The sequence below is a fragment of the Paenibacillus sp. OAS669 genome, assembly GCF_014873645.1.
GTDB lineage: Bacteria > Bacillota > Bacilli > Paenibacillales > NBRC-103111 > Paenibacillus_S > Paenibacillus_S vulneris.
This window is the reverse complement of record NZ_JADBDR010000005.1, coordinates 288357-403699: the sequence shown is the minus strand read 5'-3', so window position 1 is coordinate 403699 and position 115343 is coordinate 288357. Positions and strand designations below refer to the sequence as shown.

Annotated in this window: 107 protein-coding genes and 2 other annotated features (2 of these 109 cut by a window edge); of the genes, 94 read left to right on the top strand and 13 right to left on the bottom strand. The window is 50.4% G+C overall.

Going from position 1 to position 115343, the window contains the following annotated elements; all coding sequences use genetic code 11:
* The 3 genes from clpX to GGC63_RS14320 form a co-directional block, all read left to right on the top strand.
* Window positions 1-72 carry the final stretch of an ATP-dependent protease ATP-binding subunit ClpX gene (gene clpX, locus GGC63_RS14330; protein ID WP_079910002.1) on the top strand. 1194 nt of this gene lie to the left of the window's left edge, so the window shows 72 of its 1266 coding nt (coding positions 1195-1266); its start codon lies beyond the left edge, outside the window; its stop codon occupies window positions 70-72.
* A 96-nt stretch (window positions 73-168) separates the two neighbouring features.
* Window positions 169-1281 (top strand): flavodoxin-dependent (E)-4-hydroxy-3-methylbut-2-enyl-diphosphate synthase, encoded by a 1113-nt coding sequence (ispG, locus tag GGC63_RS14325; protein ID WP_192702883.1) that lies wholly within the window; start codon window positions 169-171, stop codon window positions 1279-1281.
* A gap of 149 nt (window positions 1282-1430) precedes the next feature.
* Complete coding sequence (locus GGC63_RS14320; protein ID WP_412973865.1) at window positions 1431-2198, top strand: divergent polysaccharide deacetylase family protein; 768 nt, start codon at window positions 1431-1433, stop codon at window positions 2196-2198.
* A gap of 105 nt (window positions 2199-2303) precedes the next feature.
* Here GGC63_RS14320 and GGC63_RS14315 read toward each other — a convergent pair whose 3' ends face one another.
* Window positions 2304-3032 carry an N-acetylmuramoyl-L-alanine amidase family protein gene (locus tag GGC63_RS14315; RefSeq protein WP_192702882.1) on the bottom strand — a complete coding sequence of 243 codons (729 nt, stop codon included), beginning with the start codon at window positions 3030-3032 and terminating at the stop codon, window positions 2304-2306.
* Between the two features lie 221 nt (window positions 3033-3253).
* Between GGC63_RS14315 and lonB the strand changes: the two genes are divergently transcribed.
* From lonB to hemL, 15 genes are all read left to right on the top strand, one after another.
* Complete coding sequence (gene lonB / locus GGC63_RS14310) at window positions 3254-4957, top strand: ATP-dependent protease LonB (RefSeq protein ID WP_079910003.1); 1704 nt, start codon at window positions 3254-3256, stop codon at window positions 4955-4957.
* A gap of 189 nt (window positions 4958-5146) precedes the next feature.
* Window positions 5147-7480: an endopeptidase La gene (gene lon / locus GGC63_RS14305; protein ID WP_192702881.1), complete on the top strand. Its 2334-nt coding sequence runs from the start codon at window positions 5147-5149 to the stop codon at window positions 7478-7480.
* A 43-nt stretch (window positions 7481-7523) separates the two neighbouring features.
* Window positions 7524-8162, top strand: a complete 639-nt coding sequence (gene yihA / locus GGC63_RS14300; RefSeq protein ID WP_192702920.1) for a ribosome biogenesis GTP-binding protein YihA/YsxC — start codon at window positions 7524-7526, stop codon at window positions 8160-8162.
* A gap of 374 nt (window positions 8163-8536) precedes the next feature.
* Window positions 8537-9127 (top strand): non-ribosomal peptide synthetase module, encoded by a 591-nt coding sequence (locus tag GGC63_RS14295; protein WP_179135962.1) that lies wholly within the window; start codon window positions 8537-8539, stop codon window positions 9125-9127.
* A 364-nt stretch (window positions 9128-9491) separates the two neighbouring features.
* Window positions 9492-9893, top strand: a complete 402-nt coding sequence (gene speD, locus GGC63_RS14290) for an adenosylmethionine decarboxylase (protein ID WP_192702880.1) — start codon at window positions 9492-9494, stop codon at window positions 9891-9893.
* Window positions 9894-10027: 134 nt separating this feature from the next.
* On the top strand, window positions 10028-10555 hold the full coding sequence (locus GGC63_RS14285) for an S-adenosylmethionine decarboxylase (RefSeq protein ID WP_192702879.1): 528 nt from the start codon (window positions 10028-10030) through the stop codon (window positions 10553-10555).
* Between the two features lie 171 nt (window positions 10556-10726).
* Entirely contained in the window at window positions 10727-12124 is a 1398-nt protein-coding gene (hemA, locus tag GGC63_RS14280) for a glutamyl-tRNA reductase (RefSeq protein ID WP_192702919.1), read from the top strand.
* Window positions 12125-12138: 14 nt separating this feature from the next.
* Window positions 12139-12963, top strand: a complete 825-nt coding sequence (locus GGC63_RS14275; protein WP_079910008.1) for an inner membrane protein YpjD — start codon at window positions 12139-12141, stop codon at window positions 12961-12963.
* Window positions 12964-12997: 34 nt separating this feature from the next.
* On the top strand, window positions 12998-13720 hold the full coding sequence (locus tag GGC63_RS14270; protein ID WP_192702878.1) for a bifunctional precorrin-2 dehydrogenase/sirohydrochlorin ferrochelatase: 723 nt from the start codon (window positions 12998-13000) through the stop codon (window positions 13718-13720).
* A gap of 78 nt (window positions 13721-13798) precedes the next feature.
* On the top strand, window positions 13799-14737 hold the full coding sequence (gene hemC / locus GGC63_RS14265) for a hydroxymethylbilane synthase (protein WP_192702877.1): 939 nt from the start codon (window positions 13799-13801) through the stop codon (window positions 14735-14737).
* 6 nt (window positions 14738-14743) lie between these two features.
* Window positions 14744-16276, top strand: a complete 1533-nt coding sequence (gene cobA / locus GGC63_RS14260) for a uroporphyrinogen-III C-methyltransferase (protein ID WP_192702876.1) — start codon at window positions 14744-14746, stop codon at window positions 16274-16276.
* Between the two features lie 38 nt (window positions 16277-16314).
* A complete protein-coding gene (gene hemB / locus GGC63_RS14255) occupies window positions 16315-17313 on the top strand; it encodes a porphobilinogen synthase (RefSeq protein WP_192702875.1) in 999 nt (332 codons plus the stop codon).
* A gap of 191 nt (window positions 17314-17504) precedes the next feature.
* The gene (hemE, locus tag GGC63_RS14250; protein WP_192702874.1) at window positions 17505-18575 is read left to right on the top strand and encodes a uroporphyrinogen decarboxylase; all 1071 of its coding nucleotides are present in this window, start codon (window positions 17505-17507) and stop codon (window positions 18573-18575) included.
* Entirely contained in the window at window positions 18575-19513 is a 939-nt protein-coding gene (gene hemH, locus GGC63_RS14245) for a ferrochelatase (RefSeq protein ID WP_192702873.1), read from the top strand. Before hemE ends, hemH begins: the two co-directional genes overlap by 1 nt.
* A gap of 86 nt (window positions 19514-19599) precedes the next feature.
* Window positions 19600-20898: a glutamate-1-semialdehyde 2,1-aminomutase gene (hemL, locus tag GGC63_RS14240; protein ID WP_192702872.1), complete on the top strand. Its 1299-nt coding sequence runs from the start codon at window positions 19600-19602 to the stop codon at window positions 20896-20898.
* 290 nt (window positions 20899-21188) lie between these two features.
* On the opposite strand, the gene GGC63_RS14235 is transcribed toward hemL, so the two are convergent.
* On the bottom strand, window positions 21189-22901 hold the full coding sequence (locus GGC63_RS14235; protein WP_318781052.1) for a phosphodiester glycosidase family protein: 1713 nt from the start codon (window positions 22899-22901) through the stop codon (window positions 21189-21191).
* Between the two features lie 166 nt (window positions 22902-23067).
* On the opposite strand from GGC63_RS14235, the gene GGC63_RS14230 reads away from it, so the two are divergent.
* The 8 genes from GGC63_RS14230 to GGC63_RS14195 all read left to right on the top strand — a co-directional run bounded on the left by GGC63_RS14230 (window position 23068) and on the right by GGC63_RS14195 (window position 33679).
* Window positions 23068-23946 (top strand): RluA family pseudouridine synthase, encoded by an 879-nt coding sequence (locus GGC63_RS14230; protein ID WP_192702870.1) that lies wholly within the window; start codon window positions 23068-23070, stop codon window positions 23944-23946.
* 102 nt (window positions 23947-24048) lie between these two features.
* Window positions 24049-25197: a LysM peptidoglycan-binding domain-containing protein gene (locus GGC63_RS14225; protein WP_192702869.1), complete on the top strand. Its 1149-nt coding sequence runs from the start codon at window positions 24049-24051 to the stop codon at window positions 25195-25197.
* Between the two features lie 152 nt (window positions 25198-25349).
* Window positions 25350-25689, top strand: a binding site (T-box leader).
* Between the two features lie 98 nt (window positions 25690-25787).
* Complete coding sequence (locus tag GGC63_RS14220; protein ID WP_192702868.1) at window positions 25788-28463, top strand: valine--tRNA ligase; 2676 nt, start codon at window positions 25788-25790, stop codon at window positions 28461-28463.
* A gap of 5 nt (window positions 28464-28468) precedes the next feature.
* Window positions 28469-29854 carry a bifunctional folylpolyglutamate synthase/dihydrofolate synthase gene (locus GGC63_RS14215; RefSeq protein ID WP_192702867.1) on the top strand — a complete coding sequence of 462 codons (1386 nt, stop codon included), beginning with the start codon at window positions 28469-28471 and terminating at the stop codon, window positions 29852-29854.
* Window positions 29855-29861: 7 nt separating this feature from the next.
* The gene (gene murC, locus GGC63_RS14210; RefSeq protein ID WP_192702866.1) at window positions 29862-31247 is read left to right on the top strand and encodes a UDP-N-acetylmuramate--L-alanine ligase; all 1386 of its coding nucleotides are present in this window, start codon (window positions 29862-29864) and stop codon (window positions 31245-31247) included.
* Window positions 31248-31386: 139 nt separating this feature from the next.
* A complete protein-coding gene (locus GGC63_RS14205) occupies window positions 31387-31608 on the top strand; it encodes a DUF1450 domain-containing protein (protein WP_079910022.1) in 222 nt (73 codons plus the stop codon).
* A gap of 41 nt (window positions 31609-31649) precedes the next feature.
* Window positions 31650-32156 carry a ferritin gene (locus tag GGC63_RS14200; RefSeq protein ID WP_179135963.1) on the top strand — a complete coding sequence of 169 codons (507 nt, stop codon included), beginning with the start codon at window positions 31650-31652 and terminating at the stop codon, window positions 32154-32156.
* A gap of 143 nt (window positions 32157-32299) precedes the next feature.
* Window positions 32300-33679, top strand: coding sequence for an SPOR domain-containing protein (locus GGC63_RS14195; protein ID WP_192702865.1), 1380 nt, complete (start codon window positions 32300-32302; stop codon window positions 33677-33679).
* Between the two features lie 71 nt (window positions 33680-33750).
* Here GGC63_RS14195 and GGC63_RS14190 read toward each other — a convergent pair whose 3' ends face one another.
* The gene (locus tag GGC63_RS14190) at window positions 33751-35049 is read right to left on the bottom strand and encodes an N-acetylmuramoyl-L-alanine amidase (RefSeq protein WP_225948188.1); all 1299 of its coding nucleotides are present in this window, start codon (window positions 35047-35049) and stop codon (window positions 33751-33753) included.
* Window positions 35050-35171: 122 nt separating this feature from the next.
* Between GGC63_RS14190 and GGC63_RS14185 the strand changes: the two genes are divergently transcribed.
* From GGC63_RS14185 to GGC63_RS14090, 20 genes are all read left to right on the top strand, one after another.
* A complete protein-coding gene (locus GGC63_RS14185; protein ID WP_079910175.1) occupies window positions 35172-35414 on the top strand; it encodes a DUF4321 domain-containing protein in 243 nt (80 codons plus the stop codon).
* 67 nt (window positions 35415-35481) lie between these two features.
* Entirely contained in the window at window positions 35482-36087 is a 606-nt protein-coding gene (locus GGC63_RS14180) for a Maf family protein (protein ID WP_192702864.1), read from the top strand.
* A 57-nt stretch (window positions 36088-36144) separates the two neighbouring features.
* Window positions 36145-36834: a RadC family protein gene (gene radC, locus GGC63_RS14175; protein ID WP_079910026.1), complete on the top strand. Its 690-nt coding sequence runs from the start codon at window positions 36145-36147 to the stop codon at window positions 36832-36834.
* Between the two features lie 99 nt (window positions 36835-36933).
* Window positions 36934-37968 carry a rod shape-determining protein gene (locus GGC63_RS14170; RefSeq protein WP_192702863.1) on the top strand — a complete coding sequence of 345 codons (1035 nt, stop codon included), beginning with the start codon at window positions 36934-36936 and terminating at the stop codon, window positions 37966-37968.
* Window positions 37969-38001: 33 nt separating this feature from the next.
* Window positions 38002-38862: a rod shape-determining protein MreC gene (mreC, locus tag GGC63_RS14165; RefSeq protein ID WP_079910028.1), complete on the top strand. Its 861-nt coding sequence runs from the start codon at window positions 38002-38004 to the stop codon at window positions 38860-38862.
* A 5-nt stretch (window positions 38863-38867) separates the two neighbouring features.
* Window positions 38868-39395 carry a rod shape-determining protein MreD gene (gene mreD / locus GGC63_RS14160; RefSeq protein ID WP_192702862.1) on the top strand — a complete coding sequence of 176 codons (528 nt, stop codon included), beginning with the start codon at window positions 38868-38870 and terminating at the stop codon, window positions 39393-39395.
* Between the two features lie 70 nt (window positions 39396-39465).
* A complete protein-coding gene (gene minC, locus GGC63_RS14155) occupies window positions 39466-40119 on the top strand; it encodes a septum site-determining protein MinC (RefSeq protein ID WP_079910030.1) in 654 nt (217 codons plus the stop codon).
* Window positions 40120-40137: 18 nt separating this feature from the next.
* Entirely contained in the window at window positions 40138-40932 is a 795-nt protein-coding gene (gene minD / locus GGC63_RS14150) for a septum site-determining protein MinD (RefSeq protein ID WP_079910031.1), read from the top strand.
* Window positions 40933-40938: 6 nt separating this feature from the next.
* Window positions 40939-42084 carry an FtsW/RodA/SpoVE family cell cycle protein gene (locus GGC63_RS14145; RefSeq protein ID WP_079910032.1) on the top strand — a complete coding sequence of 382 codons (1146 nt, stop codon included), beginning with the start codon at window positions 40939-40941 and terminating at the stop codon, window positions 42082-42084.
* A 343-nt stretch (window positions 42085-42427) separates the two neighbouring features.
* Window positions 42428-43324: a M23 family metallopeptidase gene (locus GGC63_RS14140; RefSeq protein WP_192702861.1), complete on the top strand. Its 897-nt coding sequence runs from the start codon at window positions 42428-42430 to the stop codon at window positions 43322-43324.
* Complete coding sequence (locus GGC63_RS14135) at window positions 43317-44201, top strand: M50 family metallopeptidase (protein ID WP_225948186.1); 885 nt, start codon at window positions 43317-43319, stop codon at window positions 44199-44201. Before GGC63_RS14140 ends, GGC63_RS14135 begins: the two co-directional genes overlap by 8 nt.
* Before the next feature lie 23 nt (window positions 44202-44224).
* A complete protein-coding gene (locus GGC63_RS14130) occupies window positions 44225-45466 on the top strand; it encodes an Rne/Rng family ribonuclease (protein WP_192702859.1) in 1242 nt (413 codons plus the stop codon).
* A gap of 85 nt (window positions 45467-45551) precedes the next feature.
* Window positions 45552-45636 (top strand) — a sequence feature (ribosomal protein L21 leader region).
* Between the two features lie 14 nt (window positions 45637-45650).
* Window positions 45651-45962 carry a 50S ribosomal protein L21 gene (gene rplU, locus GGC63_RS14125; protein ID WP_079910036.1) on the top strand — a complete coding sequence of 104 codons (312 nt, stop codon included), beginning with the start codon at window positions 45651-45653 and terminating at the stop codon, window positions 45960-45962.
* A gap of 14 nt (window positions 45963-45976) precedes the next feature.
* Window positions 45977-46306, top strand: a complete 330-nt coding sequence (locus GGC63_RS14120) for a ribosomal-processing cysteine protease Prp (RefSeq protein WP_192702858.1) — start codon at window positions 45977-45979, stop codon at window positions 46304-46306.
* A 22-nt stretch (window positions 46307-46328) separates the two neighbouring features.
* The gene (gene rpmA, locus GGC63_RS14115) at window positions 46329-46640 is read left to right on the top strand and encodes a 50S ribosomal protein L27 (RefSeq protein WP_028547689.1); all 312 of its coding nucleotides are present in this window, start codon (window positions 46329-46331) and stop codon (window positions 46638-46640) included.
* A 136-nt stretch (window positions 46641-46776) separates the two neighbouring features.
* Window positions 46777-47421: a Spo0B domain-containing protein gene (locus GGC63_RS14110; RefSeq protein ID WP_192702857.1), complete on the top strand. Its 645-nt coding sequence runs from the start codon at window positions 46777-46779 to the stop codon at window positions 47419-47421.
* A gap of 12 nt (window positions 47422-47433) precedes the next feature.
* Complete coding sequence (obgE, locus tag GGC63_RS14105) at window positions 47434-48738, top strand: GTPase ObgE (RefSeq protein ID WP_192702856.1); 1305 nt, start codon at window positions 47434-47436, stop codon at window positions 48736-48738.
* 318 nt (window positions 48739-49056) lie between these two features.
* Window positions 49057-50289 (top strand): MFS transporter, encoded by a 1233-nt coding sequence (locus GGC63_RS14100; protein ID WP_192702855.1) that lies wholly within the window; start codon window positions 49057-49059, stop codon window positions 50287-50289.
* 18 nt (window positions 50290-50307) lie between these two features.
* Window positions 50308-52443, top strand: a complete 2136-nt coding sequence (nasC, locus tag GGC63_RS14095; RefSeq protein WP_192702854.1) for an assimilatory nitrate reductase catalytic subunit NasC — start codon at window positions 50308-50310, stop codon at window positions 52441-52443.
* Between the two features lie 94 nt (window positions 52444-52537).
* Entirely contained in the window at window positions 52538-53587 is a 1050-nt protein-coding gene (locus tag GGC63_RS14090) for an anthranilate phosphoribosyltransferase (RefSeq protein ID WP_192702853.1), read from the top strand.
* A gap of 123 nt (window positions 53588-53710) precedes the next feature.
* Here the strand turns inward: GGC63_RS14090 and GGC63_RS14085 are convergent, their stop codons facing one another.
* Window positions 53711-54214, bottom strand: a complete 504-nt coding sequence (locus GGC63_RS14085; RefSeq protein WP_192702852.1) for an NUDIX domain-containing protein — start codon at window positions 54212-54214, stop codon at window positions 53711-53713.
* A 230-nt stretch (window positions 54215-54444) separates the two neighbouring features.
* Between GGC63_RS14085 and GGC63_RS14080 the strand changes: the two genes are divergently transcribed.
* From GGC63_RS14080 to yajC, 13 genes are all read left to right on the top strand, one after another.
* Window positions 54445-54918 (top strand): ACT domain-containing protein, encoded by a 474-nt coding sequence (locus GGC63_RS14080; protein WP_079910044.1) that lies wholly within the window; start codon window positions 54445-54447, stop codon window positions 54916-54918.
* A gap of 77 nt (window positions 54919-54995) precedes the next feature.
* Window positions 54996-56282 (top strand): homoserine dehydrogenase, encoded by a 1287-nt coding sequence (locus GGC63_RS14075; RefSeq protein ID WP_192702851.1) that lies wholly within the window; start codon window positions 54996-54998, stop codon window positions 56280-56282.
* A 71-nt stretch (window positions 56283-56353) separates the two neighbouring features.
* Window positions 56354-57328 carry a homoserine kinase gene (thrB, locus tag GGC63_RS14070; protein WP_192702850.1) on the top strand — a complete coding sequence of 325 codons (975 nt, stop codon included), beginning with the start codon at window positions 56354-56356 and terminating at the stop codon, window positions 57326-57328.
* On the top strand, window positions 57325-58203 hold the full coding sequence (gene pheA / locus GGC63_RS14065) for a prephenate dehydratase (RefSeq protein ID WP_192702849.1): 879 nt from the start codon (window positions 57325-57327) through the stop codon (window positions 58201-58203). The genes thrB and pheA overlap by 4 nt, the downstream gene beginning before the upstream one ends.
* 366 nt (window positions 58204-58569) lie before the next feature.
* Window positions 58570-60450 carry a LysM peptidoglycan-binding domain-containing protein gene (locus tag GGC63_RS14060; protein ID WP_192702848.1) on the top strand — a complete coding sequence of 627 codons (1881 nt, stop codon included), beginning with the start codon at window positions 58570-58572 and terminating at the stop codon, window positions 60448-60450.
* Between the two features lie 135 nt (window positions 60451-60585).
* Window positions 60586-61260, top strand: coding sequence for a BofC C-terminal domain-containing protein (locus GGC63_RS14055; protein WP_079910049.1), 675 nt, complete (start codon window positions 60586-60588; stop codon window positions 61258-61260).
* Window positions 61261-61525: 265 nt separating this feature from the next.
* Entirely contained in the window at window positions 61526-62029 is a 504-nt protein-coding gene (gene ruvC, locus GGC63_RS14050; RefSeq protein ID WP_079910050.1) for a crossover junction endodeoxyribonuclease RuvC, read from the top strand.
* Window positions 62026-62658 (top strand): Holliday junction branch migration protein RuvA, encoded by a 633-nt coding sequence (gene ruvA / locus GGC63_RS14045; RefSeq protein ID WP_079910051.1) that lies wholly within the window; start codon window positions 62026-62028, stop codon window positions 62656-62658. Before ruvC ends, ruvA begins: the two co-directional genes overlap by 4 nt.
* A gap of 192 nt (window positions 62659-62850) precedes the next feature.
* Window positions 62851-63855 carry a Holliday junction branch migration DNA helicase RuvB gene (gene ruvB, locus GGC63_RS14040; RefSeq protein WP_079910052.1) on the top strand — a complete coding sequence of 335 codons (1005 nt, stop codon included), beginning with the start codon at window positions 62851-62853 and terminating at the stop codon, window positions 63853-63855.
* 60 nt (window positions 63856-63915) lie between these two features.
* Entirely contained in the window at window positions 63916-66069 is a 2154-nt protein-coding gene (locus GGC63_RS14035) for a SpoIID/LytB domain-containing protein (protein ID WP_225948184.1), read from the top strand.
* Between the two features lie 6 nt (window positions 66070-66075).
* Complete coding sequence (gene queA / locus GGC63_RS14030; protein WP_192702847.1) at window positions 66076-67146, top strand: tRNA preQ1(34) S-adenosylmethionine ribosyltransferase-isomerase QueA; 1071 nt, start codon at window positions 66076-66078, stop codon at window positions 67144-67146.
* Window positions 67147-67175: 29 nt separating this feature from the next.
* Window positions 67176-68312: a tRNA guanosine(34) transglycosylase Tgt gene (tgt, locus tag GGC63_RS14025; protein WP_412973864.1), complete on the top strand. Its 1137-nt coding sequence runs from the start codon at window positions 67176-67178 to the stop codon at window positions 68310-68312.
* Window positions 68313-68343: 31 nt separating this feature from the next.
* Window positions 68344-68664: a preprotein translocase subunit YajC gene (gene yajC, locus GGC63_RS14020; RefSeq protein ID WP_079910055.1), complete on the top strand. Its 321-nt coding sequence runs from the start codon at window positions 68344-68346 to the stop codon at window positions 68662-68664.
* A 72-nt stretch (window positions 68665-68736) separates the two neighbouring features.
* Here the strand turns inward: yajC and GGC63_RS14015 are convergent, their stop codons facing one another.
* A complete protein-coding gene (locus GGC63_RS14015; RefSeq protein WP_192702845.1) occupies window positions 68737-69096 on the bottom strand; it encodes a TIGR04086 family membrane protein in 360 nt (119 codons plus the stop codon).
* Window positions 69097-69276: 180 nt separating this feature from the next.
* Between GGC63_RS14015 and GGC63_RS14010 the strand changes: the two genes are divergently transcribed.
* Both GGC63_RS14010 and GGC63_RS14005 read left to right on the top strand, forming a co-directional pair.
* Window positions 69277-70599 carry an ArsB/NhaD family transporter gene (locus GGC63_RS14010; RefSeq protein WP_192702844.1) on the top strand — a complete coding sequence of 441 codons (1323 nt, stop codon included), beginning with the start codon at window positions 69277-69279 and terminating at the stop codon, window positions 70597-70599.
* Between the two features lie 137 nt (window positions 70600-70736).
* Window positions 70737-71414 carry a DUF421 domain-containing protein gene (locus tag GGC63_RS14005; protein ID WP_079910058.1) on the top strand — a complete coding sequence of 226 codons (678 nt, stop codon included), beginning with the start codon at window positions 70737-70739 and terminating at the stop codon, window positions 71412-71414.
* 1 nt (window position 71415) lies between these two features.
* Here the strand turns inward: GGC63_RS14005 and spoVB are convergent, their stop codons facing one another.
* Entirely contained in the window at window positions 71416-72981 is a 1566-nt protein-coding gene (gene spoVB / locus GGC63_RS14000) for a stage V sporulation protein B (RefSeq protein ID WP_192702843.1), read from the bottom strand.
* Between the two features lie 201 nt (window positions 72982-73182).
* Between spoVB and GGC63_RS35115 the strand changes: the two genes are divergently transcribed.
* The 6 genes from GGC63_RS35115 to GGC63_RS13970 all read left to right on the top strand — a co-directional run bounded on the left by GGC63_RS35115 (window position 73183) and on the right by GGC63_RS13970 (window position 79918).
* A complete protein-coding gene (locus GGC63_RS35115) occupies window positions 73183-73614 on the top strand; it encodes a post-transcriptional regulator (protein ID WP_318781050.1) in 432 nt (143 codons plus the stop codon).
* Between the two features lie 116 nt (window positions 73615-73730).
* Complete coding sequence (gene secD / locus GGC63_RS13990) at window positions 73731-74957, top strand: protein translocase subunit SecD (protein WP_192702842.1); 1227 nt, start codon at window positions 73731-73733, stop codon at window positions 74955-74957.
* On the top strand, window positions 74947-75861 hold the full coding sequence (secF, locus tag GGC63_RS13985) for a protein translocase subunit SecF (protein WP_079910060.1): 915 nt from the start codon (window positions 74947-74949) through the stop codon (window positions 75859-75861). The genes secD and secF overlap by 11 nt, the downstream gene beginning before the upstream one ends.
* A gap of 65 nt (window positions 75862-75926) precedes the next feature.
* Entirely contained in the window at window positions 75927-76874 is a 948-nt protein-coding gene (locus GGC63_RS13980; protein WP_192702841.1) for a cation diffusion facilitator family transporter, read from the top strand.
* Between the two features lie 90 nt (window positions 76875-76964).
* The gene (gene recJ / locus GGC63_RS13975) at window positions 76965-79409 is read left to right on the top strand and encodes a single-stranded-DNA-specific exonuclease RecJ (RefSeq protein ID WP_192702840.1); all 2445 of its coding nucleotides are present in this window, start codon (window positions 76965-76967) and stop codon (window positions 79407-79409) included.
* On the top strand, window positions 79406-79918 hold the full coding sequence (locus tag GGC63_RS13970) for an adenine phosphoribosyltransferase (RefSeq protein WP_192702839.1): 513 nt from the start codon (window positions 79406-79408) through the stop codon (window positions 79916-79918). Before recJ ends, GGC63_RS13970 begins: the two co-directional genes overlap by 4 nt.
* 116 nt (window positions 79919-80034) lie before the next feature.
* On the opposite strand, the gene mraY is transcribed toward GGC63_RS13970, so the two are convergent.
* Window positions 80035-80988, bottom strand: a complete 954-nt coding sequence (gene mraY / locus GGC63_RS13965) for a phospho-N-acetylmuramoyl-pentapeptide-transferase (RefSeq protein ID WP_192702838.1) — start codon at window positions 80986-80988, stop codon at window positions 80035-80037.
* A 310-nt stretch (window positions 80989-81298) separates the two neighbouring features.
* On the opposite strand from mraY, the gene GGC63_RS13960 reads away from it, so the two are divergent.
* The 5 genes from GGC63_RS13960 to GGC63_RS13940 all read left to right on the top strand — a co-directional run bounded on the left by GGC63_RS13960 (window position 81299) and on the right by GGC63_RS13940 (window position 87891).
* On the top strand, window positions 81299-82261 hold the full coding sequence (locus GGC63_RS13960) for a bile acid:sodium symporter family protein (RefSeq protein ID WP_192702837.1): 963 nt from the start codon (window positions 81299-81301) through the stop codon (window positions 82259-82261).
* Window positions 82262-82409: 148 nt separating this feature from the next.
* Window positions 82410-83663 carry a DUF445 domain-containing protein gene (locus tag GGC63_RS13955; protein ID WP_192702836.1) on the top strand — a complete coding sequence of 418 codons (1254 nt, stop codon included), beginning with the start codon at window positions 82410-82412 and terminating at the stop codon, window positions 83661-83663.
* A 280-nt stretch (window positions 83664-83943) separates the two neighbouring features.
* Complete coding sequence (locus GGC63_RS13950; RefSeq protein ID WP_192702835.1) at window positions 83944-84966, top strand: response regulator; 1023 nt, start codon at window positions 83944-83946, stop codon at window positions 84964-84966.
* 123 nt (window positions 84967-85089) lie between these two features.
* Complete coding sequence (locus GGC63_RS13945) at window positions 85090-87192, top strand: TIM-barrel domain-containing protein (protein ID WP_192702834.1); 2103 nt, start codon at window positions 85090-85092, stop codon at window positions 87190-87192.
* Window positions 87193-87261: 69 nt separating this feature from the next.
* Window positions 87262-87891: an SGNH/GDSL hydrolase family protein gene (locus GGC63_RS13940; RefSeq protein WP_192702833.1), complete on the top strand. Its 630-nt coding sequence runs from the start codon at window positions 87262-87264 to the stop codon at window positions 87889-87891.
* A gap of 72 nt (window positions 87892-87963) precedes the next feature.
* Here the strand turns inward: GGC63_RS13940 and GGC63_RS13935 are convergent, their stop codons facing one another.
* Together GGC63_RS13935 and GGC63_RS13930 are read right to left on the bottom strand one after the other, a co-directional pair.
* Window positions 87964-88812: a sugar phosphate isomerase/epimerase family protein gene (locus GGC63_RS13935; protein WP_192702832.1), complete on the bottom strand. Its 849-nt coding sequence runs from the start codon at window positions 88810-88812 to the stop codon at window positions 87964-87966.
* 26 nt (window positions 88813-88838) lie between these two features.
* Window positions 88839-89912 carry a Gfo/Idh/MocA family protein gene (locus GGC63_RS13930; RefSeq protein WP_225948182.1) on the bottom strand — a complete coding sequence of 358 codons (1074 nt, stop codon included), beginning with the start codon at window positions 89910-89912 and terminating at the stop codon, window positions 88839-88841.
* Window positions 89913-90089: 177 nt separating this feature from the next.
* On the opposite strand from GGC63_RS13930, the gene GGC63_RS13925 reads away from it, so the two are divergent.
* Complete coding sequence (locus GGC63_RS13925) at window positions 90090-90977, top strand: AraC family transcriptional regulator (RefSeq protein ID WP_192702831.1); 888 nt, start codon at window positions 90090-90092, stop codon at window positions 90975-90977.
* 160 nt (window positions 90978-91137) lie between these two features.
* Here the strand turns inward: GGC63_RS13925 and GGC63_RS13920 are convergent, their stop codons facing one another.
* On the bottom strand, window positions 91138-92721 hold the full coding sequence (locus GGC63_RS13920) for a sulfatase-like hydrolase/transferase (protein WP_225948181.1): 1584 nt from the start codon (window positions 92719-92721) through the stop codon (window positions 91138-91140).
* A gap of 348 nt (window positions 92722-93069) precedes the next feature.
* Between GGC63_RS13920 and GGC63_RS13915 the strand changes: the two genes are divergently transcribed.
* The 3 genes from GGC63_RS13915 to GGC63_RS13905 all read left to right on the top strand — a co-directional run bounded on the left by GGC63_RS13915 (window position 93070) and on the right by GGC63_RS13905 (window position 98036).
* Window positions 93070-94836 (top strand): ABC transporter ATP-binding protein, encoded by a 1767-nt coding sequence (locus tag GGC63_RS13915; RefSeq protein WP_192702830.1) that lies wholly within the window; start codon window positions 93070-93072, stop codon window positions 94834-94836.
* The gene (locus GGC63_RS13910) at window positions 94833-96617 is read left to right on the top strand and encodes an ABC transporter ATP-binding protein (RefSeq protein ID WP_192702829.1); all 1785 of its coding nucleotides are present in this window, start codon (window positions 94833-94835) and stop codon (window positions 96615-96617) included. The genes GGC63_RS13915 and GGC63_RS13910 overlap by 4 nt, the downstream gene beginning before the upstream one ends.
* A gap of 354 nt (window positions 96618-96971) precedes the next feature.
* A complete protein-coding gene (locus GGC63_RS13905) occupies window positions 96972-98036 on the top strand; it encodes a Gfo/Idh/MocA family protein (RefSeq protein WP_192702828.1) in 1065 nt (354 codons plus the stop codon).
* A 3-nt stretch (window positions 98037-98039) separates the two neighbouring features.
* Here the strand turns inward: GGC63_RS13905 and GGC63_RS13900 are convergent, their stop codons facing one another.
* On the bottom strand, window positions 98040-98564 hold the full coding sequence (locus GGC63_RS13900; RefSeq protein ID WP_192702827.1) for a hypothetical protein: 525 nt from the start codon (window positions 98562-98564) through the stop codon (window positions 98040-98042).
* A 329-nt stretch (window positions 98565-98893) separates the two neighbouring features.
* Between GGC63_RS13900 and GGC63_RS13895 the strand changes: the two genes are divergently transcribed.
* From GGC63_RS13895 to GGC63_RS13835, 13 genes are all read left to right on the top strand, one after another.
* Complete coding sequence (locus GGC63_RS13895; RefSeq protein WP_192702826.1) at window positions 98894-100903, top strand: heparinase II/III family protein; 2010 nt, start codon at window positions 98894-98896, stop codon at window positions 100901-100903.
* Between the two features lie 283 nt (window positions 100904-101186).
* Window positions 101187-102086 carry a pectinesterase family protein gene (locus GGC63_RS13890; protein ID WP_192702825.1) on the top strand — a complete coding sequence of 300 codons (900 nt, stop codon included), beginning with the start codon at window positions 101187-101189 and terminating at the stop codon, window positions 102084-102086.
* A gap of 362 nt (window positions 102087-102448) precedes the next feature.
* A complete protein-coding gene (locus GGC63_RS13885; RefSeq protein WP_192702824.1) occupies window positions 102449-103207 on the top strand; it encodes a DeoR/GlpR family DNA-binding transcription regulator in 759 nt (252 codons plus the stop codon).
* Window positions 103208-103373: 166 nt separating this feature from the next.
* The gene (locus tag GGC63_RS13880; RefSeq protein WP_192702823.1) at window positions 103374-104828 is read left to right on the top strand and encodes an amidase; all 1455 of its coding nucleotides are present in this window, start codon (window positions 103374-103376) and stop codon (window positions 104826-104828) included.
* Window positions 104829-104881: 53 nt separating this feature from the next.
* Window positions 104882-105202 (top strand): GNAT family N-acetyltransferase, encoded by a 321-nt coding sequence (locus tag GGC63_RS13875; protein ID WP_192702822.1) that lies wholly within the window; start codon window positions 104882-104884, stop codon window positions 105200-105202.
* A 111-nt stretch (window positions 105203-105313) separates the two neighbouring features.
* On the top strand, window positions 105314-106072 hold the full coding sequence (locus tag GGC63_RS13870; protein ID WP_192702821.1) for a hypothetical protein: 759 nt from the start codon (window positions 105314-105316) through the stop codon (window positions 106070-106072).
* A 104-nt stretch (window positions 106073-106176) separates the two neighbouring features.
* Window positions 106177-106356, top strand: a complete 180-nt coding sequence (locus GGC63_RS13865) for a hypothetical protein (RefSeq protein ID WP_192702820.1) — start codon at window positions 106177-106179, stop codon at window positions 106354-106356.
* Between the two features lie 78 nt (window positions 106357-106434).
* Window positions 106435-106653 carry a GNAT family N-acetyltransferase gene (locus tag GGC63_RS13860; protein WP_192702914.1) on the top strand — a complete coding sequence of 73 codons (219 nt, stop codon included), beginning with the start codon at window positions 106435-106437 and terminating at the stop codon, window positions 106651-106653.
* 313 nt (window positions 106654-106966) lie between these two features.
* Window positions 106967-107455 (top strand): pantetheine-phosphate adenylyltransferase, encoded by a 489-nt coding sequence (gene coaD, locus GGC63_RS13855; RefSeq protein ID WP_192702819.1) that lies wholly within the window; start codon window positions 106967-106969, stop codon window positions 107453-107455.
* 38 nt (window positions 107456-107493) lie between these two features.
* Window positions 107494-108054, top strand: a complete 561-nt coding sequence (gene pgsA / locus GGC63_RS13850; RefSeq protein ID WP_192702818.1) for a CDP-diacylglycerol--glycerol-3-phosphate 3-phosphatidyltransferase — start codon at window positions 107494-107496, stop codon at window positions 108052-108054.
* 34 nt (window positions 108055-108088) lie between these two features.
* Entirely contained in the window at window positions 108089-108547 is a 459-nt protein-coding gene (locus GGC63_RS13845) for an NUDIX domain-containing protein (RefSeq protein ID WP_192702817.1), read from the top strand.
* A 28-nt stretch (window positions 108548-108575) separates the two neighbouring features.
* Complete coding sequence (locus GGC63_RS13840; protein WP_192702816.1) at window positions 108576-109370, top strand: aminoglycoside phosphotransferase family protein; 795 nt, start codon at window positions 108576-108578, stop codon at window positions 109368-109370.
* Window positions 109367-109912 (top strand): DUF402 domain-containing protein, encoded by a 546-nt coding sequence (locus GGC63_RS13835; RefSeq protein ID WP_192702815.1) that lies wholly within the window; start codon window positions 109367-109369, stop codon window positions 109910-109912. The genes GGC63_RS13840 and GGC63_RS13835 overlap by 4 nt, the downstream gene beginning before the upstream one ends.
* An 85-nt stretch (window positions 109913-109997) precedes the next feature.
* Here GGC63_RS13835 and GGC63_RS13830 read toward each other — a convergent pair whose 3' ends face one another.
* Window positions 109998-110948, bottom strand: a complete 951-nt coding sequence (locus tag GGC63_RS13830) for a helix-turn-helix transcriptional regulator (RefSeq protein ID WP_192702814.1) — start codon at window positions 110946-110948, stop codon at window positions 109998-110000.
* 118 nt (window positions 110949-111066) lie between these two features.
* Here GGC63_RS13830 and modA point away from each other — a divergent pair, with 118 nt between their 5' ends.
* The gene (modA, locus tag GGC63_RS13825; protein ID WP_192702813.1) at window positions 111067-111918 is read left to right on the top strand and encodes a molybdate ABC transporter substrate-binding protein; all 852 of its coding nucleotides are present in this window, start codon (window positions 111067-111069) and stop codon (window positions 111916-111918) included.
* Window positions 111918-112577: a molybdate ABC transporter permease subunit gene (gene modB / locus GGC63_RS13820; RefSeq protein WP_192702812.1), complete on the top strand. Its 660-nt coding sequence runs from the start codon at window positions 111918-111920 to the stop codon at window positions 112575-112577. The genes modA and modB overlap by 1 nt, the downstream gene beginning before the upstream one ends.
* A 44-nt stretch (window positions 112578-112621) precedes the next feature.
* Here the strand turns inward: modB and GGC63_RS13815 are convergent, their stop codons facing one another.
* Window positions 112622-113278, bottom strand: a complete 657-nt coding sequence (locus GGC63_RS13815; protein ID WP_192702811.1) for a DUF1232 domain-containing protein — start codon at window positions 113276-113278, stop codon at window positions 112622-112624.
* A gap of 132 nt (window positions 113279-113410) precedes the next feature.
* Here GGC63_RS13815 and ytaF point away from each other — a divergent pair, with 132 nt between their 5' ends.
* The 3 genes from ytaF to GGC63_RS13800 all read left to right on the top strand — a co-directional run.
* Entirely contained in the window at window positions 113411-114046 is a 636-nt protein-coding gene (ytaF, locus tag GGC63_RS13810) for a sporulation membrane protein YtaF (RefSeq protein WP_412973863.1), read from the top strand.
* Between the two features lie 295 nt (window positions 114047-114341).
* Window positions 114342-114809: an NUDIX hydrolase gene (locus GGC63_RS13805; protein WP_225948180.1), complete on the top strand. Its 468-nt coding sequence runs from the start codon at window positions 114342-114344 to the stop codon at window positions 114807-114809.
* On the top strand, window positions 114806-115343 hold the 5' portion of the coding sequence (locus GGC63_RS13800) for a DUF3891 family protein (RefSeq protein WP_192702808.1). The gene runs 230 nt beyond the window's last position; the window shows 538 of its 768 coding nt (coding positions 1-538); its start codon is at window positions 114806-114808; the stop codon falls past the right edge of the window. Before GGC63_RS13805 ends, GGC63_RS13800 begins: the two co-directional genes overlap by 4 nt.

Sequence of the window (115343 nt, the reverse complement as noted above, 5' to 3'; positions counted from 1 at the left end):
CAATCCAAGATCACTCCGGAAATTACAAGCAAGGACGAGAAATCCGTTAAGAAAAAAGAAGAGAGCGCATAAATAACTAAACCATACGACCTCCAATCCGGGAAAAAGCCATTAATTGGCTTTTTCCTAGAGCGGAGGATGTTTGGTATCATGGGAGAGATCGAATACATGTTTCACAGAACAGAGACTATCCCGGTTAGAGTTGGGGATTTAACGATCGGCGGCAGCAATGAAGTCATTATGCAGAGTATGTGCACAACCAAAACGGCCGACGTCAAATCGACCGTTGCGGAAATTCATCGATTGCAGGACGCAGGCTGCCAGTTGGTTCGTGTCACGGTCAACAACAAGGAAGCTGCTGAAGCGATTAAGGACATCAAGCGTCAAATTCAAATCCCATTGGTAGCAGATATTCATTTCGACCATCGTTTGGCCCTTATGGCTATCGAGAACGGAATCGATAAAGTTCGCATTAATCCGGGCAACATCGGACGCCGCGAAAAGGTTGAAGCTGTCGTTAAAGCCTGCAAAGAACGGGGAATTCCTATTCGGATCGGGGTTAATGCAGGTTCACTTGAAAACCATCTTCTGGAGAAGTACGGCTACCCGACACCGGAAGCTATGGTAGAAAGCGCATTGTACCATATCGGCATCCTCGAGGAGCTGGATTTCCACGATATCATAGTCTCTTTGAAAGCCTCCGACGTTCCGATGGCTATTGCTGCTTATACGCAAGCTGCCTCGGCGTTCAGATACCCTTTGCATTTGGGCATTACCGAAGCCGGGACCTTATTCTCCGGCACGGTGAAAAGCTCCGCCGGCATTGGTGCCCTGCTCAGCATGGGGATCGGCTCTACGCTTCGTATCTCGCTTAGTGCGGATCCGGTAGAAGAGATTAAGGTAGCCCGAGAGCTGCTCAAGACGTTCGGTCTGATCAGCAATGCGGCGACCCTGGTATCCTGCCCCACCTGCGGCCGTTTGGATATTGATTTGTTCTCTATTGCTAATGAGGTGGAGGATTACATCTCCAAGATTAAAGTGCCTATCAAGGTTTCTGTCCTTGGCTGCGCCGTGAACGGACCTGGCGAGGCAAGGGAAGCCGACATCGGGATCGCTGGGGCTAGAGGCGAGGGGATGCTGTTCCGTTACGGTGAAATGATCCGGAAAGTGCCCGAAGCCGAATTGCTTAGTGAGCTTAAGAAGGAAATTGACATTATCGTAGAGCACTATGAGCGGACTGGAGAAATTCCGGGCAGAAACAAACATTCAGCACATGCTTAATAACAAGACAAAGCAATGTTTCTCTTCGCAGAGACATTGCTTTTTTAATTTTTACATGAATATCATTTCATTTCGGGTTCCATGAATAGGTTTTCTTCTGGATACAAATAACAAGGAGAGTGCTTCTAACTATTCAGGAGGAAAGTTCTATGAATCAAACAACGAAATGGGTTGTTATGTATTTTGTCGCTATTTGCCTGCTGCTTGGACCAACCGGTATGGTTCGGTCGGAGGGAGAAGGGGCCGGTCCGAAGAAAATAGCGATTGTTATTGATGATCTTGGCAATGATATGCAGGGCACGAAGGAAATTATGGAACTGCCGGTACCTTTCACCGTTGCCGTTATGCCGTTCTTACCCACAACCAAACGGGATGCGGAATGGGCTCATTCCCTCGGTCATGATGTGCTTGTACATATGCCCATGGAGCCGGTCAAAGGCAAGAAAAGCTGGCTCGGCCCAGGCGCCCTAACGACCGATTTATCCGACGAGGAGATCCGGCGCCGCGTCATAGCGGCTATTGAAGAGGTTCCTTACGCCATAGGCATTAATAACCATATGGGGTCTAAAGTGACGGCGGATAAAAGAATGATGCGCATTGTGCTGGAGGTGTGCAAGGAAAAGCAGCTGATCTATCTGGACAGTAAAACAACTGCCAAAAGTGTAGTCCCGATGGTGGCACAGGATCTGAATTTCCACACGTTGGAAAACAACATTTTTATGGACGACATTTACACGCGAGAGCATATTGTAAGGCAAGCCCTGAAGGTTCTTAAGCATGTGGACGACCACGATACTACCGTTGTCATAGGTCATGTAGGGCCTCCCGGGAAGCATACCGCGGCCGTCTTGAAACAGACGATCCCGTCGATTCAGAAAAAAGCGCAGTTTGTTACGATTTCGAAGCTGGTCTCCTAGGGGGGCCAGCTTTGTATGCCATACAGAGTTTTTCGACATGATGGAGCTCAAGCCTGGGGTCCCTTGCCAAGTATTGAATAGCTTGAAGTCTGAGACCAGTTATTTTCACCGCCGTATTTTGTCATGAATGATCCGTTCAGTCCGTGGCTGCTGCAGGTAGTTAAGAATTCCGTCGGCGATGGCTTGAGCCAGCTCCCGCTGCCTCTGCGGCTCGGTCATTTGAGCGCGGTCCTGCGCATTGGAGATAAACCCCATTTCACAGATAACGGCAGGGACCTGAATATGCTTTAATATATAAAACGGCTTGCCATGCATGACGTGTCCGGACGTGCCGTACAGCTGATTCAAGGAATTTTGGAGGCTGACGGCCAGCCTTTTGCTCGCATCGGACTTTTGATGCAGCACGATAGCGCCTCGTTTACTGCTCTTAGAGGACCAATTCACATGAATACTGACGACGGCTTTGGGACGGATTTCGTTGGCCAGGTGGCTTCGTTGTGCTAGATCCTTCAGATGCCGGGACCGGGACCGGAACCAGCGGTTCTCTCCGCTTAAGGCATAGTCCTCTATGCGGTTCATAAGAACCACCTTTCCCTTTTGCCGCAATAGGTCATAAATCAACCTCGATATTTCCAAATTAATATCCTTCTCATAAAGTCCTCCGTACAGAGTACCGCTGTCGACTCCGCCGTGACCAACATCGATCAGCACGTCCACATTGGAGACGATCGGATTTTTCGCAGCTTGATGATGGTCTGATCGTGCGTCTAAGGGCTGATTGGAAGTGAAGAGGATCGCGGAAAATAAAAGCAGGAACACGGCCAAGCGTCGCATATACTACACTCCTTAAAGTTTTCGTAGAAAACTGGCATCGAAAACATAGACTTTACGATAAAACTTCCCCTCTTATGGTTCTCTCCCATTACGTTCTCATACGGTCCAGAAAACTTTCTCATAACCGTATGAATCCGCCCTTTTAAGGGGAATACTACCAGGTATATGTAGCTTATTCGTTTGGTGCGGAAGGCGAACTTGATCACGTAGGAGGGGTTTTAATGAATATCAGTGTTATCTTGATGATTATTCAACTATTTTTTGCCGTTGTCATCGGTATGTATTTCTGGAATTTATTGCGGAATCAGCAATCCAATCGAACTGCTGTGGATAAGGAGTCGAAGAAAGAGCTCGAGAAGCTGAGAAAGCTTCGCTCCATTTCCTTGAATAAACCACTGGCCGAAAAAACGAGACCCAGCACCATGGGGGATATCGTAGGGCAAAAGGAAGGGCTTCGCGCCCTGAAAGCGGCATTGTGCGGGTCCAACCCGCAGCATGTTATCATTTATGGACCTCCGGGAGTAGGGAAAACGGCTGCGGCGCGTGTCGTTCTGGAGGAAGCTAAGAAAAATCCGGAATCTCCCTTCCGCCAAGAGGCGAAATTTACGGAGATTGATGCGACGACAGCCCGGTTTGACGAAAGAGGGATTGCCGACCCGCTGATCGGTTCCGTTCACGATCCGATTTATCAAGGAGCGGGAGCCATGGGAGTGGCCGGGATTCCGCAGCCGAAGGCCGGCGCCGTGACCAAAGCGCATGGAGGAATCTTGTTTATTGATGAGATCGGCGAATTACATCCGCATCAAATGAATAAATTATTAAAGGTGCTTGAAGATCGTAAGGTGTTTTTGGAGAGTGCTTATTACAACTCGGAGGATATGAATATCCCGGGATATATCCATGATATTTTTCAGCATGGACTGCCGGCGGATTTTCGCCTTGTAGGCGCGACGACGCGTAATCCCCAAGAGCTGCCTCCTGCCATACGCTCCCGTTGTATGGAGATATACTTCAGGCCTCTAACACCGGACGAAATCGGTACAATTGCTTTGAACGCTTTGAAGAAAATCGGTTTGCCGGAAAACGGGGCCGCCGTGGAGGTCGTCAAGAAGCACGCAACCAACGGCAGGGAAGCGGTCAATATTATTCAGCTGGCGGCAGGAATGGCCTTGACAGACGGCCGTAAAGAAGTATCGGCTTCCGATGTGGAATGGGTGATCAACAGCTCGCAAATTCCTCCAAGACCGGAACGCAAGATCGGGTCGAAGCCGGAAATTGGCTTTGTTAACGGACTTGCCGTCTACGGGCCGAACCTGGGGACCCTGCTCGAGATCGAGGTTACTGCTATTCCGGTCGTTCAGCCGGGCAGCGGCAAATTTACCATCACGGGCGTCGTAGATGAAGAAGAGATGGGCGGAGGGGCCCGCACGATCCGCAGAAAAAGCATGGCGCGCGGCTCCGTTGAAAATGTGCTTACCGTATTGCGCAGATTGGGCATCAATCCGTACAATTATGATCTGCACATCAACTTCCCGGGAGGCACTCCGATAGACGGTCCTTCCGCAGGCGTATCGATGGCAACGGCCATAGCGTCAGCCATCAAGCAAATTCCGGTGGATAACCATATCGCCATGACCGGTGAAGTGGGCATTCATGGCAAGGTGAAGCCGGTTGGAGGCGTGGTCGCCAAAGTAGAGGCCGCATTCCAGGCAGGGGCCACCAAAGTCATTATCCCGAAAGAAAATTGGCAGGAAATATTCGGGGGTCTTAACGGGCTTGAGGTGATTCCGGTTGAATCAGTAGAAGAAGTGCTGCACCACGCTTTAGGAATAGAAATTTCCACGCTAACCGAAGCCTCCGGAATACAGCCGGATGTGATGCCGCCTGCATCGGTAACTGTTTTGCACGCTGACGGGCTAGAGTAATTATCTGCCTTCAGCGTTTCTTTTTGTCGGTGCGAGATAAGTTGACAAGCCGATTGGTGTTTTTAAATCAATTTTGCTAAAATGTTAACTACAGCAATTGGTAATGCTGGCGAAGCAAGGTCGCTTTAGAAGGCGGATTGTTGCGAAGTCAACTTTGCTGAAAGCAAAGTTCACAGGAGGTGCTCCAGGATGGGACCGAACAAATTAAAGGTGCGGCGCTTGCCGTTGCTTCCTTTGCGGGGATTGCTCGTTTACCCTAGCATGGTGCTGCATCTGGATGTAGGCAGAGAAAAATCAGTAAAAGCACTGGAGAAATCCATGGTGGATGACAGCATGATTCTTCTTTGCTCCCAATCGGAAGTTAACATTGAAGAGCCTACAACAGAAGACATATATCGCATCGGAACGATTGCCAAGGTAAGGCAGATGCTGAAGCTTCCTAACGGCACGATCCGGGTATTGGTCGAGGGAATCGTTCGTGCGGAAATCAGCGAATTTTTAACGAATGAGGAATACTACGAGGTTCAAGTCAAGGAGCTGCCTGAACAGGAAACTTCAGATCCTGAAATCGATGCACTGATGCGTACCGTTCTTACCCAGTTTGAGCATTATATTAATTTGTCCAAAAAGGTAACCCCGGAGACGTTAGCCGCCGTATCCGATATCGATGAGCCGGGCCGGCTGGCAGACGTGATTTGCAGTCATTTATCGTTAAAAATTAAGGACAAACAAGAAATTCTAGAAACCATCGATGTAAAGGACCGTTTGGAAAAGCTGCTCAGCATACTTAACAACGAACGTGAAGTATTGGAGCTTGAGCGCAAAATCAGCCAGCGGGTCAAGAAGCAGATGGAGAAAACCCAGAAGGAGTATTACCTTCGCGAGCAAATGAAGGCGATACAGAAGGAGCTGGGGGATAAGGAAGGCCGTGCAGGCGAGGTGGAGGAGCTGCGCAGCCAGCTTGCAGAAACGGATGTTCCGGAGAAGGTCAAGGAAAAAATCGAGAAGGAAATCGATCGGCTGGAGAAGATGCCGGCGACCTCGGCTGAAGGCGGCGTGATCCGGAATTATATCGATTGGCTGCTTGGCCTTCCATGGTCGAAGTTCACCGAGGATGATCTGGACATCAACCGCGCCGAGCAAATCTTGAACGAGGACCATTACGGGCTAGAGAAGCCGAAGGAACGTGTGCTGGAATATCTGGCCGTTCAGCAGCTGGTAAAGAAGCTTAAAGGGCCGATCCTGTGTCTTGTAGGGCCTCCCGGGGTAGGTAAAACATCGATCGCCCGCTCCATCGCACGGTCCTTGGGCCGGCAATTTATCCGTATCTCGCTTGGGGGCGTACGGGATGAAGCGGAGATTAGAGGGCATCGCCGCACTTATGTCGGCGCGATGCCTGGCCGTATTATTCAAGGGATGAAAAACGCAGGCTCCGCCAATCCGGTGTTCCTGCTCGATGAGATCGATAAAATGGCGATGGATTTCCGCGGAGACCCGGCGTCGGCGCTGCTGGAGGTTCTTGATCCGGAACAAAACAGTACGTTCAGCGATCATTACATCGAGGTCCCTTACGATCTGTCCAACGTTATGTTCGTCACAACGGCCAATGCGGTGCACAACATTCCGAGACCGCTTCTTGATCGTATGGAAGTGCTCTATATTCCGGGCTATACCGAGATCGAAAAGCTGCATATCGGCCGCAACTATTTGCTGCCTAAACAGCAGAAGGACCACGGTCTTAAAGACGATCAGCTGGTAATTGAGGAACCGGCGCTTATGCGGATTGTACGTGAGTATACGCGGGAAGCGGGAGTCCGCAATTTGGAGCAGCAAATTTCCGCGGTATGCCGCAAAGCGGCCAAGAAGGTCGTATCGGGTGAAGGTGAGAAGGTCATCATTGGCTACGATGATGTCAAGGAATACCTTGGACCACCCAAATTCCGCTTTGGCGTAGCCGAGGAATTCGATCAAATCGGTGCGGTTACCGGCCTTGCCTGGACGGAGGTCGGCGGCGATACCCTCGTTATCGAGGTTACGGTCATGCCGGGTAACGGCAAGCTGACGCTGACGGGCAAATTAGGCGATGTGATGAAGGAATCGGCGCAGGCAGCATTCAGCTACACCCGTTCCAGAGTGGGGCAGCTGAACATTCCGGCGGATTTTCATGAGAAGTTCGATATTCATATTCATATTCCGGAAGGAGCTATTCCGAAGGATGGACCTTCGGCCGGGATAACGATGGGGACGGCGCTGATCTCCGCCTTGACGAATATTCCTGTTTCCCGCGAAGTGGCGATGACAGGAGAGATTACGCTGCGCGGCCGCGTGCTCCCTATCGGCGGGCTGAAGGAAAAAAGCCTTGCCGCTCATCGGGCGGGCATTCGCAAGGTCATTATCCCTAAAGATAATGAGAAGGATATCGAAGAAGTACCGGAAAGCGTGCGCAAGGAGCTGACCTTTGTTCCAGTATCACATATGGATGAAGTGCTTGAGCATGCATTGGTCAAACCCGTAGGGGTATAAAGAGGCGATTTCGGCCTCGATGAAGGAAAGAGTGAAGGAAAACATGAAGGTCAATCAGGCTGAGTTTATTATCAGCGCGGTTGGTCCGAATCAGTATCCTGCGGACGCCTTGCCTGAGATTGCTCTGGCAGGGCGTTCTAACGTAGGAAAGTCATCACTGATCAATCGGATGATCCAGCGCAAAAATTTGGCTAGAACAAGCTCTAAGCCGGGAAAAACACAGCAATTAAATTATTATAAAATTAATCAGGACTTATTTTTCGTCGATTTGCCGGGCTATGGCTATGCCCAGGTTTCCAAGTCCAAGCGTGAAATTTGGGGCAAGTTTATCGAGGAATACTTGCTTCACAGAGAATTCTTGAAGCTGGTGCTGCTCGTTATCGATTTGCGGCATCCGCCTTCCAAGGATGATCAGGCGATGTATGCCTGGCTCAAACACAATGGAGTGCCTCTATGTGTCGTCACGACCAAGGCGGATAAAATATCCAAGGGCCAGTGGCAAAAGCACGTGAAGATCGTTAAGGAAACCTTGCAGATGGACAAGAACGATCCTTTCGTGTTGTTCTCATCCGAGCTCGGAATAGGCAAGGACGAGCTTTGGGGCGTCATTGAGAGCAAGATCCATAACGGCGAAACGGCCTCAACTCCGGACGAGGAGCCTGTGGAAGTCCAACCGGAATAATCCTGCCAACTATCCTGTAAAGACAAGTTACCTGCCGTAGCGGGCTTGTTTTTATAGGATAGTTTTTTATTTAGAAGGACTACTCACCAAAAAGAAAGCCTAACCCTGATCCGATCCAAATAGTTCGGACAACTAGGAGCCAGATGGCCATCATCGAATATGTCCCAGGGAAGTTGATAACTTTATAAGGGAAACAGAGGGATTTATATGAAAAGGTTGAATCCTTCCGTGATTAAAGCAGTTTTTTCTAAAATTCACCGGAATTCAATGAATGGATGGCAGGAATATTAAATATTTATGTAGTATAATGTATATAGAACAAGAGAATATAGGTTTGGCTTTATGTTTCGAAAACAAAGAATCGAGGGATTTTTATGGCAATTAGGTTAGCGACCAAATACGTCAAAACCTGCCTACAGTTAACGGAAGCCGAGATGGCCATGTTTATTCAGATGTTTGTCGATCATCAAGCCTCCTTGCAGGTGAAAGTGCTTGAAAATGGAAATCAAGAGGTGGTTTTGCTGGACAACGAAGCGGGACAAGAGATCGTCCTCTCGTTCGAAAGACAGTTCAACATGTATGTTTGCCGTGGTACATGCAGCATCACGGACAAAAATCTGGTTCAATTGATGAGAAAGGCCGTTTCAACCTTTAAAGGAAGTGCCATTGTTCACCGAATTTATGAATCTTATACGATGATTTATGAATATGACCGGGGCACGGTAATGAAAATTGTGGAACGCAAAGGGCAAACCGATCGTCTGATCTACGAGTATAAGGATACTGTCGGAATGCTGGAGAAAATGTTCCGTAAAGTGGAGGTAGAGCAAGAAATAATGACCATAAAATCTCAGATCAATGAATTGCTCGACCTGAGAAACGACATACAAGAAGCAGCCGTACGCGAACAAATTGATGACCGTCTTCGTAACCTGACGCATCGCTTATTCGTACTCGAAGCTTAACTATATAGAAGTCAAAGGGCTTTTCCGTTGATGCGGAAAAGCTTTTTTAATTTTGTCTTGATAAACATATAGGCGTTATTTCCCCGAAAAAAATCCATGGGTCCCATACACCTGAGACAAGTCTGTAACATATGTTAGACAATGTGCAGCGCTCGCAGCACAGAAAACTAGGCATTGGCAAAAAAAAGTATTGCTTTTATTCGGAATAGATGTTATTTTTATTTTCGTTGAAAACAAAATAGGAACCAGGATTCACTCAGGACATTGAATGTTGCGAGAGATTATTCCCTCGAGAAGTGAATGACGTAGGTCCTAGCGGATGAAATTTTTCAAACATTTTATTCCTAGGAAGGGGGACCGAAAGATGGAATACTCAACTTTCGGAAGACACGTTGCTGTTGATACTTGGGGAGTTGATTTTGAACTTCTCAACAATGCAGAATGGTTACAGGCGCAAATGGTAGAAGCTGCGGAGGCATGCGGGGCAACTGTGATGTCTGTTCAATCCAAGCAGTTTGAGCCGCAAGGTGCAACAGTGCTAGTATTATTGTCGGAAAGTCATCTCTCCATTCATACTTATCCTGAGAAAGGTTTTGCCGCATTGGATTGCTATACTTGCGGTGAGACAGTAGATCCTCAACTTGCTATTGATTATATGATTTCGGTTCTGAAGCCGGCAACGGCGCATGCAAAGAAGCTTGTTCGCGGCATGGGTGAATTGACAGTAGAGACACCGGAATTAAAGCTAGCTCAATTGACAAAATAATAACGTTAAATGGTAACCACGGAGAAATCCGTGGTTATTTGTTTGCCTAGCCCCCCATACAATGAATAAGTAAAGCTTGTATTACGTTTTAACCGAAGCTTGAGGAAGCTCATTGGACTTGGGGGGAGTTCGGGATGAAACGAAAACGCAAATGGATTATGTACGCCATCTTGGTTTTTTTTGTTGTTTGGCCGGTATATCAGATTATAGGTATGATAGGTGCTCATTCGGAAAAGCAGGATGCGGGCAAGCTCCTTTACCAGGTTTCGTTGTTTCAAATGGAGCTGTTAAGCAGCTACTTGCACGATATTGAGAAGGTGAAGGATACGGAAGGGTTGAATCCCTTACGTCAAGCGATCTATACGGCCAACTTTACGCATCAGCATCTTGTGCTTGCATATGGCGAAGATCAGCTCACCCCGCTTGAAAGCTTGTCGCAGCTGATGCAATACGTTCTCCGCCTGCAAATAGGGGGTCAGCGTCCGCTCAAGGGCGAAGAGGTTCAGGCATTGCTGGAGGTGCGCAAGCAGTTCGATGACCTGTACGATGCCTATGGGAAGCTCCTATCCTCCCGTGGGGATGTAGTAGGTTCTCAAAATCAAAGGCTGCAAAAAGATGATAAAATGGTGAACGAATTGCTCCGTAAAAAGCTGCTTCAATAGGGTGAAACATGCGTATATTGTATAAACGAAACCATTTTAGCTGAAAATATAGAAAATAGTTCCGGTTGATAAGCTTTGCTTTCACATATTATACAAAAAATTTGTCGGAGCGGCTTGTCAAACTGTGCTATAATGGGATCTAGATTAAGAAGAGGAAGGCAGGTGACACATATGCATATCGTTGTGGCGGGCTTGAACTACCGAACAGCACCGGTAGCGATCCGCGAGAAATTTACATTTTCCGATGCAGATCTAGCGCCGGCTCTGAAAGAGCTCAAAGAAACGAAAAGCGTAATGGAATGTGTCATTGTGGGCACCTGTAACCGTACGGAGCTGTATGTAGTTGTCGACCGGGAACATTTGTGCGATCATTATTTGCGGGGCTTCATTGAAAAATGGTTTGGCGTTCCGCGCGAGCAGTTCAATAAACATCTGTATGTTTATGAAAACGAGAAGGCGATCAATCATTTATTCCGCGTGACGAGTGGACTGGATTCCATGGTTATCGGGGAAACCCAAATTTTGGGCCAAATTCGCAATGCATTTTTACTATCCCAGCAAATGAAAACTACGGGGATTTTATTTAATACCTTGTTTAAACAGGCGATCACCCTGGCTAAACGCGCGCATACGGAGACGGGCATCGGGGAAAATCCGGTCTCGGTCAGTTATGCCGCCGTTGAGCTGGGCAAGCGCATTTTCGGAAGCTATGACCACAAGAAGGTAATGATCATCGGCGCAGGCAAGATGAGCGAGCTTACCGTGAAGCACCTTTATTCCAACGGTGCCGATAAGGTGATTGTCGTCAACCGCACCTTGAGCCGCGCTCAAGAGCTTGCCGGCAAGTTCCAAGGAGTGGCCAGCTCCATGGATAAGCTGCTCGACTATCTGGAGGAAGTGGATATAGTTATCAGCTCCACGGGCTCCTCGGAGATCGTATTAACGAAGGATCAGGTTGCGGCCGTCCTTCAGAAGCGCCGTTCGCGCCCTTTATTCATGATAGATATAGCCGTTCCAAGGGATTTGGATTCTTCCATCGGAGAACTGCCTAACGTATTTTTGTACGATATCGATAATTTGCAGTCCATCGTGAACAACCATCTGCAGGAACGCCGCAAAGCGGCTCTGGTCATCGAGGATATGATCGAAGAGGAGATGGCCGTGTTCGAGCAATGGACGCGTACGCTGGGGGTTACACCGTTAATCCAGGCGCTGCAAGCGAAAGCAAGCTCCATCCATGAAGAAACTATGGATAGCCTGATGAAAAAGCTTCCCGATCTGGATGAGCGTGAGCTTAAAGTGATTCGCAAGCTGACGAAAAGCATTGTGAATCAAATGCTGAGAGACCCAGTGATTCGGATTAAAGAGATGGCTGCTGAACGTGACGGGGAAGAAGCGCTCGATTATTTCACCAAAATATTTGCACTGGAAGATCAACTGGCACAGCAAGAACAATTGGAGAAGAACGTGAACCGTCAACAGGAAGTGAGCGAGACTCGTGATCGTTGGAAGGAAGAAATTTTGACGAAGGTTTCATTGAAGCCTGCCGATGCCTTGGCTAAAACGTAGTTTGGAGAGGTGCCATGGTCGCGAAAAGCTGGTTGTACGATGTCATTATTTATATATACGCCCTGAGCCTGCTGTTTTACTTCTCGGACTTTGTAGGTCCGAACCGAAGCGCAAAACGGATGGGGACAGGGTTGCTTTCTTTTGTTTGGGTTCTGCAAACGATGTATTTGGTTGTTAACCTGGTTTGGCATGACCGTTCGATGGCATTTTCCATGTTTGAAACGCTGTTTATGCTATCCTGGCTGCTTGTAACGGTTTCGCTTGTAGTGAACCGTTTTTTTCGTATCGAGCTGTTTGTGTTTATTGTAAATATGATAGGGTTTACCGTACTTGCGCTTAATTTCTTCAGCAATCCGAAGGTTTCGCCGACATTGGCCAACTGGAATGTGAGCGATGAGGTGTTGTTCATCCATATCAGCTTCTCACTGGGAAGCTATGTAGCCTTTGTTGTGTCCGGTGTTTTCTCGGGCATGTACTTATTCTTACATCGTCAATTAAAGGAGAAGAAGTGGTCGAAGCTTATGCAGAGACTTCCCAGCCTGGATAAGACGGATTATTACTCCTTCGTATCCGTTGTCATCGGGACACCGCTATTGCTGTTCGGCATGTCGCTCGGGGTTGTCTGGATCTCCTTGCAGCATGATTTGTCCTTGTTCTTTGATCCTAAAGTTATCAACTCATGGTTTGTCCTGCTTGCCTATATCTTTTATCTGTTCCAGCGCATTCTGCTCAAGACGCCGGGTTATAAGCTGGCATTGTGGAATCTTGCCGCATTTTTTATTATGGCTTTAAATTTTGTGTTCGCTAACTTCTATTCCTCGTTTCACCAGTGGTCTTAATAGTTCGGGCAAAGCGAGGGGGCAAAGCAGTGAAATGAAGAGAAGAAAAACGTACTACCCGTTGATGCTTCAGGCAGAGGACAAGCCGTGTGTTATAATAGGCGGTGGATCGGTAGCCGAACGGAAGGCTGAGGCTTTGCTTGAGGCAGGGGCAAGGGTAACCGTCATCAGCCCCGCCTGTACGCCTCGATTGGGAGGCTGGGCTAAGGACGGAACTATAAAACACATCCCATCAACCTATCAGCCCGGAATGCAGGAGCTGGCCAATGCGCTGCTAGTCTTTGCCGCTACGAATCGTTCGGAAGTGAATGCAGCCATACGTATGGAAGCGGAAGCGATGGGCAAGCTGGTCAATGTGGCGGATGATTCGGAAGGGAGCGGGTTTATTGTGCCTGCGACAGTTCGCCGCGGGAGGCTGCTTATTGCAGTTTCGACAGCGGGTGCAAGTCCGGCAGCAGCCCGTAAAGTGAAGCAGCAGCTAGAGGAGACGTTCGGCGATGAGTATGAGGCGTATTTGGACCTGCTTCAGGAATTGCGGGTGTTTGTCCAAAGCATCGTCGAGGACACGGCCGTACGCCAACAGTGGTTCCGGCATATGCTGGAATGGGAGCTGCTCCTGTTAATCCGTTCTGGACGGCTTGAGCCTCCGGATCGTCTGAATTTGATGGAGATCATTCACAAAGATCCGACAACAGAAGGAATGGAACGGGTTAAAGATTGGCTTCAAAGCCGGTTACCTTCTACGGGAGGGACATAGCATTTAAAGCATCCGCTATGAAAGAGGAAACGCTCTTGGCACCAAATATTATTTTGATCATAGAGAGGGCTGACATACATGCGCAAAATCGTAGTAGGAACCCGGCAAAGCGCTCTTGCATTAACCCAGACCGGTCAGGTCGTAGAGCAGCTGCGCGAGCTGTCCAAGCAGCTTGGGATCGAATGCGAGTTTGAACTGAAAAAAATCGTAACCAAAGGCGACCGCATTCTGGATGTGACCTTATCCAAGGTGGGGGGCAAAGGCCTCTTTGTCAAAGAGATCGAGCAGGCGATGTTCGACGGAGAGATCGATATCGCGGTACATAGTATGAAAGATATGCCGGCGGAGCTGCCGGAGGGATTAAGGATAGGCGCGGTTCCGCGCCGCGAGGATGCTAGAGATTGCCTGATTTCCCGTGAAGGCCGCGGATTGGACGAACTTCCTCAAGGAGCCAAGGTAGGGACCAGCAGCTTGCGCCGTTCCTGTCAGCTGCAGAACTACCGTCCCGACTTGAAGATTGAATCCATTCGGGGCAATATTGATTCGAGATTGAAGAAGCTCGAGACGGAAGGCTTTGACGCCATTCTGCTGGCCGCCGCAGGCTTGCACAGGATCGGCTGGCAGGATCGGATCAGCGTCTATATTCCAGCTGAGATTAGCTTGCCTGCAGTAGGGCAAGGAGCACTATGCATCGAGTGCCGCAGCGACGATGAGTTCGTCCTTGGACTGCTCAAGCACTACAATCATGAGCCTACCGCTTTGGCGGTAGCGGCCGAAAGAAGCTTTCTTGCCAGATTGAACGGAGGCTGCCAGGTACCTATCGGGGCTTTTGCAAGCCTCGGGGATAAGGGCGGCAATCCGGCTATTACTTTGACCGGAATGGTAGGCTCGCCGGACGGCAAGCTGCTTTTGAAAGAAACGATGACAGGCACTGACCCGGACAAGCTGGGCCGCCACGTAGCGGAGTCTTTAATTGGTCAGGGAGCCGAAGATATATTGGCGACAGTGAGGAGTTGAGCTGAGGTGAGCAAAGGTGTCGTATATCTCGTAGGAGCTGGGCCAGGAGACCCTAAGCTCATTACGGTACGGGGACTGGAGGCGATTCAACGAGCCGATGTCGTCGTATACGACCGGCTGGCAAGTCCTAGATTGCTGAAGCATATGAAGCCGGACGCCGAGAAAATTTTTGTCGGCAAGCTGCCCGATAAGCACATGATGAAGCAATCGGAAATTAATCAGCTGCTTGTTGATTTAGCGCTGCAGGGCAAGACGGTAACCCGCTTGAAGGGCGGGGATCCGAGCGTCTTCGGACGTGTGGGAGAAGAAGCGGAGCTGCTCGTGGATAACGGCATTCCGTTCGAGATCGTTCCGGGAATCACATCTGCGATCGCGGTGCCTGCTTATGCGGGAATCCCGGTGACGCACCGGGATTTTACCTCCTCTTTCTCGATAGTGACCGGGCATGAATACCCGAATAAAACCTATAGCAGTGTCAATTGGGATAATTTATCGCAAGCGTCGGGCACGCTCATTTTTCTTATGGGCGTAGCAAATCTGGATTTCATATGCAGCCGTCTGATCGACGGCGGCAAGTCGCCTTCCACTCCGGTTGCGCTGATTCGCTGGGGAACCTGGATGGATCAAAGAACATTAACGGGCACCCTAACGGATATTGTCGACAAGGTCCGCGCAGCCAACTTCCAATCTCCCGCCGTCATCATCGTAGGGGAGGTTGTGAAGCTTCGCGAGAGGCTGGCTTGGTTCGAGAAGAAGCCCTTGTTCGGGCGGCGTATTCTCGTCACTAGAGCAAGGAGCCAGGCGAGTGAGCTGGTCCAGCTGATTGAGGAGCTTGGCGGCGAGGCGATTGAATTTCCTGTTATCAGGACCCAGCCTCCTTCGAAGCCGGAAGCACAGCAGAAGCTTGACGACACGCTTACTCAGCTGTCCCGTTTTGAGTGGATCTTTTTTACAAGCGTCAACGGGGTGGAATATTTCTTCCAGCGGCTGCAAAAGAACCGCGTCGATGTAAGGACAATGAGCAGCGCCCGGATCGTGGCCGTAGGACCAAAGACAGCGGAAGCATTGGCGCAGCGGGGGTTAGTTGCCGAGGAGCTGCCTGCCAAGTTCCAGGGAGACGAGATGCTCGCCGCCTTTGCCAAGGAGCTGAAGCCTGGTCAGCAGGTGCTGCTGCCCACGGCCGATATCGCGAAGGAATACATCCCGGCGACATTAAGACAAATGGGTCTTCAAGTAACGGAAGTAGATGTCTATGAAACGGTTCTCGATACGAGCGGAGGCTCGGAAATCATTGAGCTGTTGGAACAGAATACGATCCATACCATAACGTTTACAAGTTCATCGACCGTAACGAACCTCATTATCGCTTTGCAGCAGCTAGGCGCAGACAAGCCCCTTGAACTGCTGCAGCCATGCAAGATTGCCTGTATCGGGCCTATGACGGCCAAGACCGCGGAGGAAGCGGGCCTTAAGGTAGACTACCTGGCCGAGGAAGCAACGGTTGCTTCTTTGGTCCAAAGCATGTACAGCCAGGCATAATAGGGAACAATCAAGATAAAGGTTAAGGAGGAAGCAGCATGGGATTTCCTATGGTACGCAACAGAAGATTACGCGGCTCCAAAGCACTACGCAATTTGGTAAGAGAGACAACTTTATCGGTTCATGATCTGATCTATCCTATTTTCGTTACACACGGCTCTCAAATCAAAGAAGAAATCAGCTCTATGCCGGGTGTATACCACTTTTCGCTGGATACGCTGGAGCAAGAGCTGAAGGAGATTACGAGCTTGGGCATTGAGGCTATCATGCTGTTCGGCGTTCCCGAGCATAAGGATGCTCATGGCAGCTCGGCATATGACGATAATGGCATCGTACAGCAAGCGACACGCCGAATTAAAGAGCTCCATCCTGATTTGCTCGTGATGGCCGACAACTGTCTGTGCCAGTTTACAGACCACGGCCACTGCGGCGTCGTTCATGTTGATGAGAAAACGCAATGCGCCGAGATTCTTAACGATGAGTCGCTGGAGCTGCTTGTCCGTACGGCGGTATCGCAAGCGAAAGCGGGGGCCGACGTTATCGCTCCTTCGAATATGATGGACGGGTTCGTAGCGGCTATTCGCCAAGGCTTGGACGAAGCAGGGTTTGAGAATGTGCCGATCATGTCCTATTCGGTTAAATACGCTTCGGCATACTACGGACCATTCCGTGAAGCTGCACATTCGGCGCCTCAATTCGGTGACCGCAAAACGTATCAGATGGATCCGGGCAATGCACGCGAAGCGCTTCGTGAAGCGGAGTCCGATGTGCTTGAAGGCGCGGATTTCCTGATGGTGAAGCCTGCTATGGCTTACATGGATATTATTCGCACCTTGCGCGATCAGTTCGATCTGCCGCTTGTAGCTTATAATGTCAGCGGTGAATACTCACTGATTAAAGCGGCCGCACAGCAGGGCTGGGTAGACGAGCGTTCTATCGTTATGGAAACGATGATCGGCTTCAAGCGCGCAGGCGCCGATTTGATTATTACCTATTTTGCTAAAGACGTAGCCCAATGGCTGAAGGAACAGCAATAGTACGGGGTTCGGGAAGAAGCAAGAGCTTTTCATACTGACTGCGGTTAGTGGAAAAGCTCTTTTTTTCTCGCCGCGTCGCGGTTCTTGTCATACTTTTGTCGGATTCTACGATAGGCAATCGGTTGTTAGAGGTTGCCAAATAGGGCATAATGTTAATAGATCATAGGAGTTCGCGGAAAGAGGTATAGAGGATGAGCTATAACGATAATTTCATTAAAGCCTGTAAGAAGCAGCCTGTAGATACGCTGCCGGTTTGGTATATGCGTCAGGCAGGACGTTCGGACCCGGATTACCGTAAAATTAAAGAAAAATATAGCCTTCTTGAGATTTGCAGGCAGCCTGAGCTTGCCGCGGAAGTCACGATGATGCCGGTCAAAAAGCTTGGCGTCGACGCGGCTATTTTGTATTCGGATATTATGAATCCGGTTGCCTCGATCGGGATTGATTTTGACATCGTTAAGGATGTTGGACCCGTTATCCATAACCCGGTCCGTACGGCAGAGGATGTGGACAGACTTCGCCCGATTCAAGTGGAGCAGGATTTATCCCATATTATTAAAACGATCGAAATTCTTGTGGCGGAGCTTAAAGTTCCTCTCATTACATTCGCCGGTGCACCATTTACCATCGCCAGCTATTTGGTCGAAGGCAGGCCATCCAAGTCCAAAGACTATCTGCACACGAAAGCTCTGATGTATGGAGCGCCCGATGTTTGGTTTAAACTGATGGATAAGCTTGGAGATATGATCATTACCTATTTGAAGGCACAGATTGCCGCAGGAGCCAAGGCGGTTCAGTTGTTCGACAGCTGGGTCGGGGCTTTGTCTCCGAGAGACTTCCAGACCTATGTACTGCCTACGATCACTCGAATCTTTGCCGAGCTCAAGCACCTGGAGCAGCCTAAAATTTATTTCCCTGGCGTAAGCTCCGGCGAGCTTCATTCCAGCCTTGTTAACATCGATGCCGATGTCATAGGGTTGGATTGGCGTGTGCCTATTTCCGAAGCTCGCAAGAGAATCGGACCGAAATTTGCGGTACAAGGCAATCTGGACCCTACGGTTCTGACCGGACCGCTGTCGGTGATCCAAGAGCAGGCCAAAGCTATCATTGATCAGGGAATTCAACAGCCGGGCTACATCTTTAACCTGGGCCACGGGGTATTCCCGGAAGCGTCTATCGACAAGCTGAGAGAATTGACGGAATTTGTACACGAATATTCTCGTGAAGCTATCGCCCAATCGAAACAAGGAAGTGGTGTCTAATGACCAAACAGCGAATCGGCGTGTTAGTCATGTCCTACGGAACTCCAGAGAGCCTGGACCAAGTAGAGGCTTATTATACTCATATACGCAGAGGGAATCCTCCTAGCCCTGAGCAGCTCAAGGAGCTGACAGACCGGTACGATGCTATCGTGGGCGGATTTTTCCCGTTAAGAGAAAATACGAACAAGCAAGTGCAGGCTTTGGAGCAAATGCTGAACGAACGTCATCCGGATAAAACGTTTGTATGCTACCAAGGTTTAAAGCATGCGTCGCCATTTATTGAGGACGGCGTGGAGCAAATGATCAAGGATGGCATCGAGCAGGCGGTGGGCGTTGTGCTTGCTCCACACTACTCCATTATGAGCGTAGGCGGATATATCAAGCGCGCTCAAGAAAAGGCCGAGGAGCTTGGCGGTCTGGACATTAAGTTCGTTAAGAGCTATCATTTGCACCCGAAGCTTATCGAAGCCTTGTCCAATCGCGTGACCGAAACCCTGCAGCGCTTTGAAGGTACGCCGAAGGAGGAAGTCCGGGTTATATTCACCGCGCACAGCCTGCCTGAAAAAATAGTAGAGATGAGAGATCCTTATCCAGAACAGCTGCTCGCCACCTCCAAAGCAATTGCGGAGCAAACAGGAGTGACCAATTGGCAGTTCGGGTGGCAAAGCGCGGGTCAAACGGCTATGCCGTGGCTTGGACCGGACATTCTGGATGTGCTTCATACCATTACGAAGGAAGAGCAAGTGAAGAATGTGCTCATCTGTCCGATCGGGTTTGTATCCGATCATCTGGAGGTATTGTACGATCTCGACATCGAGGCCCAGCAGGTAGCCAAAGAGCTGGGGATCCATCTGGAGCGTACACCGTCCCTGAATACCGATCCATTGTACATGGAGACGCTCAGCGACGTCGTGTACGAGCAATGCAACGGAAAGTAACAGGTAGAGCGGATGGCTGAACCAAGAAAGGTGTTCCCATCCGCCTTTTATTAGGATCCTAATAGACGGTGAAATGGGGTATTGAAATGAGCATGCGCAAACGTTCCGACGAGCGGTCGGCCAAAGCATTCGCGGAAGCGAAGGAAGTCATTCCCGGAGGTGTAAATAGTCCGGTTCGCGCCTTCAAATCGGTTGGATTAACTCCTTTATTTATGGAACGCGGACTGGGTTCACGCGTTTATGACATTGATGGCAACGAGTTTATTGATTACATAGGCTCCTGGGGGCCGCTGATCGTCGGTCACTCCCATCCGGACGTTGTCCAGGCTATCAAGCAGACGGCGGAGAAGGGCTCCAGCTTTGGAGCGCCTACGGAACTGGAAACCGAGATGGCCAAGCTCGTTATCGAGCGCGTTCCCTCTCTCGAAATGGTGCGTATGGTGAATTCCGGAACCGAAGCGACGATGAGCGCCTTGAGGCTGGCCAGAGGCTACACGAAGAGAGCCAAGATCGTCAAATTCGAGGGCTGCTATCATGGTCATGCCGATTCCCTCTTGATCAAGGCGGGCTCCGGCGTAGCTACCCTAGGACTTCCTGACAGTCCAGGGGTTCCGGAGAGCGTTGCCGTAAATACAATTACCGTTCCTTATAATGATCTGGAATCGGTTCAGCTGGCCTTTGAAAAATTCGGCGAAGAGATTGCCGCTATCATTGTGGAGCCGATAGGAGGCAACATGGGAGTTGTCCCGCCGCTTCCGGGTTTTCTGGAGGGCTTGCGCGATATCACTCGCCGTTACGGCAGCTTGTTAATCTTTGACGAAGTAATGACCGGCTTCCGCGTAGGTCTTCATTGCGCCCAAGGCTTGTACGGCATTGACCCTGATTTGACCTGTCTGGGTAAAATCATCGGAGGGGGTCTCCCTGTCGGCGCTTATGGCGGGAAGCACGCCATTATGGAGCAGATCGCACCAAGCGGTCCTATCTATCAAGCAGGAACTTTATCCGGTAACCCGCTCGCGATGGCGGCAGGCTATACCACATTGAAGCTTCTAGGTGAGCCTGGGGTATATGAGGAGCTTGAACGCAAATCCGCGAAGCTGGAGGAAGGGTTCACTCGCAATGCCAAGGAGCTTGGGATCGCAAGCACGATCAACCGGGTTGGCTCCATGATCTGCCCCTTCTTCACGGATCAGAAGGTCATTGACTATGAGACGGCAAAAACCTCGGATCTGAACCGGTTTAATCGCTACTTTGCCGCGCTGCTTGATTTGGGAGTCAGCATCGCTCCTTCTCAGTTTGAAGGCATGTTCGTATCTACGGTGCACACGGACGAAGATATCGATCAGACAATTGCCGCTCATTATGAGGCGCTGAAACAGCTGTAAGTCTAAAGATGGAACCCAAGCTTGTCCGCTGCTTATTATACTAGGCAGAGGGCAAGCTTTTTTGCTATCGCATATATCCATTCCAAGCCCCCCAAAAGCACCTGAATCAGCAGCACCGAAGGTCAAGAGTTCTCTTTATATGGGGTATTGGTCGGATCTAGAATAGGAAAGTCCCGTCACGCCATATTGCTCGTGTAGAACCTCTCTGGAAGAGCAGAAGGACTTCCTGAAGCGTGAATAACAAACAAGACGCCTCCTGACTTAGGAAGCGTCTTGTTGTTTCTAGCCTTCTATTCGGTTTTATTTGGAACAGGGGTCCCCGTTGCCGTCGTTGAAGGCGTCGGTGACGGTGCCGCACTGCCGCTCGCAGAAGTTCCCGGAGTAGCCTTACCTGCGGAATCGGATGATGTACCTGACGTCCCGCCGGTATTCGGTTTCGCGGATGGCTCCTGCACCTGATTATTGTTCGCCGGAGGTGTAGGAGTAGGGTTAGTAGCCGGCGATGGCGTCGGTGTCCCTTGCGGATGCGGTGTACTGGCTCCGCTGTTTCCGCTATTTCCGGTGTTGCTGTTATTACCGGATGGCTGCCCCGTTGGCGGAGTTGTTGCATCTGCGCCGTTGTTGTTCGAAGTGCCAGGCGATGGTGTCGGCGTAGTTTTCGGCGGAGCTGTCTCCTTATCCCCAGGTGTTGCTTTCCCGCCGTTCGTTTCTTTGGCATCCGTATCTTTACCGGCAGGAGGCTTGGTCGTGCCCGGTGTACTGGTGCCGTTTTTGTTGGTTCCCGCATTGCTGCCCGTATCCGGCTTCGTCGGTTCCCCTTTGTTCGTGTTTGCCGAAGGGGTAGATGACGGAGTCGGAGTAGGTGCCGGCGTCGGGTTGTTTTTCTGCTTGGCTTTCAATTCAGCCTGCTCTTTCAAAAAATCCGGATGGTCATAGGAACCGCCTGGATCGATCTTGTCGATTCCGTCCCATACCCGGTTCGCTACTACGTTCTCAGGATGATCGTAAACCAGGAAGGCTGAAGGCAGGCGCCGTTCGCCATACCGGCTGGAAGGCTTCGTGACCAGCTCGCCGTTATAGACCAATTCGGAGGAGGCCCCGCCATCCAGAAATCCTGCATTGATAACGTCGTCTTCCATAAACAAATCCTGAACTTCCTTCAAGGTAGCCCCAACGCTGTGGGTCTGGCGTCCGTCGATGACGATGAAGATGACGGTTCCGTCCGCCTTCTGTCCTACCGCCGTTCGCGGTGCGCGGCTGCCGTCATTAATAGGAAGCGGCTTTCCGTTAGCAATGACACGAGGGTAGAACGATGCGGCTTCCGAGATGCCCATCTCCTGCAGCTCGAAAATATTATATTTTCCGATAATGAGTGTCCCGTCTTTCGTAAATCCGACAATATGCTGCGGAACGCTGCCGTCCTGGTCCGTATAAATGACCTCGCCGCCGGAGATAATGGCGCCAAGAGCGGCAAACCCGTTGCCGAGTCCTTCGGGATCGTTAAATCCGCCGGCGTTGACACCGGCTACCGCCCCGGTCCGTTTGACCATGGAGGTGATTTTCTCCCCTTCACCAGGCTTTTCCGGGGTCATGATCCGTATCGATTTGGGATCGTAAACGTACATCCGCTTACCTTTCCACAGCTTGCCGGAAATATCTTCTACTTTTACTAGCTCATCGATAGAACGTATTCTTTTAGTTGTTGTTGCAATCATACCGGGTAGCTGCTTTTCAACTGCATTTTCTTCAACGAAGGTATGTAGCTGCTTGACCAGATCGTCACGCATTTCCGTGCCGACAAACATCCAGGCCCAGTCCCGATGCTGCGTGATGATGACGGTTTGAGCCATCCAGATCCGAATATCCGTTCCCGGCTTCGTCAGGAATAAAAAGCTCGACGTCATGAACGTAATAATGGCGATAAGCATCAGCGACTTCTTCAGCCAGCTCCAGTCGCGAAGCTGCTGCCTCGTTGCTTCCAAGAAATGTATGGCAGTGCTCACTTTGTCCACTCCTGTTTTAATAATGAACATAAACGGTTTTTAACTCTATTATTCTACCATATCCCGTTCCAATATGATAGACGAACCCCAAGCGGCGAAGTTGCAGGGTACCATGAAGATTTGCCGGCAATTTGTTACAATAAAAGCCATGAAAGGAGCATGGTGAATGATTCCGTGGCAGAAAAAAGGAGAATGGCTTGAACTCAGGCTTCCGAGAGTATTGGAGTCGGAGGAGGGGCTTAAAGAGTACCTAAGTCTTTCGGATAAATATTTGAAGCAATTAATGCAAACAGGAGGGGTATCCATCAAAGGACCCCGGGTCCGTCTTCGCCTGTTTCCGAATGAACCGATAAACCATATGCATCCATGGGCACCGTTAGAAGTGTTGTACGAGGATCATTTTTGCCTGGTTGTCCAAAAGCCGCCGGGAATGAAGGTGCATGGAGACAGTGCCGCGAGTACGAATCAGGCTGCAACGCTTGCGGATGCAGTAGCCAGCTACTATGAATCAACGGGGCAATCCTGCAGGGTGCGGCACATTCATAGATTGGATGAAGATACGACGGGACCGGTCCTGTACGCCAAGCATGAATGGCCGCAGCAGATATTGGACGCCGCAATGCGGGAGAAGCGGATCGGGCGCCAATACGCGGCCATAGTACAAGGCAGGCTCAAACAAAAAAAGGGCACGATAGATGCCCCCATCGGAAAAGACAGGCACCATCCTGCACGCAGACGGGTCTCACCGACAGGGGAGCGGGCCGTGACCCAATACGAAGTGGTTGAACAGTGGGGTGAAGCCGCCCTGGTTAGACTGCAATTGGAGACAGGCCGCACTCATCAGATTCGGGTCCATATGAGCTATATGGGCCATCCGATTTGGGGCGATCAGCTGTATGGCGGCACGACTCAGCATATAAACCGGCAAGCGCTTCACGGAGAAAGACTAGGATTTCCCCACCCTCTGACGGGGGAGCAGCTTGACATTGAATGCCCCTGGCCCGAGGATATGAGCAGCCTTTACGATATCCTGCAAAAAATATAGTCATGCTCTTCCCGCGCAAACCATATAAATCTATAGATAAGTAAAAATGACTATCTCACGATGCGGTTTGCGAGACTAGTTCATAAGAGGGAGGACAAAACATTGGCTGAACAGCAAAGCGGATTGCGATTTGATATCTATGAGCGAGTGCATTTGTCGGAAGGTGTGGCAGGGATCAAGGAGCTGGAGGGCATTGAGCTTGCCCCGCATATTCAAGTGCTTCCACAAGGGGATCAAGCTCTTTTGCGCGGCAACCTGCTCTTGTCCGGGACATATGTGGACGAACAGGATGCGGTGAACCGTACCTTGGAGCATCTGATTCCGGTCGAAATTACACTTCCTATGAACCGAGTGCAGCGGATGGAAGACATAGCGGTAGAGATTGAAAATTTCGATGTGGAGCTATTGTCGACAAGGAGCTTGAATATCACTGGCGTCTTGTCTCTAAACGGACTTGAGGTCGTGTCGCCATCGGTCGGAGATATTTGGGGCGAAGCTGAGGAGGAAGTCGTCTTTGTACACGAGGTGCAGGGACAGCAGCGGGAGCCGGAAGTACCTGAATCGCCGGCAGCGGTTCAAGAGGAAGTTGAACGTCAGGAAGAAGAAGTCTCATTGACGGTACAGATCGAGCCAAAGGGCGGGGAACAGGAGGAATGGACTTCTCCCTCTTTGGCGTTTGCCGCTGCGAATCCTATTGAAGAGAAGATAGTCGCAGAGACGAAGGAGACAAAGCCTGAACAGGCACAGCAAGCAAGACAAGATCAGCGGTCATCGGCTCAGGAGAGCGGTTCTCTTGCCGCATTGGAGGTGCCGGAGGAAGCGGTGCCTGTCTCAGAGCCGGTGGCAGTCGAAGCGGCTTCAGAAGCAGAAAGCAGCGAGGATAAGAGCAAGGAAATGAAGATTGGGATCTCGGGCAAAAAAGGGGAAGCGGAAGAACCGGCCAAACCGTTTGGTCTGACCTCCTTGCTGCAGAGCCAGGCATCGGTGAAAGCACCGGAGGGCAGGCAGGAGGAGGAGTCGCCCGCGGTCGACCCGCCTCAGGGAGAGAAGGTCGAGTGGAAGAGACTGCTCGCAAGTCCCAAAGGGGAGCAGAAGGAATTCAAACGCCTTCGACTCTGCATTGTCCAGAAGGAAGAAACCTTGGAGAGCATTGCCAAGCGCTATGATCTGAATCCCCGTGAAATCGCACTGTTCAATAGGCTCGGCGATACCGATTTAACGGAAGGCCAAATTGTTTATATTCCGAAATAATCCAAGAGACTGGAAAAAACACCTCGAACTTCCCTGGAAAACGGGTTTGTTCGGGGTGTTTTTTGGTTATATTGAGTAGTATCGACGACTTATGACACTTATCGTATTGACTGTATGTGGAATGTTGTTTATCATAGGAATGATTATACATGCTAACAACGTGGAAAGGGAATAGTAGGCAGCCAACCCTTCAGAGAGCGGAATTGCTGCGCTGTAAGATTCCGCAGGATGTAACTGGCCGAAGTCGCCCTGGAGTTGCAATGTTCAACCGATTCAGATTTCCTTAGCGTTAGGCGGTCCTTACCATGAAGCCCTTCGCAGCTGATGAGACTAGACATTGCCGGTCACAGCCGTTATCTGTTGAAGTGCCGCATAGCGATCTTTTTCGCCTTGTGTGTCCGTTGCATTGTTAATACAGTGGCGGATACCAGGGGAGGAACGCCATTGCGGAATAAAGGTGGTACCACGGAAGCAGATCCTTTCGTCCTTTGCGGCGGAAGGATTTTTTTGTTGCATCTGGCAACGATACGCAGCAAACTCCTGGGATACCGGGACTTATTACGATTTTTTAACAATGGAGGTCCATAGCGATGGAAGAAACCAAGACGACTCAACCCCAAGCTTCGACGACGTCGATGCCCACAACCTACGACCCGAAAGAGGCCGAAACAAAATGGTACGATTATTGGCTGAAGGGCCAATTCTTTAAAGCGGGTCAGCGCCAGGATGCTGAAACGTATACGATTGTTATTCCGCCGCCGAACGTGACAGGAATGCTGCATATCGGGCATGCTCTGGACTGTACGCTTCAAGATATCATGATCCGCACCAAAAGAATGCAGGGATATGACGCGCTCTGGCTTCCGGGATCGGACCATGCGGGTATCGCCACTCAAACCAAGGTGGAGCAAAAGCTGCGGGAGCAAGGAATGACCCGTTACGATCTGGGACGCGAGAAGTTCCTCGAAAAAGTATGGGAGTGGAAGGAGCTTTATGCGGAATCCATTCATCAGCAATGGGCGAAAATGGGCTTTTCACTCGACTACTCCCGGGAACGCTTTACCCTGGACGAAGGCTTGTCCAAGGCGGTTCGCGAAGTATTCGTGAAGCTGTACGAGAAAGGCATTATCTACCGCGGCAACTACATCATCAACTGGGATCCGGCTGCACGCACGGCTCTTTCCGATATTGAAGTTGTATACAAAGAGGTGCAGGGACATCTGTACCATCTTCGTTATCCGGTAAAGGACAGCGATGAGTCCATTGTTGTTGCGACGACTCGTCCCGAGACGATGCTAGGGGATACGGCGGTTGCGGTCCATCCGGAGGATGAGCGCTATCAGCACCTGATCGGCAAAATGCTAGTACTGCCGATAATCGGCCGTGAGATTCCGATTGTAGCGGATGAGTATGTTGAAAAAGACTTCGGCAGCGGCGCCGTGAAAATCACGCCTGCCCATGACCCGAACGACTTCGAGGTAGGCAAGCGCCATGATCTGCCGCAAATTCTCGTTATGGACGAAAGCGGCAAAATGAACGAGAACGCCGGCAAATATAACGGGGTGGACCGGTTTGAATGCCGCAAGCAAATCGTTGCCGATCTGAAAGAGCAGGGCGTTTTGGTGAAAATCGAAGACCACGTTCATCAGGTTGGACATAGCGAGCGCAGCGGCGCTGTAATCGAGCCGTACTTGTCTACACAATGGTTCGTCAAAATGAAGCCGTTGGCTGAACGTGCGATTGAAGCGCAAAAATCCGGAAAAGGAGCTAACTTCGTTCCAGACCGCTTCGAAAAAACGTATCTGCATTGGATTGAAAATGTACGCGACTGGTGTATTTCCCGCCAGCTTTGGTGGGGTCACCGGATTCCGGCATGGTACTGCGAGGACTGCCAACAAACCCATGTTTCCCGTGAAGACGTTAAGCAATGCTCCTGCGGCAGCACGAACCTGAAGCAGGATAACGATGTATTGGATACGTGGTTCAGCTCCGCATTATGGCCGTTCTCCACGCTCGGATGGCCGGAACAAACGGCGGATCTGGAACGTTATTACCCTACCACTTTGCTTGTAACAGGCTACGATATTATTCCGTTCTGGGTATCCCGGATGATCTTTACGGGTCTGGAATTTACGGATCAAATGCCGTTCAAGGACGTTCTGATTCACGGGCTGGTGCGCGATGCCGAGGGCCAAAAGATGTCCAAATCGCTCGGCAACGGCGTCGACCCGATCGAGGTAATCGAGAAGTACGGCGCGGACGCGATGCGCTGGATGCTGTCCACAAGCTCAACACCTGGTCAGGATCTTCGCTTCCGCTGGGAGAGAGTGGAGCAGGCGCGCAACTTCGCTAATAAAATTTGGAATGCTTCCCGGTTCGCCCTGATGAATCTGGGAGATTTCAAAGCGGAGGAAATCGATCTTAGCGGATCCTTGGGAACAGCCGACCGCTGGATTCTGCACCGTCTGAACGAAACCGTCCGCGATGTGACTCGTCTCATGGATTCCTATGAATTCGGGGAAACCGGACGTGTGCTGTATAACTTTATTTGGGATGACTTGTGCGACTGGTATATCGAGTTCAGCAAAATTTCGTTATACGGTACGGATGAGCAGGCTAAGAAAACGACGAAATCCGTGCTTGCCTACGTTTTGGACCAAACACAGCGTCTCATTCATCCGTTTATGCCGTTTATTTCCGAGGAAATATGGCAGCACCTTCCTCATCAAGGAGAGACGATTACCCTTGCTCAGTGGCCTGTATATGAGAGCCGCTTTGAGGCTGAGGAAGCGGTACGTGAAATGGAGCTCCTGATGGATATCATTCGTGCTGTGCGTAACATTCGCGCAGAGGTTAATGTGCCGATGAGCAAAAAAATCGAGCTGCTGGTGAAGCCTGCGTCGGCAGACGTTCTTGCCAGCTTGAAGAATAATGAAGGATATATTCAACGCTTCTGCAACACTTCGCTGCTTGAAATCGGTATGGATATTGCAACGCCGGATAAAGCGATGACAGGTATCGTAACGGGAGCCGAGCTATCCTTGCCGTTAGCGGGGCTGATCGATATTTCCCAGGAGATTGCGCGGCTTGAGAAGGAGCTTCAAACGCTGCACGGAGAAGTGGAGCGTATTGAGAAAAAGCTGGCCAATGAAGGATTCGTGGCCAAAGCGCCGGCCAAAGTTATCGAAGAAGAAAAAGCTAAGCTAGCCGATTACGCGGATAAGAGAGATAAAGTGATCGCCCGTTTGACTGAACTGAGAGGGTGAATAAGATGAGCGAGACGAACGTACCAGCAAGACCAAGCGGTACCGCTTTTCAAAGTGCGTCAGAGGCCATCGATTGGATTGTACATTTGATTCCATTCGGAATTAAGCCGGGGCTTAACCGAATGGAAAAGCTGATGGAGCTGCTTGATAATCCGGAGCGCCGCTTGAAATTCATTCATGTGGCGGGAACGAACGGCAAAGGCTCCGTCTGCGCCTATCTAACTGAGATCTTAAAGCAGAGCGGATACGATGTGGGGACCTTTACGTCCCCTTATATCGAGAAATATACGGATCGCATTCGGTTGAACGGCGAGAACATATCGGAAGAAGACTTGCTGCGCGTTGTCAACAAAATCAAGCCGCTGGTCGATGAGATTGCGGCTTCCGAGCTCGGACAGCCGACGATGTTCGAAGTGTCGACAGCCGTAGCGATAGAATATTTTGCCCACGTATCCTATCCGGACTTTGTCGTGTGGGAGACAGGCCTTGGAGGACGTCTGGATTCAACGAACGTCGTCAGTCCGATCCTTTCGATCATTACGAATGTAGGCCATGACCATATGGAAATACTGGGTGATTCCATCGAGAAGGTGGCTGCTGAGAAAGCGGGTATTATTAAGGCGGGTGTACCGGTAGTCAGTGCAGTAAGCCAACCGGAAGCGATTGAGGTATTGGAGCAAACAGCCAAGCAGAAAAACAGCACGCTTTATTTATTGAACAGACAATTCCGCTATGAAGTGCTATCTTCCAAGGAAAATGACCAGACCTTTGGGTTCCAAAGTCCGTTCCGCCCTATTCCGGAGATAGGAATTACGATGAACGGGCAGCATCAGCTGCAAAATGCTTCGGTAGCCTTAATGGCTATCGAGCTGATGCGTCAATATTATGCTTTGATTGTAGAGGACGATGTGCTGCAGGATGCCATGAGGGCAACCAAGTGGGCGGGGCGGCTCGAGATGATTTCCCAATCTCCGCGTATTCTCATAGACGGCGCACATAATCCCGAGGGAGGTGCTGTATTAGCACAGGCACTACGGGAAACGTACACATACAATAAACTACACTTTGTTATGGGAATGCTCTCTACCAAGAATCATTCCGAATATTTACGGCATATACTACCACTGGTGGATACACTTATCCTTACCGAGCCGGATTGGCATAAAAAGGAAGATGCTGTGAAGTTAGCCGAGCTGGCCAGAACCCTTTTACAGGAAATCGATCGTAAGGATGTGGAAGTGATCGTAGAACCGGATTGGAAAGCGGCGCTGGAGCAGGTTAAAGCGAGAACGGCCCAGGACGATCTGGCCGTTGTGTCCGGCACGTTGTATTTAATTGGAGATGTTCGTTCCTGGGTCTTACATCAATCCGATTCTGAAAAAGGCTGGTGAGAGCGGCGTGAAACCATCTGAGCATATCCATTTTATCGGTATTGGCGGATACGGCATGAGTGCAATTGCCAAAGTCATGCTGGAAATGGGGTACCAAGTATCGGGTTCTGATTTGGCGCGGCAGGAGCTTACGGAAAAGCTGGCTGCCAAAGGAGCACGAGTATATATCGGCCATGAGGCTGAACACGTTAATGGGGCCGATGTCGTAGTCTATTCTACGGCTTTAGCGAAGGATAACGTCGAGATGACGGCTGCCGAGAATTTGAACATCCCTATTCTGCACCGTTCCCAAATGCTCGCCCGTTTAATGAATGCCAAGAAAGGGATTGCTGTAGCGGGAGCTCACGGGAAGACGACGACATCTTCGATGATCGCTCTTGTTCTTGAGCACTGTCAGCAGGACCCCACCTATATTATTGGCGGAGAGATCATGAATGTCGGCAGCAATGCGAAGGCCGGCCAAGGCGACTGGGTTGTAGCCGAAGCTGACGAGAGCGACGGGTCTTTCCTGCAATATCATCCATACATTGCTTTGGTGAACAATATTGAAGCGGACCATCTGGAAAATTATAACGGAGATTTTGAAAATTTGAAAAAGGCATATGCTCAATTTTTAAGTCAGGTAAAATCCGATGGGAAGGCTGTCGTTTGCAAGGATGACAGCTACTTGCGCGAGATGATTCCGTTAATTCAAAGCGAGGTCATTACTTACGGCATCGAGCATGATGCCGATTATATGGCGACCAACATTGATCTGGGAGACCGAAAGGTACAATTCGATGTTCTCCATCACGGTCAGCCGCTCGGCACGATCAGGCTGTCGGTTCCGGGAAAGCACAACGTTTACAATGCGTTGGCTACGCTGATCACCTGCCTGGAAGCAGGACTAACCTTCGGGCAGGTGGCGGGGGCTATCACTGAATTCCGCGGAGCCAAGCGGCGCTTCCAAGTGTTAGGTGAGGTAGATGATATTCTGGTCATCGATGACTACGCCCATCATCCGACGGAGATTGAAGCCACTATCAGTGCCGCGAAGGCGACAGGGAAAAAGATCATTGCCGTATTTCAGCCTCAACGCTACACCCGAACCTATTTTCTGTTCGAGCAGTTCAGCCGTGCTTTTCCTGAAGCGGACGAGGTCATCATTACCGACATTTACTCTCCGGCCGGCGAAAAACAAATCGAAGGGATCTCTTCGGCCAAGCTGGTAGAGCTGATTCGTCAAAACAGCAATAAGAATGTACAATACATTCCTTCCAAAGAGCAGGTGCAGGAGTACCTATACTCCCATGTGAAGAGCGGAGATCTGGTCCTGACCATGGGAGCGGGAGACATCTGGAAAGCTGCCGACGGCCTGGCCAAAGCGTTAGAAGGCAAAAGAAGCGTATCCTAAGGACCCAAACCATCTATCGGAACCATGCGAGCGTTAAGCTTGTATGGTTCTTTCTTTTTTGAATGAAGAATATGCATTGACAGTGCAAATGATAACTATTATCATTTGATTGAAATAACAGAAGAAGGGAAGCCTTATCATGAAGATCAAATACTGCTGCAGAAACTTCAAGCACGGGTCCAAGAGCGTTTACAAGACTATGAAGAAACAGTTTCCCGAGATGAAGCAAAAGAAGCGGGACTGTCTCGGCGCGTGCAAGCTTTGCTCCAGGCAATGCATCGCAAAGGTTGGAAAAGCCGATGTCATCTGCGCGCCTTCTGCCGAAAAGCTGTATGAAGTGCTGCTCGATTTGATCGGATAAGGCTCTTTTTAACTGATCACATCATGGAAGGTTGTGTAGCTTTGTTAAACGACGAACTAAGCCAAGCGCTCAATGAGCAAATGAATTATGAATTTTATTCCTCTCATGTCTACCTCGCTATGGCTGCATACTGCTCGGCAGAGAGCCTGGACGGCTTTGCCAATTTCTATATCGTACAGGCGGAAGAGGAACGTTTCCATGCGATGAAGATCTATAAGTTTCTCAATGACCGCGGCAGAAGAGCTACAATCCAAGGGATGGACCATCCGAAAAATGAGTATGCCTCTATTCTGGAAGTGTTCGAGCATGCCTACGAGCATGAGAAAATCGTTACACAGCGCATCTACCATCTGTCTGATATGGCCTTGAATGACAGGGAGCACGCTACGATTCATTTCCTCAAATGGTTTATTGATGAGCAGGTGGAGGAGGAAGCGATGTTTGACAGCATTATTCAGAAGCTCAAGCGGATAGATAAGGACAGCAACGCATTCTTTATGATGGATGCGGAATTTGCCCAGCGGGTATTTACGCCGCCAGCCAATTAATTCGGTAACCCTGCTCCAATTGATAGAGGTCCGGCCGGAAGCGGGTAAGACCATGTCGCGCAAAATAAGGACTTGCTTGTTCTAATCCTTCCATCTCTCTCATAGTCTAGTAATACGAAAATGGACAAGGGAGAGAAGTAGGAATGAATAAGAACAAAATGACTTTTCGATTTGACCATAGCCCTGGACGGAATAATGGCTCGCAGCGCGTGGTGAAGGAAGAGCCCCAGGTCATACCGCTTCATGTGGAAGAGTATCGGGTGGAAGAAACGCCTCGCGTGAATGACAGCTTCATTCATACCGTAGAGGAAGGAAACCATTCGTCGTTACCCCCTCAGGCTGCAGCTCCAGCCAAGCAGCCGCTCATTGACGCCCAGCCTTTAAATCTGTACACGACGGATTACGGCGGCTGGCAGAGCTCCTTCGACGCAGAGACCAATCGGGTCGAGCAGTTGATTCGGGAATCCAACGGTGCCAAGAACAGAGCGGGAGACAGCTTGGAGCCGAAGCAAGACCTGCGCGATCGTTATGATCAGGAAGAGCCTTCTGAGCCTCTTAGGGATCATCGATGGTATGTTCCCGAAGAGCCGGTCTACGTATCGGGTCCCCGTAAGCCGAATACCTCCTGGATCAAGGTCGCAACATCGGTTGCAGGGGCTATCGTGACAGGCATTGCATTCGGATTTTTCGTCCTCTCCATGTTCTCGGGAGATAATCAGGCGAAAACAAGCGGGAATACGGCCGTGTCCGGATCAGGCACCTCGATAAGCACCACTCAGGGAGCCGCCGATAAAAATACCGCTGCCGTTAACGGAACTACCCAGCCGGCCGCAGATAAATCAGGCGCGGTCAGCCCGTCGGTTCCTGCTTCAGCTTCGGCTGCTGCCGGGATTGCCGCCAGCATCCCTGCCAAATCGTACAGCTTCCTGCAAAGCGGGGTGTTCAGCACGCCGCAAAGCGCGGATGCGGCCCAAGCCGATTTGAAGAAAAAAGGATTCACGGCGGTCCGTGATTCAGGGGACAAATATCCGGTCTATGTTGGCATTGCGATGACACGTGACGAGGCGATGGGGCTATCGCAGCAGTTCAAGCAAAAAAACATGGAAGTGATCGTGAAAAATGTGGAGCTGCCGGCCCTTACCAAAATCAAATGGAACGGCAAGCAAGCCGATTCGCTGCCTAATTATATGAATCAGGGAGCGAAGCTGGTACAATCGATCGTCCCACTTGCTTCATCCCACCTGACGGAATCCAAGCCTTCACAGCTGGATGCGTCAGCACTGCAGTCGATAAAAACAGCGCATCAAGCCTGGACGGGATTATCGGCCTCCGCAACCGAAGGACTCGCGGATGACGCCAAAGCAGCGCTGCAAAAAATGAATACGGCCATGAGCTCAGCGATCGTTTCCCTGGACGAATATAAGAAAAATCCGGGAGCCTCTTACATGTGGCAAACCGAGGCCGCTTTGATGCAGTATGTCATGGCGGAGAAGGAATTGCGCAAGCTGGTGACGGCGGAATAAAATTAAAGCAGCTGCGCTTAAGCTTAGGTTTAAGCGCAAGCGGATATGAAAAACGACGAACTGGGACAGCCCTAAGGCTGCCGGTTCGTCGTTTTTTGGCTTTGCGTGTAGCGGTCGAGCAGAGCGGCCGCTTCCGCCCGGGTCATACGGCGGTCCGGCATGAACCGGTCCGCCGTAATGCCGTCGATCCAGCCTGCTTGCTTCAGGCTGGCGATCGCACTGGCCGACCAGGAGCCGGTCGGCACATCCTTGAACGGCGGCTGCGTCACCGCCGCCGTGCCTGCCAGCGGCAGTGCCAGCCGCTGGAACATCGCGGCCACCTCGGCGCGCGTGACGGGCTGGTCGGGACGTAGCGTCCCGTCCTCGTACCCGTCCAGCACCCCGGCGGCCACCGCTTTGCTCAAGGACGCGTAGGCCCAGTGACCGGCCTGCACGTCCTTGGCTTTGTCGGCCAGGGGGGTGCATACCCCTGCGCCGTAGACGGCCCCGGTGACGGTCGGGTCGGCACAGACGCCCGTCGAAGCGGCGGCATGGACCGTCGACAGGTTGAATACGCGGTCCAACAGGGTGATCCATTCCGCACGCGTCATCTCCCTGTCCGGCAAAAACTGCTTGCCGACGCCATCGATAATTCCCTGCGTGTTCAAGCGCACGATCGATTCCTTCGCCCAATGCCCGATGATATCCGTGAACACGCTGGAGGAGCCCTGTCCATTAAGCGGCAGGTAGTCTTCAATGCCAAGAGCGATCGCTTTGGCCATTCGTGTCCTTACCTCGTCGCTGTTAAGCAGAGCGGCGTCCTTGGCGTTGGATAAGAACGAAGTCTCGACGAGAATACTCGGAATCGTTCCCATTCGTACGACATAAACGGAGCTCTCCACCAGGCCAAGATTGGCTACCCCAACGGTCGTTACGAATTGGTTCAGCACTTTTTGTGCAAGCTCCTTGCTTTCCGGAGTCAGAGCCGCCATTTGCGGACTGGCCGGATAGTCAACCTGGGGGAAATTCTTATCGTAATACAGGACCATCGCTCCGCGAGAGTCCGGGTTAGAGTAAGAATTGGCATGGACCGATACGAACAGGTCCGCATTCTGTGCGTTGGTGAAATCAACGCGATCCTTTAAGGATATGTAAGTATCGTCCGTACGTGTCATGCTTACTTCATATCCCTTATCAACCAAGAAGCCCTTTAATTTTCGGGCAATATCCAAATTTACGGTTTTTTCATTTAAGCCATTGACTCCGACAGCCCCGGGGTCCGAGCCTCCGTGTCCCGCATCTACGACAATTTTCGCCGCAAAGGCCGATGTAGGGAAAGCTATCAGAAGCATCAATAGAATCATCATGGTAGTATAAGGCCGGCGCTTCAAATCGAATCCCTCCTCGCTATATTCTACAGGCTGTCCGTACGTGTTGTAAGCAGGTAACATTCTCCAAAATTATGCTATAATACGAGATGCGCATATCAACTGATAGAGGAATGGGAACCGAAGTGAAAAAAAATACATTTACTTTTATCTTATTGCTTATCATAGGACTAGTGGCGGGCGCCTTGGTAGGGCAGCTGCTCAGCCCGGTCTCCGCCTTATCGTTTTTGACGAAATCCGTCGAGCTGTCATGGGAGCCAAAAGCGGATTTGCTGGTGTTAAAATACAATCTTCACATCGAACTGAAGCTGAACTTGGTCAGCTTAGCGGGGCTGGCGGCATCGTTTTGGATTTACCGCAAATTGTAAAAGCTAAGAGGGCTGGGAACATTGGAATAAAGAATCGACCAAACTATTCGGATCAAGGAGTCTATATATGTCGAATACTGTGCAAAAAATGCTGATACTGGCGTCTTCCTCTCCTCGCCGTCAGGAATTGATCAAGTCTCTTCAACTTCCGTATGAAATCAGGGTAAGCGATGTAAATGAAGATACGGAGCCCGGGCTCAAGCCGGAGGAGATCGTGGAACAATTATCCAGTCGCAAAGCGGCGGCTGTCTGCGAAATGTATAAACAGGAGCGGCGCACGGACGGAATTGTTATCGGATCGGATACCATCGTCGTGATAGACGGCGAAGTGCTGGGCAAGCCGAAGGACAAGCAGGATGCCTTCCGCATGCTGAACAGGCTGCAGGGACGATGGCATCAGGTCTATAGCGGTGTGGCTTGCATCGATTTGGCGTCAGACCGGCAGGAGGTTTCTCATCATGTTACATCAGTTTACATGAAGCCGTTGACGGCGACCCAGATCGAGCGTTATATTGATACGGGCGAACCGATGGATAAAGCGGGCTCCTATGCCATTCAAGGCTTGGGCGCGACGATGATCGAGCGTATTGAAGGCGATTATTTCAATGTTGTGGGACTTCCGGTATCCCTGCTCAGCGATCTGCTGGCCCGCTTGGGTATTGCTGTTATTTGAGTCTGCATCATGATATAATGAGGGTTCAATGACTTTTTTGACGAAAGAGGGGAATGAATGGAATCGCCCAATATGACATTGCGCGATGTCCCAAACGAAGAACGACCTAGAGAACGCATGATGCAGTATGGGGCTCAAGCATTAAGTAACGCGGAATTGTTAGCTATTTTGCTGCGGACGGGTACGGTTCAGGAATCTGCCGTGCACTTGGCGCAAAGATTGTTAGCCCAGTCGGGAGGACTGAGGAGTCTTGTCGACATGAGCCTGCAGCAGTTAACGGAAATCAAAGGGATCGGCGCCGCCAAAGGGCTGCAAATCCAGGCCGGCATTGAATTGGGCCGGAGGCTTGCACGGAGCGGTATGAATGAGGTTGTAACGGTTCGTTCACCCGAGGACGTGTCAGGTCTTTTGATGGAAGAGATGCGTTATTTACAGAAAGAGCATTTTGTTTGTTTATTTTTAAATACAAAAAATCACATCATTGGTCAGGAAACGTTATCTATGGGCAGTTTGAATGCGGCGATCGTACATCCCCGGGAAGTATTCCGGGCTGCGATCAAGCGGAGCAGTGCTTCGATTATTTGCGTTCATAACCACCCTAGCGGCGACCCGACCCCGAGCTCTGAGGATGTCGCCTTGACCCGCCGTCTGATGGAAGCAGGCGAGATCATCGGTATCGACGTGCTGGATCACATTGTGATCGGTGACCGGAGATACGTAAGTTTGAAGGAGCAAGGCTTGATGTAATATAATAGTGGAAGTCGTTAAAGGATTTGTTATGTAAGTAAATAGCTGGTTGGATCAGCAGTTTTTTGGGCATGAAGCCATAGGAAGGGAGTACCGAGCATGTTTGGTGGTTTTACAAAGGACCTGGGGATCGATCTCGGGACAGCAAATACATTGGTCTATGTAAAAGGTAAAGGGATCGTGGTCAGAGAGCCCTCGGTTGTGGCGCTGCGTACCGATACCAAATCTATAGAGGCCGTAGGAAATGACGCAAAAAAGATGATTGGCCGTACTCCCGGTAATATTCGTGCAGTCCGTCCGATGAAGGACGGGGTCATTGCCGATTTTGATACGACTTCGACCATGATTAAATATTTTATTCGCCAGGCCCAGAAGGACCGCTGGTTGTTTCAACGGCATCCTAGCGTAATGGTGTGCGTACCTTCGGGAATTACAGCCGTTGAGAAGCGTGCGGTAGAGGACGCGACCCGTCAGGCGGGCGCCCGCGACGCCTTCACCATTGAAGAGCCGTTTGCAGCGGCGATCGGCGCTGATTTGCCCGTATGGGAGCCGACAGGCAGCATGGTCGTCGATATTGGCGGCGGTACTACCGAGGTAGCGGTCATTTCGTTGGGAGGTATCGTAACCAGCCGCTCCATCCGTGTCGCGGGAGACGATATGGACGAAGCGATTACCCAATACATCAAACGGACGTATAACTTGATGATCGGCGAGCGTACAGCGGAATCAATTAAGATGGAGATCGGTTCTGCGCTGCCTATGGATCCTCCTGTCAGCTTTGAAATCCGCGGCCGTGACCTGGTGACGGGGCTGCCGAAGACAATGAGCGTAACCTCCGGTGAGATTACGGAAGCTTTGGGAGATACCGTGAACAGCATCGTGGATGCTGTGAAGGTGACATTGGAGAAATGTCCGCCTGAGCTGGCCGCCGACATTATGGACCGCGGCATCGTCCTTACAGGGGGAGGCGGTTTGCTGCGCAACCTGGACAAGCTGCTGTCCCGCGAAACCGGCATGCCGGTTCTTGTGGCCGAGAACCCGCTCGATTGCGTGGCAATCGGTACGGGAAGAGCGCTTGAGAATATTCATCTTTTCAAAATGAGATCAGGTCCTACAAGCAAGTCAAAACGCTGATTATTACGCTGTGAAGGTTAGAAGGTGTATGCTTTGAAATTGTTGGGGAATAAGAGGCTGCTGATTTTGCTTCTCGGCCTTATCTGTTTCATCGCCTTGATGGGCTTGACGCTCGGCAAACGAGGGCAGGCGACGTGGCCTGAGAAATTTGTTGGCGATACATTGTCTTGGACACAAGGATTGTTCTATAAGCCCGCTGGCTACATAGCGGGTTTCTTTGAGGATATGAAGCAAATGCGTACGATTTTTATCGAAAATCAGGTGCTGAAGCAGACCTTGACGAAATATGCCCGAGATACGACGCGTCTGAACGATCTGGAGCAGCAAAACAAGCGGCTGCAGGAAGCGCTCGGCTTTACGGAGCGCCAGAAGCAGGCTAACAACTATACGTTTCGGATTGCCGAGGTCGTCGCGGTCAGCCCGGATTCTCTGAATAATACAGTCCGCATTAATCTGGGAGAGAAGGACGGCGTCAAGCCCAATATGGCGGTTGTTTCCGTAGACGGCTTGGTAGGCCGCGTGCTCCAAACCTTCTCGTTCTACTCCAACGTGCAGCTGTTGAACGGAGTGGACGATACGGCCAACGAATCGAAGGCGATATCCGTGACGATCAAGAACCGGGAGAACGAGTCCTTCGGGATGATCGAAAGCTATGACCCAACCCAACAGAAGCTGATCATGACGAAGATCGACCCGAACGACAAGCTCGAGGTCGGCGATGAAGTCATCACCTCCGGCTTGGGTCAAGTATTCCCGAGAGGCATTCCGGTCGGCAAGGTCGTTTCCAGGAAGCCGGGCACTTACGGAATTTCCCATGAAGCCACGATACAACCCTTTGCCTCCTTTACCCATTTGCGGGAAGTATTCGTTGTATTTGTTCCGGAGCAGGGGTGAGGCGGATGGCGCGCAAGTGGCTGTGGGTAATTTTAACTGCCTTATTAATTCTGGAAGGAACGTTGTTCCAGTGGCTGATTCCGGGCGTGTGGCAATCCAGGGTCTTCGTGGCCCCTCATTTCATGCTTGTTATCGTATTGTACATCGGACTTTATGTGAACCGTCATACGGCATTGTGGTACGGCCTTATCTTTGGTTTTTTGCAGGATTTATTGTACTATTCGCCCATGCTCGGACCGATATCCTTTGCCATGGGGCTTACCGGCTATTTGGCCGGCCTTACGCACCGCAGGTTGTATTCCAATATTATCGTAAGCATGCTGGTCATTGCGCTCGGCAACTTGTTCTATGAAGCTATTGTGTACGGGCTGTACCGCTTGTTCCAGACAATGCATCTGGATTTGCAGTGGGCGTTTTTCCATCAGATGCTGCCAAGCACGCTGTTTAATCTGCTCTTTGCCTTGATCGTGTACGTTCCGGTAAGAAAGCTGTTCGAGAGCATGCACCGAGAAAGTCCCGCCCCGGAGGAATAATTTTCAGCGAAAAAGAAGGAGATATGCTGAAAAAAGCCGAATTGTATAGGCTAGGGGGTTGGAAAAGTGTATGGCGGCAGTAAAGCATCACGTGACAATAAAAGGTGTTAAAGACGGGCTCGTATTTTTGCTTAACGATACATGTGAGTTTGATGAAGTCATCCAGGAGCTTAAGCACAAGCTTGAAAAGACCCATCAGCAAATATTGACCGGCCCTATTATTCATGTTCACGTCAAACTTGGAACGAGAAACGTTTCCGAAGAGGAGAAGGAGCAGATTCGCTCCATCATTGGACAGAAGGGAAATCTGCTGATCCAATCTATTGAATCGCAAACGGCGGACCCATCGGCGTCCGTTTTTCAACATATGCCGGATATTAAGCTGCTCAAGGGCATCGTACGCTCCGGCCAAACATTAACTGAAGAAGGCAACATCCTGTTCCTTGGTGATGTGAATCCGGGCGGCACGATTATCAGCTCGGGCAGCATCTACGTGATGGGATCCTTAAAGGGCATGGCTCACGCAGGGGTGGACGGCGACGAATCCTCCGTTATTGCCGCATCGCATCTGAGACCGACTCAGCTCAGGATTGCCGGCATTATCAGCAGGCCGCCGGATGAATGGGGAATCAACGAAGCTTTTATGGAGTTTGCCTATATTCGGGATGGAAAAATGGAAATAGATAAAATTCATCATATGCATAAATTAACGGCAAAGCAGTAAGGAGAAGGAGTGAAGCATATGGGAGAAGCAATTGTCATTACTTCGGGAAAAGGCGGTGTCGGCAAGACGACGACATCCGCTAATATCGGAACGGCATTGGCGCTTCAAGGGAAAAAGGTGTGTATGGTCGACACGGATATCGGCCTGCGCAATCTGGATGTCGTCATGGGGCTGGAGAACCGGATCATTTATGATTTGGTAGACGTAGCAGAGGGGCGCTGCCGGTTGGCTCAGGCATTGGTGAAGGACAAACGCTTTGACGAGCTCTACATGCTTCCTGCTGCTCAAACGAAAGACAAGCATTCTGTTTCCCCGGAAGCGGTAAGAGACATCGTGCTGGAGTTAAAGCGCGACTTTGATTTTGTCATCATTGATTGTCCGGCAGGTATAGAGCAAGGGTTTAAAAATGCGGTTGCCGGAGCCGATAAAGCTATTGTCGTCACTACACCGGAGAACGCGGCCGTACGTGATGCGGATCGTATTATCGGCCTTCTGGAGAACGAACGCATTGAATCGCCGAAGCTCGTCATTAACCGGATCCGTGCCAATATGGTCAAAAAGGGCGAGATGCTTGACATTGACGAGATCTGCTCCGTATTAGCCATCGATTTGTTGGGCATCGTTCCGGATGACGAATATGTCATCAAAGCGGCTAACATGGGAGAGCCGACGGTGATGAATCCAAGCTCGCGTGCGGCGATTGCTTATCGTAACATTGCCCGGCGTATTTTGGGTGATACCGTGCCTTTAATGCCTATGGACGAGAAGTCCGGCGTTATTTCCAAATTGAAGAAGTTTATCGGAATGGGATGATCGGATTTGCTGCATAAATTAAAAAAGATCGATATTCCCATCGTTGTCATCCTGCTAGCATTCATGGTTATCAGCACGCTGCTTGTCTACAGCGCAACGCTTGATGACCCGAATATTGTTTTCGATCTTAAAAAGATGATCATCATCTATGTTATCTCTATCCTCGCTTTCTTGGGGTTAACCTTTGTCGACTACCGCGGGCTGCTAAAAATTTCGCCCTATTTATATATAACGGGTCTTGCCATGCTGGCAGCCGTGTATAAATTCGGGATGGAGATTAACGGCGCCAAAAGCTGGTTCCAGCTTCCCGGGGGGCTGCTGTTTCAGCCGGCCGAGCTTATGAAGCTTATGCTGATCATGGGCCTTGCCGCGTTTCTTGCCCGCAGGCAGGGAGAGCCGTTGTTATTTTGGACCGATGTAGTCCCTGTTGGCGTCATTGTGCTGATACCGTTTATTTTGGTGCTGATCCAGCCGGATTTGGGGAATGCCATCATTTTTATCGTTGTCTTCATCGGCATGTTATGGATCGGGAATATCAAATATGTGCATTTCTTGATAGGGGTGCTCATTGCCGTAGGAGCGCTGGTATTGTTCATGTACCTGTTTACTCATTACCACGATCCTATTAAAACCTACTTTTCGGATAGAGGCAAAGGCCACTGGGTCGCCCGGATGGATACCTTTATCGATCCGGAGAACGCGACGAAGGACCAGAAGTTCCAGGTTGACAACTCGATCAAAGCGATCGGCTCCGGCGGCTTGACCGGGGAGAAGTACTTGCAGGGGACGTCGGTCCACCGGCATTTCATCCCGTATGCCTACTCGGATTCCATCTTCGTCGTATTGGCGGAAGAATTCGGTTTTGTCGGCTCCTCCGTTCTATTGCTGCTCTATTTCGTCTTGATATACCGAATGATTCTGATATCTATCCAGTGCGGGGATAAAGGGGGCTCCTACATCATTGTCGGTGTCGTCTCCATGTTCGTCTTTCAGATTTTCGAAAACGTAGGCATGCTAATCGGCATCATGCCGCTGACGGGGATCACGCTGCCTTTCATCAGCTATGGAGGCACCTCACTGCTGATCAATATGATGTGTATTGCGCTCGTGATGAGCATTCGAGTCCATCAGGAAAAAGAATTAACCTATTAAGATAACAACTGTCCTATGAAGCATCCTGAAAATCAGGGTGCTTTTTTGGCATGTCTAACGGGAAATCATAAGTAGCCTGGTTACAGTGCTATGTTGACTTAAGGGAGTTTACCAAGTTCGCGGCTTCTTGTGGAGAAGCCTGTATGCGCTTCGAAACCCATGCCCCGCTTTGAGGGGCTATTTAATTCTCATATTTGGTTGTACAGGCTCATAGGATGAGAGTAAACAAGCTCCGGCTGGCTGCAGGATCAGACAAGCACAATAATGCCGGTTCAATTTATCCAATCGTTCTATGGAATACGGCGGCTTTCCTGATGGAAAGCTCTTGGGGAGGTAACCGAATATGAGCACCAAAAATAATATACGTCAAAGAAGGATGGAGCGGATCAGAGAGCTGCAGTCGTCAGCAGAACAGCGCCCCGTACCTAACCCTATGCATGTCCGGCAGCAGGAGCTGCTGGAGCCCTACCGCTCTTTTCCAGAGCCGGTCCGGGAGCAGCTTGACGATGCACCGCCTCAGGATACGGGACGTTGGAACGATCCAGAGTATGTATGGAAGCAAAAATGGCAGCAGGACTTGTCACGCAGGGATTATGAAGACGATGGTCCGGAACGGAGTAGGTTGATGCCGGGCAGAAGCGGGCTGCGCCTGAAGCTGGTCGTCAGCTGTTTTCTATTTGCCTTAATTTGGGGAATGTTTCAGTGGAATCATCCGCTTGCCAATAAGGGCAAAGCCTATATCAGTTCAGCATTGAATGAATCCTTCCAATTCCAATCGGTAGCTCTCTGGTATGAACGGCAATTCGGCGGAACCCCGTCGCTGCTCCCTGCTCTAAGCACGCTTCATCAAGAGGAGGCTCAGAAGGTGGATGTTGTCTCCAAGCATTATTTCACGCCGGTCAAGGGAAAGATCATCGCTCCCTTTGAAGCAAGCCGTCTCGGGGTAACGATAGAGACGAAGCAGGACACGCCTGTAGCAGCGATGGAAACGGGTCTGGTGGTTTATGTGGGGAACAAGGAGGATACGGGTTATACGATCATTATCCGTCATACGAACGGCCTGCAATCGGTCTACGGCTGGATCGAACAGGGCAAGGTGGAGTTAAACGACTGGATTAAGGGCGGTGAGACGATAGGCACGGTGTCCAAAAACAGTACAAAGCAATCGGGATACCTGTATTTCGCCGTATCCAAGGACAATAAATTCGTCAATCCGGCGGATGTGGTACAATTTGAGTAAGTGGAACCGCCTTTTTGGCGTCTCTATCCGTTTTCATCCGCTTTTTTCCATTGTCATTCTACTGTCTATCTTGGCGGGCTACTTTATTGAGACGGCAACATTATTCGGCATAGTGCTAATTCATGAGCTGGGACATGTCATGGCGGCCAAAAATTTCGGATGGCGGGTAAAGGAAATTCAGCTTCTTCCTTTCGGCGGAGTCGCCGTGGTGGATGAGATGGCCAGTGTTCCGGCATGGCAGGAAATCATTGTAACGCTGTCAGGACCGCTTCAAAATGGTATGATGATGGTAGCGGCGTTGGTTCTGCAATCGACAGGCGTGATTTCCGGAGAATGGAGCGCCTATTTCATCCAAGCGAATATGTACGTGGCTTTATTCAACCTGCTCCCCATTCTTCCTTTGGACGGGGGCAAGATCATGCAGTGCGTCTTGAGCTTTTGGCTTCCGTACCAGAAGGTGATTGTATTCAGCTGCGTGGCCAGCCTGATTCTTAGTATTCTGCTGCTCCTCGCGGCGGCATTCCATACGTTGTATGGGGGCTTTCAGCTGAATTTGTTTATGATAGGCTTGTTTCTGTTTTATTCCAACTGGTATGCTTACAAGGGCATGTCCTATCATTTTATGCGCTTTCTGATCCATAGAGGGGACACATATCATCGGCTTGTCCGTCAGGGAACCTTAGCACAGCCGATTGTTGTGGACGGGAGGCGTAAGGTGACAGAGATTGTTCGCTTGTTTATGCGGGAGAAATACCATCTCGTGTATGTAATGGATGAGCGCGGTGCCATACGTATCGTACTCCCCGAACAACCGCTTTTGCAAACTTATTTCAATGAAACCAAACGGGGAAGTGCGATTTCCGAGCTTTTCATGTAAAATGAAGTCCGAGGTGGAAAATCATGAAGCGTATTCTCGTACAATGTGGACAGGACCAAATCGAAGTAGCGGTAATGGAAGATGACCGATTGGTAGAGTACGACAACGAACTTCGCGGGGCGGAGCACTTGGCTGGCAATATGTACATAGGTCGAGTCGTTAACGTTTTGCAAGGGATGCAGGCGGCGTTTTTGGATATCGGATTGGAAAAAAACGCCTTTTTATATATCGATGATATTTTACCGGCGCATTTGGAAAAGCACCCCAAACAAAAGCCGTTAATTACGGAGCTGGTGCAGGTAGGGCAAGCCCTGCTTGTACAGGTTGTCAAAGAGCCGGTGGGCAATAAGGGGGCACGGGTGACGACTCACTACTCGATTCCCGGCAGATGGGGCGTTTATATGCCGCGCGCCGATTACGTAGGCGTGTCCCGCAAAATTGAAATTGAAACCGAACGTGAACGGTTAAAGCATGCCGCGGAGAAGCATCTGAAGCAGGGAGAGGGCTTTATAGTCAGAACGGCGGCCGAGGGCGTCGCGGAAGAGCTGATCACCACCGATCTTATAGACTTGCGGAAGCGATGGCAGGCGGTGGAGGAGCTATCCACGCTGCAAGGTCCCGTACCGCGCAAGGTGTATACCGACTTTGGGCTGCTGCCACGCTGGATTCGGGATGTATTTCGCGATGATGTGCAGGAGCTCTGGGTTAATGATAAGGATGCCTATGACACCATCATGACTCTCGTTCGCGCCGTTTCGCCGGGTCTTTGCGAGAGGGTCCGGAGGTTTGAGAGAACGAGGGGGACGTTGTTCGGCACTTTTCAGGCGGACGAGCAGCTTGAGAACAGCTTTAAACGCAAAATTTGGCTGGATAACGGGGGCTATGTAGTCGTCGACCATACCGAGGCTCTGACCGTGTTCGATGTAAATACGGGGCGGTATACCGGGAGCGTAGATTTGGAGCAGACGGTGAAGGACACGAATGTTCTGGCGGCCAAAGAAATTGCCCGGCTATTAAGATTAAGAGATATTGGCGGACTTATTATTATCGATTTTATTGATATGGATTTGGTTGCTCACCGGCAGCTGGTTCTGGACACGCTCGAGCAGGAGGTCAAACGGGATCGCACCAAAACGGTAGTTGAAGGGTGGACACGGCTCGGCTTGGTAGAGATGACCCGAAAAAAGGTTCGTGACGGGAAGGACAAAGTGACTATTCGCCGCTGCACGGAGTGCGAGGGGACCGGATGGTTATGGACCAAATGACCGTTCCAAGGTGTACGGAAGAATCTATTGGAATAGGCATTGCAATCATTCATAGGCTGTGGTAATATAAACAGGTATGTTGCAAAACATGCTGTAACCGCACGAAGCGGGTTGAAGCACGCGTTCCTTTCAGAACGGGTCACCTGGCTAAGGCGAGTCTGAGACATGAGGGAGGTGCAACGAAATGTACGCAATTATCGAAACAGGCGGCAAACAATACAAAGTTCAAGAGGGCGATGTTCTTTACATCGAAAAATTGAACGCAGGTGAAGGTGAAGCTGTTACTTTTGACAAAGTATTGGCTGTATCCAAAGAAGGCGGTTTGGTGCTTGGAGCTCCATTGGTAGCTGGCGCTGCTGTATCTGCAAAAGTAGAGAAGCACGGTAAAGGTGAGAAAGTCATCGTTTACAAATATAAAGCCAAGAAGAACTACCGTCGTAAGCAAGGTCACCGTCAGCCTTACACCAAAGTTGTGATTGAAAAAATCCAGGCTTAAGCAGGGATAAGGCTATGATTCGGGTAACGATCAAGCGGAGACCAGACGATCGGATCGAGTCGTTCCGGGTTAAAGGGCACGCACTATACGGTGATCCGGGCAAAGATATCGTTTGCGCGGGTGTATCAGCCGTTACGGTCGGTACCGTCAATTCTGTTGAAACGGTGGCAGGGGTTGTTATGAAGGCGAACATGAAGCATGGTTTGCTGGATGTACAGGTTCCCGTTGATCTGGATGATACAGAGTCGGATAAGGTACAGCTGCTTCTGGAATCGATGGTCGTCATGCTGAAATCGATCGAACAATCGTATGGTGCATATATAACATTGCAAGACAAAAAATAAGTGAAGAAGGAGGTAGACATCCATGCTACAATTAAATCTTCAGTTGTTCGCTTCCAAAAAAGGTGTAGGTTCCACCAAAAACGGACGTGACAGTATTGCTAAACGTCTTGGCGTTAAGCGTGCTGACGGTCAACAAGTAACTGCGGGAAGCATTTTGGTTCGCCAACGCGGAACGAAAATTCATCCGGGCAATAACGTAGGCATCGGTTCCGATGATACGCTGTTTGCAAAGGTTGAAGGCGTTGTGAAATTTGAACGTCTGGGTCGTGATCGCAAGAAAGTTAGCGTCTACCCTGTGGACGCTGCTCCTGTGGCTGCGGCTGTGGAAGTATAATACGTCATCAACGATAACCCCGGCGATCCTGTATCGCTGGGGTTTTTTGCGTAGTTGGGAAAGTGGCGTGTGCTTTTTGGAACAACATGCTATACTGGTAGAGTTAGGATCAAGCGCGGATCGGAGAGGGTACGCCATGATGTCGAAAAGGCCTGATTACGAGCAGTTGGTGTTGGATTACGCACAATCTCCTGCGGCGGCTGCCGCGGAGGATGGGGATTCGGAGCAAAATCTTCGTTTCATCCGATTGTTAAATCACTACCGGCATGACTGGATGAATGAGATTCAGGTGCTGTTCGGTTATGTGAAATTAAAAAAGTATGATAAATTAGAGAGTCTTATGGAGAAAATAAAACATAAGGTTCAGATTGAGAGCTACGTGGCTAAACTGGGAATTCCGGACCTGATCGTCTATTTGCTTGCTTATCAGACCGAGGTTAGGGAAATTACGCTGTCCATCATTATGAAGCAGGAGATACATCTAGATGAGCTTTCGGTAGATCCTCATCGGATTTATGTCATGGTTCGTGAAGTTATGGAGACCTTTAAGCACAATGCGCGCCTCGCTGCGGAAGGGGAGCATGCGCTGGAGCTTCATTTGCTTCAAGAGAAGGATGCGCTGCTTGTGCGGTTTGTTTATCAAGGGGATGTGAAGGAAGCATCACTTATGCAATCCTTGCAAAGGATACGTCAGGCATCGGTGCCGGGTGAAGCTTGGGAAGCTGTTCAGGTGAAAGAAAATGAGGCAGCAGTTTCAATTTTGCTGTTATTGAATACATAATGAGGTGGATTCATGTTTGTAGATAAAGCGAAGATTTATGTTAAGGGCGGTGACGGCGGAGACGGTTTGGTGGCGTTCCGGAGGGAAAAATATGTTCCCGAGGGCGGACCTGCAGGAGGCGACGGCGGAGATGGCGGCGATGTTATTTTCCGTGTCGATGAGGGACTGCGTACGTTGATGGACTTTCGTTACCAGAAGCATTTTAAAGCGGAGCGAGGGGAAAAAGGGCGCAATAAAAGCCAGCATGGAGCCAATGCCGATGATATGATCGTTAAAGTGCCGCCGGGAACCGTAGTAATCGACGATGACAGTCAGGAGATTATTGCCGATTTGACCCGCCATGGGCAGGAGGTCGTTATCGCCAAGGGAGGCCGCGGAGGACGCGGGAACACTCGCTTTGCGACACCGAACAATCCTGCGCCCGAAATTGCCGAAAACGGGGAAGAAGGTCAAGAGCGCTGGGTTGTCCTGGAGCTTAAGGTTATGGCGGATGTGGGCTTGGTAGGCTTCCCGAGTGTAGGCAAATCTACCTTGCTCTCGATAGTTTCGGCGGCCCAGCCGAAGATCGGGGCGTACCATTTTACGACACTTACACCGAATCTTGGTGTGGTTGACGTCGGAGACGGACGCAGCTTCGTCATGGCGGATTTGCCGGGCTTGATTGAAGGAGCGCATCAGGGTGTCGGACTGGGTCATGAGTTCTTGCGCCATATCGAACGGACCAGGGTGATCGTCCATATTATCGATATGGCTGCAACAGAAGGCCGGGATCCATTTGAGGACTGGCAGAAGATCAACGAGGAATTAAAGCTGTACAACTCCAAGCTTGAAGAACGTCCGCAAATTGTGGTTGCCAATAAAATGGACATGCCCGATGCAGAGGAATTTTTGGCGCAATTCAAACAACAGCTGGCCGAAGTTAGTCCGGAGACGCAAATTATAGCGATTTCGGCGCTTACCAAAAGTGGTGTTCAGGAGCTGCTTTATAAGATCGCGGACTTGCTGGAAACCATCCCCGAGATGCCTCTCGTCGAGGATCTCGTCGATCTGTCAGAGCGCAAAGTATATCGCCTGGAAGCAAAGGATGATGATGAGGATTTCACCATTCACCGGGAGAATGATACTTTCGTTGTAGAGAGTCCAAGTATTGAAAAGCTGATTAAACGGACGAATTTTGGTACAGAGGAATCCGTCATGCGATTTGCCCGGATTTTGCGCAAAAAAGGGATTGATGAAGCGCTTAGGAGCCGCGGTGCCAAGGATGGGCAGACGGTTCGGATCGGTGATTTTGAATTTGAATTTGTTGAGAAGGAATAGCCAGCAAACGGTATTGGGGAATCGGAATGATAAACACCAGGTCTCATGTGGTTTGATGAGCTTGGTGTTTTATTTTTTGTTGAAAACGTTGTAAAAGCGAACAATAAAACAAAATACTAATAAAAATGTTCGTTATTTACGTTGATTACTAGGGTGAATAGAAAATATACAAAAAAAGATGTGCCAAAACATGAACTTTTTTTCAAAAAAGCGTTGAACTATACGGATTTGAATTGTATAGTATATATGTGTAATGAATACTAACACAAACAATACATGAATGTAGGGAAAAGAGAAAAAACAAGGAGGAATCTAGGAGTGGATGTACAAAATTTCCGAAAATCAGGGCATTTTCCGAGTTTGTTGTCAGCGTTTCTCTATTTTGATGTTAGTTTTATGATATGGGTCCTTTGTGGAGCTCTATCCTTGTACATCACCAAAGATTTTGGTTTGACTGATGCGCAGAAGGCAACGATGGTTGCGATTCCGACGTTAGGCGGCTCCATATTCAGAATTCCGATGGGCATTCTGGCTGACCGCATCGGCTCCAGGAAGACGGGAATTATCGGTATGATCCTGACGCTGATTCCCTTGCTATGGGGGTGGCTAGGCGGCCACAGCTTGAATCAGGTTCAAGCACTAGGATTTCTGCTCGGCATAGCCGGGGCGAGCTTTGCAGTTTCGCTTTCGCTTGCCAGCCGATGGTATCCGCCGCAGTACCAAGGCTTGGCGATGGGGATAGCCGGGGCCGGCAACAGCGGTACGGCTCTGGCGACCTTCTTCGGCCCGCAATTGGCCGCCTCTATGGGCTGGCACAACGTATTCGGTCTGGCCATGCTTCCACTGCTGCTTGTCCTTCTGGCTTATACTATCATGGCTAAGGATAGCCCCAATCAGCCGGAGCCCAAGAAGCTTGTAGATTATTTGTCAGCCTTCAAAAATATCGATACCTGGTGGTTCAGCCTATTCTATGCGGTTACGTTCGGCGGCTTTGTCGGGTTCTCCAATTATTTCAATATCTTTTTCTACGATGTATACGGCGACAAAGCAATGGATGGAGGTCTGAGCAAGGTTCAAATCGGTTATTTGGTCACGATCACAGTTATTGCCGGGAGCTTTTTCAGGCCGGTAGGGGGCTATATTGCCGACAAAATCGGAGGCATGCGTTTTATGATGCTGCTCTTCTCCGTTATCACTCTATGCGCTTTTGCCGTTTCAACGCTGCCGGGCTCCTTTCTAGTGATGCTGGCTATAACAAGCGTAATGATGGCGTGCCTGGGGATGGGGAACGGTTCGATCTTCCAGCTGGTCCCGCAGCGCTTTTCCAAAGAGATCGGGGTTGTTACAGGCATTGTGGGGGCCTTCGGCGGCCTTGGCGGTTTTTTGCTGCCGAATAATATATTAGGACCTTTAAAGCAAGCTACGGGGACTCATACGACGGGATTTGTTGTTGTTGCCTCTATCGTGCTGGTGGTAACCCTTGTCTTTTACGCAGTGACTCGAAGCTGGAGGAAAGCTTGGGCGACATCGGGTTCGGGGGTTAATTACTAGAGGCGGGTGGGAGCAGAAATGAACGATTATGTTGAGCTTGTTCAGAAGCGGCAGGTTGCCGTCCTGCCTCAAGTGAATGCGGACTTGACTGAGTGTCCCTACTGCAGCGTGCAATGTACGATGAAGCTTCAGGAGGTAGCTACAAGCGGCGGGGCTCTCTATTCCGTAACTCCTAACAAAGAGGACCCGGTAACGGACGGAAGGCTATGTGTCAAGGGGCTGAATGCCCACACACATACCATGGACGATAGAAGATTGAAAAGCCCGATGATAAGGGACTACGGGAGACTCCGCCATGTATCCTGGGAAGCCGTGCTCGAGCATATTCGGATTCAAATCCAGCATATCCAGCTCAAATACGGCAAGGATTCGGTAGGTGTATACGGAGGAGGCTCCTTAACGAATGAGGAAAGCTATCTCCTGGGAAAATTTGCGAGAGTGGCGCTTCAGACCAAATATATCGATTACAACGGCCGGTTCTGCATGTCGGCTGCTGCAGGGGCTTCCAATCTGACCTTTGGGGTCGACCGAGGCTTGACGAACCCGCTCTCGGAAGTGCCCTTAGCCAAATGCATTATTCTTGCGGGCACCAATATTGCCGAATGTCAGCCGACCATCATGCAGTATTTCCGAAAGGCCAAGCAAGACGGATGCAAGATCATTGTCATAGATCCACGGGAAACGGCAACGTGCGCGATTGCGGATATCCATCTGAAGGTGAAGCCGGGGTACGATGCGGCATTGGTCAACGGGATGTTGAAGGTCATCGTGGAGGAAGGGTATACGGATCAGGCGTTTATCGAGCAAAAAACAAATGGCTATGCCGAATTGGCTGATCATTTGAAAAAGGTCTCATTGTCCGAAGCGGCGGCGCTATCCGGTGTTGATCCCATGCTTATAATCGAGGCGGCAAGGATGTACGGCCAAGCGGAAACGGGAATGGTGTTTACGGCCCGAGGGGTAGAGCAGCATGCAAGCGGAGTGGCCAACGTCCGCAATTTTCTCAACCTGGTACTGCTCACCGGTAAAATCGGCCGCCCCGGATGCGGCTATGGGGCCATCACGGGCCAAGCCAACGGTCAGGGCGGCAGAGAGCACGGGCAGAAGGCTGATCAGCTTCCGGGCTACCGTTTGATTGAAGATCCCGCCCATAGGGCTCACATCGCCAGCGTATGGGGAGTTCCGGAGGAGGAACTCCCTCGCAAAGGGGTATCTGCTTATGAAATGATGGAGGCCATTGACCGGGAGGAGATCAAGGTGCTGATTATCCTTTCCTCCAATCCGGTCGTGTCCAATCCCAACAGTCAATTGGTGGAGAGAGCGTTGAAGAAGCTGAAGTTTCTGGTCGTCATTGATTTGCTGCCATCGGAAACGTCCCGCTTTGCCCATGTACTCCTTCCTGGCTCCGCCTATTTGGAGGATGAGGGGACGATGACTCAGCTTGAAGGGCGCGTGATGGTCAGAAGAGCATTGAAGCCGCTGCCCGGGCAAGCGAGGCTGGACTGGAGGATTCTATGCGATATAGCCTCTGCGCTGGGAAGAGGACGATATTTTCAGTATGGCTCGGCTGAGGATATTTTTAATGAGCTCCGGCTGGCATCCAAGGGCGGATTGGCCGATTATTACGGAATCACTTACGACGAGCTGGAGAAGAGGAAGGGCATATTCTGGCCTTGCCCGGAGGAGGGGCATCCGGGGACGCCGCGCATGTTTGAGCACAGCTTCGCTCATCCTGATGGCAGAGCTCGATTGGCCGCGATTGAACATCAGAATCCGAAGGAAGTTCCATCCAGGAGATACCCGTTGACTTTAACGACCGGACGTGTGCTGCAGCATTATTTGTCGGGAGTTCAAACCCGCAGCACACCGGAGCTGAATTCCAAATATCCGGAGCCGCTGCTGGAGATTCATCCGGATACCGCCATCGAAAATGGGCTGGTCAACGGCGGATATGCGCGGGTTTCATCCAAGCGGGGCTCCATCCGGCTGAAAGTGAAATTTTCTGCCAAAATTCGTAGGGATACCGTGTTCGTTCCCTTTCATTGGGGAGAGGAGCAATGCATCAATCGTCTAACCAATCCGGCGCTCGACCCCGCATGCCGAATGCCGGAGTTTAAAGCCTGCGCCGTACGAGTTGAGCCCATGAGGGCATAAGGCGGCAGGGCATGGGACTTCAGGCCGGGTTGGCTAGTCTGTGGCAGCCTTTCGCACCAGATAGGGTTCCATTGATAGAAAATGAGGTGACAGCATGAAGGAATGGATCAAGACGGTCGGAACAGGAAAATTGGGCTCACGCCATCTCACTTATGATGAAGCGGTTGCCGCTGCTCACTCTATTGCCCGGGGAGAGTCCACAGACGCCCAGACGGCGGCTTTCTTGATGGCGATGAGAATGAAGGGGGAAGCGGATGAGGAAATGATGGGCTTCATCGATGTGTTCCGGAAATATTCGCTTCCTTTCCGCTCCTTTTCGGATTCGTTGAACTGCGCAGGACCTTATGACGGCAGGCTGTATTTTCCGATTACCATTCCGGTAAGCCTGCTGCTCGCTTCCGTCGGATACCCGCAAGTGCTGCACGGAAGCGATTCCTTGCCGCCGAAACAGGGGTTTTCGTTAAAGGAGCTCTTGGAAGGGTTAGGCATACAGGTGGAGCTTGAGGCCAAAGAATGGGAGAGCATCTTCATGTCTATCCACATCGGGTTTATATGGACGGATCTGATATGCCCGCCGTTTGGCCGCATCAGGAACGTGAGGGAGCAGATCGGCTTAAGGACGTTTTTGAACACCGTGGAAAAAGTCATCAATCCGATTCATTCCAAGAACATCATTATCGGTGTCAATCATAAAACGGCCATGGCACACTTGCTTCAGCTGCTGCCTAAATCCGGATTCGAAACAGCCTGTATCATTCAAGGAATGGAGGGATCGGAGGACATTCCCCTCTATAAGACGAGCTCCATACGCAAGGTGACGCCATGGGGTGACGAGTCCAACAGCGTAGATCCGGCCACATTCGGGTTTCGGGGAGAGCCGCTGGAGAAGTGCGGAAAGGATGAGCATCTGAAACGGCTCGCCAGAGTCATCCGGGGAGACGAGTCGGAGGATATCCGCAACGAAAGGGAGCATGTCATATTCAATGCAGGACTTCGCCTGTACTGGTTCGATAAGGTGGGCAGCTATGAGGAAGGCTTTCAGCTGGCCCGTTCGCTTCTGTCACGCAAGGAGGCGTTCAAGGTATTGGAAAAATGGCGGGAGCTTAGCAGCAAGAGCTCCTTCCGGACGAGGCAGGCGAAGTAATGGTGATCTTAAGCTGTGCCAGACTATTCAGACTGAGGCTGTCCGTGACCGGATGAATGTTTCATTCAGCGGCAGGACAGTCTTTTTTTATTGTCCTGATGGTTCGAGGAATTGCGGTTCAGCTTAGTTCATCCGGGGATCGACCAGAGCTGTCCAATGGACCGTAGGGACAGCATCCTCTTGATAGCCCGCCGTACCGACCCAAATATGTCCGGAAGGCCCATGATCGAAATAGTGGGCGAGCAGGGTGTGAAAAATAAACGGAATTTCCCGGTTCAGAACCTGATCGCGCGGAATCCAGTGCAGGATCCCTTCATTCGTTTGGACAATGTTTCTGCGTGTCGTATCAGCGGTATAAATAAACTGCTGGCGGATCTCCTGCTGGTTGAGACGAATTAATATATATTGCAGCTTCATATGGAGCAGCTCGGTTTCTTTCAGACCGGTTTCTTCCTCAATCTCCCGCAGGCATGCCTTGTAGGGATCGTTGATTTCTTCCGGTTCCATGTGACCTCCGACCACGGCCCACATCCCCGGATTTAAGGTGCGGGTCGGGGATCGTTTCATCATTAGCAAATCGTTATTGTTAAAGAGCATCGCCGTAGCCATCATTCTTGTACGAATCACGAAAAAACCACCTCTTCCTACTAGTAATATAAAGCAGAATGAAAGTATAAAAGAATAAAAGACAAGCTCAACTCAAACCTTAACATGAATCGGAGGGTGTTCCTAGCGGACAGATGTGGAAACTTTATGAAAGCTGCCGGATTCCGAAATAGCCTATTGCCGGATACATCCATATTCGATATAATGTCCACTAAGAAGAAACATTCGTCTTTGTAGAGAGGACTGTGGCTGTGCAGGAGAAACATGACGCGGAGACCAGATCTAGCGGTAACGAACGTTACTATTTAGTCAGAGAAGATATTTTGCCCGAAGCCTTGGTCAAAACGGTACAGGCCAAGGAGCTGCTGGCACGAGGCGAAGTAAAGACGATTCATGAAGCGGTGGAGCAGGTTGAGCTGAGCCGCAGCGCTTTTTACAAGTATAAAGACGGCATCTTTGAGCTTAGCAAGCTGGAGCGGGAACGCATCGTCACAATATCTATGGATTTGGAGCATCGATCAGGGATATTATCCAGAGTGCTCGCCATGATAGCCGGATTGGACGGCAATGTTCTTACGATCCACCAGACGATCCCGCTGCAGGGTGTCGCTAATGTCGTCATTTCCGTCGAAACATCGGTGATGGGGGAGACGGTTGCCGTGCTTCTTGAGCGGCTTCGTGAACAGGAAGGCGTAAGCAGGGCTGTACTCGTAGGCCAAGGCTGACGGACGAATCCAATAACCAGAACACGGGAAGAGCGTGTCAGTAATAGCTGCAACATGAACATGAGGAGGAACAGCATATGAAACCGATAAAGGTAGGTTTGTTAGGGCTCGGGACGGTAGGAACAGGCGTCGTACGCATTGTGGAAGGACATCAGCAGGATCTGCTGAGCCAGACAGGCGCCCCGATCGAAATCGCCAAAATTTTGGTCCAGGACAAAAGCAAAGCGCGCAGCATCGCTGTGAACGCAGATGTGCTAACGGAAAATCCTTGGGATGTAATCGATAATCCCGAGATTGATATCGTCATCGAGGTTATGGGCGGCATTGAGCTTGCAAAGAAATATATGCTGCAGGCATTGGACAACGGCAAGCACATCGTAACGGCGAATAAGGATTTGATGGCGCTGCACGGTCCGGAAATTATCGCCAAAGCTTCGGAGAAGGGCTGCGACGTATTCTACGAAGCCAGTGTTGCCGGAGGGATTCCGATCATTCGCACCTTGATCGAAGGCTTCTCATCGGACCGGATCACGAAAATTATGGGGATCGTCAACGGAACGACGAACTACATTCTCACGAAAATGAGCCAAGAGGGCGCAGCCTATGAAGACGTGTTGAAGGAAGCGCAGCAGCTCGGCTATGCGGAAGCGGACCCGACTTCGGACGTCGAGGGCTTCGATGCGGCTCGCAAGATGACCATTCTTGGAACGCTGGGCTTCCATGCCAATGTGGCTCTAGGCGATGTGCAGGTTCGCGGGATCAGGCAGGTCGCCAAAGAGGATATCGCCTACGGCAAGCGTCTTGGTTACGAAGTGAAGCTCCTTGGCATTGCAGAGCGCCAGGATGATTATATCAGCATCAGCGTGCAGCCGACGATGGTCAAGCAATCCCATCCTCTGGCCTCCGTCAACGGAGTGTTCAACGCCGTATATGTCTATGGCGAAGCCGTAGGCGAGACGATGTTCTACGGACCGGGTGCAGGCGAAATGCCTACCGCAACCTCTGTCGTGGCCGATCTGGTTGCTGTAGTTCGCAACCTGAAGCTTGGCATCAACGGACAGCGCGGCTTTATTCCGTACAAGGAGAAGAAGCTGAAAACCGACGAGCAAATTGCCTCGAAAAACTTTATCCTGCTTCATGTGGAGGATAAAGCGGGCGTTCTGGCTCAGATTACCCAGGTATTCGCCGAGCACGAAGTGAGTCTGGAATCTGTTCTTCAGCATCCGAATAAGCATAACCCGAAAGCGGAAATCATTATCATTACCCATGACGCGAATCAGGCGGCAATGAAAAAAGTGCTGCAGCAGTTCGAATCCATGGATGTGGTTCATGCGATCAAGAGCGTCTATCGCGTAGAAGGATAAGGATACGCGGATATAGCAGGGAGTTTTAGACAGCAGTGATTACTAAGTTCGAAGGGTAAGGGACCGATTTCATGGACACAAGTCATACAAAAGTACGCGTCAAGGTGCCGGCGAGCACAGCCAACCTGGGACCCGGCTTCGATACGCTGGGCATGGCGCTGGATCTCTATGCATGGATAGAAATGGGCATTGCGGAGGAAACGAAAATACATTTGATCGGAGATCAGATGAGCGGCATTCCAACCGGTAAGTCCAATCTGATATATGAAGTGGCTCAAATGGTGTTCGACAAAGCGGGAGTGAAGCATCCTGAGCTTGAAATCTCTATGTACAGCGATATTCCGCTGACAAGAGGGTTAGGCAGCAGCGCATCTGCGATCGTAGGCGGCCTGGCAGCCGCCAATGCGCTCATCGGCAGCCCGCTCAGCGACGATACGCTCTTTCAGATGGCGACGGAGCTGGAGCACCACCCCGATAACGTAGGGGCGGCGCTCTTCGGCGGACTCGTCGTCGCCTTCTGGGACGGCGAGCGTGCGGAGCATATCCGCATCGAGCCCGACGACCGGCTGGAAGTGCTGGTGGCGATCCCGCACTTCCAGCTGTCGACGGAGAAGGCGCGGCATGTGCTGCCGCGCGAGCAGAGCTTGGCGAATGCCGTGTTCAACGTCGGGCATTCGTCCGTGCTTGTAGCCGCCTTCTGCACCGGGCGGCTGGATATGATTGCGCGCGCCATGAAGGATGCGCTGCATCAGCCTTACCGGGCCGCCCTGGTGCCGGGGCTGGCCAAGATTTTGGCCGAGGCGACGGACCACGGCGCCCTCGGCGTAGCATTGAGCGGAGCGGGGCCTACCATGCTCGCGCTAGTGGACCGGAACAGCTCCCGCAAGGAGGAGCTGGAGCAATTCCTGCTCGGAACGTTGAAGGAAGAACAGATTGAGGCAACGCTAATGTGGCTGAAGCCGGACCGCCACGGAGTTCAATTGTTGACACACTTTGATGAACAGTGTACATTATTCGAAAACATCAAAGGAGATGTCCGTCTATGAAGCGTATAGCGCTCCTGGGTCCCGGTACATTCACCGAAGAATCGGCTCATCATTATTTGGGGACGAATGCTTTTCATTATGTGAACTGCAAGCTGATCGACGATGTGTTCAGATCGACCGTTAACGGGCAAACCGATTACAGCGTCATTCCTATTGAAAATACGTTCGAAGGCTCGGTCAGCCTTCATTTGGATTGGCTTGTCCATGAAGTGGATCTGCCCATCCAAGCGGAGTACGTGTACCCGATCTCGATTAATCTGTTGTGCAACGAAGCCTTGGGAGATTCACTTGCGGACCGCTGCTCCGTTATTAAAAAAGTGGTCTCCCATGGGGTGACTTTATCGCAATGCCGGCAATTTCTGAAAACCTATCTGCCCCACGTGGAGCTGGAGCAGGTGGGGAGCAACGGAGAGGCGGCAAGGCTTGTCAAGGAGCTTGGACATCGCGAGGTGGCCGCACTGGCTCCATCCGGTGCAGGCTCCCTGTACGGATTACATACATGGGCGCAGGGGGTTCAAGACCATCAGAACAACTTTACCCGGTTTGTGCTCGTAGGGCCAGAGCCTGTAAGTCTTCCGGAACAATCGGTTGCGATGACGAAGACGACTATTACCGTAACGCTTCCGGACGATTATCCGGGAGGGCTGCATCAGCTGCTGTCTGCCTTTGCGTGGCGCCGCATCAACTTATCGAAGATCGAATCGAGACCGACGAAGAAGAAGCTCGGCACTTATTATTTCTATATTGATATCGAAGCTTCCATGGATTCCGTTCTGCTGCCGGCGGCCCTTCAAGAAATTGAGGCTATCGGCTGTCAGGTACGGGTTCTCGGATGCTATCCGACCTATACGTATCAGCCGGTACATTCGGAATAGGATGATCCGAAACGAAATGCCACGGCAATGAATAACCAGCAAAGCTTCATCATACAATGAGCAGGGAAAACCGTCGTTACCATCCCATGGAACGATAGGCATTTCCCCGCTTTTTTTGTTTGTAAATAGTGATATATGGATTTTTTTCCAAGGTTCATGGTCAAATGCCTACCAACCTGCATAAACTGTATTGTCATTTTGTTTTGGCACGCGTAATGTTTAGGCTTTTACCCCTTGTGAAGGCGGCTTGAAGCATCTAAGGCAGTTAACGTGCTATGCGAAAGCGAGAAACGGACCCCTCCGACAGTACATGGAACGCCGCTACATGGGAAGTTTCTCAAAGAAAATGTTAAGGAGGTTTATGCAGTGAAAATCCATATGGTCAAGAAAGGCGAATCGCTCTACCTCATCGCTCAAAAGTATCATGTTGATTTGGATAAGTTAATTGAGATGAACCCGCAGATCACGGATCCCAACGTTATTGATGTCGGAATGAAAGTCAAAATTCCGAACGGCCCGACGCCCGTAGAACCAGCGGACGATTATCTCTACAAGCATACGGTAGTTCAAGGGGATACGCTGTGGAAGCTATCCAAGGCTTGGAACATCCCGCTGAACCAGCTAATTGAGGCCAATCCGCAATTGAAAAATCCGAATGTGCTAATGACCGGAGACATCGTAAATATTCCTAAAGCAAAGCATCAGCAGGGAGACCACCATTACCCGCACCATCATCACAAGAAAAACACAGCTCCTATTCAGCCTGCACCAACTCCGGTATCGCCAATACAGACGGCTCCTGCTCCAAAACCGCCTGAACATATTGAAGCGCCGAAGCCTAATGTAGAAATGCCGATTATGCCTATCATGCCCATCATGCCCATCATGCCGATGGCGCCTAATGTGAACGAGCAGATCTCTCCGGAAGCGGTCATGCCTAATGTGAACCAGCAGCCCTTTATTCCGGAAATGCAGGTATCGCCGAGTGCGGTTCAGCCCAATGTGAATCAGCAGCCCTTTGTTCCGGAAATGCAAGTATCGCCTAGCGCAGTTCAGCCCAATGTGAATCAACAGCCCTATTTTCCGGAAATGCAGGTATCGCCCAGCGAGATTCAGCCCAACGTGAATCAACAGCCATTTTTCCCGGAAATGCAGGTATCGCCTAGCGAGATTCAGCCCAACGTGAATCAACAGCCCTTTTTCCCGGAAATGCAAGTATCGCCTAGCGCGGTTCAACCTAATGTGAATCAGCAGCCCTTTTTTCCGGAAATGCCTGTATCGCCCAGCGCCATTCAGCCTAGTGTGAACCAACAGCCTTATATTCCAGAAATGCCGATAATGCCGAGTGCTACACAACCCGCTCCTTCCTTCATGCCGAACGCGCCGCAGCCCTATCCCTCGGTAATGCCATCTTATGAGCAGCCTGGAGTAAACAGCGCCATATCTCCTTTTTCCGATAATGCCAATGTGATGGGTGCGGAAGCAACGCCGAATGCGCCGTTCCACCAGCCTTCGTCCAACTTGTTTGAACAATTCCAGGTTCCTGCAACCGAAGCTATGAGCTATGGGCAGATGAGTCCGAATTACTGGCCTCAGCAGGAAATGCCCATGATGTGGCCGCAGCAGGAGCAGCCGTATCCGCCTATGCAGCAAATGCCTGGGGCCGAGCAAATGCCATATCAGCCTTTTGCGGCACCGATGCCGGAAATGTACGGATTTATCCCGCAAGCCGGCGGCGGCTGCGGTTGCGGAGGCGAACAGGTCTCTCCGGCTTACGAGAAAGGTAAACCGTTCCCTAATGTTTCGCCAATGGAAAGTCCATACATGTTCCAGCCGGAGATGCCTTCTTATCCGAATGCTCCGTTTCCGGGTATGGCCTATCCGACCTCCGTCAGCCCTGAAAGCGAAGCTCCTTACTATCAAGGAGGTTTTTTTCCGCAGACGGCCGGAGCTTTTACAGGGCCTGCATTTCCCATGTACGGGTATCCAATGCCTTCGATATCCTCTTACGGCGGCGGTTATGATGACTGCGGGTGCGATGACACGTCGATAGGCAGGGAGCAGCCGGTGCAAGCGGCAGAGGAGGAAGCCGCCACGGTTTCCAGAAATAATCAAAAGTCCGAACCTAAAAGCACAAACAAGAAAAAACGCAGCAATCAGGCTGTGATAAGCCGTATTTCCCAGACCCCGCGCAGAAGACGCGCAAGCTCTTCCAAATCCAATAAAAGTCCATGGATTAACGTTTAATTGCATGGAATAAGTACAGCCGGGAGCGAATGCCTCCGGTTTTTTTGTGTTTTCATCTTCCGGAAAGGCTCCGTATAATCCCCTCGAACACTGGGAAAAATGGTAAAACATACTTTATGTTAGAAGGGGATTCGGATGATTCTTCTAAGCTTGCTGAACAGAATTAAGAAAAAGCTTCGTTGGAAACGGCGCTGGCTCACTTTGGCGGCCATTGTATTCGTAGCCGGCATGTCCTCACTTGCTTTTATTATGCTAAAAGGCGGCACAGGCACCGATAAGCTGGAATGGTCTCCAGGGGATCAGCCGGTGTTCGGAACACAAATCCGTCCAACACTGCAAAGGGAGGATGAAGTGCAGGCTATGGTGAAGCAAATCGAGGGGCAGCGTGGAGCTTATGCCAGGAAGCTGTATGTCTGCGGTGAAGAAGTCCAAATGCTGGGAAGAATGACATCTGCGCAAATATTACAGTATCATAAAGAGCACCCTACGCTAACCGTATCGATAGGAGAGGGCGGGGATGTTTATTTTACCGAGCAAATCGATGATTTGTCACCGCAATGCAAGTCCAATGCCTACTTCGGTCTCGATAGTAAGGGAAATCTTTCCTTATTCGAGGGTGTGCCCGAAAGCAACCAGGTGCTTAGAACCTTTTTCCAGCTAAACATTGAATTCTTGGAAAGCAGCTTGCCGAGAGAGACAGTGAAGCAGCTCTACCGCGGAATTCCGGTAAGCAATTTGGATGAGTATAACAGCGTGCTATCGACCTTTGCCGATTTTGCAGTGGAGGACCAGGCCAAAGCGCTGCACTGAACGAAAAAACAAAAGAGAGACGATTTCGTTGGAAGAACGACGAGTCGTCTTTCTTTTTTATTGTGGAGCTTATAGATTCCCGGGCTTCCCGCCAAGGCAATTGAATTAACGTCAGGGCGCGGGTTGTTAATGAAGACACTGCAGCCGTGGATGGCTTTGCAGGGGGAATTTGTGTCCTTTAGGGCGTGTTCATGCGCGGTAATATCTGCTATAATGGCATGTGAACACATATGTTCGGTTTTGTAGGATGGGAGAGTGCTGGATTTTGCGCATTATGGGGATTGATCCGGGGATTGCGATTGTAGGCTTCGGGTTTATTGATAAGCAAGGGTCCCGGCTGGTGCCGGTTCAATACGGATGTATTCAGACGGAAGCCCATACGGATGGGGCATTGAGATTGAAAATGGTCTATGACGCAACGGTGCAGCTGATAGACAAATATAAGCCGGATGCGGTGGCGATCGAGAAGCTGTTTTTTAACCGGAATGTGACTACGGCGTTCACGGTTGGCCAGGCAAGAGGGGTCATGATGCTGGCGGCGGTGCAGCAAGGAATTCCTATAGGAGAATACACGCCGTTGCAAGTGAAGCAGGCGGTCGTAGGTTATGGGAAGGCAGAGAAAAAGCAGGTGCAGGAAATGGTTCGCATGTTCTTGAATTTGTCCGCCGTTCCAAAGCCGGACGATGTCGCTGATGCTTTGGCAGTGGCGATTTGCCATGCCCATTCCTCGACACTCCATCAAAAAATAAACGAGGTAAACAAAAGATGATCGATTACTTAAGAGGTAACGTTGTACATAGAGAAACTGAATATGTCGTCCTGGATGTACGCGGTGTAGGCTATCGTGTTTTTTGCGCCAATCCTTTCTCGGTACAGCTGAGCAATAGCGAGGAAATCACGATGTACATTCACTATCATGTGCGTGAAGATGCTCATCTGTTGTTCGGCTTTACAAGCCGGGAAGAGCAGGCCTTGTTCCGCACGCTGCTGGATGTGAACGGGATTGGGCCAAAGGTTGCGATCGGCGTCCTTGCAGGGGGACGACCGGAAGTGATTGCGGCAGCTATTCAGCAGGAGAATATCAGCTTCCTGACGAAGCTGCCGGGGATCGGCCGGAAGACGGCGCAGCGAATGATACTGGATTTGAAGGACAAGCTCGGCGGGATGCAATCGATCGGGAACTCGCTCGTATATGCAGGCGGAGCAGAAGTATCGGATGCACCGCAAGGCGGCACAGCCTGGAGCGAGGCCAAGGCGGCTCTGCTTGCTCTCGGGTATACGGAGGCGGAAGCAGACCGGGCCGGTCAAGCGATTAAACCGAAGCTGCAGGGCGGCGAGACGGTAGATGCGTTAATGAAGCTTGCTCTGCAAGCCTTGTACCAGCAAGCGACGAGATAAGCTGCAGCGTGAGGAGCATTCGTTTCAGCTTCAAATGACCGCGAAACTCAAAGCGGATGCTTACGAAGCCAGTTTCGCTAACGCGAAACTTTAAGCGGATGCTTACGAAGCCAGTTTCGCTAACGCGAAACTTTAAGCGAATGCTTACGAAGTCAGTTTCGCTATCGCGATACTCTAAGGAGGACCACAACCATGGAAGACAGGATCATTTCTGCCAACCTGATGATGGAAGATCAGGGGATGGAATTAAGCCTGCGTCCGAGATATTTGGCCGAGTATATCGGACAAGCTCAAGCGAAGGAAAATTTGAAGATTTATATAGAGGCAGCCAAGATGCGGAAGGAAGCGCTGGATCACGTCCTTTTATACGGCCCTCCCGGCCTCGGGAAGACCACTTTATCCAACATTATCGCAAATGAGCTGGGAGTGAACGTGCGTACCACCTCCGGACCTGCGATTGAGCGTCCCGGCGATCTGGCAGCCATTTTGACCAATTTGCAGGAAGGCGACGTCTTGTTTATCGACGAAATTCACCGCCTTCATCGTACGGTTGAAGAAGTGCTGTATCCTGCAATGGAGGATTTTGCGCTCGACATTATTATCGGCAAGGGGCCGAGTGCGCGTTCGGTCAGACTTGATTTGCCAGCCTTTACACTGGTGGGGGCAACCACCCGTGTCGGGCTGTTATCCGCTCCTCTCCGCGACAGGTTCGGGGTGGTCAGCCGGCTGGAGTACTACACCGTTGAGGAGCTTGCGTACATTGTCAGCCGCACGGCTGACATTTTGCAGGTGCAAATTGTCGGAGAGGCTTCGGAGGAGATCGGGAAACGATCCCGCGGAACGCCGCGTATCGCCAATCGGCTGTTAAAACGGGTACGCGATTATGCCCAAGTGAAGGGCGACGGCATCATTACGCTGGATATTGCGCAGAGAGCGCTGCTTGGGATTCAAATCGATCATTTGGGGCTGGACGAGATCGATCATAAGATGCTGCGGGCGATTATACTCACCTTCCAGGGCGGCCCTGTCGGGCTGGATACCATTGCCGCTACGATCGGAGAAGAAAGCCAAACGATAGAAGATGTATATGAGCCGTATTTGCTGCAAATCGGATTTTTGCAGCGGACGCCCCGCGGACGGATGGCTACTCATTTGGCCTACAGCCATTTGGGGCTGCCTATGCCGGACAACCGCTAGCAATATTACAGGTGCAGGAGAAGAGTGCACTCATCATCGTCAGAGAGGGGAACGCTGAAATTGAGGAAGCTTAAGCCTTCACTTGGTTCGATTGGAAAGCTCTATATAAGCATGTGCATTGCTGCCGCAGGATTCAGTGCGTTCCATGGAATTAACGGCTTTGCGCCTAAAGTCTACGCGGATTCGGCTAAGACGGATATGGTGCGGGTCGCCTTATTTATCGATACCGGGAAATATTCTGTGAATACACCTTACGTAACTCTATCGTCTGCCAAAGGGATGGATGTTGCGTTGCGAGGTGCTGACGGCTCCAAGCCGGCATTCACTGTTGTAGATAAAACTACGGCAGGGGTAGCCTTGGATGGATATCACGCCTTACTATGGGAAGGCGCCGACAAAGCCCAAGCCAAGACGATCATGGATAAATTGGCCGCAGCCAAACAGGATGCCGTGCTTGTAACGGGCAACAAACCAGGAGCGGCATCCTATCAGATCGAGCTCGGGCCATATGCTTCCCGTGATGCCGCTCAAGCTGCATTAACGAAAGCCTCGGGCCTATCCGGCATCAGCGGCTTCATCAAGGGATACACGCCAAGCGTTACCGGTCCGTTGCACTGGAACGCCGGCAGCTACGCCACCGAGGCGGAGGCGGCTGCACAGGCAGCGGTCATCGGTGCCGCCGGTTTTGACGCTGCCGTAGCCTACCTGAACACGGCGGCCGGAGCTCCCGCCTATGCCGTATTCGTCTCCGCAGCAACGACTTCCGCTGAGCTGAGTACCGCCAAGCAAAACATCAATGCCGCAATACCGGGTCTCGTGTTACAGCCCGTCGATTCTGCGGCGGCTTACATAATGAAACGTTCACAGATTGATATGGAATCGGAAACGCTGGCTGCTGTTCCTTACTTCATGCTGGGAGGCGGAACGGAGGGGAATTCCTCCTCGAAGCTTCTGGTCACTCCCCAACTGTCGGATACAGTATCGGTACGGGAACGCTTTGAACGCTCTTATAAAGGGAGCCTCGAGATCTCCCGATTCAACTCCAAGCTGGCAGTCATCAATGAACTTCCAATGGACCAGTACCTGGCTTCCGTCATCAGCTCGGAGCTCAATAAAGACTGGCCCGTTGAGGCATTGAAGGCTCAAGCGGTAGCGGCGCGTACGTATGTGCTGAAGCAGGGAGTAAAGTACCAGATTGCTGATGTATCCGATTCTACCGTGGATCAGGCCTATCATGGAGCGGGGGCGGAATTCCCTGCCGCATTGACCGCAGTTCAAGCCACGCAAGGCGAGGTATTAAAGGACAAGAACGGTTTGATTTCACCCTTGTTTTACTCGAATGCAGGCGGAATGACTGCAGAATCAACTGAAGTATGGGGGAATAAGGTCGCTTATTTGCAGAGCGTTCCGAGTCCGGACGAAGGTGCGGAGAAAGGAAAAGCTCCCTGGTACCGCATCGTGCTTCCGAACGGGCAAACGGGCTACATCCACTCCTCCTATGCCCGCGATACAGGGGAGAAGAACGCTGCAGGTCTCCCGTATTACGTTTCCACAGGAACGGGGGTTAGTGTAAGGCCCGCTCCGTACGTGGACAATGCTTCCAATCCGGCCACCTTTAAAGTGGATATCGGGGACCGATTCATTGTATTCGACCAAGCGATCGAATCCAATGCATTTTCCTGGATACGCGGCCCCTTCGACGCCGACAAGCTGAAGGACAAAGTGAACACCGTACTCAGCCAGCCTATTGCCGGCGCATTGGATAAGCTCGAAATATCCCAAAGGGGACAATCGGGCAGGGTTACAGAAATGAAAGCCAATGGCCAGGTTATGAAGCCTGCCAACCCGGATGCGCTGCGCACCTTGTTCAACGGGTTGCCAAGCACCCGGTTTGATATTGAAGAAACAGGAAGGTATACTATATTGGGAGCCGACAATACGGTTCGCAGCCAATCCGCAGCCTCTCCGGCAGTCTATGTCGCGGCGGGCGGGTCGGAGCCTCAAGCGGCTTCAGCCTCCCAGCTGTTTATATTGAATGGAGACAACAAGGCGAAGCTTGTTGACAAAAAAAACCAGTATATTTTTAGAGGGACAGGGTACGGTCACGGACTGGGAATGTCCCAATGGGGCGCGAGAGGCTTCGCCGAATTAGGCTATGATTATAAAAAAATATTGCAGACCTACTATGTAGGAGTCTCGATAACCAAGGAATGACGAACTATGCAGGTAGAAGAGTTTGATTATGAATTACCGGAGTCGCTAATTGCGCAAACTCCATTAAAGGACCGGACCTCGTCCAGATTATTGACATTGAACAAAGCAACCGGAGCAATCCAGCACCAAACATTTGAAGCATTAATCGACTATGTGGAAGCCGGGGATGTTCTCGTGTTGAATGATACGCGGGTTATACCAGCCCGGCTTTTTGGTGTCAAGGCGGATACCGGAGCGAAGGCGGAAGTTCTGCTATTGAAGCAGCTGGAGAATGACCGTTGGGAAGCGCTGGTCAAGCCCGGCAAACGGTTGAAGAAGGGGGCCGTCATTCTCTTCGGAGAGGACGAGTCCGAGACATCGGAGGAAGGGAGCAGGTCTGCTCTTCTAACGGCTACGATCGAATTGGAGAGCGAGATGGGCGGACGTGTGCTTCGCTTTGCTTATAAGGGAATTTTCCCGGAATTGCTGGATCGGTTGGGACAGATGCCGCTTCCTCCTTACATAAAGGAGCAGCTTCCTGAGAGGGAGCGTTACCAGACCGTCTACGCAAAGCATGAAGGCAGCGCAGCCGCCCCGACGGCAGGGCTTCATTTCACGAAGGAGTATCTGAATAGGCTGGAACAAAAAGGAGTACAATTAGCGTATATTACGCTTCATGTTGGACTCGGTACCTTTCGGCCGGTGTCTGTTGACGATGTAGAGTCACATCGGATGCATGAGGAGTATTACGAGGTCAGCCCGGAAGCGGCGGCAATGATCAATGAGGCCAAAGCATCCGGTAAGCGAGTCATTGCGGTTGGTACGACCTCGGCAAGAACACTGGAGACGGCTTCGAGGGTGAGCAGTGAACCCGGCAGACTTCAAGCCTGCAGCGGATGGACTGACATTTTCATCTATCCGGGGTTTGAATTCCAGATCGTAGACGCTCTATTGACGAATTTTCACTTGCCCAAATCGACACTGCTCATGCTGATCAGTGCTCTGGCGGACCGGGAAAAGATTATGGAGGCGTATCGTCAAGCCGTCGAACGGGAATACCGCTTTTTCAGCTTTGGCGATGCGATGTTTATATATTAATCAGCAGGAAAAGAAAGAAGTGAATGTCATTGGCAGCAGTATGGTATGAACATATTAAAACATGCAAGCAGTCCGGCGCCAGGCTAGGCCGGGTACATACACCTCACGGGGTAATCGAAACCCCGACATTTATGCCGGTGGGCACCCAAGCAACAGTGAAAACGATGAGCCCTGAAGAATTGAAGCAGATGGATGCCCAGATTATTCTGAGCAACACATACCATTTGTTTCTTCGTCCGGGACATGACCTTGTCAAGAAGGCCGGCGGCCTTCATAAGTTTATGAATTGGGACCGTCCTATTTTGACGGACAGCGGCGGTTTCCAAGTGTTCAGTCTAAGTGAAATAAGAAAGATTACTGAAGAGGGGGTCGCGTTTAGATCCCACCTGAATGGAGACAAGCTGTTCATCTCGCCGGAAAAAGCGATGGAAATACAAAACGCGCTTGGTTCCGATATCATGATGGCCTTTGACGAGTGCCCTCCCTATCCGGCAGAGCACAGCTATGCGAAGCAGTCCCTCGAACGTACGACCCGTTGGGCAGAGCGCTGCTTGAAGTCCCATGCCCGTCCTCAAGATCAGGCTTTGTTCGCAATCGTTCAGGGAGGCATGTACGAGGATTTGCGCAAACAAAGCGCTGCTGAGTTGACTTCCATGGATTTCCCGGGGTATGCTATTGGTGGATTGAGCGTCGGCGAGCCGAAGCATCTGATGTATGAAGTTCTTGATTACACGGTGCCTATGCTGCCGGCTAATAAACCCCGTTATCTAATGGGAGTGGGGTCACCGGATGCTTTGGTCGAGGGATCGATTCGGGGTATCGACATGTTTGATTGCGTCCTTCCGACGCGTATTGCAAGGAACGGTACCACGATGACCAGCGAGGGAAGGCTAGTTGTCCGCAACGCCAAGTATGCTGAAGATTTCGGTCCGCTCGATCCGGAATGCTCTTGCTACACGTGCAGGAATTACTCCCGCGCGTATATCCGGCATTTGATCAAGGCGGATGAAACGTTCGGTATACGTCTCACAACGTACCATAATTTGCATTTTCTGCTGGAATTGATGCGTCAAGTAAGACAAGCGATTCGAGAGGATCGGCTGCTAGATTTCCGCGATCATTTTTTCGAAAAATACGGAATGAGTGAAAACGGAAAAGGATTTTAAACGTATAGTATAGGGAAAGGGGGGATAAGGTATGTTGTTAGCAGCGGCTGATACAGCGGCGCAAGGCGGGCTTCAAGGGTATTTGTATACATACGGTCCATTAGTGTTAATGTTTGTTGTTTTGTATTTCTTATTGATTCGTCCCCAGCAAAAACGTCAAAAGACACGGAATATGATGCTGGGCAACCTGAAAAAGGGCGATAAGGTAGTAACCATCGGCGGACTTCACGGCACCATTCTGGAGCTGGGAGACGATACGGTGATTCTCCGGGTCAATGATGTAACGAAGCTTACATTCGAACGTTCTGCAATTAATTCGGTACAGAGCAGTTCAAGCGAGGATAAGAAGTAAGCGGCAGCACACGAAAAATGCGAGCCTCCTGAGAAGGGGGACTCGCATTTTTACTTTTTGTGGCTTTACCCGTTACTTTTTCAAATTAACGCCGAGCATTCCGCCCAGCGCTCCGGTACCGAAGGTTAATCCGAGCAGATACAAGGTTTGTTCCGTTATTCCTGTGTCATAAGCGAGAAACCCTACAATAGCCACAATCAGGCAGTAAAAGATGCCTAACATGCCTCCGTGATACCAGCCTCTTGTTCCGCTACGTTTGCCGGACACAATGCCCCCGATAAACATAGAGACGCCGTGAATGGACATGGTATAACCGAATAAGGAGGTTTCCTGCACATTCGTAGCTAGCATGATCAAAGAGATCATGAGCGTTCCAAATATCATGAAGATCATGGAGTAGACCAAACCGGATAATAAAGGTGAGCGCCTCATCGCCGACTTTTCCCCCAATCCAAACCATTTATCATCATTGTATGGGCACGTACATAAAATTAGTACAGGTTGTTCTGGACGCAGCTTGGCGAAATTAGGTAAAATATCGGTTAAATCCATTACCGGATGCCGCCAAATGGAACCAACCGTACGAACGAATATAGAAAGGCGGGGATAAAGTTGAACACGATACAGTCGGCTTCATTATGGCAAATGGTTGCATCTGCACTTATTTTCATGATCGCTTATGGGCTAATCCAAACCGGTTTGATCCGTCGCGCATATATCGCGTGGGGGGGAGCGGTTCTGGTACTTATTTTGGGGCTTGTTGATTGGAAAAGCGCTTATCAGACTCACATTGCTTGGGAAACGGTCTTACTGCTTTTCGGGATGATGCTTCTCTCGGGAATAACAGGCAGAACGGGCATAGTTCAATATCTTGCCGTAAAATTCGTACAAAAAGGAAACGGCAATCCGTCAAAGCTGCTTGTGCTCCTCGCAGTTATAGCGGCGGCGGGCTCGGCAGTTCTGGATCCTGTTACCGTCCTCATAGTGCTGGTCCCTGTTACGGTTCGTATTGCTGCGGCAATAGGGGTAAGTCCGATTCCTTTGATCATGACGGAAATGCTATGCGGCAACATTGGCGGAAGCGCAACCTTAATAGGTTCTCTCCCGAATATGATGATAGGCTCGTCCAAGCTTACCGGGCTAACATTTAACGGGTTTTTACTTCACGTTGCTCCTTTATCCGTAATTCTCTTTGCCGTCTCGTTATTTGTGCTTCATAGAATGTATACGAAGGAGTGGCGGAAAATTAAAACAGCTTCGGAGGAATGGAGGGAGCTGGATGCTGCAGCATCTATTAAAGATCGTTCTTTAGTCGTCAAAACGACGGCGGTTTGGGGATTGGCCATACTAGGCTTCCTCTTTCATAAGCAAATGCACATATCCGTTGCTATAATAGCCATAGCGGCGGCCCTTGTCCTGATTCTGCTAACCATCCGAAAGAAAGAAGAGCTGGAGGATGTGTTTCATACGGTTGAGTGGGGGACGTTATTTTTTCTGATCGGATTATTCGTACTTGCAGGCGGGCTCGTGAATACCGGGGTCATCGAGGCCATTGCGGTCAAGGGCATGGAGCTTACCTCGGGAAATGAAATGTTCGTCTCCATTCTCGTCCTGTGGGTTGCAGGATTCATCTCGGCGGGCGTTGATCAAGCTCCGCTTGTGGCGGCGATGCTGCCATTGATTAAAAATATCGGTGCTCATATGCACCTGGCTAATGACTGGGAGCTTAATCCGGTCTGGTGGTCGTTAGCGATAGGTGCGAGTATTGGCGGAGGCGCTACGTTAATCGGATCGCACGCCAATCTGGTTGCCGCCGGTTTGGCGATGAAGGAGGGGCATGAAATTTCGTTCATGGGCTATATGAAAACCGCATTGCCGCTAACCCTATTGCTTCTGGTCTTATCAACCGGTTATATCATGTGGATGTACTTCTAAATTTAGGATTACAGAAGGAGTTTGCCAACAATTCGTTACTTTCCTTACCGTATGACTCCATTGCCTTAAGGTCAAAATACCCATGGAAACCGTCCTGTCTTTGCTAAAGCCAATGCTTGTAGGAGGATAGTGAAACCATGGAGATGTTGGCCCTTTTTTTTCGCACCGTACTCGTGTATTTTATCGTTCTCCTGACTTTGCGCATTATGGGGAAGCGGGAGATCGGTAAGCTTTCGCTTTTTGATTTGGTTATTTCCATTATGATCGCAGAAATTGCTGTGTTTGTATTGGAGGATATGGGGAAGCCTTTGGCAGAAGGTATCGTGCCTATGGTCACATTGGTTTTGATTCAAATGTTGATTGCCTATGTGTCTTTGAAAAATGAGAAGCTGCGCCGAGTATTTGAAGGGCGGCCGGCGATGGTCATTCAAAACGGCAAACTGAACCGGGAAGTCATGAAACGTCACCGTTACAATCTCGACGACTTGCTGCTTCAGCTCAGGCAGAATAAGATTGTGGATGTGGCAGACGTGGAGTTTGCCATCCTGGAGCCATCGGGTAAGCTGACTGTGGTCGAAAAGGATTCTGAGCGCAGTCAGCCCGCCGCCAAGCAGGAGTTTAAAATCCGGTATGAAGGCCTGCCGCTGCCGCTCATTATGGACGGTAAGGTGCAGGATGACAGCCTGGAAAAGCTCGGGAAGACGAGGTTTTGGCTAAAGAGTGAGCTCCAGGCGAAGGGGATACAAGATTTCAAGGATGTATTTTTCTGTACAATTGATCATCGGGGCAAATGGTTCATCGATAAAAAACGATAACTTATTTTACAAATTTCCGCCCGAGCCAGATGATTCTTAGCAGGTCATTGCGATCGATAAGCTTAAACAATACCGAGCAGACGAGATAGATCAGAATACCTGCAGCAGAAGCGGCCAAAAACCGAATCAGCTCGTGCTCCAGCCAGTTTGTGTACATAATCACATGACTGGCCCAACCGGAAAGCGCCATTGCTGCGCCGACTTTGGCAAAATCAGTCATATCCATCCGGAAGTTCAAGAGCCTGGCCACACTTCGCCAATGAAGAAGAGTAACGAGCGCGATGTTCAAATTAATGGCCATCAGAGCGCCCAGAATACCGAACTTGGGATTGCTTGCCAGCACATAAATTAAGGTTAGCTTCGCAATTGAGCCGATGAGAGTATTGACCAGCGCGCTGCCCGGCTTTTCCAAGGCTTGAAGCGTCGCCTGAAGCGGCGCTTGAAAGTAGATGAACAATGCAACGGGAGCCATCATTTTCAGCATGGAGGCTACCTGGGCTTGGCCGTACAGAAAGCGGCACAGCGGCTCGGCAAGCACGAACATAATCATGGCGAACGGGGCACCTGTCACCAATGCAAGCTTTAGTGACTGATGAAGACGGGAATGGATCGTTTTCATATCGTTTTGCGCCGCTGCTTCCGATAAGGAAGGAACCAAAGATACCGACAAGGAATATGTCAAGGCGCTGGGCAGCATCAGGATGGGCATTACCATGCCTTGAAGAGCGCCATATTGCGCAGTGGCAACCTTCGTAGCTACTCCGGCGATAGCCAGGCTGCGAACCATGATAATGGATTCAAAAAAATAAGAGCACGAGCCGACCAGCTTGCTTCCGGTAATCGGTATGGCGAGCTTGAGGAGCGTTTTCAGATTCGACCATCGTCCAAGCATGGCTGATGTGCCGATATTAGCTGCTGGAGCAGACCTGGACAAACTCCGATTCGCTCGAAACTGATGGTATAAGACAAGCAGCGCCGCAATCTCGCCTGCAAGAACCCCGGCCATAGCGCCTGCCGCCGCATATTCGATTCCGTAAGGCAGCAAGACATAGGCGAACGCCAATACGGTAAAGATGCGAACGATTGTTTCAACAACCTGTGAGAGTGCTGTTGGTATCATATTTTGTCTGCCCTGGAAATATCCGCGGTAGACGGAACCGATGCCGACGATCAAGATGATCGGGGTCATCGTCAGGAAGGTATAATAAACACGGGAATCGGTTAATAAATGCGTCGATATCCATTTGGCGGCAAAAAAACTGGCAACAGCAAACAGCAAGCTGATTGAAAGAGTAAAAAGAAATGAAATTCGAAATATTCTTTTAATCCGGCCTTCATCGCCTTCCGCTTCCGCCTCTGCAACGAGCTTGGCAATGGCGATGGGAATACCGCCGGTAATTAATGTAAGAATAACGATAAGAAACGGGTAGCCCATTTGATATAAGCCGATACCTTCGGCGCCGATAACTCTTGGCAGCGTAATTCTGGGGATAAAGCCAAGGATGCGATTGATAATGCCTGCGGCAAGCAGAATGAGCGTGCCTTTGATAAATGATTGTTTGGTCACTTGAACGCCTTCTTCCTCCCTTTGGTTTGGATGGGGATCAATTCTCGCATTATGCACCATTAGCTATACTTCATGAATATGCTGGACCTGTCCTACCGCATGACATTTTTTGTACAACTTCTTGGACAAGAAAGGAAGGAAATGGACGGGGAACAGCGAATAAGTGTAACAGCGACGCTGTAGTGCAGGAGGGTGATGGTCGTGGAACATGAGGAACTGAATACACAGCAGCTGGAGGCAACGGCAGGTGATAATGAAGGATCTGCTGATGCGGGGCCTAAGGAAGAGATGCCGGAGCCTGGAGAGCCGCCGATAGAGCCGTTACCGGACGATGAAGGCGAGACGCTGGAATGTATGGCGGAACCGGAGCCTGAGGAAGAATGGGAAGCCTTGTCGGATCTGGAGCTGAACGAAGTAATCGAAGACATTTGCAACAGCAAGGCCGAGGAATTCAGGATGATTGGGTATGAGCATGTTACCGGGATGGAAATTTGGGAGTGTGTCAGCGACAAGTATAAAAAGACCGGCACCCCCCCGCTGCATAAAGTGGTCAACGATATTTTATCGTTAAAAGTGACGCAGTTTATGAACTGGATGACAATGAGCATTTATAAAACCAACCCTTTCAAATAGCCGGAAAGGGTTATTTGTTGTGATAAGGTTTCGAGATGCCATTAATCGTCAAATTGACTCGTTTTTCGCAGGTAGGTATAATAGGCATATTGAGTATGGAAGGAGATCGTTATTAGATGAAACGGATCGTGGCTTTTTTGCTAGTGGTAGTCCTTTCGTTTGGCCTGTTTGCATGGCTAACTCCGGGACTAGTAAAAAACATTAAGCTCGGCTTAGACTTAAAGGGTGGTTTTGAAATACTTTATGTAGCTGAACCTATAGAGGCTGGAAAACCGGTCACTATGGAGTCATTGAAGCAAACGGCGAACAGCCTGATGAAAAGGGCCGATAGCCTCGGAATCGCAGAACCAGAAATTACGACCGAGGGTAAAGACCGTATCCGTGTGCGTCTCGCCGATGTGAAGAACGAAGAAGAAGTTCGGAAAGTTATCAAGAAGCCGGCAGAGCTGACCTTCCGCGGTCCGGACGGTACGAAGGAAATGCTCGGCAGTGACTTCGTGGAAGGTGCCGCCAAAGTGGGCTTCGACCAATCGAACCGCCCGATGATCAGTATAAAAGTCAAAGAACCGGATAAGTTCAAGGCGGTTACAGAAAAATTGTTAAATCAGCCGCTGGCCATTTATTTGGATGAAAATCAGTTGTCTGCACCTATCGTCAGCGCAGTCATTACCGACGGCAATGCTACGATTTCGGGCAATTACACGTTTGAGCAAGCAACCGAATTAGCTAACACGATCAACTTGGGCGCTCTTCCATTGAAGCTCACAGAAAAATATACCCAGGTGGTAGGGGCATCTCTAGGTCAGCTGTCCTTGCACCAAACAGTTGAAGCCGGTTTGATCGGCGCGATCCTGATTCTTGTGTTCATGCTTGTGTTCTATCGTTTGCCTGGTATTATTGCAGCCATTACGTTGATCACTTATACGTTCCTGCTGCTGGGGGCCTTCTACTTGATGAAAGCGACCCTGACGCTCCCGGGTATTGCGGCTTTCGTTCTCGGGATCGGGATGGCTGTCGATGCTAATATCATTATGTATGAACGGATCAAGGAAGAGATTCGGAGCGGCAAGAGCTTGCTGTCCTCTCTGAAATCCGGTTCCAAGCATTCGTTCCGTACTATCATGGACGCGAACATCACGAACCTTATCTCCGCCATCGTGCTTTATTATGTAGGTAACGGTGCGATTCGAGGCTTTGCATTGACGACGATCATGAGTATTATTCTCAGTATTTTGACCAACGTCTTCCTGTCCCGTTGGTATATTCACATGGTTATTAAGAGCAAGCTGTTCCAAAAACCTGCTTATTACGGTGTAAAGGAGTCGGACATTCGTGGACTATAAAAATCACTTTGACTTCATGAAAAACCGCAATAAGTTTTTTATGACCTCTATTGCGATCCTGCTGATTGGGTTGATTGTATTAGTCGTGATGAATCTGAACTACGGCGTCGACTTTAAAGCAGGAACCTCGCTGGACATTAATATGGGCCAAGCCGTAACGAAGGAGAAGGTTGACCAAGCCTTTGATAGCACGGGCATTAAACCCGCAGTAACCACCATTAGCGGTACGAACAATGATCATGTTTCCGCTCGTTTCGATACCATTCTTTCCGATGACGAGATAAAAAAGATCAATTCCACTATGGTGTCTACTTTCGGGGACAAGGTTTCCCAAGAGGTCAATACGGTATCACCTGACATTGCCAGAGAATTAGGCTTTAAAGCGATGATCGCTGTCGGTATCGCGAGCTTGGCCATTTGTATCTATGTCAGCATTCGTTTCGAATGGCGGTTTGCGGTTGCCGCCATTATCGCAATTCTACACGATGCATTTATCGTTATCGCGGTGTTCTCTATTTTCCGTCTTGAGGTTAACCTGCCGTTCCTAGCGGCTATCTTGACGACGATCGGTTATTCCATTAACGATAAAATCGTTATTTTTGACCGTGTACGTGAAAATCAGCGCTTTACAAAAATCAAGACAAGCGAGGATCTGTCCAATATGCTTAATGCAAGTATATGGCAGACAATGGCACGGAATATTAACACCGTTATTACGGTTTTGATCGCCGCTCTATGTTTGTTCATCTTCGGAAGTGAAGCTATCAAGCTGTTTGCTCTCGCAAAAATTGTAGGCTTGGCGTCCGGCGCATACTCATCCATCTGTATTGCTACTCCATTGTGGTACTTGTTGAAAAACAAATCACTTGGTTCTAAAACGCGGGCTGCCGCAGTAAAAGAATAATAGCTGGCCGCGCGAAATGAATATTTCCGCGGCCTTTCTATACAATTCACTTGAGGAGTGGCTTCATGTCTAATGAGCGGTTACAAAAAGCGCATTACGGCGAATGGCCTAGCTTTGTCGGTCAAATTACTTTGGCAGTCATGAAGGGTGTTTTCGGCTACATATCCGGAAGTAAAGCACTTCTCGCTGATGCGGTACATACGGCGTCCGAGGCCGCTGGTTCTCTTGCTCTATCCAAAGGGCGCTCCAGACACGGCCTATCGGAGAAGGAATATAGGAAGAGACAAGGTAAAGCGGAAATGGCTGCAGCCGTTATTGTTTCCGTAATGCTGCTGCTGGTTGGATTGGAGCTCGCCATCTCGTCGGTCAAAGCAATATATTATGGTGTCGAGTCACCTCCCGGAACCCTTGCATTGATAGCGATCGCGGCATCTATCGTAATCAAGGAAGCAGTGCTTCAATATAAGCATCGTTGGGGTAAAGAAGCTTCGTCCACCAACACATTGTTTCACGCAAGGGGACTCAGGTCCGATCTATTATCAACACTGATCGCTTTTGCCGGCGCAGGCGGTGCGATTTGGGGTCATTACCTGGGAAATATTTATTTGTACTATTTAGATCCAATAGCAAGCTTGTTCATTGCCGGGATGATCTTCAAAATGGGCAGCCGGCTCGTCATGAGCATTACTGAAAGCGTAGCGGAACGGATGCTGCTTGAAGAAGATGCCGCAGAGCTCATCAGCGCTGTACAGGCCGTTAAGGGTGTTATTGCCGTAGATGATCTTCGGGCTACGGAACGTGGTCATTATGTGATCGTAGAAGTGAAAATATGTGTGAATCCTAGAATTTCCGTATTTGAGGGACATGATATTGCCAAAAAAGTGAAGTACACACTTATGAAACGATTTATCCATATTTCCGAGGTTCATATTCAGGTGAACCCTTATGATTCGGAATATCCTTATAAAAATGCCGATCTTGACCAGGAACATTTTACCAGCGTGGTTCATTGATCATTATTGTTGATACAGCTTTCCTTACGGAAAGCTCAGCAACGCTTATGAAGATAGCTTTCCTTACGGAAAGCTTTAAGGAGGGACAGCATGCTTCAAGCACGAGCAAGATGGAACATAAGCGAGACGGACGAAAGGCAGGCCGAAGCTCTTGCCAAAGAACTGGGGATATCCCCTTTGGTGGCCCGTCTGCTTGTAGGCCGTGGAATGACCGATAAAGAACATGCTGCCGCTTTTTTAAATGGAGGAACGGATCACATCCACGATCCGTTCCTTTTAGATGGTATGGAGAGTGCTGTACTGCGGATTCGTCAAGCATTGGAGCGGGGCGAATACATCCGGGTTTATGGAGACTACGATGCGGACGGAGTTAGCAGTACTACCTTAATGGTTCATTTGCTGCGGCAGCTTCATGCTTCATTTGATTATTATATTCCTCACCGTGTATTGGAAGGCTATGGATTGAATAAAGCGGCAATAGAGTCAGCCCATCAGCAAGGGGTTAAGCTTATTATAACGGTGGATACAGGAATTAGCGCGGTAGAGGAAATTGCCTACGCAGCAGAGCTCGGAGTCGATGTCATTGTCACGGACCATCACGAGCCGCCGGAGCTTTTACCCGAGGCGTATGCCATTATTAATCCCAAGAAACCGGGCTGCCCTTATCCCTTCAAACATCTCGCCGGGGTCGGCGTAGCACTAAAGCTCGCTCAAGCTCTTCTGGGCCGTTGGCCGGAAGAATTGCTGGAATATGCCGCCATTGGGACGGTAGCTGATTTAATGCAGCTGTTAGGGGAGAATCGTGTTATAGTAAAGCAGGGCATTAAACGGATGAGGAGCTCGACCAACTGGGGGATTCGCGCGCTGCTGGATGTAGCGGGGATTCAGATGAAGGATGTTAATTCCACCCACATCGGGTTTGCCCTGGCGCCGCGGATCAACGCGAGCGGAAGGCTCAACAACGCGGACGATGCGGTAAAGCTGCTGATTACAGAGGATCAGCAGGAAGCGGAGACGCTCGCTTACGAGCTGGATGCATTGAATAAAGAGCGGCAGCGGATCGTCGATGAAATGACGAAGCATGCCATGAGCATGGTTGAAGAGCAGAAAGCAGACGGCCTGAAAAAAGTGATTGTATTGGCCCATGAACAATGGAATGTCGGTGTGATTGGAATCGTTGCTTCCAAGCTGATGGATAAATTTTATCGTCCCACCATCATACTTGGTATAGATAAAGAGACGGGGATGGCGAAAGGCTCGGCCCGATCTATAGCCGGATTTGATTTGTATCAGGCATTGACGCACTGTCACGATCTGATGGAGCACTTTGGCGGGCACCAGGCTGCCGCGGGGATGACCCTTTCTAAGGATCATTTACCCGAGCTGGAACGCAGACTCAACGTCTTGGCGGAGGAATGGTTAGGTCCCGAGGACTTTATTCCGCTTATCCATGCGGACATAGAAGGCTCACTTGATGATGTAGGAGTAGAGACGATACAGCAGCTTGAGCAGCTAGGCCCATTCGGCATGGGTAATCCGATGCCCAAATTCGTATTTACGAACGTCGGCTGCCAGGAGATGCGGACGATCGGAAAAGACCAGCAGCACATCAAGATGACCTTAATGAAAGGTACAGAGGAAGCTTCGGCAGCATTGGATGCCGTAGGCTTTAATAAAGCATCAGTCCTTCCGTGGATATCCCCTACGGCGTCCATGGATGTACTTGGGGAGCTCTCGATCAATGAATGGAACGGCGTGCGCAAGCCGCAATTAATGATTCAGGATGTACGTATCCCATACATACAGCTGTTCGATTGGCGTGGTGTTGCTCGGCTGGAAAGCAAGCTGATGGACTTGACCGATCGATTGGCTGAATTGAATTCTGCTCAAGAAGACAGAAAGCTCCCTTCGATATTGACATTTGCCACCGAGGATAAACAGCTGAGAATGAAGTACTCCAAGCTTTACCCGATATGGGGAGTCGATATGTCGGGATCGGAGCCTTTTGTGCCGTACAACGAGCTTGCCCGCCAGCAAAAGAAGTCAGGCATCACGGATATGATTCTGTATGATTTGCCGGATTCGCTCCGAACGTTGGAGAGGGCGATCACATCGGCGGCGCATGTAGAGCGCTGGTATGCCGTGTTCTCGGGTTCTTTGCAGCAGCAAGGAACGCTGCCAGGCAGGGATATGTTCAAAACCGTGTATGCGGCGGTTCAAAAGCAAGGGGAGCCCATACAAAAGGCGAACTATTTTGTGGAAGCTTTAACCAGGCGTTCAGGATATTCGAAGGAGGTTATCCTGTTCATACTGGACGTATTTATTGAATTAGGCTTCATCAGACGCTCAGCAGAAGGCTATGTGCCTGTGCCGAATCCGGCTAAAAAAGATTTGACCACATCCAAATTGTATCAGCAGAGGCAGCAAAGCCTGGATGTGGAGCAAGCTCTTCTATACTCTACGGCACAACAGCTTCTGGAGTGGCTGCATCAGCTTCACAATCAAACGAAACCATCATTGGAGGAAATTATATGAATTTCAAAGAGTATATTCGAGTCATCGAGGATTTTCCGCAGCCGGGGATCAGCTTTAAGGACATTACGACGCTGTTGAACAATGGCCCGGTATATAGAGAAGTGATTCAAGAGCTGGCTAGACAATTAAGAGGCAAGCAAATTGATTTGATTGCCGGTCCGGAAGCAAGAGGCTTTGTCATCGGTGCTCCGTTGGCGGTAGAGCTGGGAGTCGGATTCGTTCCTATTCGTAAGAGCGGCAAGCTTCCGGGAAAAACTATTGAAGCAGACTACGCGCTGGAATACGGCAAAGACAAGCTCGCTATGCATGATGATGCCATCAAGCCGGGGCAAAAAGTGCTCATTGCAGACGATTTGCTCGCTACGGGCGGCACCATCGCAACCTCCATTAACCTGGTTAAGCAGCTTGGCGGCGAGGTTGTAGGAGCATCGTTCCTGATTGAGCTTGAAGAGTTAAACGGCCGTGACAAGCTGGGTAACATCGATATTATTTCTTTGGTAAAATATTAAGACGGCAAGCTCCTGATACGTTAGGGTATCAGGAGTTTTTTGATATTGCAGTACCTTAACCGGCATCGAAGACAAGGCTCACTTCAAGTGGGCTCATCCTGCAGGACAGTAGATCACTACATAGCGTATCTCCACAGCATCCAGCTAACGAAAGCGCAAAGCGCGGATACAGCGCCGAAGCACCAGACGACCTTGGTTTCGCTCCAGCCGTATTTTAAGCTGTAATGAAAGTGGATCGGGGTCATTTTGAACAGCCGAAGCCTGGTTTTCTTATAGTACATGACCTGTAAAATGACCGACAGCTGCTCGGCGAAATAGATGAAGAAGAGAAGGGGAATGAGCACTTCTACCTTTTCCATTACTGACAAAAACGCCAGCGACCCGCCAATAGCAAGCGACCCGGTATCGCCCATGAAAGCCTTGGCAGGGAACATATTATACATCAGGAGACCGAGCAGCGCCGCAATCATAGCGAGACAGAACAGCTGAACTTCCCAGGAGCCGGATATTGCGAAAAAGAACAGGTAGGTAGGAATGGACGTGATAATAAGAAGTCCATCCAGACCGTCGGTGAAATTCACCGCGTTGGCCGTGCCGATAATAAATAACAGCGCAGCCGCTATGTACAGCATAGGATGAATATCCAGCACCGTACCACCCGGGAGTTTTATACTCGAGTCCAGGGGGGCGAGGTGAAAGTAATAATAAAGCATGGCAGCCGTCGCAGCAAATTGCAGAGCCAGCTTGGTCGTTCCGCGAATCCCCTCCGGATTCTGAAGGACAGCCTTGTTCATGTCGTCAATACAGCCGATGACACTGAACAGCAGGAACACAATAGTGAGAAAGTAGGCGATAGGCCCGGGATTCAGCAGAAGAAGCACGACGGTGCCAATGATAAGGATGATGCCTGCCATAAGCGGTGTTCCCCGTTTGGCCTGATGGTTGGATGGGAGCTGGGAGCGGATCGGCTGGGTCAAGCGGAACGTACGCAGACCCATAATCAAAACAGGGCACAACACGGCCACTAGCACAAAGGTCAGGCTGAACAAGATAACGCTATGGAGAAGCATGGAGAATTCACTTCCTTTTGAAGGCTAAGGGATGGAGATCGGGAGGCAAGTCTAATCTTATTGTTATGGAAGCGGCGTCAATTTAAAAGCGAAAAATGGAGCAGTATTTTTTCCGGTTTACAAGCCTGAAGGCTTGAGCATTGGAAAGCGCTTCAGAACATCGCTCGAATGAAGCATAATCATTAGCCTACTTTTGTAAAAAACAAGCCAACGGGCAGCAAATCTGTGCTAGAATAGAATGAGTTAATTGGAGTATTGTTGAAGGATGAACGTTAATACACAAAAAGTTGACGACAAAAGAGGTCTGGGTATGCTAAACAAATTGAACAAGGCTTTGGAAAAGGTCATGCCGCTTCTTACACCAACAGCTGTGGTAGTAGGCTTGCTGTGCTCGGCTTGGCTGCACTCATTGAGTTTTCTTGTATCGTGGATCTTCGCTGTGATGACCTTTGCGGGGAGCATTGGCTCCAATTTCCGTGATTTGGGCAAAGTCATGAAGCACCCGCTGCCCATTATTGCAACGTTCTTGATTCTGCATATCGCTATGCCGCTGCTGGGGTGGGCCGCAGGGTCCCTGGCGTTTCCAGGGGATGATTTGACTCAGACCGGATTTGTGCTATTGTTTGTCATTCCGACAGGAGTGGTAAGCCTGGTATGGGTAACCATATACGGCGGCAATATTGCATTAACCTTGGCGTTGATCCTGCTGGATACGCTGCTTTCCCCGTTTATCGTTCCGCTCAGCTTATCGCTGATCGTCGGAGCCAAGGTCCATTTGGACGTTATGGCTATGATGAACGGTCTGCTGTGGATGGTTGTGGTCCCTTCTGTTGTCGGGATGATACTGAATCATCTGACCAAAGGACAGATCAAGAAGGTCTGGGGTCCGCGGCTCGCTCCTTTTACAAAAATCGGGCTGTTCATCGTCGTAGCTATTAACAGCTCGGTCGTGGCTCCTCACTTAAAGGAGATGAACGCCAAGCTGATTGTGATCATTGCAGTAGCTTTCGTCTGTGCCACTATAGGCTATTTGGCCGGATGGCTCGTCTCCCGGGGCATGAAATGGGATCAGGACGTGACCGTAGCCCTGACCTTCAATTCGGGAATGCGCAATCTGAGCGCGGGAGCTGTATTGGCAATTAACTTTTTCCCTCCGCCGGTCGTACTTCCGGTTATCGCGGGGATGCTCTTTCAGCAGCTGTTGGCCGCCATGTACGGGCATAATTTGAATAAACGGTATGGCTTGAAAAATGAGCCGTCCCAGGCAGCGTGAAGGTAAGCAAGCAAAAAAGCCATTTTTTCCTGTCGGAAAAGGAAATAATTGATACGGCATTGATTTTTTTTCCTTAACATGTTCTATAATAGAGGAAACAGAACATACGCCGGTATAGACCGGCTGCACACAAGAGGGAGAAATTCAAGTGAGTGGAAATTCCAAGCATACGGCAACATTATCGCTCGGGGTCATGGCTGCTGGCTTCGTAGGCACATTATTTTTGGACGGGACCAGTTCCTGGGTTCGTTTTGCCCAAAGCGGGTTTGAGGCAGGTCTGGTAGGCGGGCTGGCGGATTGGTTCGCGGTGACTGCGCTTTTTCGTCATCCGTTAGGCATTCCTATTCCGCATACGGCGCTGCTGCCCAAAAATCGGGATAAAGTGGCCAAGGCCTTCATCACTACGATCCAGGACGATCTACTGAGCAAGCAAAGCATTATGGACAAGCTGTCTCAAGTTCCATTGGTCGTTCGTCTGCTTCGGGGAGCAGAGGAGCAGCTGGCATCTCCGGGGGCGAGATCCGGCATCGCTGCTATCAGCGAATATTTGATAACACAGCTTCCATTGGAAACTATAGCGGCCTATGGAGAAAAAGAAATTCACAAGCTGCTGGAAGCTCTAGATATGAGGGCTTTACTTGATGCATTATTAGAGCAAGTCTATGACAGGCAATATGATGAAAAAGTGTTTGACTTCGTCCTCGATTTGTCCGAACAGCTCGTTATGAAAGAGGAGATTCGCGACAGGATGGGAATGATGGCGGTGCAGGCACTGACGCATCTCAAGACCAACGGGTTCATGCAGTTCGCATTGAATGCATTTGTCGGGTATTTTAATGAAGAAAAGCTGGGAGGCTTGATTCAACAATTTATCCTGACCGGCATTGAAGGCTTGCGCATGAAGGACAACGCCAACCGCAAAGCGGTCATCCATGCCCTGCGCTATTGGCTGGACAATCCGGTTCACCGGGATCAGATGGCTGCAGAAATGGTGAATTTGAAGGATCAGCTTGTCGCCCAATGGAATCTGGGGCAGAAGCTGCTGGAGCTGCTGCAAAAGCTTCAGCATCGAGCGCTGGAGTGGGTTCGTGAGGAGTCGTTCGCCGAGGTTTATGTGATTCCGTTCGCATCGAAGCTTATCCAACGGATCGAATCCGATACGGAGCTTCTCAACCGGCTGGAGCTTGGGCTTCGCGAGCAGATCGCCCGTTGGATTGAAGGAAACCATCACAGGATAGGCGCACTCATTAAAGAAAATATAGATCGGTTTGACGATGAGACGCTGATTCAGCTGATGGAGGACAAGGTCGGAAAAGATCTGCAGTGGATACGGGTCAACGGTGCCATTTGCGGTTTTCTGATCGGTATTGGACTCGCGGCGGTAAAGGCAGTTATCGGGTAAAGCTGAATATAACAGATTGGAAGGGGCTACTAGCTTCGGGACAGTTCATAAGTCGATCCGGAAATATTCACGGGTCGGCTTTTTTGATAATGGTGAATAGGGGGTGTCCTAATGTTTCATATTGTAGTAAAATAATGGTCAGGCACCAAATTTTGCATGTAATGTAAGCGCTCTTATTGTTTGTTTAACGTTTGCAATGGTTTCGTAGTCTTTGACAAGCCTTATCAAGCAGCCAACGATGTCATGAAGCATCTTGGAAGCCGATGGAAGGGATGAGTGGATGAAGCATATCCTTATCGTCGACGACGAGCCTGTGATCCGCGCCGGATTAATGAAGCTGATCAAGCAGTACAGCCAATCGATTCAAGTACACGCAGTTCCAAACGGGATCGAGGCGATGGAGCTGATTCGCAAGCAGTACCCGGATTTGGTATTTACGGATATTCGAATGCCCAAGATGGACGGTTTGGAGCTGTGCAGAAACATCTCACAAATGAATTCGCAAGTTCGAATGGTCGTTATTTCCGGCTATGGCGACTTTACGTATGCGCAGAAATGCATGACCTTCGGGGTGAAGGAATATATGTTAAAGCCGGTTACGAAAGCGGAGCTTTACCCTGTGCTTGATCGTTTCCTTCATGAAGAGAAGAGCGCCTCCCTATCGATATCCGCATATGAAGATTGGCTTGAGCAAGCTGAGGCTGCCGTATGGACCGCTGATTTCGATCGATTGGACCGGCTGCTCAGACGATGGAGGGGGGATGACCTGGCAGGAAGGCTGACGACAGAGCAGCTGCAGCAAACAGCAGAGAACGCGTTACATTCTTTAATAAAAAAATTAAACAGGCGAGAGCTGCTTCCGTTCGTTATCCGGTCCCCTTTTACAACGAGGTTAAGCCATAAGGCTGTGCTCGAGCTATTTGAATCCGAGCTGACTCAATTAAGCGACCAGCTGGTCCGGTGGCGGGGCGGCAATCAGAAAAGCGTTTTTGAAGAGGCCAAAGCCTACATAGATGAGCATATAGCCGAAGAAATCAGCTTGGAAGCAGTGGCGGAAAAGGTCGGTCTTGCTCCCACCTATTTCAGCTATTTCTTTAAAAAAAAGACGAATGAAACGTTCGTCCAGTATCGGATGAAAAAACGAATCGAATTAGCCAAAAGACTGCTCGAGCTGCCGCATTATAAGATCGCAGACATAGGGATGGAGATAGGTTATCAAAACCATCCTCATTTTACCAAAATATTCAAGAAGATAACGGGAACCTCCCCTTCCGAGTATCGGCAAATGCTAGGAATAAAATAAAGGAACCGGATCAGGGAGAAAGTCATGCAGCCGGGCTTCATCAATCATACAGAAATCGCTTTCATGTATCATCAGCTATAATGGCACACATAGAAATAGTATTTAGGATGAGGAGATGTACTTATGATGCATAGTAAATGGAAACAAACTGCACCCGGCATTTGGTCTGCGAAAGAAGGGGAGCCTTGCTCATTATCCGCCATGTCCGTAATGAATAGAACGCCGAAGACCGAAGCATTGACGGCCATGAAGGAAGCCGTTTTCCCCTTGGATGCGGACAAAATCCGTATTGAAGCTACAGCCAGGCAAACGATCATTACACTGCCTCTCGAGCCGGAGGAAAAGCTGTATGGCCTCGGCTTGCAGCTGCTGAAGCTTAATCATCGTGGACGGACCCGGTATCTTAGAGTAAACAGCGATCCGAAACAGGACACGGGAGAAACCCATGCTCCAGTACCTTTCTACGTCTCAAGCAAAGGTTACGGCGTTATGGTGAACACATCGCGGATCGTATCGATCTACTGCGGCTCGGCCGTCCGCCTGGACAGCGGCTTAAGCGGGGAAGCCAAGGACCGCAATGCGGACAAATCCTGGAAGGCCACTCCGGTGTCGGACACCGTGGAGATAGTCATTCAAGAACCGGGAGCCGAGCTCTTTATTTTCGGCGGCCCGACGCCGCTGGACGCGGTGAGACGGTACAATCTGTTCCATGGGGGAGGAGTCCTTCCGCCGAAATGGGGACTCGGGTTCTGGCACCGGGTGCCGAAAGCCTATACAGATGAGCAGGTCGTGGCAGAAGCGATGTCGTTCCGGGAAAGGGAATTCCCCTGCGACGTTATCGGCTTGGAGCCCGGCTGGCACAGCAAAAGCTATCCCGTCACCTATGAATGGAATCGGGAAAGATTCCCCGATCCTGAGGGCTTTGTTAGGCGAATGGCAGAAGAGGGATTTCAGATTAACTTGTGGGAGCATCCCTATGTATCTCCAGATGCATCCATCTATGAACCATTGAAGCCTTTGTCCGGTTCACACACTGTATGGCATGGTCTCGTGCCCGATTACACGCTCGAGTCAGCCAGAGAAATTTATATGAAGCAGCACGAGACGGAGCATGTAGATATCGGCGTATCCGGCTACAAGCTCGACGAATGCGACGGAAGCGAACTGACTCGCAATTCGTGGATTTATCCGGCCCATGCCACATTTCCTTCCGGAGCGGACGGCGAGCAGGTGCGACAACTGTACGGTTTGATGATCCAGAAGATGACCGATGACGTGTACCGCAGCAAAAACCGCCGTACCTACGGGCTTGCCCGAGCCTCATCTGCAGCGGCATCCTCGCTGCCGTATGTTCTATACTCGGATTTGTACGATCATCGTCAATTCGTAAGGGGGATGTGCAGCTCCAGCTTTAGCGGTCTGCTGTGGACTCCGGAGGTTCGTAAAGCGCGCAATGCTGAGGACTGGGTACGACGAATGCAGGTCGTATGCTTCTCGCCGCTCGCTATGGTAAATGCCTGGGCGGATGGAACGAAGCCATGGTCATTTCCTGAAGTCGAAGCGATTGTAAAAAAATATATCACATTGCGGATGAGGCTCATGCCGTACTTGTATTCTGCGTTTGCCCGGTACTGCTTCGAAGGGATTCCACCGATTCGAGCCATGCAGCTGGAAAGCGGTACTGATTCTAGCTTGGCGGGCGGAGAGCATGTGCTGGATTCCACTGACTTTGCGTACGGCGGAGTCATCGATACGGATGTGGATGATCAATTTATGGTGGGGGATTCCCTGCTTGTCGCCCCGTTATTTGAGGGGGAGAGCGAGCGGGACGTCTATTTGCCTGCCGGCGTATGGTACGATTTTGAAACCGGGGAGCGATGGGAAGGCGGCCGTACCATCCGGGTTAGCACAGGCTTGGACCGAATTCCGGTCTTTGTAAAGAACGGCGCGATCCTTCCAATGATGCCCGTCATGCAGCATGCCCCGGCAGCAGGAGAATCCGTCGATCTGGAGCTGCATCATTATGGCGATGCCCCCGGGAGGTTTCAGCTTTTCGATGATGATGGAGTCAGCTTCGCCTATGAAACAGGGGCATATCGATGGAGAACGCTGGAGGCGCGAGCTCAAGCAGACGGCACGTTAAGTGGAAATGTCTCCGCCGTCGATGAAGAATGGTCATCGTCTTACCGTACATTTACCTGGATTTCCCATCATCGTGGCGAATGAAAGACAAGCAGCAGGACGAGTTCCATATGGAATCAATACATTCTTATCTTAAGTTAGGAGGATTAGGAGATGTCACCATGGATTCAGCAGGGGGATACGGTATTATTTCAAGGCGATAGCATTACCGATGCCAAGCGGGTAAGAGATGACGGAAATGATCTGGGTAAAGGCTATGCTCTAATGGCGGCTGCTCAATACGGCTCGTTATATCCCGAGCAGCAGGTAAGGTTCGTGAACCGGGGAATAAGCGGCAACAGGGTCAAAGACCTTCAGGCCCGTTGGCTGGCGGATTGTCTTGATTTGAAGCCCGATGTCGTTTCTATTTACATAGGAATTAATGATACCTGGAGACGCTATGACCGCAACGACCCCACCTCAGCGGAGCAATATGAGTCTGGCTATAGAAGCTTGCTGGAACAGACCGCCAAGCTAGGTGCAAGGCTGGTGCTGGTTGAGCCTTTTGTACTGCCGGTGCCGGAAGACCGCAAGCAGTGGAGAGAGGACCTGGACCCCAAGATCCAGGTTGTCCGTGAGCTGGCACGCGAATTTGGAGCACGGCTGGTGCCGCTAGACGGCTTATTCGCACAAGCGTCGACACGGGCCGATTCTGCTTATTGGGCGCCGGATGGCGTACATCCATCACCCGCAGGTCACGCTCTGATTGCCAAGGCATGGCTGCAAGCTGTAGGAGCCATTTAAGCTTAGAAAAACAGCCCCACTGGCTGGTTGCGCCGGAATCTCAGCGCCTCCACCTGGTGGGGCTGTTTGGGTCTATTCAAGTCCTGCCGCACGGTATACTTGACGAAATGCTTCCTGTGATCTCTGCAGGAGCTGCTCACTGGATTGCTTCAAGGGCTCCGGAGTCAAAATTTCCTGGGCGATGACTCCGCGGTATCCGATCCGATGCAGAGCCCGTAAAAACCCGGATAGATCGATGACTCCTTCGCCGGGAAACAGCCTGTCGTTGTCCAGAACCTCCGAGACGGGAAGGTTCGGCGCGTCATTGATGTGAACGAGCACAATGTTCGAAGCATCCAGCTGAAGGATAGCGTCCGCATCAAGCTCGTTCGTGTACCAGTGATAGCTGTCGAACAGCAAGCCGACATTGCGTTCTCCTATCGTCTCGATCCAATCCAAGGTATCCTGCAGACCCCAAATAAAAGGGTTTTTCCAGCGAGTTCTTAGATGGTGGGGACCGACAAATTCCAATCCGAGACGAATGCCGTAGGGGGCTAGCATCTGTGCACAAACTCTTAAACGCCGTGTCGCTGCTGCCATGAAAGGAGCGGAGGCATGATCCGTCGATGGAAGGATGTAAGTGCAGCAGGCGGTGCATCCCAGAGCAGAAGCTGCTTCCGCATACCGGACGAGCGAGGGCAGTCCTGACATAAATTCTTGCTCTGTTGTTCTCCATTGAACGGGCAGCCCGATCGTTGCTATCTGAATTTTGGCCTCTTTGAGAATGGCCCGAACGCCGCCCAATCCTTTCTCTTGTATCCATCTTTCCAATTCCGCTCCGTCGGCGGCTATGGCTTCGAAGCCGTATGCCGCCGCCTCATGAACAAATTCCTCAATCGAGCCTACGTCGCCAATCCCAGCTCGTGTCAAGCCTTTCAACATAGTGCAGCCTCCTCTAAGAATGATTGCTATAGCGTCCAATCCAAAACAACCTCGTGACCGGTTCTGGAGGATTCATAGATGGCATCGAGAATCAGGTTGTTGGTAAACCCAGTCATGACCGAAGTATCAGGCTGCTTACCCTCACGGATGCATTCGATAAAATGCCGGCTTAAGCGAATCCGTCCGCCTTCATCGTTCGAAGGAGGGGTTAGACTGACTTCCACGGCGCGGTCAAACGACTCGGTCAAGAGCTTCCCTTGGTTGCCGCGAATGGAAGCGCCGCCTTCGGAGCCCATCAGGTGAATAAAATGCTGGCTGTCCGTGTCCATATGAACAGCCCAGCTGACCTCCAAGGACAGGGTGCTGCCGTCCTCCATCTTGATTAGTGCGGCCGCCAGGTCCTCTACATCGAACCTGCCGCTCCAGTCGGGAGTTCCCCAAGTCCCGATACCGCGCTTTTTCGGCCCGAATTCCGCATAAGTGGATCCGTAGACGGAAACAGGCTTCGGATTGCCCATCAAGAAAAAGGCCAGATCCAGCATATGAACTCCGATATCGATCAGCGGACCGCCTCCGGATTCCTCGCTCCGGGTAAACCATGTTCCCCAGCCCGGTATGCCTTTGCGGCGAAGCCACCCTGCCTTGGCGTGATAGATTCGTCCGAAGGCGCCTTTATCAGCCTGCTGCTTTAGCTGCAGAGGCAGCCATTCCCAGCGCATCTGATGCGGGATCATGAGCACCTTGCCGCTCTCGCGCTGGGCATTGACGATGTCGCGGGCCGAAGGGACGTCGATAGCCATGGGCTTCTCCAACAGCACATGCTTGCCTGCTTTAAGAGCCTGAATTGCCAGCGGAGCATGCCATTTGTTGGGGACTCCTATGACAACAGCATCGATATCGGGGTCGGACAGCAGCTCCTCCGCGGTTTCGCAGCAGCGGGGGATGCTGTATTCCGCAGCCCTCTGCTGTGCCAGCGGGTAGTAGGAATCGGTGACCGCAGTAACGATTGCATCCTGCGGGAGCTGTTGAAACGTTTGAATATGGACCCGGCCTATGTTGCCGGCTCCCAGGATGCCAATGCGAATAGGTTGTGATTTCAATGGAGACCCTCCTAATAATTTTCGAAGAAAAACGGTTTCGAAGAAGTGCATCAATTTTTGGACAAACCGCATGTTGTCAGAAAACGATTTCTTTCTTATAGTAAGATGGAACGCAATAAAAAGCGTCCCAATTTTTACGGGAGATATCCCAATATTTCAGCAGGGGTGAATTTGGATATGGCTGTCATTCCGCGGTATGTAACCCATTATCCGAATATGGATTCGTCCTTTCCTTTCCATATAAAGATTCATAGGCTGGAAAACGGCTTCGAATCGCATCGGCATGATTTTATGGAATTTTCATACGTCATTGAGGGGTATGGGTCGGAGATTATTAACGGCGTGGAGCATCGGATGATGCCGGGGACCTTCACTCTCGTTATGCCTTACCAGTATCACGAGATCATCTCCGAGCCGAGTCAGCCGCTTATTTTATATAACTGTAATTTCGGGCTGCATCTGTATGCGCAAGGGGAACAGATTCCGGGGATCGACTGGCTCCAAGCGGAGGAGTCGCTGCCGCCTTTTGCCCAAATCGAGGAATCCGAGCATGCTTATTTTGTGTCGGCCTTGGAAGAAATGCGCAGGGAGTATATGGGGGAGAATTTGTGGAAGCATGCGCTTCTCAAAGCCAAGCTTACGGAAGTGTTGGTCCGCTTTGACCGGTTTCGAAGAAGCGCCGAATCGCCGGGAGCGGTGGGCGGTACCCTGTGCGAGAAGGATAAGGTACAGCCTAAGGGGAGCATTTGGCAGGTGCTGCATTATATCCATACCCATTATCAGGATGATCTGACCTTATCGGGCATTGCGGATAGTTTCGGATTTAGTGTGCCGTATTTGAGCGAGCTGTTTAAAAAAGCTGTTGGGCAAAATTTCCTCGCCTTCGTACATGAGGTCCGGATTAGACAGGCGTGCGCCCTGCTGGTCTCTACTGAAATGAACGTATCCGACATTGCGCTCGAAACCGGGTACGGCTCCTACAATACATTTTCGCGGATATTTAGGGAAACGAAAGGCATGACGCCGGCAGCATACCGGAAGCTGAAAGCCATGCAGCCCCAATGACATGAACTGACTTCGGGGCCAAAGATTTCATGCTGAGGCGGAGTTGCAAGCCATTGATGAGATGAAGCGGAAAGAGGGCGGCAAGCCGAGTCCCTCATCTGTATTCTTTGGTGCCCAGTAAGCCATACATAGGGAAGCCCCGAGAGACTGGAAGTGTCGCTCAGGGCTTTTTACTAACGATGGGAAGGGGATAAGGTTGTGATTGACCTAACACGGTTTCTTTCTCATCGACGACCCTCACTTGCAGCTCGACAGCCGATGAGTTCTCCACGAGCTCTTTAGGAATGGCGGCTGTGATGACTTCTTCGGAAATCCATGTGGTAGGAAGCGCGGTACCGTTAGCATAAATAGTAGAAGCGATTCCGAAGCGTCCCCCCTTGACGGTAACGGTCGCAGATTTCTTCAGGTCGTTGACAATGCCGTCGCCCAGTGTTATTTTGTCCGGTGTCACCGAAGTAATAACAGGGTCGCCGTACCCAACAATGTAGGTGGAAGCGGGTGCACCGGACTGTTCCTCTCCGAGATCGCCAAACAGGATTTGATCCTGCCTGGCCTTGTATTCGGCCAAATCCTCTTCGTTGATATTCATTTCCTTATAATAGGCCTTCGGCGGAATAATAGGGATTTGCTTCGATAACCGGGATAAATACTCGGTATATCCGCTTCCTTGCAGCTTGGCCTGCTGCAGCACATAAGGACTTAGGAACGAAGGGCTGAAATGCAGCGTATCTTTGGCATCCGGTTTATAATTGTTCCAGACGACCACGGGGACGCTGTACATTTTCTCCAGAAAGTTCGGGTCGTTCTCGCCTTCGATGTAACCGCTCTCTCGATAAACGAAATAGTTGTCTTCGAGGAAGGGCAGATGATCGCCGAAAAAGACGATAATCGTAGGCTCCTTTACTTTGCTGTAATGATCCACGAGCTCATGAAGCATGTTATCGGCACCGCTGGCCCCTTGTGCATACGTTTCCAAAATGCTCAATGCTTCACCTGACATTGTTCCTCTGGTGTCCTTGATTTCAATCGTATTACGTTTGAACTTGTTGGACCAGTAATGATAATGATTTTCCATTGTATTGGCAAAGATAAAGTCCGGTCCTTCACTTCGCTCGCTTTCCTCAATAATTCGTTTGGCTACGGCATGGTCGCCGATATAAGGCCCGACATATTCGTTAGGGTTGAAATATTCAAAGCTGATGAAGCGGGAGAATCCGAGATGCCTGTACACGTTGCGGCTGTCAAAATACCAATTGTAAAAAGGGCTGATAGCGGTAGCCGTATAGCCTTGTCTGGCCATAATCGTTGCCAGGGAATCGACGTCCCTTTTAATAAACTCCTCATAAGCGATGGAGCCTTCAGGCAAAAAACGCATCGAGTTGCCTGTCAGCACCTCCAGCTCTACATTGGCCGTGCCGCCTCCGAATTGCGGGGACAGCATCCAGCCGCTCGTATATTTCTCTTTCAGAGCGTGATAGGTCGGGATAGGGTCCTTGCTGAAGGTTAAGCCCTCGATCAAGGTCGGATCCCAGAAGGCTTCGCTTAGAACGACGATCACGTTGGGACTTCGTTCCAGCTCCTCCTTACTCCAGTCCACTGTCGATATATCCAGCTGAAGCGGTTTTCTGGGTGCGGGAGCCTCTTCCGTGGAGGAAGTGCGGAGTAGTGCGAGTAACCCTGCTGCAAGGACGAATGCGGCAAGGCGCATCCAAGCAGGGAAGTGGCGAAATGGTTGTAACGACATGGGCACGGCTCCTATTCAACTTAACTGCTCCTATTATAGCATGGGGTTCAGGAGGGTAAAACCATTTTTAGAAAGCGGTACCAAAACATTTTGTCATTCCGTGGGCAGATTTCTTGATTTTATTTGAAAAATCCGTTGACGTTCCGCACTCGATCTACTAAAGTTACATCCATACGCTTTTTTTCCAATTTGTGATAGGCTAGATCGCATCTCAACAACACCGACATGCGTGTTCGACAGGTGAACCAATCCACTTTTACGCGGGTGCGAATTTGAAATACAGATGGCCGGTTTTAGGAACGATTCCGACTGACTGTTAAGGTAGTCGCAATTCTAGGAGGCATAGGGATGAAACAAAAAATAACCAAACAAAAAATACCTATTAAGGAGTATGCTCTTTTATTATCGAGCTATTTGCGCGAGCAGCGCGGGAGTATCGTATGGCTGTCCGTGCTGCTGATCGGCAGTATTATCATGCAGCTGGTGAACCCGCAAATTATCCGTTATTTTATCGATACGGCCAAAACGCAGGAAAGCACTGCCACGCTTTTATATGCTGCAGGGCTCTTTATCGGGGTTTCGCTGCTGCAGCAGGTCATTACCGTCATAGCAACGTATATCGGCGAAAATATCGGCTGGATTGCGACCAACAAGCTTCGCGGAGATGTTGCCGAGCACTGCATGAAGCTGGATATGTCGTTTCATAAGTCGCATACTTCAGGAGCCATCATTGAGAGGGTGGACGGAGATATCAACAATCTGGCTAACTTCTTTTCCAATTTTGTCGTGACGCTGCTGAGCAATCTGCTGCTTGTCGTCGGCATGCTGGTGCTGTTGTTCCGGGAGGGCTGGGTTATCGGCACGGGAATGACGCTGTTTGTCATCCTGGCTATTTACGCCATTCAATACATACGAAAGTTCGCTGTACCGCATTGGGGAGCCTTGCGTCAAATGAGCTCCCGCTTTTACGGCTTTCTTGGGGAGCATTTGGAGGGGACGGAAGATACGAGAGCGAACGGAGCTACGGGGTATGTCATGTATCGGTTTCATACACTCATTCGTGAGTGGCTTCCGATTCGGATTCGGGCTTTCCTGGGCTGGGCCAGTATGTGGATAACGACGCTGGTTATCTTCACGATCGGCAATGCGATTGCCTTCGCTCTTAGCGCTTATTTTTGGAAGCAGGGAGCCATCACGCTTGGAACAGTATATATGATCTTCTATTATACGGAATTGATGAGCAAGCCGATCGAGAAGATCAGAACCCAAATGGAGGATTTGCAAAAAGCCGACGCAAGCATTATTCGCATACGCGAGCTGTTGGCTACCGTACCCGCCATTCGGGACGGAATCGGTCTGCCTCTGCCGTCAGGTCCGTTGTCCGTGAAGTTTGACCGCGTCGTATTCGGTTATGAAGACCATACGACGACACTTCATCATATCGACTTTCAGCTGGGGCGAGGTAAAGTGCTCGGGGTGCTCGGCCGCACAGGAAGCGGCAAAACGACGCTGGCAAGACTGCTGCTGCGCTTTTACGACGTTCGTGAAGGGGGAATTTCTCTCGAACAAGTGGACATCCGGGACGCCACTCTGCGCGATCTTCGGAGCAAGGTCGGCATGGTTACGCAGAACATTGAAATATTTCAGGGGACGGTTCGCGATAATCTTACCTTCTTTCGTGAGGACATAGAGGATCGGCGTATTATCGAGGTGCTGGAGGAACTGGGCTTGAAGGAATGGTTTGCTTCGCTGCCATCCGGCCTTGACAGTCAGCTGGAATCAGGAGGAGGCGGATTGTCTGCGGGAGAGGCGCAGCTTCTCTCCTTTGCCCGGGTATTTCTGACCGATCCGGGGCTTATTATTCTAGACGAAGCCTCGTCCCGGCTGGATCCGGCAACAGAGCAAAAAATCGAGCAGGCGATCAGCCGGCTGCTGGTCCACCGGACTTGCATTATCATCGCTCATCGGTTGGCGACGATCCAAAGGGCAGATCAAATCCTCATTCTTGAGCAAGGAAGGGTAATAGAGTTCGGGGACAGAGTACGTCTTGCGGCTGACCATCGTTCCCGATACAGTCAAATGCTGCAGGTCGGAATGGAGGAGATGCTGGCATGACCACATTTACTTTCCTATGGCGGTTGATGAAGTACCGCCCGTTCTTATACACGATTAACGCTGTAGCCTGGTCTTTGATCTATTTGGCTCCCATCGTTCCAGGCTGGATTACGAAGCAGTTCTTCGATACGTTATCAGGGGGAGCAGTATACGGCTTCAGCATTGGAACGTTGATTGTCCTGCTGATTGCTTCTGCAGTCGGTAAAGGGGTTCTGATCCTCTTCGGCTTTATTACGGACGTACAGTTCAGGTTCCGCATCGGCGCCCTGCTGCGCCGAAATATGTTGAAGCGTATTCTGATGGAGCCCGGGGCCAAAGCGATTCCATGCTCACCGGGAGAAGCCATCAGCAGCTTCCGGGATGATGTGGATCAAATAGAGGAGACCATTAGCTGGTCGGTCGATGCTTTCGGAATGACCTGCTTTGCGGTCGTTTCCTTCTATATCTTGTATGGAATTAATCCGGGGATGACCTTATGGGTGTTTCTCCCTTTGGTTATCGTGGTTACCATCGCTCAGCTCTCGACTACCCTGCTGCAAAAGTACAGGGCCGCGAGCCGCGAAGCGACAAGCCAGGTTACAGGTGCCATCAGCGAAATGTTCAGCACTGTCCAATCCATTCAAGTTGCAGGTGCGGAGGAGAGGGTGATTCAGCGGTTCCGCCAGCTGAACGATCACCGGCGGCAAGCTATGCTGAAGGATAAGCTGCTGAACCAGGTGCTGGACTCCGTATTCTCCAATACGGTCAATATCGGAACGGGCTTCATTCTGCTATTGGCCGCTCAATCGATGCGTGAGGGGAGCTTTACGGTCGGGGATTTTGCCTTGTTCGTCTATTACTTGACGTTCGTCACCCAGTTTATTCAAAATTTCGGGAAGTTCCTGACCTATTTCAAACAAAGTACGGTAGCGAAGCAGCGGTTGGAGCATCTGCTTCAAAGCTCCGATATTAGTGCTGCAGTGGAGCATCATCCGCTCTATCTGCGATCCGAGCTGAAGGAGCCTGCTGGGGAGCAGCAGGCCTTGTCTGGTGAAGACGGGCTTGCGGAGCTGGAGGTTCGGGGACTGACCTACCGGTACCCGGAAACCGGCAGAGGTATCGAGGATATCTCGTTCCGAATCCCCCGTGGTTCGTTCACCGTTATTACCGGCAGAATCGGTTCGGGTAAGACCACCTTGGTCCGAACGCTGCTTGGGCTGCTGCCTAAGGAGGAGGGGACGGTGAGGTGGAATCAGAAGCCTGTCGATCATTTGGGGGAATTTTTCGTACCGCCGCACAGCGCGTATACGCCTCAGGTTCCGCGGTTATACAGCGACACGCTGAGAAATAATATTTTGCTTGGAACAAAGCGGAACGAACGGCAGCTGCAGGAGGCGATCCATTCTGCCGTTCTCGACCCTGATATCGAGCACCTTCAGCATGGGCTGGAGACGGTCATAGGGCCTCGTGGAGTTAAGCTGTCGGGCGGGCAGGCTCAGCGGACGGCGGCGGCCAGGATGTTCGTTCGTGACGCGGAGCTGCTCGTGTTCGACGATTTGTCGAGTGCCCTGGACGTCGAGACGGAGCGGAAGCTCTGGGAGCGTATTTACGAGCAGCGACAAGGGCAAGCTACTTGCCTTGTCATCTCCCATCGCAAGACGGCATTGTCGCATGCCGATCATATCATAGTTCTCAAGGAGGGCCGCATCGAGGCGGAAGGATCGCTTGAGGAGCTGCTTCAGACGAGCGAGGAGCTTCGTCACTTGTGGAACCGGGAGGAAGGCAAGGAAAGCGCCGGCTGATGACGATTGCTGTTGTACAATGCTTTTTATGATGAATGAAGACCGCCTTGTGGCTGCACCGATTTATCGGCAGCAAGGGCGGTCTTTTTTTGAGCGTTCCGAGGTGGAACAGAATGTACCCCGAATGGTTCAAATGGGTGGAAAAGCGATAGCGGCCGCTTGTTGAAACCCACGGAAGGCTGAGCAATCCTTCGGAAGTTCCGACATTATTCCATGTATTCAAAACCTGAAGACATGGATTCGAGCTTGGGAGCCCCAGATAATAGAGGGAAGCAGTCAAGTCCGGCGAGCAGATGTAGGGGCCGGGGATAACTTGATGTGCCGATCTATTAATACTAAAGAGGGATGAGAAGGATGAGCTTGCCAATTAGAACGATGATAGTCGGAACCGGAGGCTGGGGCAAAACCTGGTGTACACAAACGCTCCCCAAGGCCATTCAGGAAGGTCTGGTTGAGGTTGTGGCTGCAGTCGATGTGAATCCGGATAGCTTAAAGACGGCCGGGCAGCAGCTTGGGTTAAACGAAAGCCAGTGCTTTACGGATGTGAAGCTAGCCTTGGAAGAGACGCAGCCGCAAATCTGCATCATAGCTTCCCCGCCGCATACCCACGAACAGATAGCGATATCGGCCATGGAAGCGGGTTGTGACGTATTGAGCGAGAAGCCGATATCGGATACGTTAGATTCTTGCATGCGAATGGTGGAAGCCGCCCGCAGGCTGAATCGAAAAATGGGAGTAACCATGACCCATCGATTCCGCCAGCCGATCTGGACGTTTCGCGAGCTGGTTCGTTCCGGAGACTATGGTGCACTGGACTACATCGTCATGAATTTTAACTGGCACAGGAGGGACGGCCTGAAAGAGAGACAAGCCAAGATGCAGGATACGATGCTCATCGAGGGTGCAATTCACCAATTGGACTTGCTGGAAAACTTGGCTGGAGCTCATTGTGAAAGCGTTTATATGGATTCTTGGACACCCCGATGGGGGAACTATACGGGAAGCGCTCAGGCCTTGCTGACGATGCGATTTGAAAACTCCGTCCGTGCCTCCTATGAAACGGCCTGGTGCAATGCTTCACCACAGAACAGCTGGGAAAAGGAGTACATTCGCGCTGAATTCGAAAAGGCTACCATCGTGCTGAATCGAGGGCAAATCGAAATATTCAGGGAAGAGGACAATCGTCTGAAGGCTAACCCTTTGGGAACGGCGGCAGAGTTGAAGATGAACCCCAAGTGGGGGAACGATTATTTGCTGGATGCCTTCCTTCACTGGGTTCGAGGCGGACAAAAAATGGAGACCGATATCGAATCGAATCTCCACTCTATGATATTGTTGTTCGCGTCTATTGAAAGCAGTAAACAGGGGGTTCCCGTACAGATCAAAAGGTTTGCCCGGGATCAAGATATTGTATGCTGATATCTAGGAGATGTCTTTCATCAGCCATCTCATCTTGGATTCGGTTTCCGATTCCGGAAGCGGGGTATACACGCAGCAGCGCAAATCAGCATGGGCGTATACTTGAAAAGAAGTGATCTCAAATCTCATATTGCCGGCTTCCGGATGGTTCAGCTCTCGTACGGTAACAGGAGCAGTTGTAGGTAAATCGCCATGCTGCCAAAGCTGGCTGAATTGTGGACTGACACGTCCGCATAGCTCGGTAAAGTCGGCATACCATGGATCACCTGAATATTGCCCATAATAATTGCGGAAGATGGTCAGGAAGTCCTTGGCGAAATCCTCCCAATTTACGACAAGCTCGCGCATCTCCTGCCTCATGAATGAAAGCCAGACAATGTTTCTTTCTTCGCTGCCGATCGGACCTATACTGCTAGTCACTGCGCTGGCCGCTTTGTTCCAGCCGATAATGTTGCATCGCCGGTCAGCAATGAAGGCGGGGCAAGGGCACAAGTAGTCTAGAATGCGCTGTAACGTGGGGCTCATCATAGGCTGGTCTCCGGTAAAATCGGGATATGGAAACGGATCATCCGGTAATCTATGTAAGGGTTGTTCTACTAGTTGATAATCTTCTATTAATGTCACTTTCGTCACTCCGTAATAAGACGTACAAGTGATTATAAAATATACGAATGTAAAAAACAATATGTTGAATTCGACGAATTTTTTTGTAAATTTTAACTCCCGGTTACGGCATTCGATAGGATGCGTAAAATAACGACATTTTTGCCCAACAGACCGTAACTTTCCCGCACTGAATTTTGGTAACCTGAACAGGAAGCAATCTTAGGCATAACGATGGGACAGGGGGAATTTGTATGTGGAGCAAGGGTTATTTTGAACAGATACGAGAGAAATGTAAGCGTTATCCAGAGGTTCAGCGCATTTATGAGCAGTTTCGCCGCCAGCCGGAGGAGATGCTGGCTCAACCCTTCGACATTCCGCTGCTTGGTGGCGGCTGGAGCCATGACTATAACTGTCCTGCCGACGGAGACCGATTGATTCTGATCGACCGGCATCACCATCGCTGCCCGACCTGCGGAAGCGTATGGAGCGGTTCGCCCTGGGACGAGGTAGCTACGGCGAACGAGCATTGGAATTACAGCAAGACATGCCGCAATGCGGCTGTATTGTTCGGAATAGATGGAGATATTCGCTGGGCCGATTGGGCTAAGCGGGTGCTGCTGTTTTATGCTGACAATTATCAGCAATATCCGCTGCATGACCGGCATGGCGGGGCCAGCCATACATCCGGCAAGGTGATGTGCCAGACCTTATCTGAGGCGAGCTGGCTTTGTCTGCTTGCGCAGGGCTTTCACATATTGAAGCTGCAGGATGTGTTCACCTTGGACGAAATCAACCATATCACCCGCGGCCTGCTGCTTCCTGCCTTGGATGTCATTGCGAATAACCCGGCAGGCATATCGAACTGGCAGACCTATCATAATGCGTCCAAGGCTTTGGTCGCTGCAGCCTTAAATCGTCGTGAGATGATGCAGCAGGTTCTCGATGATCCGTCCAACGGATTTTATTTTCAAATGGCTAACAGCCTGGGAGAAGACGGCTTTTGGTATGAAGGCGCTTGGGGATATCATTTCTATACCTTAGAGGCCCAGACCTTGATCGTCCTTGCGGCGGAAAGCTTTGATTTGCATCTCTATCAGGATCCGCGCTTTCAGTCCATGTATCGCGCTCCGTTGGAATGTATGTTTCCTGACGGGACGCTGCCCCCGATTCATGACTCGGCAGAGGTTAATATAAGGAAGTATGCGCATCTATTCGAGTTCGCGGCGCGTTATATCGGCATAGGCCATGAGGTTGTTCGAAGAAGCGGGGACAGAGATTCACTCTACAGCCTTCTCTTTGGTTTTGAGGAGGAAACGCCATCCCAACCTGTCAGTGGCCATAGTAGCACTACGATACATCACGACGGATTCGTGCATCTTAAGAAAGCGGGGATGCTATTTCTTAAACAGCAGGGGGACTCCCTGAAAAAAGGACGCCTCGCAATGATTGATTATGGAGAGCATGGCGGCTGGCATGGTCATCAGGACAAGCTGAATTTGCTTTACTTTGCAGGCGGACATCCGTGGTTGACCGATGCTGGCATGCTGCCGTACGGCAACCCGATCCACTTCGATTATTTCAAACAGACGGCAGCCCACAATACCGTTGTCGTCGGCGGCCGGTCCCAGGCAGAGGCGGAAGGCTGCATACGGGCGATGAGAACCCATGACGATGGAGTCATGGAGGCAGTTATGGAAGTTAGCGGCGCCTATCCCGATACCGTTTTGAAACGTAAAATCATGATGAAGGATGATATTCTGCTGGATGTTTTCCGGGTTCAGTGCAAGGAAGAGAAGGATATCGATTGGATTATTCATACCCAAGGGTTGCCTGTCATAGACCAGGATGCCCTAATGGACCTGCGCTGGAAAGAGACTGCCGGAGATGTCCTTGGTTCGGAGGACGGATATCAATATTTTAGCAATCCTAGAACTGGATGTTGGGATGAAAGCCAATGGACGATGAAGTGGAAGTGGAATAATGAGTCTCCGGATGAACGATTGTCCCTGATAGCGCTGGGTGCGCAGCAAGGGGAGGAGCTGTATTTGGCGGAATCCATCGCGATGCCGTCCGTCGGCAGGAGAAGCACTTTGATACGGAGAAGGAAGCTCGTGAAGGATACCGTATTCGTAGCTGTATTTCATGCCTCTGGAGATGGCGGAGAGCCATCGGCATTTGCTGAATATGATGAGGGTTCGGATCAAGTTGTTGTCCATATGCCCGGCAGGCTCCCGGTGACACTTTCAACCCGAATCGATTGAGAGAATAACAAATGGTAAGGCTGAGCCGGCAGGTCGCTTTAGGGCGAATTGTCGGCTTATTTAAGTGAACCGGAAATACCGGCACGAATGACAAAAAAACTGAAATTGCTTCCAAATGAAGCATAAATCAGTAAAGAAACGCGGGACTGCTTATGGTAACATGGATGCGTTGTGAAGCGTTGAATGCGTCGGGGCCGGACCGGGGAGAACAAGGTTCAGCGATTGATGTAGTGCAATTAGCGCAAGGGATCTTAAACCTATTATACAAGGGAGCATGCGGGCAATGAAATGGATAGTAGATCAGCAAGGCGGCGGTGATTTCCGTACTGTACAGGCGGCTGTGGATGCTTCCCCGGATGGAAGCGACCAAACAATCACCATTTACATAAAAAACGGAGTGTATGAGGAGAAGCTTATCGTCCCGAAGGAAAAACGCAATTTGCATTTGATCGGGGAATCACGCGAAGGCGTTATTTTGACTTATTCCGATAATGCCAAAACGTTAGGTGAGGATGGAGAGCCGCTCGGAACGTTCCGAAGCTCCAGCACATATTTTCATGGAGACGATTTCACGGCGGAGCAGTTAACGATCCGCAATGCGTCGGGCCAGGGAACAGGGCAGGCGGTTGCGGTGTTTGTAACCGGTGATCGGGCTGTGTTTCGCCATGTCACGATGCTCGGCTTTCAGGATACGCTATACACCGGGGAAAGCAGGCAGTATTATGACGAATGCCGTATTGAAGGGGACGTTGACTTTATTTTCGGTCCGGCCTGTGCGGCGTTCCAACGATGCGAGATCCATAGCAAGCGAAAAGGCAGCTATTTGACAGCGGCGTCTACTCCGGAGCAGCAGCTGTACGGGTATGTATTTTTGGATTGCAAGGTAACCGCGGATGAAGGGATGACGGATGTATACCTAGGCAGGCCTTGGAGACCCTTTGCCCATGTGGCCTGGATCCGAACGGAGATGGATGCGTCGGTCAAACCGGAAGGCTGGCACAACTGGAACGACCCTGAGCGGGAAGCAACAAGCCAGTATTATGAATATGCGAGCCGCGGGGACGGGGCGAATCCGGAGGCGAGAGTGCCCTGGTCAAGACAGCTGACTCCTGAAGAGGCGGCAGTTTATACGGTAAGTAATATTTTGGGCGGAGCAGACGGTTGGAACCCGGAACGCAGGTAAGTATCCGCTATACTGCTAGTCATAAGAATTCATAACAAATTCAATACTAGAACAAAAAAACTGAATATTTCTAAAATCCATGCATGTCACAACGAGTTGTGGTTGCATGGTTTTTTTGATTTGTTGCAGAGGGCGGGAATGCGTAAGACAAAAACCTGTGATATCGGCTGAGTTGGAGAGGACTGCTAGTGCAAACGTCCATCTTGTTGTACAATATATGGCGCTGGGATCAGTTGCAAAATATCTACAAACTATAGATACAAACCGGGATAGCGCTGCCTGCCAAGGTCAGGAACTGGAAGCTTGGAAGCAGCAAGCGTTATTGTGGTTTGACTAATTATAGAAACGAATGAGGGATTAGGATGTTGGTTGCCCAAAGATGGCAAAAAATCGTACAGCTCGTCAACGAAAGAGGAAGTATCCGTGTATCGGAGCTCAGTGCAATTTGTGAAGTGACGGAAGAAACGATCCGCCGGGATTTGGATAAGCTCGAAAGCGAGGGCAAGCTGCTGCGCAGTCATGGCGGGGCGATCAGCATTCCTTCCTCACAATCGGAGACTCCATATATGGAGCGGGAGACGACGAATGCGGAGGAAAAGCGTCGAATCGCCCAAGAGGCGGTTCGTCATGTCAACGAGCATGACCGGATTATTCTGGACGCCAGCTCAACGGCCTGGTATATGGCGCAGCTGCTGCCGGACGTCACTTTAACCGTATTGACGAATTCAATCAAAGTCGCAATGGAATTAAGCGCGAAGGAACGAATCAAGGTCATATCTACCGGCGGCCTGCTTTCTTCCAGATCGCTCTCTTATGTCGGTCCGCTCGCAGAACGTTCGTTAAGCACGTACTATGTGGATAAAGCGTTCATTTCCTGCAAAGGTCTCCATCTTCAACGGGGACTTAGTGAGTTTAACGAGCTTCAGGCACTGATTAAGCAGAAAATGATCGGTATCGCCGATAGAACCTTCGTATTGGCTGATTACAGCAAATTCGGGCAGCAGTCTCTGGCTCAAGTCGCTGCTTGGGATGACATCCACTATGTCATTACGGACGGGAAAACAGACCCGACGATGCTTGAACAGCTGAAGGAACGGTCTATCCACGTAATACAGATATAGGCTGGCTTATTACGATGCGGAATTGAAAAGCTTGAGCAATCAAGCTTTTTTCTTTTTGTAAGAGACAGGATTTATTCCATTACAGTCATTCTTTCCCAAGTGAAATTAGAAGGTGTATGATACCATTTAGAAATAAATGAGGTGTTGAGAAAAAGGAGGTCTTCCTGTGTTAAACGTTGAAGAAGTGACAATAGCCAGGCTTCAGAAGGCAATGGAGCGGGGGGAATGCTCGTCTTTTGAGCTCGTACAGCAGTACATGGAACGGATAGCCGCCTATGACCAGCAAGGCCCGTGTATCAACGCCGTATTAGAGCTGAATCCGGATGCGCTGCATGCGGCGGAAGCAGCTGATGCCGAGAAGCGTGCAGGCCAAGTCCGCGGGCCGCTGCATGGGGTTCCGGTGCTAGTGAAAGATAATATCCAGACAGGGGATAAAATGCATACTAGCGCCGGTTCTATAGCGCTCGCGGATCATTATGCCGACGAAGATGCGTTTATCGTCTCCCGGCTCAGGGAAGCGGGGGCCATCATTCTGGGCAAAGCGAATATGACGGAGTGGGCCAACTTCATGACCGAAGGGATGATCGCCGGTTATAGCTCCAGAGGAGGGCAAGTTCTAAATCCTTATGGGAGGAACTTATTTGCCGGGGGCTCAAGTACCGGCTCTGCCGCAGCCGTGGCCGCCAATTTGACGACCGTAGCTGTAGGTACGGAAACATCAGGATCCATCATCAGTCCGGCAGTGCAGAACTCCGTCGTCGGCATCAAGCCTACGTTGGGGCTGGTTAGCCGCAGCGGGATTATTCCGCTATCACACAGCCAGGATACGGCAGGTCCGCTTGCCCGTACCGTTGAGGATGCGGCCATTCTTCTTGGCGTGCTGTGCGGAATGGATCCGCAGGATCCGGTAACACGTTGTTCACTGGGAGCCAGAGTCACTGACTATACCTTATTCCTCGATAAAAACGGGCTGAAAGGAGCTCGTATCGGTGTACCGCGTCAAGGGTTTCATGAGGATATGACGGAAGAGGAAAGGCAGCTTTTTGCCCAGATCCTTCTTCAATTGGAGGAAGCGGGCGCGCAATTGATTGACCCGGCCAATATTCACTCGGCGGAGGAGCTTTCCCGGTTTCGATCCAGCGTGTTCCTGCATGATTTCAAAGCGGACATTAACGCTTATTTAGGCAAGCTCCCCCCGCATCTTCCCGTGCATTCTCTGAAAGAGCTTATAGCCTTTAATGAAGCCCATGCGGAGCAAGCCTTGAAATACGGTCAAAAAATTCTCATTGCCTCGGAGAAAACTTCCGGTTCTCTGAAGGAGCCCCAATATATTAGAGATCGGCTGAACGATATCCGGTTATCTCGAACGGAAGGCATAGACCGAACGATGCGGGAGCATCATCTTGACGCTCTTTTATTTCCTGAGACGTTAGGGGATACGATTGCCGCCAAAGCCGGATATCCTTCCCTTGCCGTACCGGCAGGATATTTGAAGGACGGGAGACCCTACGGCATTATGTTCGTCGGAACAGCTTTTACCGAACCTGTTCTTATCAAGCTGGCTTATGCGTTCGAGCAGCTGAGCAACTCCAGGAAGCCGCCCAAGCTTGATACAGAATAAGACTCCTATGGTTGTGCAGTACTGTCCAGTGTTAATAAGGGGGGAATCAACCCATGGAGATCATGCTGCGGACGGAAACACCGGACGATTATGGGTCCATTGCCGAGCTGCATGCCCATAGCTTCACCTATGGATTCGGTATCGGGGAGAGCACCTTGACAAGCCTGCTCCGAAATCGCAGAACATATGACCCGGAGTTATCGATCGTTGCAGAAAGCAGGGGACGTGTGGTGGGGCATGTATTATTCACCCCTCAATCTATTATGGTGAAAGATAACGTGCTTCAGGCTGTGATCCTGGCTCCATTGGCGGTGCATCCCGACTTTCGGCTGCAAGGCATTGGTTCCATGCTTGTTGAATTCGATACTTTATAGGTAAACAGGTGCCGCGGGCATCTGTTTTTTCTATGTATGTTCCCACTGCACATACACCACTATGTAAAATATGGTACAATGTGGTAAAAACATCTCTCTCAGGAGGGTGCTATGAGAGCTACTCAAGACGTGCTAGATATATGGAAGCAATTCGATGCGTTTCCTATGGAAACATTATCGAAAGCTTGGATTGCTTCGGTTTCAAACGGCGGCAGGCAGAGAACCGTAGAGGTCATGGAGGAGCATCGCCAGCAGTATGGATTATCGGGTAATTGCTTCGATCTTGCTGCGTGGCTTATTCATAAATGTAAGGCCGAGGGACTGGAGGCCTATGGAGTGGGCCATGGCCTGTGTACGCCGAAGGCTCATGTTGCGGTGGTGGCCGTAAATCATCAAGGATATCGATATTTTTGTGATCTGGGAGATCAATGGATCGAACCTGTGTTGATTGACCCGGATAATGAGGATTTTTGCCAAGCAGAGCTCGCGGGCTTCGTTACCGGGGGGAAAGTAAAGGTAGAAGCAACGAACTCCGGGGTCCGCTTTTCCTATATTCGGCCCAATGGAAAAGTAAGCTTTCAATCGTTTGATTTAACCCCGATAGGGGACGATGAATGGATGGCGGCAGCGTGTTATTCCCAGTCTTTGTTAAGACATCCGTTAGTCGAGATGAGACTGCCAGCATCCCGCGAAGTCATTCACTGGGAATTTGATAGCTGGAGCAGCTTCATAAGCAGCAGCGAGGGCTTAACCAAGGAGCCTCAGCTGGGTACCAACGAGGAGTGGGCTGCAAAAATTCATGAGCGGACCGGTATGAGTACGGAGATCGTACTCAAAGCGTTAAATCTATATTCGTCCCTGCGAAAATAATGTCCTTTTGCCCGGATGATTGGTATGAAGCGCAAACTAGTAATTTCATGTTAAAATAGATTGGGTAGTTAACGAGTTAATGAACAGTAAGCGGAGGAAAAGGCATGAAAAAAGAGATAATGATTTTATGGCTGGAAGAAAAAATTCAACAGATCAAGGATACGCCGGTCAGCGTTGTAGATACGAAGGAAAAGCAGCACTATTTGTTAGGCAGCCTGAAAACCCTGGAATTGATCAAGGAACAGCTGGAGCAGGGGAAATTCGACGAGATAACTCAAGAATAACGGTGGATGCCTGAACATGCATTTAGCTATTTCGGGGGATAAGACAGGGGAAAGGGGTACGCCAACGGTTCCTTCGGCATCATTCAGGAGCTGTATATTTGCAGTGAATATCGATCTCAAGGAGTGGGCAGGCAGTTGATGGCTGCAGCCGTCGCTTATGCCAATGCTATGGGATGGACAAGATTGGAAGTAAGCACGCCTCCTTTGCCTGCATTCGTGAGAAGTCTTGCCTTTTATCAAAGGGAGGGCTTCGCGGTAACGGGCGGAGAAAAGCTGAAGCTGCTATTATCTACATAAGAACAGATGAATGAAGCCGGTACGAACAGCAGTCTCGTACCGGTTTTCTTGATATTTTATAGAATTTTGTAAAGGTATTCCCTGCAAAGTCCCTGGATATCCGCTTTGTGGGGGATTTTGTATTCCGGCGAGTTAGAACCAGAAAGGGAGAAGCTGCAATAAATTCAAAGGAGGTCGGTCTTTCGACAGCAAGATAGCACCCATTTTACAAACAGGGATCTGTTCGGCTAGTATAGAGGAATGGGGATTACTTCCAAATCGGGTGGGCATAACAAACCTATTGTTCTATGTTTCCGGAAAGAGAGGAAAATGTATGAAAGCCATTTACCCTGGATCGTTCGACCCGTTTACGCTGGGGCACTTGAATATTTTGGAGCGGGCTACAAGGCTGTTCGATCAAATCGATGTGGTCATAGCCATCAACAAATCCAAGACGGCGATGTTTTCACCGGAGGAACGATACCAGATTGCTAGGTTATCCACGCTTCATCTCGATCAGGCGGTTCGTGTCGTCCATTATGCCGGCATTATTGCCGATTACATCAAAGAGAACCACATAGATGTCATCATCAGAGGGATTAGAGGTTCTACAGATCTGGACTATGAAATCAAACTGGAGCAGTACAATCAAAAAGCGTGCTTTGCCGAAACGGTCTATTTGACGCCGACGACCCAGCATTTGAATACGAGCAGCACTTTGGTCAAAATGTTTTTACAGACTCAAAGAATCGAGCTAGCTCACGAGTATCTGACCGAGAACACGATGAGTTATATTCAAGACGTCCTGGGGCGCCGCAGCTAGCAGAACTGGTGAAATCCAATCCGTAGGGGAGGCCTGTCATGAATCTGGCCAACAAAATTACGTTAGTCCGGATTTGCATGATTCCATTAGTCGTACTGTTTCTTTATCCCTATCCGAATAAGGCTATGGAGCCTTATGGGGAAATCATTGCAGCAGGAATATTCCTGCTTGCAGCGGTGACTGATCGGTTGGACGGATACGTAGCAAGAACCTGCAATCAGGTTACTCGACTGGGCATGCTGCTTGACCCGCTGGCGGATAAGCTGCTGATTAGCGCAGCCTTGATTGTTTTGGTCGAGAGCCATAAGCTTCCTTCCTGGATAGCCGCTATTGTGATCGCTCGCGAGATGCTGATAACAGCGATACGGATCGTCGCTGCTCGCAAAAAGATAGCGCTAGCAGCGGATCATTGGGGCAAAATCAAGCTCGCTGCGCAGGTTGCAGCCGTTACGGCTGTCATCCTGAATCAAGAGCTGGCCTTCTGGTTCGGCGGAATAGAAATCGATCAGATCCTGATGTATGCGGCGGCAGTGCTGACAGTTTACTCTGGGTATCATTATTGGAAAAACAACAGGAATCGGTTGGAACTCCATGGGTAGCTTCAGCCTAGGTTTCTAAGGGAGAGGAAGAGCAATGTGCATTATCGTAACTGGCGGAGCTGTCATAAAGGACCGGGATGGCAGAATCCTGATGCAAAAAAGATCGGACTACGGCCATTGGGGGCTTCCCGGAGGCGGGATGGAGGCCGGGGAATCCGTCGAAGAGACGATGAGAAGAGAAGTTTATGAAGAAACGGGACTTATCGTTGATGATTGCGAGCTCTACGCAGTCTATAGCGGTCCGAGAATGCAGTACCGGTATCCGGACGGCAACGAAGTCGTCTTCGTCATGTTTATATTTGAAGCGGGAGCAGACTGGGAGAAGAAGCTTGCAGCCGACGGAACCACGCTCCTGTTTCGAGATTGTCATCACGAATCTTTAGTGCTGGAATTTAAGCATTTGTCGGAAGTGGAGCTAGAGGAGGTAAGCACTGTACAGCGGCCGTTATTTGAGGACTTGAAGAACGGGGAACGTAAGCTGCTTCGGACGTAAGGCCAACTGGTAAAAAGGGGGAGCTGGAATGGAGCTGGGAGCGAAGCTCGGCCAAGGTAGGGAAGCAGAGGTATACAGGTACGGGGAAGGTCAGGTCGTGAAGCTGTTTTTTGCTCATACGCCGCTCAATGTTATTGAACATGAATTTAAAATGGCGTCCACGATTCAGGATTCTGAATTGCCGATGGCTAAGGCATATGCAACCGTACAAGTGAATGGCAGAGGCGGGATAGTATATGAGCTGCTTGAAGGACTGACATTGCTGCACGTGCTCTTGGAGGACCACTCCAAAGCCGCATGGATAGGGGAGATAAGTGCCCGGCTGCACGCGAGGGTTCACCGATGCCGCAAGGAACATCTTCCTTCACAGAAAGAAGCTTATGAGAAGAAAATAAGGGCCGTGAAGCTGGATTCCGGCTTGAAAGATAAGGCGCTTCGGCTGCTGGAGCAGCTGCCCGACTCTCAGGAGGTATGCCACGGGGATTTTCATCCGGATAATGTGCTGCTTACGGCGCAAGGAGCCTACGTTATTGATTGGATTAATGCCAAAAGTGGACATCGGGCCGCAGATTTCGTCTTAAGCGCCCTCATGCTGAAAATAGCCGAGCTTCCCGATCATATTCCGAATGCCGGGCAGTTCCATCTGGCAAGAGCATCGCTGTACAAATCCTATACCCAATCCTACCTAAAAGAGCTGCCCCTCTCTAAGGAGGAGGTTATTCCGTGGATCCCGCTTGCGGCGATCTTCCGGCTGGAGCAAGGAATTGGGTCGGAGCACTACCGTTTGCTCAAAATCATTCGGAGGTCCTTAAGCCACCTATGAAGCAAAAGATTGCGAACCGTCCGCACTGGAGCAGAATTGTGCAAAAAAGATATTATCAGCGGAATGTGAACGACGATGTGTTCGAGGGATATGTAAGCTTTCTGTGCTTGGATAAGGTACGGGAGCCTCTTTTTGTCCAGTATGCTGAAGAAAGAATCTGTATCGCTGCTGATGGCTATACCTGGCTGATGCTGTTTCCGGCGAACCGTCATCATAGCATCACCGTCATGCTGGATACTCAAGATCAAGTGCTTCAATGGTATTTCGATATCATCAAGCACATGGAGCTGAACGACGAAGGAGTACCTGTCATTCATGATCTTTATTTGGATTTGGTTTTGCTGCCTGGAGGAAGCTATCATATACTGGATGAAGAAGAGCTGCAAGAGGCTCTTGATAACGGCACCATTGGGACGGAAGACTATGAAATGGCGGTGCAAGAACTGGAGTCCGTCCGGCAAAGCATCGAAAACGGGAACAACCCCTACGTTCTTCATGTACAGAAATATGTGGAGCTGCTGCGAGAGTGCCGTTCCATATAAAGCCTTTATCCTTTTGTTTAAAAAAAGCCGTGTTTCTTTCCCGCTAATGGAGAGGAAAATACGGCTTTTTGCTATTTACGAAGCGCTAGCCTTCGTATAACCGTTGGCCGGTCAGCGATAAATCGTAGCCTTGGATCGCTCGAAGCTCATTTTGGAAGGATTCCGATTGCAATATACGAATGACCGTGTCTATCCATATCTGATTTTCCGGCTTACGAAGCATGACAAGATCGTAGCGTTCCTCAATCAATGGGATAAAATCGACTTGACCGACGATAGCCGCAGCCTTCTCAATACCGACGCCCACATCGGCTTCGCCGGAGGCGACTTTACCCGCAACTGCCATATGGTTCGTCTCTTCTCTCTCGTACCCATCCAGCTGCTCGGGGCGAATCCCGTGAAGACGCAGCTGCTCATCCAGCAGCACGCGGGCTCCCGAGCCTATTTCCCGGTTGACCAAACGCAAGCCCGGCCGGCTCAAATCGGGCCAGCTCTTGATCTTTAGCGGATTCCCCTTCTGCACATAAAGACCGGCCTTTCGGGACAGCATGTTGACCACCGTGTAGGAAAATCCTACGAGCAGCTTCCGGATATAGGGGAGGTTGTATTCTCCCGTGTCTCCGTCCAGCAGGTGGGTGCTCACGATGTCGGATTCGCCGCGGTACATAGCGATCAGGCTATCAAGGCTGCCGACATAGGAACGAAGGGGGCGGATGCCGGGAAGCTGCTTCTCCATATGCTTCGCCAGCAAATCGAGGCTGATATCCTGGCCTGTGATCACAACGGAACGAGCTTCCAAGCCGGAACGCACAGGGGCTGACGCAGCGGGCTGATTGATGGCAACAGTATGCTCAATGGCCTGGACTTGCTTGGCTCTTTGCTTGTAACGGTTCAAATCCTCGGCGTCTACCCGCATTTGCTTGCCTACCCTATAGGAGGGGAGCTCCCCTTTTTTAATAAGATCATAGACCGTGAGCTTGGATATTTTTAATAGCTTGGCGATTTCTTCTGTCGTGTAGGACATCTCGCTGGTCATGACAATCCTCCCGGACGATATAAATTAGGATTTACTTTTGTATGGTGGTGTCGCTATAATAGATCTAATTATATTTAATTATAACTAATTATATCTAATTATAACAAAGGAGAATGAAATGTTTACATATCGCAAAAAATGCTTGGCCATGTCCCTGCTTGTAGGGCTGGCCGTCCTATTCTCCGGATGCGGCACACAGCCGCAAGCGGGTGCAGGCTCCAGCGACTCAAACCCATCACTAGCAGCCTCAAGCCCGGCCCCGGCCGCCAAGGTAGAGCTGACCATTTCAGCCGCCGCCAGCTTAACCGATGCATTGAAGGAGCTTCAAGCATCTTACGAAGCCATGCATAGCAATGTGAAGCTGAACTTCAACTTCGGAGCCTCCGGCTCGCTGCAGCAGCAGATAGAACAAGGAGCGCCGGCGGACTTGTTTCTCTCGGCCGCGACCAAAAACATGCAGGCGCTGGTAGATAAGCAGCTGATCGATAAAGATAAACAAAAGAACCTGCTGACGAACGAGCTTGTTGTAGTCGTTCCGGCTGATGCTAATGCATCGATCGGCAAGGAAGAGGATTTGACCCTTTCGACCGTGAAGAGCATTGCTATCGGCATCCCGGAAAGCGTTCCGGCAGGGAACTATGCCAAGGAAGCGCTGACCCATGCGAAGCTGTGGGAGACCCTCCAGCCGAAGACCGTACAAGGCAAGGATGTCCGTCAGGTGCTTCAGTATGTAGAGACCGGGAATTCCGATGCAGGCTTCGTTTATAAAACGGATGCCCTGACATCGAAGAAAGTCCGGGTGGCCTTCTCCGTTAATCCGTCCTGGTATACGCCTGTGGAATACCCCATCGGGATCGTGAAGGCGACAAAGCACGGCAAGGAAGCGGCGGAAGTATACGATTATTTGCAGTCGAAGGAAGCGCTGGATGTGTTCGTCAAATACGGCTTCTCCGCGCCTAAAGGCTCCTGATGAACGGAATATCGTTCTGGTCACCAGTCCAATTATCGCTGCAAGTAGCGCTATTGTCCAGTGTGGCGGTAACTATCGTTGGGGTAGGGTTGGCATATTGGATGTCAAGGAGATCGTTCAGGGGAAAAATTCTCGTGGAGACGGCTTTCATGCTTCCGCTTGTGCTGCCCCCGACGGTGGTCGGCTTCCTGCTGCTCGTGCTGCTTGGAAGAAAAAGCGGGCTGGGGCGCCTGATCGAGTGGATCTTTACGGCGCCGATCATATTTACATGGTGGGCTGCCGTTATTGCCTCGGTCGTCGTTGCTTTTCCTCTGGTATATCAGACGATGAAGGTCGGTTTTGCATCGATAGATCAAAGCTTGGAGGATGCCGGCCGATCCATGGGGGCGAATGAGTGGCAGCTGTTCCGGTATGTTACGCTACCCCTGGCTGCTCATTCTCTCATCACTGCTTTTATACTTGGTTTCGCGCGCGCACTGGGGGAGTTCGGAGCAACGCTGATGATAGCAGGCAATATTCCCGGTAAAACCCAAACGATTCCGACCGCCATCTATGTAGCCGTGGATTCCGGGAATATGCATCTGGCCTGGGCCTGGACCGGGATGATGATCCTTATTTCCTTCGTTATGCTGCTGCTTACTGGAAGGAAGAGAAGCTAGCCGTCCTTTTATAGTTGCAGGAATGCTGAACGGATCGGGTCAGGTCAGGTCTTGGTATCCTGTTGGGACAGCCGTTCCAATACGATCTGAACGGCAATGGCATCATCCAGATAGCCGATCGGGAACACGTAATCAGGGATTATATCCGTAGATAAGATAAAGTAAAGCAGAGCGCTCCCCAGGATCGCTCTTTTTTCTGTTGACAGGTCTTCCTTGCCAAAGAGCTCGTACATTTGCCTAAGCTCATCGATAAAAGGACCGGCGCTGTTCACGCTGTCGACCTTCGCCTGAAAATCCTCAATGATGATGCGCCGTCCTTCCTCCGTCAACGCATATTGCTCATACTTGGTAAGCTCCTTGCGTACCTGCTCGGTGGTGAACTTGGAATCAAACAAATTGTAGCTTAACAGCACCTCTTTAATACTATCGACGGAGGCATGAAGCTCCGAATTATCCGCAGCGGATGGGGAGACCGTTTCGAGTCCTGCGGCTTGAAAAAGCCGTTCGGAAGGGATGCCCAGATGTACGGCAAACAGATGGAGGTGGTCCATCTTCGCTTTTTGCTTGCCGTTAATGATGCGTGAAATAATGGCGGTATCAATTCCGGTAAGAGCACTCAATTTCCGCATGGACAAGGATCTTTCTTTCAGCAGCGCTTTTAATATTTCACCGACATACGGGCCCTGTTGATTTGCGTTCATTAGGTTTCTCCTTTCCGGCAAAGCCATTTCGACTCCAGTGTTGATTTTTCTCAACAAATGTTGCGAAGGACAGGCACTTTTCCTCAACAATCTCAATACGATGAAGTAAACAGAGAAGAGGAGTGGAATCGTATGGCATGGTTATTTATTCTCGGATTTGCTTTATCATCAAGTCTGGATAATTTGGGAGTCGGGATCTCCTATGGAATTCGCGGGATTCGAATCGGTCTTGTCTCTAACCTCATCATGGCTGCCATTTGCTTTATATTGAGCGAAGCGGGGATTGTGGGCGGCCAGTGGATATCCAGGATTTTGCCCGGCATCTTCCCTACACTTGTCGGAGCCTTTGTATTGATCATTATCGGCATTCGCATCGTACTGCTGGCGTTACCGCGCAAGAAGCAACTATCGGAATCGCCGGCCGAGCCCTTATCAAATGGCGATTCTTTAAAGGAGCTGCTAAAAAATCCGGAGAAAGCGGATCTTGATCGATCGGGTGAGATCGGGTATCTGGAAGCGGTTGTACTCGGTTTGGCGTTATCGGCCAACGCGGTTACGAACGGTTTGGGGGCGGGGCTCCTCGGTTTGTCGCCACTCGCTATAGCTGTAACGGCAGCCATCGGCAGCTTTATTACCGTATGGGCCGGGACTGCCATCGGGCGGAAAGCTTCAATGGTTCGCATCGGTTCTTTCCATTTGGGTCAAATGGGTACGCTGATAAGCGGTGTTGTTCTGCTCGTGATTGCTTGCAATGCTTTGTTCGGATAAGGCCAGGAATACCGTGGTACCATACTTGTCTATTTATTTTACGGTTCACAAGAGGCTAATATGACAGAAGTTGGATGTCCATTGGATACAGGTCTTTTTTACTAGACTTTATGGATTTCGAGTCTCATGGCCAAGTAGAGGAGGCAGTTTTGAAGCCATAGCCCCACTTTGTGGGGTTTTTTCATGAGTATAGGCCTATTGGATGGAAAGGAAAGAATTTACTGCAACAATATGTCATTTTGTGGTAGCATATAGGGGGTTGGAATTTCTAGCCAACAGCAAAGGAGGCACCCCCTTGCTTACACGGATTACGGAGCTTCCCACTGACAAACGGATCGCCGGGGTTCACTGCATACCGGTGCTGGCTAACGGCGACATGGTCATGGTATGGGATCAAGAGGAACAGACTTTAACGACTATCGGCGGAAGACTCGAGGGTAATGAAACAATAGAAGAGGGTTTACATAGAGAGGCTATGGAGGAGGCGGGGATCGTGTTAGCCGGTGAGCGGTATCCCTTCGCCTGCTGGTATTGGGAAGAGACGGATACGTATACCGTATTTTTTCTAACCAGAGTCGGAAGCTTTCACCGAATGCCGGAAGGCTTTGAAAAAACAGGCTATGTCATTATGAGCTTTCGTACCGCGGCTCAAATGATTAACGCAATAGAAGGGCCTGGCTTACGGATGGACCTAATTGCAATGGCGGAACAGCTCTTGGAGCCGTTTCTTGCCCGCGTACAGGAACAGGGAGGAATCATATGATCATACGTGAAACGGATCGGGAATTTGTGATGATCACGCAGCATGACCATGCTTGCTTGTCCGGGCACCTTGCTGCTCAATTATGTGACGATTTGTTTCTAGAGGCCGGCTGTATTCCGGATGTATTACTGGCTATTCAAGAGCATGACCGGGGATGGATCCGTCTGGATCATACGCCAATCTGGAACGACCGGGACCAGGTGCCGTTCTCCTTTAACGATTACCCTATGCTGCCCAAGCTTGTTCTGTATACGTTAGGAATCGATGAAGTGGAACAAAGAAACGAGTACGCCGCTTTGCTTTGCAGCCTGCATTATGCTTCATTCCAGCACATACGGAGCTCTTCGCATCCGGATTGCATTGCTTTTTGCAGCAGAGAGGCCGACAGGCAGGAGCGCTTGCATAGGAAGCTTAAGCTTTCACAAGAGGTCGTAAGCAGGCATTTCCAGCTTCTGCAGCTGTGCGACGACTTGTCGTTATATATTTGCTTGAATCGTCCGGGCTCGCCGAAGGAGCAAGAGCATCCCTGGTACC

What these genes read in the sequence shown, in the direction of transcription:
- GGC63_RS13890 (WP_192702825.1), top strand. Translation starts at nt 101,187, where the DNA reads ATGAAATGGATAGTAGATCAGCAAGGCGGCGGTGATTTCCGTACTGTA.
- GGC63_RS13900 (WP_192702827.1), bottom strand. Translation starts at nt 98,564, where the DNA reads ATGATGAGCCCCACGTTACAGCGCATTCTAGACTACTTGTGCCCTTGC.
- GGC63_RS13845 (WP_192702817.1), top strand. Translation starts at nt 108,089, where the DNA reads ATGTGCATTATCGTAACTGGCGGAGCTGTCATAAAGGACCGGGATGGC.
- GGC63_RS14270 (WP_192702878.1), top strand. Translation starts at nt 12,998, where the DNA reads ATGAAGAGAAGAAAAACGTACTACCCGTTGATGCTTCAGGCAGAGGAC.
- GGC63_RS13865 (WP_192702820.1), top strand. Translation starts at nt 106,177, where the DNA reads ATGAAAAAAGAGATAATGATTTTATGGCTGGAAGAAAAAATTCAACAG.
- GGC63_RS13920 (WP_225948181.1), bottom strand. Translation starts at nt 92,721, where the DNA reads ATGTCGTTACAACCATTTCGCCACTTCCCTGCTTGGATGCGCCTTGCC.
- GGC63_RS14180 (WP_192702864.1), top strand. Translation starts at nt 35,482, where the DNA reads ATGTCGAATACTGTGCAAAAAATGCTGATACTGGCGTCTTCCTCTCCT.
- GGC63_RS13875 (WP_192702822.1), top strand. Translation starts at nt 104,882, where the DNA reads ATGGAGATCATGCTGCGGACGGAAACACCGGACGATTATGGGTCCATT.
- radC (WP_079910026.1), top strand. Translation starts at nt 36,145, where the DNA reads ATGGAATCGCCCAATATGACATTGCGCGATGTCCCAAACGAAGAACGA.
- queA (WP_192702847.1), top strand. Translation starts at nt 66,076, where the DNA reads ATGCAGGTAGAAGAGTTTGATTATGAATTACCGGAGTCGCTAATTGCG.
- GGC63_RS14090 (WP_192702853.1), top strand. Translation starts at nt 52,538, where the DNA reads ATGAAGGAATGGATCAAGACGGTCGGAACAGGAAAATTGGGCTCACGC.
- GGC63_RS14195 (WP_192702865.1), top strand. Translation starts at nt 32,300, where the DNA reads ATGAATAAGAACAAAATGACTTTTCGATTTGACCATAGCCCTGGACGG.
- GGC63_RS13970 (WP_192702839.1), top strand. Translation starts at nt 79,406, where the DNA reads ATGAATTTCAAAGAGTATATTCGAGTCATCGAGGATTTTCCGCAGCCG.
- GGC63_RS13830 (WP_192702814.1), bottom strand. Translation starts at nt 110,948, where the DNA reads ATGACCAGCGAGATGTCCTACACGACAGAAGAAATCGCCAAGCTATTA.
- GGC63_RS14230 (WP_192702870.1), top strand. Translation starts at nt 23,068, where the DNA reads ATGATTCCGTGGCAGAAAAAAGGAGAATGGCTTGAACTCAGGCTTCCG.
- GGC63_RS13960 (WP_192702837.1), top strand. Translation starts at nt 81,299, where the DNA reads ATGCTAAACAAATTGAACAAGGCTTTGGAAAAGGTCATGCCGCTTCTT.
- GGC63_RS13950 (WP_192702835.1), top strand. Translation starts at nt 83,944, where the DNA reads ATGAAGCATATCCTTATCGTCGACGACGAGCCTGTGATCCGCGCCGGA.
- thrB (WP_192702850.1), top strand. Translation starts at nt 56,354, where the DNA reads ATGGACACAAGTCATACAAAAGTACGCGTCAAGGTGCCGGCGAGCACA.
- yajC (WP_079910055.1), top strand. Translation starts at nt 68,344, where the DNA reads ATGTTGTTAGCAGCGGCTGATACAGCGGCGCAAGGCGGGCTTCAAGGG.
- GGC63_RS14320 (WP_412973865.1), top strand. Translation starts at nt 1,431, where the DNA reads ATGAATCAAACAACGAAATGGGTTGTTATGTATTTTGTCGCTATTTGC.
- hemC (WP_192702877.1), top strand. Translation starts at nt 13,799, where the DNA reads ATGCGCAAAATCGTAGTAGGAACCCGGCAAAGCGCTCTTGCATTAACC.
- GGC63_RS14295 (WP_179135962.1), top strand. Translation starts at nt 8,537, where the DNA reads ATGGCAATTAGGTTAGCGACCAAATACGTCAAAACCTGCCTACAGTTA.
- GGC63_RS14220 (WP_192702868.1), top strand. Translation starts at nt 25,788, where the DNA reads ATGGAAGAAACCAAGACGACTCAACCCCAAGCTTCGACGACGTCGATG.
- GGC63_RS13910 (WP_192702829.1), top strand. Translation starts at nt 94,833, where the DNA reads ATGACCACATTTACTTTCCTATGGCGGTTGATGAAGTACCGCCCGTTC.
- rpmA (WP_028547689.1), top strand. Translation starts at nt 46,329, where the DNA reads ATGCTACAATTAAATCTTCAGTTGTTCGCTTCCAAAAAAGGTGTAGGT.
- GGC63_RS14055 (WP_079910049.1), top strand. Translation starts at nt 60,586, where the DNA reads ATGATTCTTCTAAGCTTGCTGAACAGAATTAAGAAAAAGCTTCGTTGG.
- ispG (WP_192702883.1), top strand. Translation starts at nt 169, where the DNA reads ATGTTTCACAGAACAGAGACTATCCCGGTTAGAGTTGGGGATTTAACG.
- secD (WP_192702842.1), top strand. Translation starts at nt 73,731, where the DNA reads ATGAAACGGATCGTGGCTTTTTTGCTAGTGGTAGTCCTTTCGTTTGGC.
- minD (WP_079910031.1), top strand. Translation starts at nt 40,138, where the DNA reads ATGGGAGAAGCAATTGTCATTACTTCGGGAAAAGGCGGTGTCGGCAAG.
- GGC63_RS14005 (WP_079910058.1), top strand. Translation starts at nt 70,737, where the DNA reads ATGGAGATGTTGGCCCTTTTTTTTCGCACCGTACTCGTGTATTTTATC.
- hemA (WP_192702919.1), top strand. Translation starts at nt 10,727, where the DNA reads ATGCATATCGTTGTGGCGGGCTTGAACTACCGAACAGCACCGGTAGCG.
- pheA (WP_192702849.1), top strand. Translation starts at nt 57,325, where the DNA reads ATGAAGCGTATAGCGCTCCTGGGTCCCGGTACATTCACCGAAGAATCG.
- GGC63_RS14275 (WP_079910008.1), top strand. Translation starts at nt 12,139, where the DNA reads ATGGTCGCGAAAAGCTGGTTGTACGATGTCATTATTTATATATACGCC.
- GGC63_RS14015 (WP_192702845.1), bottom strand. Translation starts at nt 69,096, where the DNA reads ATGAGGCGCTCACCTTTATTATCCGGTTTGGTCTACTCCATGATCTTC.
- GGC63_RS13815 (WP_192702811.1), bottom strand. Translation starts at nt 113,278, where the DNA reads ATGAACGCAAATCAACAGGGCCCGTATGTCGGTGAAATATTAAAAGCG.
- mraY (WP_192702838.1), bottom strand. Translation starts at nt 80,988, where the DNA reads ATGCTTCTCCATAGCGTTATCTTGTTCAGCCTGACCTTTGTGCTAGTG.
- obgE (WP_192702856.1), top strand. Translation starts at nt 47,434, where the DNA reads ATGTTTGTAGATAAAGCGAAGATTTATGTTAAGGGCGGTGACGGCGGA.
- hemB (WP_192702875.1), top strand. Translation starts at nt 16,315, where the DNA reads ATGGGATTTCCTATGGTACGCAACAGAAGATTACGCGGCTCCAAAGCA.
- GGC63_RS13905 (WP_192702828.1), top strand. Translation starts at nt 96,972, where the DNA reads ATGAGCTTGCCAATTAGAACGATGATAGTCGGAACCGGAGGCTGGGGC.
- yihA (WP_192702920.1), top strand. Translation starts at nt 7,524, where the DNA reads ATGAAGGTCAATCAGGCTGAGTTTATTATCAGCGCGGTTGGTCCGAAT.
- GGC63_RS14285 (WP_192702879.1), top strand. Translation starts at nt 10,028, where the DNA reads ATGAAACGAAAACGCAAATGGATTATGTACGCCATCTTGGTTTTTTTT.
- minC (WP_079910030.1), top strand. Translation starts at nt 39,466, where the DNA reads ATGGCGGCAGTAAAGCATCACGTGACAATAAAAGGTGTTAAAGACGGG.
- GGC63_RS14170 (WP_192702863.1), top strand. Translation starts at nt 36,934, where the DNA reads ATGTTTGGTGGTTTTACAAAGGACCTGGGGATCGATCTCGGGACAGCA.
- ruvB (WP_079910052.1), top strand. Translation starts at nt 62,851, where the DNA reads ATGGAAGACAGGATCATTTCTGCCAACCTGATGATGGAAGATCAGGGG.
- speD (WP_192702880.1), top strand. Translation starts at nt 9,492, where the DNA reads ATGGAATACTCAACTTTCGGAAGACACGTTGCTGTTGATACTTGGGGA.
- GGC63_RS13940 (WP_192702833.1), top strand. Translation starts at nt 87,262, where the DNA reads ATGTCACCATGGATTCAGCAGGGGGATACGGTATTATTTCAAGGCGAT.
- GGC63_RS14130 (WP_192702859.1), top strand. Translation starts at nt 44,225, where the DNA reads ATGAAGCGTATTCTCGTACAATGTGGACAGGACCAAATCGAAGTAGCG.
- GGC63_RS13835 (WP_192702815.1), top strand. Translation starts at nt 109,367, where the DNA reads ATGAAGCAAAAGATTGCGAACCGTCCGCACTGGAGCAGAATTGTGCAA.
- hemE (WP_192702874.1), top strand. Translation starts at nt 17,505, where the DNA reads ATGAGCTATAACGATAATTTCATTAAAGCCTGTAAGAAGCAGCCTGTA.
- GGC63_RS13980 (WP_192702841.1), top strand. Translation starts at nt 75,927, where the DNA reads ATGTCTAATGAGCGGTTACAAAAAGCGCATTACGGCGAATGGCCTAGC.
- recJ (WP_192702840.1), top strand. Translation starts at nt 76,965, where the DNA reads ATGCTTCAAGCACGAGCAAGATGGAACATAAGCGAGACGGACGAAAGG.
- coaD (WP_192702819.1), top strand. Translation starts at nt 106,967, where the DNA reads ATGAAAGCCATTTACCCTGGATCGTTCGACCCGTTTACGCTGGGGCAC.
- ruvA (WP_079910051.1), top strand. Translation starts at nt 62,026, where the DNA reads ATGATCGATTACTTAAGAGGTAACGTTGTACATAGAGAAACTGAATAT.
- ytaF (WP_412973863.1), top strand. Translation starts at nt 113,411, where the DNA reads ATGGCATGGTTATTTATTCTCGGATTTGCTTTATCATCAAGTCTGGAT.
- GGC63_RS13935 (WP_192702832.1), bottom strand. Translation starts at nt 88,812, where the DNA reads ATGTTGAAAGGCTTGACACGAGCTGGGATTGGCGACGTAGGCTCGATT.
- GGC63_RS14120 (WP_192702858.1), top strand. Translation starts at nt 45,977, where the DNA reads ATGATTCGGGTAACGATCAAGCGGAGACCAGACGATCGGATCGAGTCG.
- GGC63_RS13870 (WP_192702821.1), top strand. Translation starts at nt 105,314, where the DNA reads ATGAGAGCTACTCAAGACGTGCTAGATATATGGAAGCAATTCGATGCG.
- rplU (WP_079910036.1), top strand. Translation starts at nt 45,651, where the DNA reads ATGTACGCAATTATCGAAACAGGCGGCAAACAATACAAAGTTCAAGAG.
- pgsA (WP_192702818.1), top strand. Translation starts at nt 107,494, where the DNA reads ATGAATCTGGCCAACAAAATTACGTTAGTCCGGATTTGCATGATTCCA.
- GGC63_RS14205 (WP_079910022.1), top strand. Translation starts at nt 31,387, where the DNA reads ATGAAGATCAAATACTGCTGCAGAAACTTCAAGCACGGGTCCAAGAGC.
- GGC63_RS13895 (WP_192702826.1), top strand. Translation starts at nt 98,894, where the DNA reads ATGTGGAGCAAGGGTTATTTTGAACAGATACGAGAGAAATGTAAGCGT.
- GGC63_RS14110 (WP_192702857.1), top strand. Translation starts at nt 46,777, where the DNA reads ATGATGTCGAAAAGGCCTGATTACGAGCAGTTGGTGTTGGATTACGCA.
- GGC63_RS14140 (WP_192702861.1), top strand. Translation starts at nt 42,428, where the DNA reads ATGAGCACCAAAAATAATATACGTCAAAGAAGGATGGAGCGGATCAGA.
- GGC63_RS14075 (WP_192702851.1), top strand. Translation starts at nt 54,996, where the DNA reads ATGAAACCGATAAAGGTAGGTTTGTTAGGGCTCGGGACGGTAGGAACA.
- GGC63_RS13840 (WP_192702816.1), top strand. Translation starts at nt 108,576, where the DNA reads ATGGAGCTGGGAGCGAAGCTCGGCCAAGGTAGGGAAGCAGAGGTATAC.
- mreD (WP_192702862.1), top strand. Translation starts at nt 38,868, where the DNA reads ATGGCGCGCAAGTGGCTGTGGGTAATTTTAACTGCCTTATTAATTCTG.
- GGC63_RS14215 (WP_192702867.1), top strand. Translation starts at nt 28,469, where the DNA reads ATGAGCGAGACGAACGTACCAGCAAGACCAAGCGGTACCGCTTTTCAA.
- GGC63_RS13885 (WP_192702824.1), top strand. Translation starts at nt 102,449, where the DNA reads ATGTTGGTTGCCCAAAGATGGCAAAAAATCGTACAGCTCGTCAACGAA.
- lon (WP_192702881.1), top strand. Translation starts at nt 5,147, where the DNA reads ATGGGACCGAACAAATTAAAGGTGCGGCGCTTGCCGTTGCTTCCTTTG.
- hemH (WP_192702873.1), top strand. Translation starts at nt 18,575, where the DNA reads ATGACCAAACAGCGAATCGGCGTGTTAGTCATGTCCTACGGAACTCCA.
- lonB (WP_079910003.1), top strand. Translation starts at nt 3,254, where the DNA reads ATGAATATCAGTGTTATCTTGATGATTATTCAACTATTTTTTGCCGTT.
- GGC63_RS14315 (WP_192702882.1), bottom strand. Translation starts at nt 3,032, where the DNA reads ATGCGACGCTTGGCCGTGTTCCTGCTTTTATTTTCCGCGATCCTCTTC.
- GGC63_RS13945 (WP_192702834.1), top strand. Translation starts at nt 85,090, where the DNA reads ATGATGCATAGTAAATGGAAACAAACTGCACCCGGCATTTGGTCTGCG.
- GGC63_RS13915 (WP_192702830.1), top strand. Translation starts at nt 93,070, where the DNA reads ATGAAACAAAAAATAACCAAACAAAAAATACCTATTAAGGAGTATGCT.
- GGC63_RS13925 (WP_192702831.1), top strand. Translation starts at nt 90,090, where the DNA reads ATGGCTGTCATTCCGCGGTATGTAACCCATTATCCGAATATGGATTCG.
- modB (WP_192702812.1), top strand. Translation starts at nt 111,918, where the DNA reads ATGAACGGAATATCGTTCTGGTCACCAGTCCAATTATCGCTGCAAGTA.
- hemL (WP_192702872.1), top strand. Translation starts at nt 19,600, where the DNA reads ATGAGCATGCGCAAACGTTCCGACGAGCGGTCGGCCAAAGCATTCGCG.
- modA (WP_192702813.1), top strand. Translation starts at nt 111,067, where the DNA reads ATGTTTACATATCGCAAAAAATGCTTGGCCATGTCCCTGCTTGTAGGG.
- nasC (WP_192702854.1), top strand. Translation starts at nt 50,308, where the DNA reads ATGAACGATTATGTTGAGCTTGTTCAGAAGCGGCAGGTTGCCGTCCTG.